The sequence below is a fragment of the Cupriavidus neocaledonicus genome (assembly GCF_000372525.1).
In the GTDB taxonomy this organism is placed as follows: domain Bacteria; phylum Pseudomonadota; class Gammaproteobacteria; order Burkholderiales; family Burkholderiaceae; genus Cupriavidus; species Cupriavidus neocaledonicus.
The window spans coordinates 508,224-589,426 of sequence record NZ_AQUR01000107.1; the positions used below are offsets into that span (position 1 = coordinate 508,224).

The following is an 81,203-nucleotide window of genomic DNA, read 5'->3' on the forward strand; positions in this document are numbered from 1 at the left end:
GCGCCTTGACGCGCAGGATCTCGCGCTCGACCTCGCCCGGCGGGATCGTGGCGCCGGCCAGGAAGCCGAAGGCACCGGCATTGCCGCTGGCGGCAACCAGCTTGGCGTCCGCCACCCAGCCCATTGCCGTCTGCACGATCGGATAGCGGCAGCCGAGCAGGTCGCACAGCACGGTGTGCAGGCTGGCGGCGTTCATGCCGGGGCTCATGCCTTCTCCTCGCCGCCGGTACGCTGTGACGCCGCCATCGCGCGCGCGTCGTAGCCGCCCAGCTTGTCGCCGCTGACCAGTTCGTTGTGCGCGTGGGCAAAGTGGTGCCAGGCAAAGACCGCATCCATCGCGGTGCGCTTGCCCTGCAGGTCTTCCACGTGGTTGACCGCCTGCTTGGTCAGGGTCAGGCCCAGGCGCGGCATCTGCGCCACCTTGGCGGCCATGCCGTAGACCGTGTCCGCGAGCGCGTCGCGCGGCACCACGCGGTTGACCATGCCCATGCGCTCGGCGCGCCCGGCGCCCATGCGTTCGCCCAGGAACAGGAATTCCTTGGCGATGCGCGGGTGCAGCTCATACGCATGCGCGAAGTACTCCACGCCCGGAATCCCCATGCGCACCACCGGATCGGCAAAAAAAGCATCGTCGGACGCCACGATCAGGTCGCACACCCAGGCCAGCATCAGCCCGCCGGCGATGCAGGCGCCGTGCACCATGGCGATGGTGGGCTTGGGCAGTTCGCGCCAGCGCCGGCACATGCCCAGGTAGACCTCCTGCTCGCGCGCATAGAGGAACTCGCCGCCGGGCTTGTTGACGTGGTCATACCAGAGCGAGGCGCGCTCGAAGGTCTCGTTGATGTCGCGCCCCGGCGTGCCGATGTCGTGCCCGGCGGAGAAGTGCTTGCCCGCGCCGCGCAGCACGATCACCTTGACCGCGTCGTCGGCGGCGGCGCGCCGGTAGGCTTCGTCCAGCGCATACGTCATCTTCGAGTTCTGCGCGTTGTGGAACTGCGGCCGGTTCATGGTCACCGTGGCGATGCCGTCGGCGACCTGGTAGAGCACCTCGGCGTTCGGACCGAGGCTGATGGGTTCGATGGCAGGCGATGTCATGGCAGCCTCAGGCGCGTCCGGAAGGATTGCCGCGCACGATCGCGGCACGCAGGTTGTGCGGGTCGAGCTGCGCGATCAGCCGCAGTTCTTCCGGCGTCGGTGCCGCCGTCTCCGGCAGCGCTTCGCCGGGCGGGTTGGCCAGCGCAAAGCCGGTGGCGGCCTGCACCTGCTCCAGGCTGACGCCGGGGTGCAGCGAGCGCACGCGGATGGCATGGTCAGCGCCGCCGAAATCCATCACGCACAGGTCGGTGACGATCACGCGCAGGTCGATGAAGCTGCGCATGCCTTCGATCTGGCGCGCCGGGTTGTAGCCGACGCTGCAGACCATGTCGACTTCGCCGGCAACAAAGGCGCGCGGGCTGTGGCCCGGCACGAAGAAGGAATTGGCGTGGTGGATGCTGTTGCCCGGGAAGCCGCGCGCGCCGAGCAACTGGGTCTTGGGCTGCGCATGGGTGCCGCCCAGGCAGGAGATATTGGCCTGGCCGAAGCGGTCGATCTGCGTCGGCATCACCAGCGCATGGCGGCGCCCGCCCCACAGGCAATCGAACACGCGCGCATAGCCCATCCAGCCGCTGGCGCGCACCTGGTAATCCGGTTCGCGCGGGCCCAGCGGCACCGGCGTTTCGACCAGGTAGGCCTCGCCGTCGGTCAGCAGCAGGCCGGGGTTGTGCGCAAGCCGCGCCAGGCCGGCGGCGATGCGCGGGCCGGTGCCGATGCCGGTGGCCAGCACCTCGCCGTCGTCGCGCCAGGCGCGGGCGGCGACGGCGATCATCAGCTCGGCGCGGGTAAATTCATAAGTGGCGCTCACGGTCGCTCCTTAGGATCAAAGTACGGGCAGCGGCAGGTCGTGCACGTGGCCAGGGCCGCCGATGCACGCCAGGTAGTGCGCCTCGCTGGGGCCCACCACCTCGTCGCGGTAGGCGCGGAAGCCGTCTTCGGCGTCGGCGCTGGCGCAATAGGACTTCAACGCCGGCAGGTCCCAGCCATAGGCCGGCGCGCACGAAGTGGGATGGGCCCCCGCCGGCGCGTGCACCACGCCGGTCACCAGCGCGCGCTCGAACGGGTTGTTGCGGGCACGCGCCAGCTCGGTGTCTTCGAGGCGCGGGTGCAGCGTTTCGCAGCTGACATAGCAGCGCTGCGCGGCGCGCGCGAACCACTCGTCGAAGAACGGATCGGGGCCGTCGATGCGGGTGTTGCCCAGCACATCGCTTTCGTTCACGTGCAGCAGCGCCGCATCCAGCGGGATCGCCGGCATTGCCAGCAGCACCTCGCCGTCGTCGTACGGCGAACGGACGGTCTTCAGGTGCGGGTTGCGGTCCAGCACGTCGGTGCCCAGCGCGGCCCGCGTCGGCAGGAACGGCAGGCGCGCCGCGGCGGCGCGCAGCCCCAGCTGCAGCATGCCTTCGTCCAGCTCGGTCACCGCCAGCAGGCCGCGCTCGCGCGCCTGGCGGAAGTACGGCTCGAGCGGGATCACGTCGAGCGAGACAAAGCCGAACACCAGCCGGCGCACCTTGCCGGCGGCGCACAGCATGCCCACCTCGGGGCCGCCATAGGCCACCACGGTCAGGTCCTTCAGCGGCGAGCGCAGGATCTCGCGCACCAGTGCCATGGGCTTGCGGCGCGGGCCCCAGCCGCCGATGCCGATGGTCATGCCGTCGGCGAGCTGGCCGACCACGTCGGCCGCGCTCATGGTCTTGTCGATGGTCTTGGTCATAGGTCTGTGCCGCGCTTAGCGGTATCCGATGCTGAAGTCATGGCCCCACAGGCTGACCCGCGTGGCCTCGTAGGCGGCGTGGCGGCTCCAGTCCACCTCCAGCCCGCCGTGCCCGTACTCGAGGTCGAAGCCGCCGGGGGTCTTCATGTAGAAGGAAGTCATGCGGTCATTGCAGTGCTGTCCCAGCGTGGCCGACAGCTTCACGCCGTGCTGGTGCACCCGGTCCAGCGCGCGGCCCACCTCGGCCATGTCGGGCACCTCAGCCATCACGTGGATGCAGCCGGCTTCGGACGGCATCTCGAAGATCGCCAGGCTGTGGTGGCGCGCATTGGCGCAATGCAGGAAGTGGATGCGCTTTTCCGGCTCGTTGGGGTCGCTGGTGAAGCGCACGCGGTAGATGTCGGACAGGCCGAAGCCCATCACGTCGCGCAGGAAGGCATAGGTCCGGTCGAAGACCGGCGCCGGCAGCACGGTATGGCCCGCGCCCATCGGGTCGGTGATGAAGCGCGGCACACCGACCGGCGAGACGAAGCGCAGGAAGTCGGAGCGCATGCCCCACGAGACCTCGTGGCGGTTGCCGGACGGATCGGTGAACCAGGCCATCGCCTGCATCCGGCGCTGCGCCAGTTCGGCGGGGCTGGCGTGCACGACTTCGACCTCGGCCTGGCGCAGCGTCTCGAGCGCATGGCGATAGGCCGGCTCGTCGGCCAGCTCCCAGCCCGATGCCAGGTAGCGATCGCGCGCACCCGTCACCACCAGGTAGCGGTAGTCGCGCTCGTCCATCTTCACGTACAGCGCACCGCCGGGGGCGCCGGCGCAGGTCATGCCGAGCACCTGCTCCGCATACTGCCGCCATTGCCCCAGGTCGGTGGACTCGACCACGATGTAGCCGAGCGCACGGATATCCAACATGCGGGTCTCCTCAGGTTCGTTGCCACTGCTGGCTGATGAGACCTATTCTTCCGCGCGCGGCTACCCGGCACATCGTCCAGTGGGACTAGCCGATCCGGGTCCGGATTCAGGCGCTGGCGGGGCGGACGATGTACTGGCTGGTGGGGACCACGTCGATCTTGTCGAAGTCGATGAAACGCTGGCAGCTCGCCATCATGGCCTGGAGGTTGCGCTGGAACTTCTCTTCGTTGCCGACCGCGTCGAAGAACGCTTGCGGGTCGGTCATTGCCGCGTCGGGAAAGCACTCCTCGACGATGGCGTCGCAAGGTGGCGCAGCGTAGGTCAGCGGCCGCACCACCACATTCTGCACATAGAGGAAGTTGTCCTGGGTCTCGACCGCCACCTGCGTGTGGTGGTTGTGCCAGATGTCCAGCCACGCCTTCGGCGTGAGCCGGGGCGGCCGCGTCAGGAACGCCAGCTGCGCAAAGCCGGGCGTGCGCTCGCCCGCCGCGGCCGGGAAGCGCGTATTGCGGATCGGCTGGGACTCGGTCACGAGGTAGCCGGCCATGCGGCCGGCCGCTGCCTCGAGCGCCTGGTCGAACGGCTGGCGCAGGCGGTCGACCGCGCTGTCCATCCAGACCGAGACCAGCCCTTCCATCTGCGGGCGGGTGTTGGCCTGGCGCAGGCCCGCGGCAGGCAGTACGGCGTCATCGGCCACGTTGACCTGCAGTCCGCGTGCGCCCAGTGCCAGCAGCTTGTCCGCGAGTGCCGTGCGCAGCCGGCGCGCGAATTCCGCCGGCTCGGTGCGCGGATCGCGCCAGACGATATAAATGACTTTCTCCATGCTCCACGCTCCCTGGTACAGGTGCCGGCCGTGGCCGGACGGGTTGAAGCGTGCGCGGAACAGAAACGGGCGCGGAGCGCGTGCATTGCCGTATCCGCCTGACGTGCCATCTGTTTGCCGCGCCCGCTGGTCCTGTGCATGCTAGGCGAGACGATGGCGGCGCTCATCCTCCGATCGGACTAGAGCGATGTTGTGCGGCGTTGGCGCTCAGCCGAGCGTCACCACGCTGCTCAGCAGCATGCGCACCAGCGTCGCCTGCCGCGTCACGCCGGTCTTGGAGAAAATCGCGCGCAGGTGGGCGCGCGCCGTGTTCTTGCTGGTGCCGAGGGCCTCGGCGGCTTCGTCGAGCGTCATGCCGTCGGCAAGCACCAGCGCCAGCGCAGTTTCGGCGGGAGTGAGGTCGAACAGCTTGCGCACCACCTCGTACGAGGCGCGCGACTTGCGCTCGGGATCGCGGATAAAGACCGCGCAGGCGGGCCGATGGCGGTTTTCTTCCGACCACTCGCTGAGCGGAATGGTGCGGATCAGCACCCCGAGCTTGCCGCGCCCCGACGGGCGCGTGATCGACATGGCCTCCGCCAGCGCCGGCTCGCTGCCGTGGTGTCCCAGTTGCGCGCGCCGCAGCAGGTACTGGAACTTGCGGCTTTCGTGGGCGTAGGCGATCTCGAAGCTATTCCCGTTGAGGCGGATGCCGTCGTTCTCCGCAAGGATCTCCTCGGCCTCGGCATTCCTCTTGAGAACCGCGCCAGCGGCGTCGAGGATCACCATGCCCACCAGCATGCGGTCGATCGCGCCCGCGTAGAGCGAGCGCTCCGATTCCACCACATCGAGGCGGGAATGCAGCCGGATCGCGCGCTTCAGGTGAGGCAGGATGGCGGCGCAAGTGGTCTTGTCCGCTTCGGAGAAGTCCTGCGTGTCGTGCTGGCGGCAAATGCGCAGGCGGCACTCGACACCATCCTCGGTACGGATGTCCGCGCCCAGCAGGTAGCGGATGCCGAGCGGCTGCAGGAACTGGCGGAAGATCTCGCTGCGGCACCAGTTGCCGGCGCCCAGCGCCTCGTCGACCGTCACCGCCCGCTCGGTGGGCAGGTTGATGAAGGGATCGATCGCGTAGTAGTAGCTGTTGTAAGAAGCCTCGGCCTCCAGCGAGGTGCCGTGCGCCGAAGCATGCACCGCCAGGCCGCGGCGGTCGCTGGCAGGCGAACGCAGGATGAAGCTCACATAGCTGGCACCGAGTTGCGCGCGCAGCATCTCGAGGGCGTGGCCCCATGGCACGGGCTCCATCGGCCCTTCATAGACCGCGGCCAGCAGCGCGCTGAATTCCGTGACGCTGAGGCCTGTTGGCACAGGCAAGGGCGACGCCACGTCCCCCGCCTCAACGGTCGCCATCAACATTCTCTGTCTCCTGGTTGCACACCACCGTGCATGCCTGCCGGCGCTCTGCGGCACCTGGGGCAGCGCAATTATAGGGACGCTGTCCGCCGTTGCACGGCCCTCGGTGTTTTCCCTGACCTGCAATCGGACGATGTCGGTACCGCGCCTGGCCTTTCCAATGCCTGCATTCCCGCAGTGCAACCCAAGGAGAACAAGCGAGATGGATTTCACCGACAAGTGCATGCTGATCACCGGCGGCGGCGCCGGGATCGGGCTCGCCACCGCGCAGGCCTTTCTGGAACAGGGTGCACGCGTGGCGGTCATGGAGATCGATGCGCAACGCGCCGACCATGCCCGCGCGCTGCTGACAAAGCCCGGTGCCGAGGTGCTGGTGTTGCAGGGTGACGCTGCCGACGCCGCCGCTGTGCGCGAACTCGGCGCGCAGATCGGACAGCGCTTCGGACGGCTCGACATCCTGGTCAACAACGTCGGCGATTTCCTTCGCATCGCCAAGCCGTTCGAGGACTACACCGACGGCGAGATCGCCAGCCTCTACGCAGCCAATCTGGGCCACGTCTTCACCGTCACGCGCGCCATGCTGCCGCTGCTACGGCGCAGCGACGCCGGCAACATCGTCAGCGTCTCGTCGATCGAGGCCTTCCGCGGCATTCCGTACTGCAGCGTCTACGGCGCCTTCAAGGCTGCCATCACCGGTTTCACGCAAAGCCTGGCGCTGGAACTTGCGCCGGCAGGCATCCGCGTCAACCTGATCGCACCCGAGACTACCGAAACCCCGCAGGTTCCCGTGTCGCAGATGGTCGCGGCCGAACACCGGCACCATATCCCGAGCTGGATCCCGCTGGGCCGCTTCGGCACGCCTCAGGACATTGCCGACGGCATCCTGTTCCTGGCCAGCCCACGCGCTGCCTGGATCACCGGCACGGCCCTGCATGTCAACGGCGGCGCCCTGGCCGCCGCCGGCTGGTACCGCGACCCCAGCGGGGCGTGGACCAACATGCCAGTCATCGCCGGCAACGGCATGAACCTCTGATGGCCGCACTCCGCGGCCACCCCACCAACCAAGGAGACAAGGATGAAGATACTGATCGTCGGCGGCACCGGCATGATCGGGGGCCATGCGGCCCTGCACCTGCGCCGCCGCGGCAACGATGTCACCATCGCGGGACGCAACCGCCCCGCCGCCGGCACGCCGCTGGGCGAGCTGGACTTCCTGCGCTGCGATTACATCGCCAATGACCTGCCCGCGGCGCGGCTGGGTGCCTTCGACGCGCTGGTGTTCGCCGCCGGCAACGATGTGCGCCACGTCCCGCCTGGCGGCGACGAAGCGGCGCACTGGGAGCGCGCCAACGTCGAAGGCGTGCCGCGCTTCTTCCGCACGGCGCGCGATGCCGGCATCCGGACCGCGGTGCATGTCGGCAGCTTCTACCCGCAGGCGGCGCCGCGCCTGGCCGACGACAACGCCTATATCCGCTCGCGCAAGCTGGCCGACGAAGGCGTGCGGGCCCTGGCCACCGATGCCTTCCGCGTCAACAGCGTCAATGCCCCGTTCGTCGTCGGCACGGTGCCCGGCCTGACCGTGCCCATGTTCAAGGCCTATACCGACTATGCCAGGGGCGGCTTTGCGCCGATGCCTGACTTCGCCCCGCCGGGCGGTGTCAATTTCATCTCGGCCAGGTCGCTGTCGGAAGCGATCGAAGGGGCCCTGTTGCGGGGCGAGAACGGCAACGCCTATCTCGTCGGCGACGAGAACCTGAGTTTCCAGGACTACTTCGGCGCATTCTTCCGCGATGCCGGCCGCCCCGTGCCACCGGTCATCGACCAGGAGCATCCGCTGCTGCCGGACTCGGCGATCTGCTTCGGCCGGGGCAACACGCTCTACTACGAGCCGGACGCGGCCGAAACGGCCCTGCTCGGCTATCGCCGCGGCGACATCCTGCGCACGGTCAGCGAGATCGTTGCGCAGTACCGCTAAAGGGCGGCACGGCGGCCCGCGCGGGCAGGCCGCCGTGCCCGCATTTACAGCCCCGAGATCAGCTGTGCGTTATCGATGCGCAGTTCCGCGCCATTGATGAAGCGCGATGCGTCCGAAGCCAGGAAAAGCACCAGGTTGGCCACATCCTCCGGCTGGCACATGCGTGCCATCGGATCCGTGCCGATATCCAGCGCCGCCGCATCCAGGTCAGGCACCAGCGCCTGCGTCATCGGCGTCCAGATGCCGTCGGGATGGATCGAATTGCAGCGGATGCCGTAGCCGTTGCGCTTGCAGTGCACGGCCACGCTGCGCGTCAGCGCGGTCACGGCCCCTTTCGCGCCACTGTACGCGCACATCATCGGCAGCCCGCCCAGCGCCGCCACCGACGACATCACCACGATCGAGCCGCCGGCCGGGTTGTCCTTCATGGCCTGCACGCCGAACCTGCAACCGAGGAAGTAGCCATCGGCATTGACCCGCATGACCCGGCGCCAGGTGTCGAGCGAGGTGTCCTCGATCGAACCCAGGGGACAAATGGCCGCATTGTTGACCAGCACGTCGAGCCGGCCGAAGCGGTCCTGCGCGGCGGCCATGGCCTTGCGCCAGTCGTCTTCACTGGCGATATCGTGACGTACGAACCGTGCCGCATCGCCGATCTCGCGGGCCAGTGCCTGCCCGGCCTCTTCGTTCACATCGCTGAGCACCACGCGTGCGCCCTCGGACACCAGCAGCAGCGCGTCGGCGCGACCTACCCCGCTGGCCGCGCCGGTGACCAGCGCGACCTTGCCTTTGACTTGATTCATCGCCTCTCTCCCTCGGATGGCTGGTTTCAGGTGGCGTCGGGAATGCTGCCGGCCAGCACCGCGCGCAGCGCCGCTTCGCCATACACGGCCGCCACGGCTTCATCGAGCAGGGGATTGCCGCGCAGCTCGCTGCCGCCATCGACGGCAAGGCTCTGGCCGGTGACCCAGCCCGATTCCGGCCCGGCCAGGTAGCGCACCGCGCCGGCGATGTCGTCCGGCTCGCCGGCGCGGCCCAACGGCATCTGCGCGACGAACTTGCCGAGCACGGCCGGGTTGTCGAACAGCGGCCCGCTCGCCCCGGAGCGGGTCAGGCCCGGCCGCACCGCATTGACGCGGATGCCGCATCCGGCCAGTTCCTCCGCGGCCGCGCGCACCAGTGCATCCAGGCCCGCCTTGGCCGCGCAGTAGGCCGACAGCCAGCGGCAGGTCATGCGCGCCGCGTTCGACGAGATGCAAACGATCGCGCCACCGTGCGGCGCCATCAACGGCGAGGCGTGGCGGATCGCCAGGAAGGCGCTGGCGATGTTCAGCTCCAGTTCCGCCATCAGCGACGCGGCATCGTGCATCAGCAGCGGACGAAAGCCGCCGCCGCCAACTGTCGCCACCACCATGTCGAGACGGCGCCCCAGCGCCCAGGCCTGCTGCAGCGCGGCCTGCACGTCATCCTCGCGGCATGCGTCACCGACGCTGATTTCAACCGTGGCGCCGGCCACTTGCTCGCGCAAGCTGCGCCGTGCCGCTTCCAGCGCTTCGCGCCGCCGCCCCATCAGGACTACCGCCGCGCCATCGCGCAACAGCGCCAGCGCGCTGGCCGCGCCGATACCGCCCGCCCCGCCGGTGACAAGTGCGGTCCTGCCTTCGAGTACGCGAGTCATGGTCACGCCCCCCGCAGCGGCAGGTCCTGCGTCCAGTCGACCACCAGCTCGCGCGCTGCGAAGCGCCACCGGCCTTGAGAGCGCTCGAAGCGGTCCTGGTAACGGATGCCCCAGTCCAGCTTGCGCCGCACCCCGTCCTGTTCATACAGGTGGTTGGCCACGCAATAGGTCTCCGCGGTCGCGGTATCGCCAGCGAGCGCCACCGTTTGCTGGTGTACATGGTGCTGCGTCGCGCTGTACTGGCCGAGCGCTGCCATGCCGTCAACGATGGCTTGCGCGCCGTCCATGCGGAAGCCCGGCCCGCTCAGCAGGGCATCCGGGCTGAACAGTTCCGCCAGGCTTGGGAAATCGCGCCGGTCCACCGCCTGCGCGTAGCGGCAGGTCAGCGCGTGAATGGCTTGCTTGTGCTCCAGTTCGGACATGGCCAGGCTCACTCCTTGGTTGTGACCGGCGGCGCCGGTGCGGCACCCTGCCGGTGGTTGGGATGGCGAATATCGTCGGCCTTGCCGCAGCGGTGGCCATCGTCCGCCTGAGGTAGCCGGCCGTGGCGCCGCTTAGTCCGAACGAAGGATGTTGCGGGGCCATGCCCGCCCCAAGCTTCCGTAGCGCGGGCAGCCACTGCGGCGTCCGCATATCACCCAGACAGGAGACAGACATGAAGCAGGCGGAACAGGCCATCGTCGCGGTCGTCACGGGCGGCTCGCGCGGGGCCGGCAAGGGCATCGCGCTGGCGCTCGGCGCGGCCGGCGCCACGGTTTACGTGACCGGCCGCACCGAACAGGAAGGCAGCGCGCCGCTGCCTGGCACCATCCATGCCACCGCGCGCGAGATCGATGCCCTCGGCGGGCGCGGCATCGCGGTCGCCTGCGACCATGGCGACGACGCCCAGGTTGCGGCGCTGTTCCGCCGTGTGCGCGAAGAGGCCGGGCGGCTGGACATCCTGGTCAACAACGCCACCTTCCTGCATGACCAGCTGATCCAGCCGGGGCCGTTCTGGCACAAGCCGCTGGAGATGGCCGGCATTCTCGAGGTGGGGCTGCGTTCCGGCTACGTCGCCAGCTGGCATGCCGCGCCGGTGATGGCGGCGCAGGGGCGCGGGCTGATCGTTTTCACGTCGTCGTTCGGCGCCAATTGCTATATGCATGGGCCGGCCTACGGCGCGCAAAAGGCGGGCATCGACAAGTTCGCGCACGACATGGCGGTGGACCTGCGTCCGTACGGCGTGGCCGCGGTATCGCTGTGGATGGGACCGCTGCGCACGGCGCGCACGCTGCGGGTATGGGAGGAGCATCCGGACAAGTACGCGGCGTTCGCGCCGGTGGCAGAGACGCCGGAATTCACGGGACGCATCATCGACGCGCTGTATCGGGATCCGGCGTTGATGGACAAGTCCGGGCAGGTGCTGATCGGGGCGGAGGCGGCGCTGGCCTACGGCATCGTCGACGCGGAAGGCGTGCAGCCGCCGTCGTACCGGGAGGCTCTGGGCGGCCCGCCGGCGGTGCATCCGGCGATCGTGGAATAGGGGTCGGACGCGCCGGCGGCCTCGCACACGCCGGCCCTCTCCCCCGGCCCCGCTCCCGCTTGCGGCAGGGGCTGGGGTGAGGGCCGGAGCATCAACAAAGTGAAGGCCATCGATATTGCACGCGCCCGCCCTCACCCCCGGCCCTCTCCCGCAAGTAGGAGAGGGGAGCAAAACCCGCAGCGGGATCAGTGCCTCAGGCGTTCCAACTCGCCCTTGGGTGCTCCCTCGTCCGCTTGCGGGAGAGGGCTGGGGTGAGGGCCGGAGCATTGGCATCATCCAGCGCCAGGTAAGCCAGGTCCCAGCTCCCCGCCGCCGTGCCATCCTTCCCCACGCGGATATCCCCCTGCCCCGCGAAATGCATCTCTCGCAGCGTAGGCCGGCAGGCCAGTTCTGAAAAACACTGCACCAGCGCATCGCGTCCCGCAAAGGTCCCGATCCGGTCATAGTGGATATGCGCTCCCTCGGCGACAAAGCAGGCCCGCATGGCCTCGGGGTCCTTGTCGTCGCAGGCGCGCAAGTAACGCAGCTTGAGCGCACGGATCGCCTCCGCGGCCTCGAGCCGGTCCAGCCGTTCGGCAAGCGAATTCATGTCCGTCATCACGTATCCCCCGTCACGATGCCCGCAACTGGTACTTCAGCACCTTGCCCGCCGCACTCACCGGCAGCGAGGTCACGAACAGCACCTCGCGCGGCACCTTGTAATTGGCCATGTGCCGGCGCGCCCAGGCAATCAGCGTATCGGCGTCGACACGTGCGCCGTGGCGCAGCACCACGTAGGCGCGCCCGACCTCGCCGAGGCGCTCATGCGGCATGCCCACCACCGCCACCTGGGCCACCGCCGGATGCGCCACCAGCAGCTTTTCCACTTCGGCGGGGTAGCAGTTGAAGCCGCCGACGATAAACATGTCCTTGATGCGGTCGGTGATGCGCAGGTAGCCGCGCGCATCGAGCGTGCCGACGTCGCCGGTATGCAGCCAGCCGTCACTGTCGATGGCTTCGGCAGTCGCTTCCGGCAGGCCGAAATAGCCTTGCATCACGTTGTAGCCGCGCACCAGCACTTCGCCCGGCTCGCCGGCGGCAACCGGCTCGCCGTGCGCATCGATGCAGCGGATCTCGATGCCCGGCATCGCGCGGCCGGAGGTGCCGGCGACGGTTTCGGCATCGTCGCCGGCGCGCGTCAGCGTGGCGAAGCCGCACGATTCGGTCAGGCCATAGCCGGTGATGATGGTGTCGAAGCCCAGTTCGTCACGCATGCGCTGGATCAGCGCCGGCGCGATCGCCGAGGCGCCGGTCACCGCCACGCGCAGCGATGACAGGTCGAATTCGCGCAGACGCGGTGCGTTGAGCAGCGTCTGGTACAGCGTCGGCGGGCCGGGCAGCACCGTAATGCCTTCGTTCTCCACGCGGGTCATCACGGCCTCGGCGTCGAACACCAGGTGGGGCAGCACGGTGGCGCCGCGCGACAGCGCCGCCAGCCATCCGGCCTTGTAGCCGAAGGTATGGAAGAACGGATTGACGATCAGGTAGCGGTCCCCGGCCCGCACGCCGGTGATGGCGGCCCAGCCGTCGATGGCGCGCAGGTTCTGCGCATGCGCGGTCATCACGCCCTTGGGCCGCCCGGTGGTGCCGGAGGTGAACATGATGTCCATCGGCGTGTCGCCGCGCACGCCGGCTTCGCGCGCGGCAAATGCCGCCAGCTCGGTGCGCGGCGCCAGCGCGAGGAAGTCGTCCCATGCCAGTTCGTCGGCGCCGGTGGCCCGGCCCTGCCCCGGGCGCAGGATCACCAGCCGCTCCAGCGTGGCGGGGCGGTGCGGCGCCAGCATCTGCGGATAGCTTTCGCCGAGGAAGCCGTCGACACAGAACAGCAGGCGCGCGCCGCTGTCGGCCAGCACCGCGCCGGCTTCGGCCCCTTTCATGCGCGTATTGAGCGGCACCAGCGCCGCGCCCACGCTGTGCGTAGCCAGCGCCGCGATGATCCACTCGGAGAAGTTCGGCGCCCACAGGGCCACGCGGTCGCCGGGCTGCACGCCGAGCGCCATCAGCGCGCGCGCCGCCTGGATACGGATGTCGTCGAGCGCGGCGTAGCTCAGGCGCAGCCCGTCTTCCTGGATGGCGATGCGCTCGCCGTGGCGGCTGGCCGCGCGCCGCAGCAGCGCGGGAATGGTCTCGGCGATGCTGTCGTTTGCCGCGGCTTCGATGCCGGCCGGTGCCACAATGGCGTCGAGGGTGTCAGAGGGAGTCATGTCAATCCGGGAACTTCAAATGGATCTCGCTGCTGGCCGGGCGCGCCTGGCAGGCCAGGGTCCAGCCCGCCTCCAGGTCGGCGCGGTCGAGCACATGGTTTTCGCCGAGCGTGACGTCGCCCTGCGTCACCTGGCACATGCAGGCGCCGCACAAGCCGGCGCGGCAGGAGTTGGGCGCGGCCACGCCGGCGCGCTGCAGCGCGTCGAGCACGGTTTCGTCGGGCGCCACGCCTACCTGATGGGTCGCGCCGTCCAGCTGCACGGTCAGGGCGGCGCCGTGCATCGCGGGCGCGGCGACGACAGGTTCGGCCACGGCCACGCTGGCCGGCGCCGTGGCCGCCGTCGCATCGGGCAACGATACGAAGCGCTCCACGTGCAACTGGCCGCGTGGCACGCCCAGTGCCTGCAGCGCGGCCTGGGCGCCGTCCATGAACGGACCGGGCCCGCAGACAAAGCATTGCGCCATACTCCACGGCCGCACCAGTTCCTCGAGCTGGCGCTGCGTGGGCGGGCCCTGCACGCTGTCGAGCCAGTGGATCACGCGCAGGCGGCCGGGATGGCTGCGCGCCAGTTCCGCCAGCGCCTCGCGAAAGATGATGGAACGCTCGTCGCGGTTGGCATACACCAGCGTGACCGCGCCGCGCCCGTGCCGCAGCGCCGCCTTGGCGATCGACAGCACCGGCGTGATGCCGCTGCCGCCCGCCAGCAGCAGGAAATCGCCCTGCAGCGCGGGCGGCGTGAACACGCCCGCCGGCGGCGTCGCCTCGACCGTGTCGCCGGCGCCGAGATGGTCGCAGATCCAGTTGGACACGCGCCCGCTCTGCACGCGCTTGACGGTCACGCGCAGCGCGCCGTCCACGCCCGGTGAGCTGGACAGCGAATAGCAGCGCTGCAGCGGCACGCCGTCGACCGGCACGCGCAGGGTCAGGAACTGGCCCGGGCGATAGGAAAAGGTCTCGCGCAGCGCCTCCGGCAGCGCGAATACCAGTGAATGCGCCTGGTCCGTCTCCGCGACCACTTCGGCGATCTGCAGCCGATGGAATTGCACTGGCGCCATGATGTCCTTGTTTCGTCGTTGCTTCCCGGCGCGCGCTCAGGCCACGCCCATGATGGTCTGCGCGTTGTCGATGCGCAGTTCCGCGCCGTTGATGAAGCGCGATTCGTCCGATGCCAGAAACAGCACCAGGTTGGCCACGTCGCGCGGATGGCACATGCGCTGCATCGGCTCGGCGCCGCCGACTTCCTCCGGCAGCGCGGTCGCGCCGCCCGGCAGGAAGGCCGCGGTCATCGGCGTCAGGATGCCGTCCGGGTGGATCGAGTTGCAGCGGATGCGGTAGCCGCTCTGCTTGCAGTGGCCGGCGACGGCGCGGGTCAGCGCCGCGACCGCGCCCTTGCTGGCGCTATAGGCGCAGAACGCGCCCATGCCGCCCAGCGCCGCCACCGACGACATATTGACGATGCTGCCACCGCCCGCCTTCATCGCGGCGACGCCGTACTTGCAGCCCAGGAAGTAGCCGTCGGCGTTGATGCGCATCACGCGCTGCCACTGCTCCAGCGTGGCCTCCTCGACCGTGCCCAGCATCAGGATGGCGGCGTTGTTGACCAGCACGCTGGGGGCGCCGAAGCGCTGCTCGGTGCGCGCCATCACCTGCTGCCAGCCGGCTTCGCTGGCGATGTCGTGCGGCACGAACAGCGCGGTCTCGCCGATCTCGCGCGCCAGCGCGTGGCCCGCTTCCTCGTTGACGTCGGTCAGCACCACGCGTGCGCCTTCGCGCGCCAGCAGCAAGGCGTCTTCCTTGCCGACGCCGCTGGCGGCCCCGGTGACGATGGCGATCTTTCCTTCAGTACGTCGGCTCATGGGTAGTCTCCTGGTGGGTATGCGCCTGCCGTCCACCGGCAGGCTGTTGTGCGAGATGGCGGCCCGCATTGCGTCCCGACCAGATGCAGTCGGCAAGCGACAGGCCGCTCACGTAGTGATTGGATGCGATGCCGACCGCAGTGCGGCCCACGGCGTAAAGCCCGGGTATCGGGGCTCCATCCGCGGCTGCCAGTACGCGGCCGCTGGATTCCTCCACCGCCAGTCCGCCCAACGTGATCGCCGGGCATGGAAAGATCCGGCTGTCGGCCGAGATGTCGATGGCCAGCCACGGCCCGGTCTCGAGCGACGCGCACATGGCCGCCGACTTGCCGGCCGGATCGGGCCTCTCGCCGCGCGCCGCGGCGTTATACGCGTCAAGGGTCGCGCGCAGCGCGGCGCCTGGCATGCCCAGCTTGCCGGCCAGCGCCTCGACGCTGGCGGCGCGGCGCGCACCGGCCAACAGCAGCAGCGCCGCGGGCACCGCCTGGAATGCCCACAGCCGGCCGCCCAGGCATTCGCGCAGGGCCTCGCGCGCCAGCGCGCGGTTCAGCACCAGCCAGGCACGCCCGCCGTGCCGCTCGCAGATAGCGTGGCCCAGGGTGGCGCCATAGGTTTCTTCGTTGCCGATGCGCGCGCCGTGCGCGTCGACCACGCAGCCGCGCGCCCAGGCGAACGGCGGATTGATGAAGCGCCACGCCGAGACGCGCTCCAGGTGCCGCGTGGCGCCGCCGGCCGATTCGCCGAGGCGGATGCCGCTGCCGTCGCAGCCGGTCGCGCCCAGGCGCCAGGCCTGCCGGTACTTGCCGGCATGGCGCGCCACCATGGCGCGGTTGAAGATAAAGCCGCCGCTGGCCAGCACCACCGCGCCGGTCCGTATTGCGACCGGCTGTGCATGGCGCAGCTCCAGTTGCAGCAGCTGGGCGCGCAGCCGGTCGGCCAGCGCCGGCACGGCGTTGTGCAGCCGCTCGGCCAGCCGCGCCAGGCGCGCATGCCGCTTCTGGTGACGGCCCGGCGGCAGCTGCCACAGTTCGACGCCGACCACCGCGCCGTCGCGGTCCAGAATCAGCCGCCGCGCCGCGCACTGGCGCCTCACCGTGATCTGCCGGTTGTCCTCCACCGCGCGGCGCAGCACGCCATACAGCGTGTGGCCGGACATGCCGGGGCCCTTGACGCGGTGCCCGCGCGGAGCGGGCGCGGCATGCTGCGCGTAGGCAGGCACCGCCTCATTGCCGGAGTAGTACAGGTAATAGGGCTGCGCCGGATACGAAGTCTTGCGCGGCGGCACGGTCGCGGCAAAGCGCACCCCCAGCGCCTCCAGCCATCCGATCATCGCGCGGCTGTTTTCGCAGAAGCCCTGCAGCATCGCGTCGCTGACCACGCCACCGGTTTCCTGGCGCAGGTAGGCGGCCATGGCCTGCGGCGTATCGTCATGGCCCGCCGCGCGCTGGTAAGGCGTGCCGCCGCCGGCATAGACCACGCCGCCGCTTTTGGTGCTGGCGCCGCCGCCTTCGAAGCGTTCCGCGACGATCACGCGCGCGCCGCCATGCGCGGCTTCCAGCGCGGCGCAGGCCCCGGCGGCGCCGAAACCGACCACCACGGCATCGCAGGCGGCCTGCCAGGGATGTGCGTCGGGGTCATCGAGACGCAACGGGGCGTGGATGGGCGTGACGGCGTCGTAGGCCATGCTGGCGCTCCGCGTTATGCCGAACACAGCGCGCCCGGCGGCGCGGAGGTGGTGTAGGCGCCGTCGACGTAGACCAGCGGCGAGACCTCGCCGGCCAGCCTGACCTCGCGCAGCCGGCCGATAAAGACCGCATGGGTGCCATAGTCGAAGCGGCCGTCCTGCCGGCAGAACAGGTTGGCCTGGGCGTTGCGCAGCGAGGGCACGCCGAGCAGGTCGTCTTCCCACTTGCCGCTGGTGAAACGCGCTTCGCCCTTGAGCCGGCCGCTGCAATCGACCGCGATATCGCGATGGTCGGCGGCGAGCAGGTTGATGCAGAAGTCCGCGCCGGCATCGAGCGGCGGGTAGATCGATGCATTGCGGTTGATGCAGATCAGCAGCGAGGGCGGATCGGCCGACAGCGAATCGACCGCGGTCACCGACATCGAATAGCGGCGCTCGCCGTGGCGGCAGCTGATCACGGCGACGGACCGGGCCATGCGGCGCATCGCCTTGAGCATGTCATCGCGCAGCGCGCCACCGGCTTCCGCGCTGGAATCTGCGCCGGAATCCGGACTGGGTTGGGGTCTGGCGCTCATAGAGCCTCCTGTACAGGTTGAGCGGGGTGCGTGGCGGCGGGTTGCCGCGCATGCTGCGAGATCACGTCCGCGGCGATCATGCCGAAGGTCATCGCCGGGCCCAGCGTGGAGCCGGCGCCGGGATAGCTGGTGCCCATCATCGAAGCGCTGGTATTGCCGATGGCGAACAGGCCGGCGATGGCGCTGCCGTCATCGCGCAGCACGCGCGCGCTGGCGTCGGTCACCAGCCCGCCCTTGGTGCCGATATCGCCGGCGTCGAGCCGCACCGCGTAGAACGGGGCCTTGCCGATCGGCGCCAGGCAGGGGTTGGGCCGTACCGCCGGGTCGCTGTAGTAGGTGTCGAACAGGTTGTCGCCCTTGCCGAACTCCGCGTCCACGCCGGTGGCGGCGTAGTCGTTCATGCGCGCGACGCTGGCGGCCAGGCCATCGGCATCCACGCCGGTCTTCTGCGCCAGCTGCGCCAGCGTATCGGCGCGCACCAGGATGCCCGACAGGCTGGCCGGGATGCTGCGGTCCGGCATCACCGAGCCGGGCAGGATCGGCCCGCACGGGTACTTGTGGCGGAAGGTGGCGTCGAACACCATCCATGCCGGCACGCTGCACCCGGTCTGCTCGTGGTCGCGGTACATCGCGGGCACGAACTCGGAGTACGGCGCGGCCTCGTTGACGAAGCGCCGGCCCTGCCCGTTCACCACCAGGCAGCCCGGCATGGCGCGCTCGATAAACAGCGCGCGCTGTTTTTCCTCGCCCTGCACCTGCACCGTGGGCGCGCCCCACACGTGCGACATCAGCGCCACGCCGGCGCCGGCCGCCTGCGCGGCGCGGATGGCGTCGCCGGTATTGTTGGGCGGCGTCGCGCTCCAGGCGGCCCGGGTCGGCTGCGGCAGGTATTGCTCGCGCATGGCCTGGTTGCGCTCGAAGCCGCCGGCGGCCAGGATCACGCCGCGCAGCGCGCGGATCTCCACCACGCGGCCGTCCTGCACGGCGCGCACGCCGCGCACGGCGCCGTCCTCGACGATCAGGTCCTGCAGCGCGGTATCGAGCCACAGCGGAACCGCGCGATCCATCATCGCGCGCCGCAGGCCGCCGGCCAGGCTGTTGCCGAGCGTGAGGCGGCGGTCGCGCCGGGTCTTGCGGCGCCAGCCCAGGTCGAGCCAGTAGCGCGCGAACTGGCGCAGCGCCAGCCCGAACCAGCCCGGCGAGCGGCACAGCAGCGCGTGCGCCTCGGCCGAGGTCACGGCCACGCGCCCGCCCACCAGCGTGCCCGGCGACGGCGGCCGCAGCCGGTCGAACTCTTCGCGCAGCCGGGCGCCGTCGAACGGCATCGGGTCGAGCGCGCGGTAGCCCGGCATCGCCCCGGGCAACTTCTGGAAGTAGTCGGCGTAGCGCGGCAGCGTGTAATAGCGCACGCCGGCCTGCTGCTCCAGGTATTGCAGCATGCGCGGCGCCTGCTCCAGGTAAGCGCGGATGCGCTGCGGGTCGCCGTGCTCGCCGGTGCAGGCCAGCACGTATTCCAGCGCGCTGGCGTAGTCGTCCTGCCCGCCCGCCGGCGCGATATGGTGGTTCAGCGGAATCCAGATGCCGCCGCCGGACACCGCCGAGGTGCCGCCATACTGGCTGCTCTTCTCCAGCACCACCACCGACAGGCCGCGGTCGGCGGCGCGGCAGGCGGCGAGCATGCCGCCGGCGCCGGAGCCGACCACTACGACGTCAAACTCGCCGGGCTGCATGCGTGCTCTGCTCTGGCTCATGATGGATCCTCGTGCCGGTGCGGCTCAGATGAAGAAATCCGTATTGGCGCGGCCCATCATCACGCCGCCCAGGTTCTGGCCGAAGCGGTCCATGTTGTTGGCGTAGTGGGCACGCGCTGCGTGCAGGTCGAGGAAGCGGCGCACCATCGGGTTGCTGCGGTAGATGCCGTTGCCGCCGGCATAGCGCAGCAGGCCGTTGGCCAGCTGCGCGCAGCGCTCCGCTACCTGCGCGGACTGGTAGCGGAAATGCAGGCGGCGCGGGGTCTCGAGCTGGCCGCCGTCGCGGGCCACCGCCAGCAGTTCGTCGAAGTTGCGCTCCAGGATGGTCCGCATCTCGTCGATGGCCACCTGCGCGCTGGCGCACGCCATCTGCGCACCGCCGTCTTCCGCGGTCTTGCCGCCGCCGTTGCTGCTGACGCGGCCGTCGGCGTAGGCGACGAAGTCGTCCAGCGCGCCTTCGAGCGCGCCGATACAGGCGGTGCAGACCGCGCGCACGAAGATCTGCGCGAACGGCAGCCGGTACAGCGGCACGTCGTTGACGGCCAGCCCCGGGCTGGTGCCCATGGCACCGTCTACGGCGCGGTGGGTGCGGTAGTCGGGCACGAACACGTCGTCGACCACGATGTCGTGGCTGCCGGTGGCGCGCAGGCCCAGCACATCCCAGTTGCGCACGATCTTGTAGTCCGAGCGCGGCAGCAGGAAGGTGCGGTAGTCATAGGCTCCGCCCGGCTCGGCGGGTGGCACCAGGCCGCCCAGGAAGATCCAGTCGCACAGCTCGCTGCCGCTGGAGAACTTCCAGTGGCCGGAGAAGCGGTAGCCGCCCTCCACCGGCGTGACCTTGCCGACCGGCATGTAGGTCGAGGCAATCAGCGTGGCGGGATCGTTGCCCCACACCTCCTGTTGCGCGCGTTCGTCGAACAGCGCCAGCTGCCAGTTGTGCACGCCGACCACGCCGTAGACCCAGGCGGTGGACATGCAACCCTTGGCCAGCGCCATCTGGATGCGGAAGAACGTTTGCGGGTCCAGCTCGTAGCCGCCGTGGCGGCGCGGCTGCAGCACCTTGAAGAAGCCCGCGTCCTGCATCTCGGCAATGGTCTCGGCGGGAATGCGCCCGTCGGCTTCCGCCTGCGCGGCGCGCCCAGCCAGCGCCGGGATCATCTGCTCGGCGCGCGCGATCAGGCGCTCGGCCAGTTCCTTGGGATGGTTCTCGTGATGCACCGCGGTCTCCTTGTTTGCCTGGTTTTGTGGCTGGCATCGATGTTTGCACCGGCGCGGCGGCGTGCCATCGTCTGTTGGGACTAGCTGTTATCGCGAATGCGCGCGTGCGACTTCGTGGAGGCGCCGGCCCTCACCCCCGCCCCTCTCCCGCAAGCGGGAGAGGGAAGCAAACCACCGGCAAGCCAGACGCCTCCGCAAATCAGGCCAGCGCCCGCAGCTTCCTCCCCTGCTTGCGGAAATGCGGAATCACGTGCTCGCCGATATTGCGGATGGTCTCCAGCTGCGCCCACTGCGGCACCGTGCCCATCTGGCAGATAAACAGGATTTCATCGGCGCCCGCATCGATCAGCCGCTGCACATAACCGATGCAGTCCTCCACCGTGCCGTAGGCATGGTTCGGGTTCAGCATCATCATCGACGGATCGCTGAAATCCACCGACACCTTCTCGGAAGCGAACTTCGTATTGATCACCGCCTTGCCCTGCGCATCGGTGGCCGTGACATGCTCGTCGTCCCACGCCGCCGGATCGGGACGCTCGCCGCCGGCATACCAGTACGACAGCGACTCCATGAAATAGCGCTGCCCCTTGATGCCGATCTTGCGCGCGGCCAGGCCGTCTTCCAGCACGATGGTCGGGCACAGCGCCGCCAGGTGCTGGTGCGGGCGGAAGCCCACCTGGTCTTCGGGCTTGCGCGTTTCCCATGCGGCGCGGTAGATCTCGTTCTTCTTGGCGACATCCTCCGGCCCGCCGAAGCCCAGCACCAGCGCGCCCATGCCGCGTGCGCCGGCGCGCTGCAGCGTGTCGGCATTGGTGCAGGCCAGGTACATCAGCGGATGCGGGTCCTGGCGCGGCTTGGGATGGATCGGGCGGCGCGGGATCTTGATGAACTCGCCGTCGTGCTCGATCTCGTCCTGCGTCAGGATCTTCGGGATCAGGTACATCGATTCGTCGATCATGGGGTGCAGGGTGTTCAGGTCGTAGCCGAAGGTGCCGGCCTCCTGCTGGGTGCCGCCCTTGCCGACGCCGAAGTGCACACGGCCGCCGGACAGGATGTCGAGCGTGGCGATGCGTTCGGCCACCTTCACCGGATGGTTCATCGCCGGCGGCAGGCACACCACGCCGTGGCCGATGCCGATGCGCTGGGTGCGCCCGGCGACGAAGGCCAGGAAGGTTTCCGGCGCGCTCATGTGCGCGTAGTTGGTCAGCGCGGTGTGTTCCACCGCCCAGACCACGTCGAAGCCCATGTCCTCGGCCAGCACCACCTGTTCCATGATGTCATCGAACACCTTGTGGTCGCCGGCGCGCGAGGCATCGACGGTCTGGGCTTCATAGATCAACGAAAAACGCATTGCAGTCCCCTCTCGCTTGGTCGGTACAAGACCGCATCCGGGGCACTGCGAGGCGCTGCGCCTTGGGCCGGAAGCGGCCTGCGTGATCGCAGTGTGGTCGGCGCAAGACGTCGCAACATCGTCTGATTGGATTATGAGCCGCGCCGGGCGCGTCCCTATCATGGGCACCGGGCAAACCGCCCGCGCCTATCGAAAGGAACCGACACCATGCAAGCCAGGCTGCTGCTTTACCCCGTTGCGGACATCGACGCCGCGCTGCCGTTCTTCACCGAAGCACTCGGACTGCCGGTGAAGTTCCGCGACGCCGACCGCTATTGCGCGCTCGATGCGGGCGCGCTGACGCTGGCACTGGTGGCCGGCGAGGAACGGCTGGTGGAGCAGCCGGCGCCGGCCTTCAAGATAGATGAGGGGGAGGACATTGCCGCGGCGATGGCGCGGCTGGTGGCGGCTGGCGCCACGGTGGCGCAGCCCGCGGCGCAGGGACCGCACGAGACGCGCGCGGTACTGCGCACGCCCGAGGGCTTTGCGCTGGTGCTCAGCGCAAAGCCCTGAAGCGGCTCAGCCCAGCGAAATCACGCTGCTCAGCAGCATCCGCACCAGCGTGGCCTGGCGGGTCACGCCGGTCTTGGAGAAGATCGCGCGCAGGTGCGCGCGTGCCGTGTTCTTGCTGATGCCGAGCTCGTCAGCAGCTTCATCCAGCGTCAGGCCGTTGGCCAGCTGCAGCGCGAGCTGGGTCTCGGCCGGGGTGAAGTCGAACAGCTGGCGCACCACGTCGTGCGAGGCCTGCGAGCGGCGCTCGGGGTCGCGGATGAAGACCACGCAGGCGGGGCGCTTGCGGTTGTCCTCGGACCACTCGCTCAGCGGGATGGTGCGGATCAGCACGCCCAGCCTGGCGCTGCCGGACGGGCGCGTGATCGACATCGCTTCCATCAGCGCCGGCGCGGTGCCGAGGTGGCCCATCATGGCCTGGCGCAACAGGCGCTGGAACTTGCGGTTTTCCTGGCCGTACTCGACATCGAGCCCGCCCTTGGCGACGCGGATGCCATCCTTGGCGCCGAGGATCTCGTCGGCGGCGGCATTGGTCTTGATGATGGTGCCTGACTCGTCCAGGATTACCATGCCAACCAGCATGCGGTCGATGGCGCTGGCGTATACGGTACGTTCGGACTCGACCACGTCCAGGCGCGAATGCAGGTCCACCGCGCGCTTCAGGTGCGGCAGCAGCGAGGTGCACAGCGCCTTGTCCGCAGTGGAGAAATCGGGGCCGTCATGGTCGCGGCACACGCGGAAGCGGCATTCCACGCCATCGTCGGTGCGCAGGTCGGCGCCGAGGATATAGCGGATGCCGACGTCCTTGAGAAACTGCAGGTACAGCTCGCTCTTGCACCACACGCCGTGCCCGAGGTGTTCGTCGATCGTCACCACGCGGTCCGACGGCAGCCCGATAAAGGGATCCAGCGCGTAGTAGTAGTTGTTGTAGGAGGTCTCGCCCGGCAGCGTCGAGCCATGCTCGGACGCGTTGATCATCAGCCCGGGACGGTCGGTGGCCGGCGAGCGCAGGATCAGCGTGGCGTAATTGGCATTGAGCTGGCGCCGGATCTGCTCCAGCGCCTTGCCCCATGGCACCTGCTCCATCGGGCCCTGGTAGATATTGCCCAGCAATGCACTGAACTCCGACAGCGACACCGTCGCCTGCGCGAACAGGTGTGCGGCCGCCTGGCTCTGGCTAACCTCCATCAGCATTTCCTCTGTCTCCATTGTGGCGTGCGCAGCGCTCCGGGCGAGCCGGGCCGCTGGCTTGTGCGGGCTCTGTGGCCCTTTTTTGTGCCCCGATTATAGGGACGGCGAAGGGGTCGCGGCTTGCGCCCCGCCTTCATGGTTTGCCCTAGGCAGCCTGGCCGCGCACGCTCTTCGCACATGCCGGCCGGACTAGTCCCGGGGGACAGGCCCATCGTCACGCGCCGGCGGCGCAAACACATACTCCAAACAGACTAAGGACAGACCCATGCCCGCCCGCCAAGGGCAAACCCCTATGCAACCCGTAGCGCAGCGGCATCCCACCCAAACAGACGATGCCCGCTAGCGGCGCCGCCGCTACAAGGAGCCATGCGCGGCGATCGACGCCGCCGTTTTCAGGAGACCTTCACCATGGCGGCAAATCCGCGGCAGCAGGCCGCAGTCATCACCGGCGCAGCCGGCGGCATCGGGCTGGGGCTGGCCAGGGCCCTGGCGGCGCAGGACTATGCGCTGGCGCTGGCCGATATCGATGCCGATGCGCTCGAAGCCGCACGCGCGGCGCTGGAACGCGACGGCGCCACCGTCGTCGCCGTGCCGACCGATGTCGCCGACGCGCGGCAGATCGCGCACCTTTGCGACGAAAGCTTCCGGCAGCTGGGCCGTGTCGACCTGCTGTTCAACAACGCCGGCGTGCTCGCCACCGGCCGCTGCTGGGAACTGCCGCCCGAAGTGTTCGACAAGGTGATGCGCGTCAACCTGTGGAGCGTGCTGCATGCGCTGCGCTGCTTCGTGCCGCGCATGGCGGCGCAGGGCTCGGGGCATATCGTCAATGTCGCGTCGATGGCAGGGCTTGCCGTGGGGCCATGGCTGGCGCCTTACACGCTGTCCAAGCAGGGCGTGGTGGCACTGAGCGAAGGGCTGGCGCTGGAGCTGCAGGCGGCGGGGCTGCCGATCAAGGTGTCGGTGGTCTGCCCCGGCCCGGTTGCCACCGGCATCGCGGCGGACCTGGAAGGCGCCGCGCCGCAGGAGGTGCACCAGATGAACGGCGCGCTGCGCAACGGCATCGCCGCCGGCCTGACGCCGGACCAGGCAGCGCGCGTGATTCTCGACGGCGTGTCGGCCGGCCAGTTCTGGATCCTGCCGCACGAACAGGCCGCGCACGCGGCGCTGGCGCGCGCGCAGGGCATTGCCGCGGGCAACGCGCCGTCGTTTGCGATGCAGGTTTGATTTTCCGCCGGATTCACTACTCGATTCGTCGCCATCCAGGAGACACCATGCCGCTCGATCCCCAGGCCCGTGCCATGCTTGATGCCATGGCCGCCATGCCCAGCCCCGACTTCTCCACGCTGCGCGCCGCCGACTACCGCGCCGCGCTGGCGGCCATGCCCGGCTTCGCGCCCGGCGATGCCATCGCCGCGCAGCAAGACCTCACCCTGGAAGGCCCGGCCGGTGCGCTGCGGGCGCGCCTGTACCGGCCCCATGCTGCCGATGCGGCCCCAGGCAACGCGGCGCTGCCGCTTGTGATTTATTTCCACGGCGGCGGCTTCGTGCTGTGCGGCCTCGATTCGCACGACAACATCTGCCGCAGCCTGGCCCGCCGCAGCGGCGCGCTGGTGCTGTCGGTCGACTACCGCCTCGCGCCCGAGGCGCGCTTCCCGGCCGCGGCCGACGATGCCGTCGCCGCGGTGCGCTGGGCCGCCGCGCACGCGGCGCAACTGGGTGCCGACCCGACCCGGCTGGCTGTCGCCGGCGACAGCGCCGGCGGCAACCTGGCCGCCGTGGCCTGCCAGCAGCTGCGCGGCAGCGGCATCGCGCTGCGGCACCAGCTGCTGCTCTATCCCTGGCTGGACTGCAGCGCTGCCGCCGCGGCCAGCGCCAGCTATCGCGCCTGCGCGCAGGGCTACTTCCTCAGCGCCGCGGAACTGGACTGGTATCGCGCCCAGTACCTGGCCACGCCCGCCGACGCCCGCGATGTCCGCGCCAGTCCGCTGCAGCAGCGCGACCTGCACGGCCTGCCGCCGGCCACCATCATCACCGCCGAATTCGATCCGCTGCGCGACCAGGGCGAGGCCTACGGCGAGGCGCTGCAGCGCGCCGGCGGCAGCGCCACCGTGCGCCGCTGGCCCGGGCAGATCCATGGCTTCGCCAGCATGCAAGGCGTGATGGATGCCGCCAGCCATGGGCTGGACGCGGCCGCGGCGGCGCTGCGCCAGGCCTTCGGCGCAAGCAGCCGGCAGGAGGCAGCATGAGCGCGGCCGACCGCCTGGCGCCGATGGCCGAGGTGCTGGCCGCGCTCGCCGCCGGACAGTGCGTGGTGGTGCTCGAGGACGACAGCGCGGAAGCCACCGGCTGCGTGCTGGTGGCGGCCGAGCGCGCCACCGAGGCCGACGTCAACTTCATGGCCGCCGAGGCGCGCGGCCTGGTGTGCATGGCCATCACCGAGGCGCGCCGCGCGCTGCTGCAGCTGCCGCCGATGGCCGCCGGCCAGCGCCAGCGCGAGCGCGAGCGCTACACCGTGTCGATCGAGGCGGCCAGCGGCGTCAGCACCGGCATCTCCGCCGCCGACCGCGCGCTGACGCTGCGCGTGGCGGCGGCGCCGCGCGCCCGGCCGCATGACCTGGTCCAGCCCGGCCATGTCTTCCCGGTGGTGGCACAGCCGGACGGCGTGCTGCGCCGCGCGGGCTTTGCCGAAGCCTGCTCCGACCTGCCCCGGCTGGCCGGGCGCGTCGCGGCCGGGGCTTATGCGCTGGTGCTCGACGACGACGGCGAGCTGATGCGCGGACCGGCGCTGCTGGACTTCGCCCAACGCCACGGGCTGCCGGCGGTCTCAGTGAGCGCGCTGATCCACCACCGGCTGCTGACCGAGGGCGCGCTGCGCCGCACCCGCACGACCGAACTGGCCACGCCGTTCGGGCGCTTTACCGTGCACGCCTACCACGACGCGCCGGTGGATGCGCTGCACCTGGCGCTGGTGCTGGGCCACCCCGACCCGCACACGCCGGTGCTGACGCGGGTGCAGGCTGTGGAGATGCAGCGCGACGTGCTGGCCTTCGGCATGCCCGCGCCGCCGGCGTGGAACCTGGAACGCTCGTTGGAACGGATCGGCGCCGAGGGCTGCGGCGTGCTGGTGCTGCTGGATGAGCGCGAATCGCCGCAGCAGCGCCTGGACCGGCTGGCCGCACCAGCCGCGGCCGCGCCCGCGCCGGCCTTCGCGCAGCGCGCGCTCGGCGTCGGCGCGCAGATCCTGCGCGACGTGGGCGCGCACAAGCTGCGCCTGCTGAGCCATCCGGTGCCCTACCGCGCCGTCACCGGCTTCGACCTGGAGGTGACGGAGTTTGTCCCGCCGGGCTGAGCGGCGCGCCGAAGCAGTCGGCAAAGCTGCGCGTGAAGCGCTCGACGTCGGCGTCGGGCAGGTGGTTGATGCCGCCGGCCAGGCGCCGCCCGCCGCCGGTCTCGAAGCCGCGGCAGAAGTCGGCCGCGCCGGTAGCGCTGTGCGCCGGCACGCGCACGCTGACCGCAAAGCCGCCGCCGGACCGGGGCGACAGCAGGCCGATGGCATCGCCGGGACGTCCGCGCACCAGCTCGTTGGCAAGCACCCCGATCGCGCGCCGTGCCCACGGCGCATCGGGCAGCACCAGCAGCGCGGCGCCGGGCACCTCATGCATGGGCGACAGCCGGCGCGCGCGCGCCATGTCGTCCTCGTAGCCCTCGCACAGCAGCGCGTAAGTGGCGCACTGTGCGGCGAAGTCGAGCGGGTCGGCGAAGGCCAGCATGTGCTGCGCCAGATCGGCGGGATCGCAGTGCAGGTCGGCCACGCACTCGCCGTAGGCGTTGTAGTTCAGGCAGGTGCCGAGCCGTTCCAGCACCGCCGTCTGCGCTGCATCCAGGCCGAGCGGCGCCGCCATCGTGCGCGCCACGTCGCCAAGGTTGTCGCCAAAGGCGGCGGTGACCGCCCAGCGCCGGTGGCGCCCGTCCAGGTGGCGGTCGACCAGGATGCTGGTGCAGACCTGCGCCGCCTCGTCGATATGCGCGCGCAGGCCGGCATGCGAGGGCACGTCGCCGGCGTGGTGGTGGTCGAAGTAGTCCACCGCCACCCCGGCGTCGAGCAGCCGCAGCAGCCCGGCGCGATTCTGGTCGAGCGAGATGTCGAGCGCCGTCACGGTATCGCCGGCGCGCGCGTCAATGCGCTCCAGCAGCCGGATATCGCGCTTGACGCCGGTAACCAGCGTGGCGTCGCTGGCGTGCGAAGCGCCGGCCAGGCGCAGTTGCTGCAGCGCGCACAGGCCGTCGGCGTCGCCGTTGAAGGCAAAGTAGCTTGTCATGGCATGCGGTGCCGTGGGCTCAGGGCATGAAATCGCCACCATTGGCGTCCAGCGAGGCGCCGGTGATGGCCCTGGCGTAGTCTGACACGAGAAACAGCGCGGCGCGCGCGCAGTCGTCGTCGGTCGGCATGCGGCCCAGCGCGATCTGCGCGGTCACCGGCGCGATCACCGCGTCTTCGCTCACACCCTGCTCGGCGGCAGCGTGGCGCACATAGCCCTGCACCGGCGCGCCCCACATCCAGCCCATGAAGATGCTGTTGGCACGGATGCCATGCGGCCCCAGCTCGCGCGCCAGGTACTTGACCGCCACCGCCAGCGCGCCCTTGGACGCCGCGTAGCCGGATTCGCCCGGCATCGGCTTGCGCGTGGCCTGGGTGTTGATCATCACGATGGCGCCGCCGCCCTGCGGCTTCATCAGCGCCGCCACCTCCTGCGTCAGCGTCATGGTGCCGAAGACATTGGTGTCGAACACCTGGCGCCACACGTCCAGGTCGGCGGCTTCCACCGGCTCGGGGAAATTGCCGTGCTGGAAGGCGCTGTTGACGAGCGCGTCGATGCGGCCAAAGCGGCGCAGGGTCTCGTGGGCAAGGTGGCGCGACTGGGCGCGGTCGGTGATGTCGGTCACCACCTTCAGCACCTCGCAGTCGGCGCCCAGGGCATCGATGCGGGCCTGCGCTTCATCCAGCCTGGCCGCGGTGCGCGCGGCGATGGCCACGGCGCGGGCACCTTCGCGCGCCGCTTCCAGCGCCAGCTTGATGCCGAGGCCGGGGCCGATGCCGGATACGATGACGATCTTGTCTTTCAGCAGCATGTTGTTGTCTCCTGTTTTGGTGATCTTGCGTGCCTGTCGGAAGGGCCTGGTGGTTGCTCCCCTCCCCCGCTTGCGGGAGAGGGGCCGGGGGAGAGGGCAGGCACTGGCATACCGCAGGCGCGACTTCGTCTGACGCCCCGCCCTCACCCTCTCCCGCAAGCGGGAGAGGGTGTATGCAATCGGGATTGAAAAAGTCCGCGGCATTTCGCTGTGCCACGTGTTCTCTCCCCTCTCCCGCAAGCGGGCGAGGGAGTACGCAAGCGGGAGTTGGAAGGCCAGAGGCGAGTGCTGGCGTTGCCGGTCATTCGTTTGCGCTGCGCTTCAGGATGTGCCGCGCACGGTAACCGGCGAAGTCGCGCTCAAGTTGCGCCTCACTCAGCCCGAACCGTTCCGGCGTATACGCATGCGCCGCGCGCTGGTTGCGCGGGTTGCTTTCCATCCAGGCCCACATGCCCGCGCGCGCGGCCTCGGTGAGCGGCATGCCGGCGAAGCGGTAGACCGCCTGTGCCACGCCGAAGGGATCGCGCACCGTGTCCTCGAAGCGCACGTCGAGGAAGCGGTCGGCCGGCATGGCGTCGCGCACGGCCATGGCGTGGTCGGTGCCGCGCCGCATCTGCTCGCTCCACTGGCGGGCCGCCGTGGCGGGGTCTGGATCGTCGGCGTACAGCTGCCACAGCGTATGCGCCATGCTCGCCATCGACGGAATGGTCTGCAGCGGATCGCGATGGGTCAGCACCACCTGCGCGCCCGGGAACACCCGCAACAGCACCTCCAGCGTATGCAGGTGCTGCGGAGTCTTCAGCACCCAGCGCTGCGCGGGCTTCGCGCCACGCTGGCGCTTCTGCCACTGCAGGAACTGCAGCATGGTCTTCAGGCAGGCATAGACCTCGGTGTGGTCCTGCCGCGCCAGCCAGTCGGTGTAGGCCGGCACGTTGGCGTAGGAATTCATCGCGCACAGGAACGAATGCTCCATCAGCATGAATTCCTCGTCGGCAGCCATCGCGTCGAGCGGGTGGATGGCGACGATGTCCGGGATGAACCGGATCATCTGCGCCACTTCCTCGCGCGCCGCGGCGATACGCCGGCTGGGATCGCGCACATCCTCGCCCGGCAACGGGGCCGGATAGCGGGTCTCCCACCATGCCGCCGCGCAAAAGCGCGCGTCCGTGGCCAGCATGCGCTGCAGCAGCGTGGTACCTGTGCGCGGCAGGCCGACGATGACCAGCGGGTCTTCCACGCGCTCCTGCATGATTTCCGGATGGCGTCGACAGTAATCCTGGATCACCAGCCGGTTGACCAGCTGGCCCCGCAGCTTTCCCTCCAGCATCTGCGCGCCTTGCGCCGACAGGTTGGCCTCGCTTGCCAGCGAATCCGACAGCACCCGCAGCGCCTCGCGATAGTTGCCCGGGCCGAAGTCGTCCAGGCCGCCGGCCTGCTCGCTCGCCTGTGCCAGCAGGCGTTCCACGTTGATGGCATTCATGCGTTGTTCTCCCTGAGCGATGCAAGCTTGACCACACGCGTGCGCGGATGCGCGGGCTGCGCCGCGCCCACCCAGCGCCAGCACATGGTGCCGTTGCGATGGCCGGCGGTCTCCAGCCAGTTGGGCAGGCCCGGATCGCCCGCACTTAGGATCACGGTGACGCCGCCGTTGGCGTTTAGCCGCGCACCGTGCTTGTTGAGGCAGATGTCGTGGTAGCGGTAGTCGAGTGATTCCATCCAGTAGTTGTTGATCTGGAAGTTCCAGAACTCGCATTCCGGCACCCGGTCGACCTCGACCACCAGCGCCTCGTCATCGGCCAGCCGCCAGCACGAGTGGTAGTAGAAGATATTGGGATCGCCGCCCGCCGCCTGGCACACCGCCTGGTCCGCGGGCGGCAGCGCGTTGACGTGGCCGCCGTAGCCCCCGGCCCAGTCGGCAAAGATGCGCGCGGTGCCCTCGACAAATCCGGCGGCGCGCAGCAGGCCAGCGTGCAAACGCTCCGCGCTCAGCGCCGGCGGCTTGCCGCTGGCGTCGACACGCTCGATCTGCAATTCCGCCGGCGTCTCCGCCTTGCGGTCAAGGAAGGTCTGGCGCACCACCAGCGCATTGGTGGCCGGCTCCATGCGCACCCAGTTGCCCGGTTGCTGCAGCTGGGGCCCGGCGCTGAGCGTGATCTCGAAACTGCCGTCCGGCGCCACGGCAAGCTGGTTGCTGTCGATAAAGCCGGTCTGGACCATGCGTCCGTCGGTTTCATAGCCGCCCTTCTGCGTGCCGAAGCTCAGATACGCCACCGTGCCGCGCCGGCCACGGATGCGGTACTTCGCGTTGCCGTCCAGGCGCGCGTAGCGGTACAGGTTGTCCGGATTGTCGGCGCCGATCTTGGCGGTCTCGTGCGACGGCGAGAAGAAGCCGGGGAACGCCGGATCGGCAAACTCCACGTGCATTTCCAGCGCGATGCGCAGCAGGCGGCTCAGGTAGCGGAAACCCTCGGCGCGCGTGAGCGCATCCGCCGGCGCCTCCGGGCGCAGGATCTGCTGCCCGCTGCGTTTGAGCACGTCGCAAAACTCGGCCCAGGTCTGGCCGCTCAGCAATTGGTTTTCGGCGGAGGTCGCCATCTGCCTGCTCCCGTGGTTGGTCGGCGCAGCAACGATACCCAGCACGGGGCGGCGCCTTCCTCGTCCGGGTGGACTAGGAAATGCGCGCCGCGGCCCGCGATTCTTAGTCCGCCCGGACGAAGTGGCGCAGGCCTCCGGCTCGCTACCTTTTGGCCATGCCAGACGGCCGCGACAACCGTGCGCGGCACCGGCAAACCCAGAGGACCAAGAGGAAAAAATGGAGACCCCGATGTTGACCCACCTGGAGCAACTGGAGGCCGAGAGCATCCACATCATGCGGGAGGTGGTCGCGGAATGCGAAAACCCCGTCATGCTCTATTCGATCGGCAAGGACAGCGCGGTAATGCTGCACCTGGCGATGAAGGCCTTCCATCCCGCGCGGCCGCCGTTCCCGCTGCTGCATGTCGATACCACTTGGAAGTTCCGCGAGATGATCGCGTTCCGCGACCAGACCGCGGCCCGGCTCGGCCTGGACCTGCGCGTGCACATCAACCCCGAAGGGCTGGCGCGCAATATCAGCCCGCACGAGCACGGCTCGGCCGTCCACACGGATGTATGGAAGACGCAAGGCCTGAAGCAGGCGCTGGACCACTACGGCTTCGACGCGGCCTTCGGCGGCGCGCGGCGCGACGAGGAGAAATCCCGCGCCAAGGAGCGCGTGTTCTCGGTGCGCACCGCGCAGCACCGCTGGGACCCCAAGATGCAGCGCCCCGAACTCTGGCGCCAGTACAACACGCGCAAGCGCAAGGGCGAGAGCCTGCGCGTGTTCCCGCTGTCGAACTGGACCGAGCTCGATATCTGGCAATACATCTACCTGAACCAGATTCCGATCGTGCCGCTGTACTTCGCCAGGGAACGGCCAGTGGTCGAACGCGACGGCACCCTGATCATGGTCGACGACGAGCGCCTACCGCTGCGGCCCGGCGAAACCCCGCAACTGCGCAAGGTGCGCTTCCGCACGCTGGGCTGCTACCCGCTTACCGGCGCGATCGAGAGCGAGGCCGACACGCTCGGCGGCATCATCCAGGAAATGCTGCGGGCGACCACGTCGGAGCGCCAGGGACGGCTGATCGACAGCGATTCGGCCGGTTCGATGGAGAAGAAGAAACAGGAGGGATACTTCTGATGCAAAGCCCGATCGACAACGCGCCGATGGCGCAACCCGCCGGCACGCAGAGCGAGATCGCTCAGTATCTTCGTGCCCAGCAGAACAAGAGCCTGCTGCGCTTCATCACCTGCGGCAGCGTCGACGACGGCAAGAGCACGCTGATCGGCCGGCTGCTGTATGAATCGAAGATGCTGTTCGAGGACCAGCTGGCGCAGCTCGAGGCCGACTCGAAGAAGATGGGCACGCAAGGCGAGAACCTCGACTTCGCGCTGCTCGTGGACGGCCTCGCCGCCGAGCGCGAACAGGGCATCACCATCGACGTGGCCTACCGCTTCTTTGCCACCGACAAGCGCAAGTTCATCGTTGCCGACACCCCCGGGCACGAGCAATACACGCGCAACATGGTGACCGGCGCCTCCACCGCCGACCTCGCCATCCTGCTGGTCGATGCGCGCCGCGGCGTGCAGACGCAGACGCGGCGCCACAGCTACCTGGTGGCCACGCTGGGCATCCGGCGCGTGGTGCTGGCCGTCAACAAGCTGGACATGGTGGATTACTCGCGCGACGTCCATACGCGCATCGAGAAGGAGTACCGCGAGTTCGCGCGGCAGATCGGCCTGACCGATATCGTCTGCATTCCCATGTCCGCGCTGCGCGGCGACAACATCACCGAGCCCAGCGCCAATACGCCGTGGTACCAGGGCCCGACGCTGATGGACCACCTGGAGAGCGTGCCGATCGACCACGTGCCGGCGCTGGACGAGTCGTTCCGGCTGCCGGTGCAGTGGGTCAACCGCCCCAACCTGGACTTCCGCGGCTTTGCCGGCACCGTCAGCGCCGGCGTGATCCGGCGTGGCGACCGCGTGCGCGCGCTGCCCTCCGGCCGCGAAAGCCACGTCACTGGCATCGTCGGCGCGGCCGGCGCATGCGAGCAAGCCATGCGCGGCCAGGCGGTGACGCTGACCCTGGCCGACGAGATCGACGTCAGCCGCGGCGACGTGCTGGCCTGCGCCGACGACCCGCCCGCGGTGGCCGACCAGTTCGAGGCCACGCTGGTATGGATGAACGAGGACGCCATGCTGCCCGGGCGGCCCTACCTGCTCAAGCTCGGCACGCGCACCGTGGGCGTGACCGTGGCGCAGCCCAAGTACAAGGTCAACGTCAACACGCTCGAGCACCTGGCCGCGCGCACGCTGGAGCTGAACGAGATCGGCGTGTGCAACCTGCACCTGGACCAGCCGGTGGCGTTCGACCCGTACACGCGCAACCGCGAGCTGGGCGGCTTCATCCTGATCGACCGCCTCACCAACAACACGGTCGGCGCCGGCATGCTGCACTTTGCGCTGCGCCGGGCGCAGAACGTCCACTGGCAGGCCATCGACGTCGACCGCCGCGCGCATGCCGCGCTCAAGCACCAGTCGCCGCGCATCGTCTGGTTCACCGGGCTGTCCGGCGCGGGCAAGTCCACCATCGCCAACCTGGTGGAAAAGCGCCTGCACGCGCTCGGCCACCACACCTACCTGCTCGATGGCGACAACGTGCGCCACGGCCTGAACAAGGACCTGGGCTTCTCCGAAGCGGACCGCATCGAGAACATCCGGCGCGTGGCCGAGGTCGCCAGGCTGATGCTGGACGCGGGGCTGATCGTGCTGGTGTCGTTCATTTCCCCCTTCCGCTGCGAACGCGAGATGGCGCGCGCACTGGCCGGTGACGGCGAATTCATCGAGGTCTTCATCGACACGCCGCTGGCGGTGGCCGAGCAGCGCGACCCCAAGGGCCTGTACCGCAAGGCGCGCCGCGGCGAACTGAAGAACTTCACCGGCATCGATTCGCCCTACGAGCCGCCCGAGCACCCGGAAATCCGCATCGACACCACCGGCGACAGCGCCGAGCAGGCGGCGGAGCGGATCGTGGCGTGGCTCAGGGACAGGGCTTAGGGACAGGGGCTTAGGGACAGGGCTTAGGGACAGGCCCTAGGCGGAACGGACGATGAGGCGGTGGTGCGGGTGGGTACGATGGGCGAAACCGGTTTATCCCGGGAAAACCGACCGCGCCCGCCTGAACCCCTGCGCTTGCATCGCCGGCTGGGTGCTCCCTCTCCCGCTTGCGGGAGAGGGTTGGGGGTGAGGGCGGGCGCCTCGACGAAGTGCAGGCCGTCGGCCTTGCCAGCGCCTGCCCTCACCCCCTTCCCCTCTCCCGCAAGCGGGAGAGGGGAGCAAACCGCCGCCCTGCCACATGCCGCCAGACCCGTTGCCCGCCGCCGAACTCAGCGCCCTGCTCGCCCAGCTCTACCAGGGCCCCACCGAGCCGGTCCCCTGGGCCACCTTCCTCGAAAGCCTCCGCCAGCGCCTGGCCGCCGCCTTCGTCACGCTGGTGCTGCGCCACCCCGCCACCGACCGCCCCGGCCTGATCGTCAACGCCTCCGACTACGGCCCTCATCTTCCCGGCGAGCCCTCATACAGCGAGCAATACTATGCGCTGTGCCCCTTCCTGGACCTGCACCCCGACCGCCTCTTCTGCGCCGACGAACTGTTCGGCGAAGCCGGCTGGCTGGCCCATCCGTTCTACGCGCAATACCTGCAGCCGCTCGGCCTGCGCTACATCCTGGCAGCCAACCTGGTCACGCCGGATGGCGTCGAATGCGCGCTGTTCATCAGCCGCACCGCGGCGGGACAGGACTTCACCAGCGCCGACAAGGCGCTGCTGCAGGACCTGCTGCCGCACCTGAAGCGCGCAGTCGACCTGCACGCCGCGCTCGACGTGCTCGCCTCCGAACGGTCGCTCTACGCCGACGCGGTCGACCGCATGCAGGTGGGCACCGTCATCCTCGACGAACACGGCCGCTGCATCCGCAGCAACGACGTCGCCGGCCGCCTGCTGCGCGCCCGCGACGGCCTCTACCTGGCAGACGGCGCGCTGCAAGCGCACTGCCCGATGGAAAACCGCAGGTTCCGCAAGATCCTGGAAAGCGCCGCGCAAGCCCATGCGCTGGCCACGCCGCGCAGCGAAGTCACCACGCTCAGCCGGCCCGCCGCGCCCACGCCGCTGAGCGTGCTGGTGCGGCCCATCCCGCTTAGCTACCGCAGCGAGGACAAGGCCCGCCGCCCCGCGGTAGCGGTCTTCATCCGCGATCCTGCGGGTTCACCCCGCAACACCCACGCCAGCCTGCGCAAGCTGTTCCACCTGACCCCCACCGAGATCGAGCTGGCGCTGCTGATGGTCGACGGTCTGACCCTCGATGAGGCCGCCGCGCGGCTGGGCGTGAAGAAGAACACGGCGCGGGCGCATTTGCGGGGGATCTTTGCGAAGACGGGGGCGACGCGGCAGGCGGTGTTGGTGAAGATGTTGCTGTCCAGCGTGGTGGGGATGGGGTAAGGGGGTCGCGTGGCGGGGATGGCCCCGCCGGCCTCGGCTCGCCTGGCAATTCAATGACCGACCGGTCGGGCTGACAACCAGGGGGGCTTCCCACTCTGCCGGTTTGCCCCGGGCACCGGATCAGAACCATGGGGACCAGGCAGGAAATACCCCAGACCGTCAACGATGACATTGAAGCCCCGGTGTTGGGCACCTAAGATGGAGTTTCTGGCGCGAGCGGCAAGCTTGCCATCGCCAGAATGTGGTCTGCGATGACTGGACCCTCCGATCCAGGCGGACCTGCGGTGTAGTGTAGTCCCGTAGCAAGAATAGACCTATAGCTTGGGAGACAACTGTGCTGAGTCATCATGAAATCGCCACGCTGGTCCTGGTAAACGACCGCTCCGACGCCACCGGGCTGGACCACGCCGATATGCAGGCGCTGCTCGAGAAGCAGCTCATCACGCTCGAGCGTCTGGGGCCAACCCTTGCACATCCGCAAGTCACGATTCAAGGCTACGCCTTTCTCAAAGCGGTCGGTCGTGTTCGCGCAAGCGACGCTGCGGCACGACAGCAGGCCGCCTGCAGACCCTCGCTTTAACCGTTCGGAAGCTGTCGGCTGCCCCGGCCGGCTTGCGCGACGGGGGCAGCCGGCATGCCAATGCGGGCATGGCAATCGTCGTGCCTTGGGCCTCCGCTCCGCGCAGGACGGGTCTCGCCATCGTTGCGGGGGGCGGCAATTATCTGGAGACGCAACATGACAAAGTGGTCCCCTGAGCAAATCAGCAAGCTTCAGATTACCGGCATCGACGCCTGGGCGGGGCTGGCCAGCAAGTCGCTGGATTGCATCGCGAGGTTGGTGGACCTGAATCTGCAGACCATGAAAACGACCCTGGAAGACGGGCAGGAGTGCGCCAGGAAGGCCTTGTCGACCAAAGACTCGCAAACACTGGTGGAACTGCAGGCGGAATTGTTCCAACCCACGGCCGAAGCGATGCTGGCGTATCGACGCCGGGTGCAGGAGATTCTTGCCGATGCACAGGCAAACGTCGAGAAGGTGCTGGAGGTGCAGTACGCCGCCGGCAAGCGCGAGGTGCAGGGATTGATGGAAACCGCCCTGGGCAACGCACCGGCAACCCCGATGACGCCTTTTGCGGCCTGGCAGGAGGCGCTTAACGCCACCACGGCGCTCTTCGATTCCATGCAAGCCACGGCAACGCAGGCGATGCAGATGGCCGGGAACGGCTTCGATTCTGCCGCCGAGGCGACGTCCAAGGGCGTACGACGCCGCACGGCACCCGCCCCGCACACGGCGGGGTAATGCTGCAGCGCAAAGCCGGCGTACCGAAGCCGACGCATTTCCCCGCGAAGTCAGACTCAGGAGATCGGAGACATGACGAAACGAATCGCCATCGTGACAGGAGGCATGGGCGGGCTTGGCGAAGCGATCAGCGTCCGGCTACAGGACTCGGGTTGCACCGTCGCGGTCACGCATTCGCATGGCAACAGCGGCGTCGATGCCTGGCTGGCGAGAATGGAAGAAGGCGGCAGAAAATTCCACGCCTATCCCGTGGACGTTGCCGACTACGAATCGTGCCAACTATGTGTTGCGGCCATTCACAAGGAACTGGGCCCCACCGACATCCTGGTCAACAACGCCGGCATCACGCGCGATGCCAGCTTCAGGAAGATGGACAAGGTCAATTGGGACGCGGTCATCCGCACCAACCTCGACTCGGTGTTCAACATGACCAAGCCGGTGTGTGAAGGCATGGTCAGCCGCGGCTGGGGCCGCATCATCAACATCTCTTCGATCATCGGCTCCAAGGGCGGCTTCGGTCAGGCCAATTACGCCGCGGCCAAGGCCGGCATGCATGGTTTCACCAAATCGCTGGCGCTAGAAGTTGCCAGGAGCGGCGTGACGGTCAACACGGTGTCGCCGGGCTTTATCGCCACCAAAATGGTGACGGCGATCCCGCAAGACATCCTCGACACCAAGATCATTCCGCAAATCCCCGTCGGCCGCCTGGGAAAGCCGGAGGAAGTGGCGGCGTTGGTCGCCTATCTTTGCTCGCACGAGGCCGGCTTCGTGACCGGAGCGAACATAGCGATCAACGGAGGACAGCATTTGCAGTGAGGTTGAGGACCGGCGTGCGGGGCCGGGCGGGCGTGCTAGCATGAATGCCTTCGCCCTCCTCCGCCCTGCTTCCCATGACAACGCTCTACGCGACGCTTGGCGTTCAGTCCGACGCCACCGTGGACGAGATCAGGCTTGCCTATCGCCGTGCGGCAATGAAATGGCATCCGGACCGCAATCCCGGCCGCGAAGCCGAAAGCCATGCCGCCTTCCAGCAGATTCGCGATGCCTATGCGATTCTGTCCGACGCCGAGCAACGCCAGGTCTACGACGATGTCTTCGAACGCGAAATGCGCCGGTGGGAAGCCGAGCACGCAGCCCAGGAGGCCGAGGAGCGCCAGGCACAGGAGCAGGCGAGACGCGTCGCGCAGGAACATTACGAGAAGATGGTTGCCATCGCGATGCGCTTTGCCGAGGCGGGGCATTCGCGCGACGTCCTGTTCGGCGTCCTGCTGGGCAAGGACTGCGAGACGGATCTCGCCGCACAAATTGCCGACAGCGTTCATGCACTGCAGGCGTCGCGCCAGGCATGCGCCGGGCAGGCGTGCGACGAGGCCGCAGCGCCGGCGGATGCCGGCACCGCGCGCACCGGGATACCCACCAGCGCGTTCGAGGCCTTCTGGCAAGGGCTGTTCAGGTTTCGCTAGCAGCCGCTTGCGGACGCGCGCGTGGGCGCTTGCCACGCCATAGACGCTGCGTTGATGTGTCTCCACGCAAGCAACTCACCCCCCGCTTTGGTGGGGTGTTGGCGTTGCAAAATTGAATCTCTGTTAACCGCCGTTTGATATAGATTGTAAAGACATTTAGAGCCACGGTTCGCTTGGCAGAACCTGGCCGTCGTTATCTTTTGGTATCAGCCGTCGGCGAGGACCGCGATCACCGGTCACCGCCCGGATCCGGGGGAGACAATGTTGCGTCAGGTGCTTGCGCGCATGCCGAGCCCGCTTGGACGCCTTGGGTCGCGTTCCATCACGGCGGGCACGGTGCTTCTTGGGGCGCTGACGACGGCTGTCGTCTATGCGTTCTGCACCGACCTGCTGGAAAGGGATGTCCGGCTGCGCTTCGAGAACGATACCGGCGACGTGGTCCAGCAGATCGATACGCGGATCCGGCTCTATACCGACGTGCTGGTCACGATGCAGGCGCTGTTCGGTGCCAGCGACCATGTCTCGCGCAGCGAGTTTCGCGACTTCGTCGTCGGCCTGAACCTGCCGCAGCGCTACCCCGGTTTCCAGACCCTGAACTACGCGCCCTATGTGCCGGCGCCAGAGATCGATGCGTTTGTCGACAGGCAACGCAATGATCCGATCCTGCGCGAAGCCGGCGTGACGTTCACCCTCCGGCCGCCGGGCCAGCGGCCGGGCTACTTCGTCCTGACCTATGTCGAGCCGCTCGACACCAACCTGCCGTCGCTCGGTGTGGACATGGGTGCCGAACCACGCCGCCTGGCCGCGCTGGAGCGCGCCCGCGATACCGGGCAATCGGTGAGCAGCGGCCGGCTGATCTTCAGCGATGCCAGGAATCCTCATGTGGGCATCGCGCTGCGGCTGCCGGTGTATCGCAGGGCGCTGAACCTGGATTCCGTGGAGGCGCGCCGGGCCGCTTACGTCGGCTCGGTCGGCGCCGGCATCCGGGTGGCGGATCTGCTCAAGGACCTGGTCAGCAACCAGAACCTGCGCCCGATCCGGTTTCGCGTCCATGACGCCGGCGACGTCGCGGCGCCGGCCGATGCCCTGTCCGCCGGCAACCTCCTTTACGACAGCCGCACCGGGCTGGCGACGCCGCGGCCGGGGCGTGCCACGGAAGGCCGCGCAGCGCCGCGCGCGGGCACGCCGGCGGACGCAGCGGCGGACACACCGGCGGCTTCGGCGGCCAGCCGGGACGACCTGACCAAGAGCGTGGAGCGCGACTTCGGCGGACGGCGCTGGATCATTGCCTTCGCCGCCGACTCGCGCGCGATCGGCGGTCCGCAACGCTATCTGCCGACGCTGGTGATCATTTCCGGGATGATCATCACCGTGCTGCTGGGCTGGCTGGCCTATGCCTTGTCCAGCTCGCGGGCACGCGCCGTTGCCGTCGCCGACCAGATGACGCACAGCCTGCGCGAGAGCCAGGCGGCGCTGGCCGAGGCGCAGCAGATTGCCCAGCTGGGCGACTGGCGCATCGACCTGGGCAAGGATGTCGCTCACTTTTCACGGGAAATGGGTCGCCTGCTGGGCTGGCGCGGCCACCGGCCGAGCCCGGACACGCTGTTCCAGGCGATCGAGAGCAGCCATCGCGCCGTGCTGCGGGAACGGATGGAAAAAGCGGTGCGGGATCGCCAGCCGTTCGAGCTCGAGTGCCCTTACCGTTCGCAGCGCGGACGGCGCGGCTGGTTGCATCTGATTTGCCACGCGCAGGGACCGGCGGGCAACAGTACCGCCTTGCGCGGCACCGCGCAGGATATCAGCCAGCGCAAGTCGGCCGAACAGGCCCGCGCGCAGGAGCACCAGATCGCCCTGCACCTGGCCACGGCCGACAGTGAAGCCGAAGTGCTGGAGGATATCGTCCACACCCTGCTGGAAGGCATGGAGTGGGAGGCCGGGGCATTCTGGCCGTCCGACGACGGCCATGGCAACAAGCTGCCGCAGGTACGCCTGAGCCGCGCCAAGGCACTCGAGTCCTGGCTCGCTGCGCGCCCTGCCCGGGCCGCGGGGGCCCCGGCCATCGCGGCGCCACAATGGTATGCGGGACTCCATGACGTAGCCAGGCATGCGCAGGCCGGCTGGCTCGCCAGTGGCGGCATCCGCACGGTATTCGCCTTTCCGCTGAGCCGGGGTCACGTGACCCTTGGCGTGGTCGAACTTTATTCCCGCACCCGGCGCGCCGCCGATGTCCATGCCCTGGCGATGGCCGGCGGCATTGCCAGCCAGACCGGGCATTTCCTGCTGCGGCGGCAGGCCGAGGAAAACCTGCGTTTCATCGCCAACCACGATTCCCTGACCGGTCTGCCCAACCGGCTGATGTTCAAGGCCGAGTTCGAAAAGGCCCTGGCGCGCGCGCGCGCCGGCGGGCAGGCACTGCATGTGATCTTCGTCGACCTGGACGAATTCAAGGTCGTCAATGACACCATCGGCCACAACGCCGGCGATGCCGTGCTGCGCGAAATGGCCGAGCGGCTTCGCCAGGGCCTGCCCGAGGTGGAGCTGATCACGCGCTTCGGTGGTGACGAGTTTGTCGTGCTGCTCGACCCGAAGGGCGATCCGACCCTTCTTGGCCGGACCATCTCGCAACTGCAGGCCGTGCTCACGCCCGCCTTTGTCATCAACGAATCCGAGATGCGGATGACCGCCAGCATCGGCATCAGCTCGTTCCCCGAAGACGGCGACGACTGGCAAACCCTGCTCAAGCATGCCGACCTGGCCATGTACGGCGCCAAGCAGCTGGGCAAGAACGGCTACCAGTTCTATTGCCGCGGCATGAGCACCACACTGCAGCGGCGCATCGACATGGAGTCGCACCTGCACCGCGCGCTCGAGAACGACGAGTTCGTGCTCTATTACCAGCCGCGTATCGCGCTGGCATCGGGAACCTGCACCGCCGTCGAGGCACTGATCCGCTGGCACCACCCCGAGCTGGGGCTGGTCATGCCCGCCGACTTCATTCCCTTCGCCGAGCAAAGCGGCGCCATCGTCGAGATCGGCGCCTGGGCGCTGCGCGAGGCGTGCCGCCAGAATGCCAAATGGCTGGCCCAGGGCCTGCCGCCGGTGCGGGTCTCGGTCAATCTCTCCGCCCGGCAGTTCGCCGACAAAGCGCTCAGGCTGACCATCATCGATGCGCTGCGCCAGGCCCCCCTGCCCGGCAACCTGCTTGAGCTGGAACTGACCGAAAGCATGGTCATGCGCGATGCCGAGCAGGCTTCGAACTGGTTGTCGCGCCTGAAGCGAACCGGCGTGCGCCTGGCCATCGACGACTTCGGTACCGGCTATTCATCGCTCGCCTACCTGAGCCGCTTCCCGATCGATACGGTCAAGATCGACCGCAGCTTTGTCCGCTATGTCCCCGAAAGCCGCAGCGACACGCAGATCACCAGCGCGGTGATCGGCCTGGGCCACCGGCTCGGCCTCGAGGTCGTCGCCGAGGGCGTGGAGAACGAGGCCCAGCTTGAATTCCTGCGCCGCGAAGGCTGCGACGAGGTGCAGGGCTACTACTTCAGCCATCCGTTGCCGCCGGCGAAGATCACTGCCTTCCTCGCCAGCCGCATGGAGCATGGCCCCGATTTCGCACGGGGCCAGGAACCGATGCGCGCCTGACCGAAGCCAGGCGCGCCGTCGTGTGGTCGCATTGCAGGCAGTCCAACAAAAAGAGAGGAAACTGAATCATGCATGAACGTACTGTGCAAGCCATGTGGCAAGACATCGATGCACTCGATTTCTCGAGGATGAAGGCCAAGCTGTTGCACCAGCAGCATCAGGACTGGACCCCGGCGTCCCTGGAGCAGGCCGAGGACGGCTACCGCCAGTTCCTGAAGCTGGCCGCGAAGTATCCGGAAACGCCCGCAGTGCCCAGCGAGCGGGTCGATGCCTTCTGGCACGCCCATATCCTGGACACCCGGCGCTATGCCGACGACTGCGTGCGCATCTTCGGCCGTGTCCTGCATCACGATCCCTACGTTGGCATCGACGGCCCGGAAGACGAGGCGCGCCTGCTGGCAATGGCCGCCTCGAGCGATGCGCTCAACCTTCGCGAGTTCGGCAGCCCGCTTACCTCGGCGGCCTACTGCGCGCGCGCGGCAACGGACAACGCCGCGTATTGCGCGCGCATGAGCGAAAAGAAGGACGCCGCTTATTGCGCCCGGCTGGCTGAAAGTACGGCTGCCGCCTACTGTGCCCGCGTGGCGACGGACGCGGCCGCCTATTGCGCACGGGAAGCGGAAAGCGGGCTGGGACAAGTGCACCCGGTCACGACGAGGCCCGCCTATTGCGCGGTGACTTCGCCGCGGAGTGTTGCATGACTTCGGATCAAGAAGGCACCCATCGCGTTTAGCCCGGGTGCTGGCGACACTGGGTACAAACCTGCGGATCGCTCCCCGTTATCTGTCAGGTGCTTGTGAATGCGCGGCTCTGCCGCGCATTTTTTTATCAAAGACACTGAATTTTCTCAGACCCATTGGTCGTTCTGGACAGTGCGCTCGCTGGCCGCTCCGTCGCCCGTGTTGACGACGCCGCGCGGCTCGATCAGCAGAAGCTTGACTTCTGCGTTGGTACTGGGCTTATGCTCGACGCCCTTCGGCACTACCGCCATCTGCCCGGCTCTCAGCACGATCGTGCCGTCCCCGCAGGGGCCCGCGCGAACATCGATTCGCAACTCCCCCTCCAGGACGATGAATGTCTCGTCGGTGTCGGCATGCCGGTGCCATTCGAAATCGCCCTGCAACTTCACTACTTTGAACTGGTAGTCGTTCATCTCCGCGACGACGCGTGGTTGCCAGTAACCGTCGATCTGCGCGATCTTGCCGAGCAGGTCGATGGTCCGACACTGGCCGCGGTGGGACGCGGCGATGGAAGAATTAGGTAATTGGGACATGGTTCTCTCCGTGCAAGGGTGACGGCTCGAGAATACCTACGCCTTTCGCGGTCGTATTGAACGATCGTGGGTGCTTTCAGTCTCGCCGGACGGCACGAGCGACCCGCAGCCAGCGCCCGGGAGTCAATCCGAAAGTCCTGGAGAAATGCCGGGTCATGTGGCTCTGGTCGGCGAAGCCCGCCGCCGCAGCCGCGTCAGCCAGGGACCTCCCTGCGAGCAGCATGTGACGTACCGCATCGAGGCGGCGCATCGTCAGGTAGCGATATGGGCTGGTGCCATAGAACATGCGGAAATCGTTGGACAGGCTCCAGCGATCGCGGCCGGTCGCCGCTTCGAGCTCGTCGAGCGTGACCACACGCGTGCAATTCGCATGCAGAAACTCGCGTGCGCGCCGCGCCGCAAGGAAGTCACCCCTGGAATGTCGCGCGGGCGAACCGGCGACGGCGGCAAGCGCCCTGGCCAGATCGGTCAGCGCATCGCTCTGTTCGAGCGGCTCGAGCGGCAAGCTGACATGCTGCAGCAAGGTCGCGGTTGCCGCCGCAAGGCGCGGATCGGTCGTCACGCCGCCCTCGAGGAACGGCAGCGCGCGTCCGCCGAGTACATTCTGGATGAGCACGGGCTCGACGTAGATCATCCGGTACCGGAATCCTTCGTCGGTGCCCGCCTGACCATCGTGCGGCTCATCCGGATGAAGCACGATGGTGTTGCCTGGCAGGCTGTTTCGCAGGTTGCGCCGGTAGCTAAAACTCTGAACGCCGGCGAGTGTGCGGCCAATGGCATAGGTGTCGTGGCGGTGCATGGCATACGCCTTGCCATGGAACCACGCTTCAATACGCTCGAGGCCTGCGGTCGGCCTTGCGTGCCGCACCCAGTCGGGGCATGTGATGGGGGCTTGTTGCTTCATGTGTATCTGCCCGTAGCGTTGAATCTCTGTCGCAAGAATTCTCAGTTGGCGTACGCAGCATATGTCTGCCCAGGATTTTCGCACGGAACGGCATATTCCAACGGGCTCGTAGAAATCAGGAGTCTGTTGAGTAAGCCGGTCCAGGAAGAACCTGCAACTGTGCTTGGCGTTGGGCCGCACCCGGACATGAAGCGTCGTTCGCCTTCAACGACGCATGGACGTTCGTGCGTCCGCTTCGCTCAAGCAACAGACCCTTGATCGCAATCGCTTCTGTGGTCTCTGTCGCCTCTGTGGCACTTCGACACGCCTTCGTGCCGCGCCTCCGACATATATACAAAAAAAGTGTCAATGACTAACCAATAATATATTGGACGTGATCTAACTGCGGCCATATTCTCCAGCAGACCCAACCACGGGCGTGGAATTGACCATGGCAAGCAATCTCATTCTTGAAACCGTCGGACTGAGGAAGGAGTTCAAGGGATTCGTCGCCGTAAACGACGTCAGTCTCAAGGTCAGGCGCGGGCACATCCACGCGCTGATTGGTCCGAACGGTGCAGGCAAGACCACCTGCTTCAACCTCCTTACCAAGTTCCTGGATCCCACGCGCGGCACCATACGGTTCAACGGTGCCGAGATCACCGGCGAGAAGCCGGCGCAGGTCGCACGCAGGGGCGTGGTGCGCTCCTTCCAGATCTCGGCGGTGTTTCCGCACCTGACCGTGCTCGAGAACGTACGTATCCCGCTGCAGCGCAGGCTCGGGATTTCCTTCCAGTTCTGGCGCTCGCCGAAAGTCCTCGCATCGCTCGATGACCGGGCCATGGCATTGCTCGCCGACGTCGGACTGGAGGACTTCGCCGACATGACGACCGCCGAGATGCCGTACGGCCGCAAGCGCGCGCTGGAAATCGCCACCACGCTGGCCCTCGACCCCGAGCTGATGCTGCTCGACGAGCCCACGCAGGGCATGGGCCACGAAGACGTTGACCGCGTCATGCAGCTCATCAAGAAGGTCTCGGCCAACCGCAGCATCCTGATGGTGGAGCACAACATGAAAGTGGTGTCCGGCATCTGCGACGCCATCACGGTGCTGGCGCGCGGCAGCGTGCTGGCCGAGGGCACATACGCGGAAGTCTCCGCCAACCCGCAGGTCATCGAGGCCTATATGGGCAGCGCTGATGCCGCGCTCGCTGCGCCGGGAGGGCATTGATCATGGCGACGGAATACCTGCGGGTCACCGACCTCCATGCCTTCTACGGCGAATCGCACATCCTGCACGGCATCGACTTGCTGGTGAACGAGGGAGAGTGCGTGACCCTGCTCGGCCGCAACGGTGCAGGCCGTACCACCACCCTGCGCGCCATCATGGGCCTGACGGGGCGTCGCGCCGGCTCGGTCATGATCGACGGCCGCGAGGCAATCGGCATGCCGGCCCATCGCATCGCGCGTCTCGGCGTCGGCTTTTGCCCGGAGGAGCGGGCGATTTATTCCAGCCTCTCGTGCGAGGAGAACCTCCTGCTGCCGCCGCAGGTGGGTGGCGGCGGGATGAGCCTCGACGAGATCTACGCGATGTTCCCCAACCTCCACGAGCGGCGGCATAGCCAGGGCACACGGCTCTCGGGCGGCGAGCAACAGATGCTGGCGATGGCGCGCATCCTGCGCACTGGGGCGCGGTTGCTGCTGCTGGACGAAATCTCCGAGGGACTGGCGCCGGTGATCGTGCAGAAGCTCGCCGAGGTCATCCGCGACCTCAAGGCGAAGGGCTACACGATCGTGCTGGTGGAGCAGAACTTCCGGTTCGCCGCGCCGCTGGCCGACCGCATGTACGTGGTGGAGCACGGCCAAATCGCCGCGCAGATCCACCAGCACGAGATTCACGAGAAGCAGCACCTGCTCCAGGAACTCCTGGGTGTCTGAGACCGCTGCGGAGGAGACAACATGACAACGATTCTGGGAGTCCCGCTACAGGCGCTGTTGGGGCAACTCGTACTCGGGCTGGTAAACGGCTCGTTCTACGCGATTCTCAGCCTCGGACTTGCCGTGATCTTCGGCATGCTCAACATCATCAACTTTGCCCACGGCGCGATGTTCATGGTGGGCGCATTCGTCGCCTGGGCGGGCCTGGAGTATCTCGGCGTCAGCTACTGGTGGTCGCTGCTGGCGGCGCCGGTGCTGGTAGGGCTGATGGGTATCGCCATCGAGCGCGGCCTGCTGCGCTGGCTGTACAAGCTCGACCACCTGTACGGGCTGCTGCTGACCTTCGGGCTGGCGCTCATTATCGAAGGCCTGTTCCGCTTCCAGTTCGGCGTCTCGGGGCAGCCCTATTCGATTCCCGACGAGGTCGCCGGCGCCTTCAACCTCGGCTTCATGATCCTGCCGAAATACCGCGCGTGGGTCATCGGCGGCTCGCTCGCAGTGTGCCTGCTGACCTGGTTCACGATCGAGAAGACCCGCCTCGGCGCCTACCTGCGCGCCGCCACCGAGAACCCAAGCATTACCCAAGCCTTCGGCATCAACGTGCCGGTGATGGTGATGATGACCTATGCCTTCGGCGTGGGCCTGGCCGGGCTGGCCGGCGTGCTGGCAGCACCGACGGGGCAATTAAGTCCGCTGATGGGGTCGAACCTGATCATCGTGGTGTTCGCGGTGGTGGTGATCGGCGGCATGGGTTCCATCCTTGGCGCGATCGTCGCCGGCCTGGGACTGGGCGTGATCGAAGGACTGACCAAGGTGTTTTATCCGGAGGCGTCGGCCACGGTGGTTTTCGTGATCATGGTCATCGTACTGATGGTTCGGCCGGCAGGCCTGTTTGGCAAGGAAACGTGAGGTCGAATATGAAAATGAGGAATCTTGGCTACGGCGTCCTGCTGCTGGGTGCGCTGGCGGCCCCGGCCGCGCTCTATCCGGTGATGCTGATGAAGGTGCTGTGCTTCGCCTTGTTCGCCTGTGCCTTCAACCTGCTGCTCGGCTATACCGGCCTGCTCTCGTTCGGCCATGCGGCGTTCCTGGGCACGGCGGCCTATATATCGGGCTATGGCATGAAGACCTGGGGGCTCACCCCGGAACTCGGCCTGCTGCTCGGCACGGCCGTCTCGGCTGCCGCGGGCTTTGTCGTCGGGGCGCTCGCTATTCGCCGACAGGGCATCTACTTCGCGATGATCACGCTTGCCTTGGCACAGATGTTGTATTTCCTGTTCCTGCAGGCGCCGTTCACCGGCGGCGAGGATGGCATGCAGGCCATTCCGCGAGGCAGGCTGTTCGGCCTGATCGACCTGGCGTCGGACCTGCGCATGTACTACTTCGTGCTGGCGATCTTCCTGTTCACCTTCTGGCTGATCCACCGCATCATCCATTCGCCTTTCGGCCAGATCCTGAAGGCGATCCGCGAGAACGAGGCGCGCACCACATCGCTGGGCTATGACGTCGCGCGCTACAAGCTGCTGGCCTTCGTCCTCTCGGCGGGCCTGGCCGGCCTTGCCGGGGCCACCAAGACCCTGGTCTTTCAGTTTGCCACGCTGACCGACGCGCACTGGCACACCTCCGGCGAAGTCGTGCTGATGACGCTGTTGGGCGGCCTTGGCACTGCCTTCGGCCCGGTGGTGGGCGCTGGCATCGTGGTTGCCATCCAGAGCGCCTTGGCGGACAAGGTCGGTTCCATGATCACCGTGATCATGGGGAGCATCTTCGTCGTGTGCGTGCTGGCGTTCCGCCGCGGCATCGTCGGCGAGTTGAACGCGTTGTGCCAGAACATCGTGGGCAAGCGCCGCGGCCGGCCCGCACCGCGCCACGCTGCCGTGCCGGCACCAAGTCATGACGAAGCCCCCGCCGGAGCAGGCATACATGCCCGGCGCGTGGAAGGAAAGGCATGAAATCGAGCCCTGAACGGAACACCCCATAAATATCCCCACAGTAGAGGAGACACAGGATGAACAATCGCATCAAGCTACTTTCGCTCGCCGCGCTGCTGGCGGCCTCGACGGCGCAGGCCGAGATCACGGACGGCGTGGTCCGGATCGGCGTGCTCAACGATCAGAGCGGCGTTTATGCCGGGCTGGCCGGTCCCGGTTCGGTCTGGGCCGCGAAGAAGGCGGTCCAGGACTTTGCACCTGAAACGCATGGTCTGAAGGTGGAGATCGTGGCCGCCGACCACCAGAATAAGCCGGACGTCGGGGCAAGCATCGCCCGCCGCTGGTTCGACGTGGACAAGGTGGACGCTATCGTCGACGTGCCGACCTCGTCGGTCGTCCTTGCGGTCAACCAGGTGGCCAAGGAGAAAAACAAGGTGATGATTGTCACCGGCGGCGGCACCTCCGACCTCACCGGCAAGGCCTGCACGCCCAATGCCATCCACTGGGCCTACGACACGTGGGCACTGGCGAACGGGACTGGCAAGGCGGTTGTCAAGTCGGGGGGCAAGAGTTGGTTCTTCGTGACTGCTGACTACGCCTTCGGCCACTCGCTCGAACGCGACACCGAGGCCGTTGTCGTCAAGAACGGCGGCAAGGTCCTCGGCAAGGTCCGGCATCCTTTCCCAGGCAACGATTTCTCCTCCTACCTGCTTCAGGCTCAGGCCTCGAAGGCGCAGGTCGTGGGCCTGGCCAACGCCGGGGGCGACACCATCGGCGCGGTCAAGCAGGCCGCCGAGTTCGGCGTGAACGCCGGCGGTCAGAAGCTGGCAGGCCTGCTCGTCTTCAGCAGCGACGTCCAGGCGCTCGGCCTCAAGGCTGCACAGGGCCTGTTGCTGAGCGAGACCTGGTATTGGGATATGACCGACGAGAACCGCAAGTTTGGCAAGGAATTCGCCGCTGCCAACAACGGCAAGTTCCCGACCATGGCGCAGGCCGGTACGTACTCGGCTGTGATCCACTACCTGAAGGCAGTGGCGGCGATGAAGGCGGATGGCGACGGCGGCACCGTGGTAGCGAAGATGAAGGCGATGCCCACCGACGACAAGCTGTTCGGCAAGGGCAGCATTCGTGAAGACGGCCGGAAGATCCACCCGCTCTATCTGTTCGAGGTGAAGAAGCCGTCGGAATCGAAGTATGCGGGCGACTTCTACAAGCTCATCGCCTCCATTCCCGCCAACGAGGCGTTCCGGCCGATGGAAGAAGGTAGCTGCCCGCTGGTCGGGAAGAAGACGTCATGAAGATCACCTGTCGCGAGATGACGCCCGAGGCGAGCGGCAGCTTCCTGGAGGCCATCGACCTCGGCATCGAAGGGCTGGGCGACACCCTCACCGAGCGCCATGGCCGAGACCGCCCTGTTATCAGAACTTCCCCGCACGCCTGTTGCGGGCCGCCCTGGCCGACGGCAACTCGCTGGCGTTTGACCGCCACCTACGGCGGCCGCCTATCGCCGGCATCCCGGCGCGACTGAACGTCCGCGCGCCATGCTTCGGGTCTCGCCAACATTACAGCCGGCGAGGCCCGGGGGAACCTTCACAGGATGCTTTTCGCCGTCTCGATGAAAGCCGTCATCAGCGGCGTCGGGGTGCGCTGGCTATAGCCGAGCATGATCTCGACTGTTGGTTGCCGGCCTTTGATCGGCTTGTAGGCGACGTGGGCGAACTTCATCTGCCGGACCGATGCCGGCACAAAGCCAATGCCCGCACCGGAACTGACCAACCCGACCAGCGTGTAGACCTGCCCCACTTCAGACACGACCTTCGGCACGAAACCCGCCGACGCGCACATGCGCATGTTCATGGCGTGGAAGTCCGGCGCCGCCTCGGGCATGTACATGATGAAGGGCTCCTGCGCGCAATCCTTCAGCGAGATTGACTCCGCGTTCGCGAATGGGTGCCTTGCCGGCACAGCCAGCACGAACGGCTCTTCAAGGATGGTCTCCCACGTCACGCCCTCGAGGTCGGGCACGGGCCGCATGAAGGAGATATCCGCGTCACCCCGGCGCAGCGCTTCTGCCTGTTCGACGACCGGAAACCAGCGCAGCAGGATTTCCACGGAGGGAAAACGCTCCCGGTAGGCGCGCAGGATGGGCGGCAGCAGCGTATAGGACGCGTGCTCGAAGAAGCCCACCGTCAGCCGGCCCGTCTCACCGCGATGCGCGCGCTGCGCCTGGACGACCGCACTCTCGGTAGCGCGCAGTATCTGCCGCGCCTGCTCCAGGAAAATGCGACCCGCGTCGGTCAGCTCCACGTGCCGACGCGAGCGGTTCAGCAGTGACACATCCATCTCCTCCTCGAGTTGGCGGATCTGCAGGCTCAGCGGCGGCTGGGCGATGTGCAGGCGCTCGGCCGCCCTAGTGAAGTTGAGTTCCTCGGCGACGGCGATGAAATACCGCAGATGGCGAAGGTCCATCGCTATATCCTGAAAGTATAAAAGAGCGATAAATTATATATTGGACACTAGTTTGCGCAATCCCTACGATTCCATGCATACCCCGCTCCGCGCGCCATCCCTGCCGGTCCGCAGCTGGCACCGGAGACCGGGCAAGCCAATGTACGCATGGAGACAAAGATATGGATTCCAGACTGATCGATGATGCGCTGGATCGCATCCTGCAACGCATCGATGCAACGATCGCGCAGGACGAGGCGGGCTTTCCGCATTATGGCGATCCGGCCGACGGCACCTGGACACGCTCCCCGGCCGGCGACTGGACCGGCGGCTTCTGGGTCGGGATGCTGTGGCTGGCTGCCTTGCGCACTGGCGAGCAGAAGTACCGCGACAGCGCCCGCATGTGGTCCGCACGGCTGGCGCCGCGGGTGGCGTCGAAGTCGGTGTTCAAAGGATTCCTCTTCTGGTACGGCGCGCAACTCGGCGGCTCGCTGCTGGCCGATCCGCAGGCCGCGGGGCTCGCCCTCGACGGCACGCGTGGCCTCGCGGAAATGTACAGCGAAGCGGCCCGCCTGATCCCGCTCGGCACCGAGGCCGAGGAGGCCTCCAGCGTGGGGACGAGCGAAGTCAACATCGATGCGATTCCGGGCACCGTGGCGCTGCTGCTGCGGCACGACGACGCACTCGGTACGGGCGAGATCGGCCGCCAGCACCTGCGCCAACACATTGCCCTGTGCGTGCGGGAGGATGGCTCGGTTTGCCAGTCCGCCACATTCAACGCCGCCGATGGCTCGCTCGTGAAGCGCTACACGCACAAGGGCTTCCATGACAGCAGCACGTGGGCCCGCGCCCAGGCATGGGGCATGCTCGGCCTCGCGCAGGCGCTGTCGTGCGGCGAGCAGGCGTTCAAATCCGACGCGATCCGCGTGGCCGATTGGTGGGTCGCGCACCTGCCCGCCGACCGCGTGGCCTTCTGGGATTTCGACGATCCCGCCATCCCGCACACTAACCGCGACACCTCGGCCACCGCCATCGCCGCCGCCAGCCTGCTCAAACTTGCCGCGCTTGTGCCGGAGCGCGCGGCGGTCTACCGCCAGGCTGCCGTCGACAGCATCGAGCAAGTCGTGACCCGCTTCCTGACCCCAATCGGTCCAGGCGATGAACGGCAGCCTGGCATCCTCACCGGCGGCTGCTTCAACAAGCGCAATAACGTCGCCATAGACAACGAACTGGTTTGGGGCGACTACTTTCTCCTCGAATCCCTGCTCATCCTCGCGATCAGGATCGACGCCACCCAGGTCTGAACCCCAACCCACTTCCGGAGAACCCACATGTCCGACATCAAGATCCCGCACGAAGGCAACGTATCCACCCTTATTGGCACGCACACCAGCTACACCCGCACCCTCGGCGAGTACGACATCTATGCCTTCGCCGGCATCAGCGGTGACAACCACCCCAACCACATGGATGACGAATACTGCAAGCGCATGGGCTTCGGCGGCCGCATCGCGCAGGGCGCCATGATGGTCGGTTTCATCGCCGGCGCCGTGACCAAGTATCTCGACATGATCAAGCGCCCGGCGGTCTCCTACGGCTACGACAACGTGCGCTTCACCAAGCCCGTTCGCATCGGAGACACCCTCACCGTGAACTACCGCATTGCCCGCGCCGACGACGAGAAGAAGCGCCTGTGGGCTGAGGCAACGCTAATCAATCAGCGGGGAGAGACGGTCTGCGTCGGTACCCACATCATCCATTTCCAGGCCTGAGCCCGGGCTGCGAGCGGCGAGAAAGGTGAGAGATCGCATGAGCAAGATCTGTACTGCGGCGCAGGCCGTTTCAGATATCCGGGCCGGCCAGAGCGTGGGCAGCGTGGGCGTGATCGGCTGGCTGACGCCGGACGCGTTGTTCCAGGCGCTGGCGCAACGCTTCCATGAGACTGGGTCGCCTCGTAACCTGACCTTCTTTTTCCCGGTCAGTGTCGGCGACGGCATGGACATCCGCGGCATGGATCACGTGGCCGTCGAAGGGCTGATGAAGCGGATCGTATCGGGCAACTTTACCAATGCGGTGAATCCGGCCACCGGCAAGCGCCCGGAGTTCATGCGCCTGATCCGCGAGAATCGGGTGGAAGCCTACTGCTGGCCGATCGGCGCCACCATGCACTGGCTGCGCGAAGTCGCCCGGCGCAGCCCAGGCTACCTGACCCGCATCGGCCTCGGCTCCTACATCGACCCGCGCCAGCAGGGCGGCAAGTACACGGCGCGCGCCACCGACGACCTGGTGCGGGTGCAGGAGCTGGACGGCAAGGAATACCTGTTCTATCCGAGCTGGCCGCTCGACGTGGGGTTCCTGCGTGCCACCAGTGCCGACGAGGACGGCAACCTGAGCTTCGAGGACGAGCCGATCACGTCGTGCGCGCTGGCCATGGCGCTGGCGGTAAAGGCGTCAGGCGGCACCGTGATCGCACAGGTGCGCAAGCTGGTGCCGCGCCATGCCCGGCCGGCGCACGCGGTGCGGATTCCCGGCGTGCTGGTGGATCGCGTCGTGGTGGAACCCGACGCCATGATGACCACCGACATCCGGTACGACGATGCCTATCTGGGCGGCCAGCTGTTCGACGGCCGCGCCTCGGACCGCCTGCCGCCCGGCGCCGACAAGGTGATCGCCCGGCGGGCGGCCCAGGAGGTCAGCCCCGGCGAGGTCAGCATCTTTGGCTTCGGTGCTTCGTCCGACGTGCCCACGGTGATGATGGAAGACGGCCTGTTCGCCGACGGCGGCCTGCGTCGCTACAGCTTTACCACCGAGCACGGCCCCTTCGGCGGCGTCGTGATGAGCGGCTGGCAATTCTCCGCCAACAAGTATCCCGACGCCTTGATCGATGGCCCCTCGCAGTTCGACTTCATCGACGGCGGCAACTGCCCGATGGCGGCGCTGGCCTTTGCCCAGTTCGACCGGGACGGGAACATCAACGTCAGCCGCTTCGGTGCGGCCAATCCAGGGCCGGGCGGCTTCATCGACATCGCCTACAACGCGCGCAAGCTGCTGTTCACCGGCACCTTTACCACCGGTGGCCTCGTCGCCGACACCACCGACGGCTTCCTGTCGATCGGGCGTGAGGGGAGCGTGCGCAAGTTCGTCGAGCGCGTGGACGAGATCACCTATCCACTGGGGCGCAACGTGGCCGAGCGCGGCCAGGAGGCCAGGGTCATCACCGAGCGCGCAGTCTTCTCGGTGGCGCCAGACGGACTAGTGCTGGAGGAGGTTGCGCCCGGCATCGACGTCAGGTCCCAGGTACTGGACCTGATGGCCTTCCCGCCGGTGCGCGTGGCGGAGCCGCTTCCGCGCATGGACCCGACGCTATTCCGCGCCTGACGCATCGACCTATCTACGAGGAAACCATGGCTGTCATCAACTACCTGACTACCGTCCACATCGACTTCGGCGCCATCCGGATGCTAGGGGCCGAGCTGCAGCGCCTGGGCATCCAGCGACCGCTGATCGTCACCGATCGCGGCATCCGCGCCGCCGGTATCGCCGACAAGGTGCTCGACGCCCTGGGCCCGGATTGCACCCCTACCGTCTTCGAGGACACCCCATCCAACCCGACGGAAGCCGCCGTGTCCGCCGCGACCGGCCTTTACCTCGGCAACGGCTGCGACGGCATCGTGGCCGTGGGCGGCGGATCGCCCATCGACCTGGGCAAGGCCACCGCGCTGCTGGCGACCCACCCGGCACCGCTGCAGACCTACGCGGCGGTGGAGGGCGGCGCGAGCCGGATCACTAGCCGGGTCGCCCCGCTGGTGGCCATCCCGACAACTGCGGGTACCGGCAGCGAAGTGGGCCGGGGCGCGGTCATCGTCATGGAGTCCGGCCGCAAGCTCGGCCTGCTTAGTCCGTTCCTGCTGCCGAAGCTCGCCATCTGCGACCCCGAACTGACGCTGGGACTGCCCCCGGCCCTGACCGCCGCAACCGGCATGGACGCCATCGCCCACTGCATCGAGACCTTCCTGGCGCCGGCCATCAACCCGCCCGCCGAAGCGATCGCCCTGGACGGCCTGCGCCGCGGCATAGCCAATATCGGCAAGGCGACCGCCGACGGCTGCGACCGCGACGCGCGCTGGAACATGATGATGGCCGCCATGGAAGGTGCGCTGGCCTTCCAGAAGGGGCTGGGCGCGGTGCATGCCCTGTCGCACCCGCTGGGCGCGGTGCCCGGCGTCTCGTTGCACCACGGCACGCTGAATGCCGTGCTGCTGCCGGCCGTGCTGCGCTTCAACAAGCCGGCGACCCAAGCCAAGCAGGCCGCACTTGCCCAGGCCATGGGCCTGCCCACCGGCGGGGACCCGGCTCATGCCATCAGCGAACTCAACGCCAGTCTCGGCTTGCCGGCTGGTCTCGGCGCCATGGGCGTGCCGCGTGACGTGTTGGAGGACATCGCGGTCGCCGCCACGAAGGACCACTGCCACGCCACCAATCCCCGCACTGCCACGGTCGACGACTACCTGGCGATGCTGCACGAATCGTATTGAGGAGAAAGACGATGTCATACATCGCAGAACACCACGAGATCATCCGGCAGGCGGTGCGCCGCTTCGCCGAGGAAGAGATCGCACCGGTCGCCCACCGGTTGTGGGAGGAGGAGAGTTTTCCCTACGAGATCTGGCGCCGGGCCGGCGAACTGGGCTATATCGGGCTGCCGTACCCCGAAGCCTGGGGAGGTAGCGGCGGCGACTGGCTTGGCTTTGCCATTGCGCTGGAAGAGATCGCCCGCGTCGATTGCGCCGTGGCGGTGGCCATCATGGCCAACTCCACGGCGGCCAGCCTGCTCAACAACTACGGCACCGATGGCCAGAAGGCGCGCTTCCTGCGGCCGATCCTGGCGGGCACGCAGGTCGGCTGCATCGGCCTGACAGAGCCGAACGCCGGCTCCGACGCCGCCAATATCCAGACCCGCGCCGTGCTGAAGGATGGCCGCTGGGTCATCAATGGCGCCAAGACCTTCATCAGCAACTCGGGTTCCGAGATCACAGGCCCGATCGTCATTGCGGCGGTGACGGGAATCCGGCCCGACGGCCGCAAGGACATTTCGAACTTCATCGTACCGAACGGTACGCCCGGCTTCAGCCATGGCAAGAAGCTGCACAAGATCGGCTGGCGCGGATCGACCACATTCGAGCTGTTCTTCGAGGACTGCGCCATTTCTGCCGAGCACCTGCTCGGCGAGCTCGGGGCCGGCCTCCGGCAGACCCTGTCACAGGTGAGCACCGGCCGCATCCTGATCGGAACGCTGGGCCTGGGCATCCTGCAGGGCTCGCTGGAACGCTCCGGGCGCTACATGAGCGAGCGTACAGCGTTCGGCAAGACGCTCGACCAGTTCCAGTCGCTGCAGTTCAAGCTGGCCGACATGGCGACCCACGCGCACGCTGCCCGCCTGATGCTCTACGACGCCGCGGCGGCCAAGGACGAGGGCCGGCCCTACGATCGGCAGGCCTCGATGGCAAAGCTCTTCGCAACCGAGAAGGCCATGGAGGCTGCCCACCAGGCCGTGCAGATCCACGGCGGCAACGGGATCATGACGGAGTACGCGGTATCGCGCGCCTTCGGGGATGCCAAAGTGCTCGAGATCGTTGAGGGAACCTCGGAAATCCAGCGGATGATCATCTCCCGCGACGTCATGCACTGACGCGCGGCTGCAGCCAGTGAGGCAATCCATGGAACAGGTCGAACACAACGCCGGCGGGCTGGAGCGCGGCCCGGTCAACTTCGTGCCCCTGACGCCGATTTCCTTCCTTCGCAGGACGGCCGAGGTCTACCCTGAGCGTACAGCCATCGTCTACGGCGAGCGCCGCACGAGCTGGCGGGCCATGCTGGAACGCAGCACCCGCCTCGCGTCGGCGCTGGTGGCCGCCGGCGTCAGGACTGGCGATACGGTAGCCGTGATGGCCGCCAACACGCCGGAGATGCTGGAGATGCATTTCGGCGTGCCCATGAGTGGCGCCATGCTGAACACGTTGAACGTGCGCCTGGACGCGGCCGCCATCGCCTTCATGCTCAGGCACGCGGAGGCAAAGGTGCTGGTCACCGACACGGAGTACGCTGACGTAGTCGAAGCCGCACTGACGCTGCTCGACGACAAGCCGCTGGTGATTGACATCATCGATCCCTCCGTCGAAGGGGGCCGCAGGCTGGCGGAGATCGAATATGAGGGTTTCCTGGCCGGGGGCGATCCGCACTGGGAGGGCGGCGAGCCTGCCGACGAATGGCAGGCCATCGCCCTCAACTATACCTCCGGCACCACAGGCAACCCAAAGGGCGTGGTCTACCACCATCGCGGCGCCTATCTGGCTGCGCTGTCGAACATGCTCGACTGGGGCATGCCCCGGCACGCCGTTTTCCTGTGGACGCTGCCGCTGTTCCACTGCAATGGCTGGTGCTTCGCCTGGACGCTGGCTGCCAACGCCGGTACCAGCGTCTGCCTGCGGCGGGTGGAGGCTGCCGCCGTGCTCGATGCGATTCGCGAGCACCAGGTCACGCATTACTGCGGGGCGCCGATCGTGCATGCGATGCTTGCCCACGCACCCGAAGCGTGGAAGGCGGGCATCGACCATCCGGTCCACGGACTCATCGGCGGCGCCCCTCCGCCGATCCCGGTGATCGAAGGCCTGATGCGCATGGGGATCAGGATCACCCAGATCTACGGATTGACCGAGGTCTACGGCCCCGCGGCGGTTTGCGTGGAGCAGCCCGAATGGGAGGAACTCGGCATCGGTGCGCTGGCGGAACGAAAGGGACGGCAAGGCGTCCGCTACACCGCACAGGAAGGCATGGCCGTGCTGCATCCCGAAACCCTTGTGCCGGTGCCGTGGGACGGGAAGACCATCGGCGAAGTCATGTTCCGCGGCAACATGACCATGAAGGGCTACCTGAAGAACCCCGAGGCCACGGCGGAAGCTTTTGCCGGCGGCTGGTTCCACTCCGGTGACCTCGCAGTCGTCTGCCCGGATGGCTATGTACAGATCCGGGACCGTTCCAAGGACGTCATCATTTCGGGCGGAGAGAATATCAACTCACTGGAGGTTGAAGAGGTGCTCTACCGGCACCCTGCGGTGCGCGTGGCAGCCGTCGTCGCCCAGCCGGACGAGCGTTGGGGGGAGACGCCATGCGCCTTTGTCGAAGTCGTCGATGGCGCCAGGGTCGGCGAGCGCGAACTGATCGAACATTGCCGCGCCCATTTGGCGCACTTCAAGGCGCCGAAGAAGATAGTCATCGGCCACCTTCCCAGGACGTCGACCGGCAAGATCCAGAAGTTCCTCCTCAGGCAACGAGCAAGCTCCGCCGCTCCCTGGCCCGGCCACGTACAGGCGTGAGTTCCCCGTGAATGTGTTTCGGTGGCCGGCCGAGCTTGCTCTCCACATTCCGGATAGCCGAGAGCGCCCAGTCGTGGCGGAGCAGAAGACTCGTGTCCGGCATCGCATTGGGAGCGAAGACCGGTTGATCGACCGCCTTGGCGACATCTTGCGCGAGATGCATGACTGGCGCGGTGCCACAGCACGGCAGGCACGGCACCTGTCCAGGCGTCACGGTATCGGCTACCAGGCCGCGCTGCTCTTCCTCTATCGCGCGGAGATGCGTTCAGCGTGCCCGAGGCGCATGGTGATCTGTCTAGCTGCGGCGGTGGAACTTGGCATTGACTTGAGCGGCTTCCCACCTGGATGCAGGATCGAAGAGGCGGAGTTGTCCTCGGAACTTCGGGTCATGTATTGGGCGGCCTTACGGAGGGGCGCAGGGCAGAAATGGAGCCAGTGGCCGGGTGATGGCGCCGGACAAGTATGAGAAAGATAATTTCGGATGGTGGTCGGCTGAATCCGCGGTGGTAAGCGGCCGTAGGCATGGCAACCTATGACAGTTGCGCCGATCCTTTTCTGCCGTTCGCGCGCTGATTACCGAATGGCTGAAATGGCGAACATCTGCTCAAGCAGCAATAGGGCGGATGACCGTTGGAGTCGGATAGCCGTCATCGTGTTGAGGAAGACTCGAACGGCGCAAAAGGGTCGGTAAGCGACGGTACCCGTCATAGACCCGTAGGCGCCGCTTTGCGAAATTGTCTCCTCAGCTTGGTAGACACGCCTCTCGCTATGGCGCTTCAGCCAAGCGCAACTCATGGACCAGGCTAACAAGGGCGCGCAACCGCGCGGGCACGAAGCGATGACCTGAATAGTAAAGCCTCAGTCCGCCAAACGAGGGACACCACGGAACCAGCACGGGCACAAGAGCGCCGGTCTTCAACTCTTCCGCGATGAACCATTCGGAGATAAAGCCGATGCCCAGCCCGAGCAGTACCGCCTGCTTGATGGCCAGCAACTCATTGAGCGCGATGCGCACGGGCAGATCCATCTGCAGCTTCTGGCCCTTGTGCTCCAGCTCCCAGTGATAGATGCCACCGTGGGACATTCGCATGCCGATGCTCTGGTGCTGGAGCAGATCACGTGGGTGTCGGGGCGTGCCGTGGCGCTCCAGGTATTCAGGCGTCGCCACCACAAGCATGCGGACGTCGCGCGAAAGCGGCACGGCAATCATGTCCTGCGGGACGAATTCGGCCAGGCGGATACCGGCGTCGAATCCTTCGGCCACGACGTCGATCATGCGCGACTCGCTCATGATGTCGATCCGTACCTCGGGATAGCGCTGCGCGTACAGGTTGAAAAGCGGCTCCAGCAGCAGGTTTGCCGCGCCCTGCGGCGCATTGATGCGCAGGGTGCCACTCGGCACATCTGGGCCGGTGCCGGCTTCTTCGCCTGCGCTCTTGATTTCCGCCAATGCGGGGCCGATGCGCTCCACATAGCGTAGCCCCGCGTCCGTGAGGGCAACGCTGCGTGTCGAGCGATTGAAGAGACGCACCTTCAGGCGTGCCTCCAGTCCGGCCACGGCGCTGCTCACGGCTGAAGTGGACATGCCCAACTCCTGCGCCGCGCCACGAAAGCTGTTCCTGCGCGCGACGGCCAGAACCACTTCCAGCTCGGTCATTCCCGTTCTGTGCATGAATTGTCCTGAAAATCAGCATACGTCATCCGCCACAAGACGGCTTATCAGAACAATAAACCAATCCTAGACTTCGTTGCATCCCACTCGCAACAAGCCACCATGCACCGTATTAAGCACAGCTACATCAACGGCGAATTCGTCACGCCGCACGGCCAGGAATGGTTCGACCTCCACAACCCGAGCACCGAGGAAGTCATTGGTCAGGTGCGGCTAGGCGATGCGGAGGATGCGCGGCGCGCCATCGCGGCAGCCCAGGCTGCATTCCCCGCCTGGTCACGCAGCACGCGCGAGGAGCGCATTGCTGCCCTCCAGCGCATGCATCGGGCTGTGGCGGCGCGTGAAGATGCGTTGATGGAAGCCATCCTGACGGAATACGGCGCACCGTTAGTCCGTGGGCGCTGGATGGCGACGTATCCGGCCGATGTCATTGCCCAAGCCATCGATACCCTCGAGTCCTTCGCGTTCGAGGAGCAAGTCGGCTCAGCCAGGGTGATCCAGTCGCCTGTCGGCGTTGCCGGTCTGATCACCCCATGGAACAGCAATGCAGGTTTCATCTGCAACAAGCTGGCCACCGCGCTAGCGGCGGGTTGCACTGCCGTCATCAAGCCCAGTGAGATGAGCGCGATGCAGACGCAGATCGTGGCCAGTGCGTTGCATGAAGCCGGCCTCCCCCCAGGGATATTCAACATCGTCAATGGTCGGGGGGAGGTCGTCGGAGAAGAGATCGCGCGCAACCCCGGCGTCGCCAAGATTTCGTTCACGGGCTCGTCCGCAGTTGGCCAGCATCTGGTAGCCACCGGAGCGGCGACAATGAAGCGCGTGACCCTGGAACTGGGCGGCAAGTCGCCCACGGTTGTCCTGGCAGACGCGGACTTTCCGGCCATTATGCCGCTGGTGCTGCAGGCGGGCTTCGTCAACAGCGGCCAGGCTTGCATTGCCGGGACGCGTATCCTCGTGCCTCGCAGTCGTCTGACAGAGTTCGAGCAGATCGCGAAGGAGGCAGTCTCTCATTTCCGATCCGGGGATCCGCGCAGTGCCGACACCGACATCGGCCCGATGGTGAGCCGCAAGCAATGGGAACGGGTGCAGGACTACATCCGTATCGGACAGCAGGAAGGCGCGACGCTGCTGGCAGGTGGTGAAGGCCTGCCGGATGGAATGCGCGCCGGATGGTTCGTGAAGCCCACCATCTTTACGCATGCCAATAACCAAGTGCGTATCGCGCGCGAGGAAATCTTCGGTCCCGTGCTGACGATCATCCCATACGAGGATGAGGCCGACGCGATCGCCATTGCCAACGACACGCGCTATGGCCTGAGTGCCCTGGTGCTGGGCAAGAATCCGGAGAGCTGCGAGCGTGTGGCGCTGCAGATCGATTCGGGCCGTGTGCTCGTCAACACCCTGGCCCACGAGCCGCGCGCACCATTCGGAGGCTTCAAGCATTCAGGGCTCGGGCGAGAGATGGGCAGATGGGGTATGTGCGCCTACTTGGAACCCAAGACTTTGCTTACAAGTAGAAACTGAGCCGCATAAATGAGGCTCTCCCGGAATCAGGGCCGCCCCAAATGCGTACCGCTGATCGATCCGTGATGGGCTTTGGCAATTTCGCTCGCGATATACAGCCCGAGCCCGCGCGGGTTGTTGTCTTCCTGATCTGGGCCACTTCTCAACGAGTCGAATATCCGGTCCCGCGTCCGCGGGTCAATGGCAGGACCGCTGTGGATAACCTCGAGACTGACTTCCGCATCGAGACCGGCTACTACAGCGCGAACCGGCTTGTCCGGCGCGCCGTACGCTATCGCATTGATGGTGGGGAAAAAGGCTGCCAGCGGCGACGCCGACTGCGGTCGTTAACAATTTCTCGGCCGAAGTCAATTGGACTGTGACCCGACAGCGGCTGCGCAAACGCATTACCGCTCGAAGAATACGTGGGACGACTGACTTTCGTTATGGTCACCGTCGGAACCACAGCAATGACAGGCTACAAGCTGCGATCAGCAGCACAACTGAGGTCCCGGCCAGCAAAGCACTGATTTCGGTCTGCCTGCGTTCGAGCGCGAAACGGGCGCTAAGCTGCCGATATACCCGTGTCAGATCCGCGGCCGAGCCGGCTAGGAAGTACTCGCCAGCAGTCAGCGTCGCGACCGCGCGCAAAGTCGGCTCATCCAGTTGTGTGAAGGAGGACTGGCTCGGCTCTGCTTGCGGGGTACCGTAGCCTACGGTATAGACGCGAACCCCACGCTGGGCAGCCATGCGCGCGGCGTCTAGCGGATCTGGCCCAGTGGTCCGGCGACCATCGCTGAGCAGGATTACCACCCCGTGCCGATAAGAGCCTGGCATCGTCGGTGGCTGTTCCAGTTCGCGCTTGCGAACGGCGTCCGCGGCAGCAGCTTCGGACTGCGTTCTTCCACCAGGTCCCGGAGCTAAGGTCTCGCCGCGGAAAAGGATAGCTTCGAGGTCGATGCCATCATCGTCGGGGAACAATACCGCCAGAGCCTGGATCAGTCCGCTGCCTGTGGCCGTGCCGTGTTGGAGTTGGAAGCGATCGATCGCATCGAGCATATCCTGACGGTTGTCGGTTGGAGGCTGCACTACAGTGGCCGTGGCAGCAAACGAGACAATGCCCAGGCGCACGCTTCCAGGCAGTCCGATGACAAGATCTCGTGCGGCCTGCTGCGCGGCACTGATCCGAGTGGGAGCCACGTCGGTTGAATTCATGCTGAGGGAGGTATCGACAGCCAGTACCACTGTGATGATGTCTGACGGCAGGGTGATGGTCGCGGCAGGACGGGCGCATGCCAGCAAGGCCGCGCCCAACGCCAAGAGAAAAAGCACCGGCGGGATGTGACGCCGAAGACGTAGGCTGTGCCCCAACGCGGCGCGCGGCAGAGCAAGACTGCCGTACAACAGAGCAGCTTTCTTGCGTCGTGCCATCAGGTAGAGGTAAGCACCTGCTAGCAAAGGGAGAAAGCACAACAGCCAGAGCAATTGCGGCCAGAGAAACTGCATGCCGTACTCCATGGCGCGTTGATAAAGCGATGATACTGCAGGCTTATGCGCCAGGTACAAGGAGCATGTTTTGCCGATCGGCAACGGTAAAATGCGCACGTAAATAAACTTACCGCACACGGAGTCCCGGCCTCTTCCCTACGGCCGTCATCACTCCTGCCGCGATCGGCCTAGCTTGCAGCAATATCGATACTCAGTCGATGGTGCTGGGACGTTCGTCATCGCAGGGAGAGCCATGGCGAGTCGCTCATCTGAGCACAGTCGTTACGGCCGTCGATTGGTAGAGCACATCGCCCTTCTTCACTTCCTGGCCTTCGGTGGATTTAGCGCGGTCGATGTAGCCGGACCCGCGCGGGCGTAGACGGACGCGCTCGATTGCCTCGACGCGGCAGAGGACCGACGTCGATTGCGAAATGTTAGGGGCGTGGATTTGCGTGACCCTGGGCAGATCCTGTGAGTGGGCGTGTCGCCGCGACGCTCGCCGTCAGACAGCCCGCGCCAGTGCAACGGCGTCGGCACCCGCCGGGAAATGCAGCCGGTCAGAGCTGTCGTTGGCGGCATCCCAGACGCCTTCGGCGACATCCGTCGCAGCCGTTACCGCGGAGAGCTGGCTGAATCCCTCAAATACTTCATGGGCGAGGGGCTCGTAAGGCTTCGTGATCAGGCCCTGCATGCGCTGCTGGCCGTTGGCGGTGAAGCTCGTGGAAGGTCCGTAGCCGGGCTCGACCAGCTTGACCCGCACGCCGAGCGCCTGGAGTTCATGCTCCAGCGATGCCGTGAAGCCTTGGATGGCGGTCTTGCTGGCCGTGTAGACGGCCACCAACGGGAACGGGGCCAGCGTCGCGCTGGACGTGACATTGACGATCGTGCCGGCTCGGCGTTCGCGGAACTGTGGGATCACCGCCTGGCACATCGCCATGACGCCGAACGTGTTGGTCTCGAAAATCTCCCGCACCGTGGACATGGGGGTGGCTTCAAACGCACCGAACAGGCCGATGCCGGCATTGTTCACCAGTACATCGATGGGGCCAGCGGCCTCCAAGGCCCGGTCGATGCTCTCGGGCTGCGTGACATCCAGCCGCAAGACGTGCAGGTTGTCCGAGGCTGGAAGCAGGTCCGACCGGGGGGTCCGCATGGTAGCGATGACCTTCCAGCCGTTTGCGAGGAAGTGACGGGCGGTTTCCAGGCCATAGCCGGACGATGAGCCAGTGATCAGTACAGTCTTCAATTCGTGCTCCGAGGGGGTGATTGACACGGAGGGAACGATAGTGAACGCTAGCCGGATCGTCGATATCAAATAATCCGCTTTCTTTTTGCAAACGTCCAAATGAGTGACCCTCTCTCCGAAATTGTCCGACTGCTGCATCCGCAGGCCGTGTTCGCCAACCTGATCAGCGGCAAGGGCAATTGGGCGGTGCGCTACTCCGAGTTCGGCAAGCCCAGCTTCTGCATCATGCTGGAAGGCAGTTGTCGGCTGGCCGTGGATGGACACGAGCCGACGACGCTCCGCGCCGGAGTTTCGTGCTGCTCCCCACCACGCCGGGCTTTACGATATCCAGCTTCGCCCCAGTGCCCCCGGCCTACATGGACCCCAACCAAGTGCGGGAGGCGCGGGGCGAATTGCGGTATGGCGAGCAGACAGGCCAACCCGATATGCGCTCATTGGGTGGTTCGTTCTTGTTCGACTGCGCCGATCCGGGTCTGCTGGTGTCGCTGCTGCCCGAAGTGGTGCACTTGCAAGGTTCGACGCGGCTGTCGCAGCTGGTGCAGATGGTGGGCGAGGAGTCCGCGGATGAGAAACCAGGCAACGAGTTCATGTGCTCCCGGCTGGTCGAAATGCTGCTGGTCGAGGCCATGCGTTCAACCACGTCGGGAAGCGCCCCACCAGGCCTGCTCCGTGGTTTGGGTGACGAGCGATTGGCGGCCGCGTTGAAGCAGATGCATGCGCATATTGACCGGAGCTGGTCGGTTGCCCAACTTGCCAAGATCGCTGCGTTATCGCGATCCAGCTTCTTTGAGCGATTCACGCGAACAGTGGGGGTCGCGCCGATGGAGTATCTGCTCTCGTGGCGTATGGAAATCGCGAAGGAACTCCTGCGTCGTGATGGATTGTCCGTTTCGGAGATAGCCGAACGGATCGGCTACGGCTCGACCAGTGCGTTCAGCGTGGCATTCACCAGGCATGTCGGGCAGCCACCCAGCCACTACGCGCGCGCAGTGTAAGAACGCCTGCCGATCCAAGGAATGGAAAGGCCGTGCATTCGTCCAATCTCCCATGTCGCCCGCCACCACGATACGTGGAATTTCCGTTGCGTGGCCGGCTATCATGAAACAGGTAGCGTCCAGGCCAATGTTGCAGGCTACGAGCCCATCACGACGGCCGCCGGCACGTTCAACGCGCTGCGCGTCAACGACGTGATCACGTACACGAACTCGAACGACACTCAATTGCCGAACGGCAACCTCGGTACCGCCACGTACTCGGAAACGATCACCGCCTGGTGGTCTCCGGAAATCGGCCGCCTGGTGAAGTGGGTTTCCCACTCTGGCCATGCCGCTGGCTTCTCAAACGCAACATACATGAAGGTGTACGCGCAGTAGCTGCAGAGCCTGCAGTGATGGGGTGGCATGGATAAGAAAGATGGCCAGCGATAGCTGGCCATCTTTCCTGGTCCGTGAAGGACCTCATACAGTGCCCAAATGCCGCAACGATTCCTTCGGCCCCGCGACCTCACTCCAGTGGTAGCTGTATCCCAGTCTCTGCGAACACCTCGCGTACGACGGACAATCCGTTCAACGCCGCCGGGAATCCCGCATAGACCGCCATCTGCATCACAACTTCCACCACCTCCCCTGGTTTGCAGCCGACGTGCAATGCGGCGTGTACATGCACACGAAGTTGGGGCAATGCATTCCCAAGTGCGCATAGTGCCGCCACTGTTGCCAGTTCCCGTTCGCGCAGGCCAAGCCCTTCCCGCGTGTAGATGTCGCCGAACGGGAACTCAACCACGTAGCGCGCAAAGTCCGGAAACGATTTTGCCAGCGCTTCGACCACCTCGAGACCGGCCACGCCATCCACGGCAGCCAGCATCTGTGCGCCGCGCTCGTAACGTTCAGCGCTCATTGTCCACCTCCTTCGCGATGTCGCCGAACAATACGGCCTGGGGCAGCAGGGTGAGCAAGCTTCATGAAGTTCTCCAGAAGTGTTTGTTCGTCAACTGTAGAACCAGTCTCGGACATGCGGAATGACCGAATTCGTGATACCTTTTTGATATGTCCAATCGCCTCGACTCCCGCTCCCTCTTGCTCTTCCTTGCCGTTGCGGATGCGCTGAGCTTCCGCCAGGCGGCAGAGACGCTGCATCTTTCTCAACCGCCACTGAGTCGGGCGATTCGAGAACTCGAGGAGCGGTTGGGAACCCGGCTGTTTGACCGTAACACGAAGGGCGTGACGCTCACCACGGCTGGAGAGAAGCTGCTCCCTTATGCACGCAAAATTGCCAAATTGCTTCGCGATGCCGAAGCGGCGCTCGTGACCCCAGGCTTGCCGGTCAGCCTTCGCCTCGGGCTGACCAGCGCCGTGGAGCCGGTCTGGTTCAGCGGGCTGGCACACCGGGTGCAAGCCGCTCATCCCGGAACGGTCGTGTCGACTTTCTCCGATACATCGCCGCGGCTCATACGTCAGCTTCGCGCTGGCAAGCTGGACGCAGCCTTCATAGCGCTGCCGACAAACGCGGACGGGCTGGATGTCCAAGAATTCGACCGACTGCCGATGATCGTCGCGATACCTTCGACGCATCATCTGGCAAAGCGCAGAACAGTTGGTCTCGCGGACCTGGCACGTGAAAAGGTCCTCTGGTTCGAGCGTGCGCGACAACCCGCGTTCTACGACCACTGCCAAAGGGTTTTCTCCCGTCATGGGTTCGCTCCGTCAAAACTGAGGGAGCCAGCGGATCATCATGTTCTACTGGGTGATGTGGCGAATGGGCGGGGTATAGCCCTGCTGCCAGAATCGTTCAGCGCTTTGAAGCGCGCTGGCGTCGCCTACAGGTCGCTGGTCGAGGGCGAGGAACTATCGGTTGGCATTGGACTAGCTTCGCCCGCGGACCGGCCAGGCGTACGCGAAATGCTGGCAGCAGCGACAGTAGTGAACCGGCACCCTTAGCCGCAGGGTGCTAATGGCCTGTCTTGTTGCTTGACCTCTTTCGGGCATGAACGGTCATTCGTCGGCACAAATCTCCGGACGCTCAGGCGACGGCTGCGCAACAGCAAGCGGCCACTCGATTCGCGACAACGCGCCTTGCTTCACCGGTCTCCCCACTGGCTTGATATACATCAACGGTTCGATCGCGCCGAGTCCTAGAATCGCCAGTAGCTATCACTGGCGAAAGGAGGGGTCATGGGCGCGCTCACCCTTCATCCGCCGCACGGCTGGCCTGCGTCGGGACCACTTCGTACGTCCACGCGGTCTTTAGCCGTGGTGGGCCCGGACGTCGCATTTCGGATGGCGCCAAGGAGTGCAACTTCATCTGGCAAAGATTCGATTGAGGTGAACCTCGTCCATGCGACTCGATGCCGCTTTGGCGATTCACTACAAGGCGGCGAGATTAAGGAACTCGAGGCCGTTGTCCGAGCGCAGGAACAGCGGCGCTACATTTCGGATCCCATGGGTCACGAAGCCGCGGCCACATTTTCATGAACAGGCGGAATTTCATCGTCGGCGCTAGCGGCGGCGCCTTAATGGCGGCGGGCGGCGCCACGGCCTGGATGTCGACCGTGGGTTCAATGGTCGACTACGAAGCCTATGCATACGGCCTGCGCGCCGGTCTGACACTGCCGGCGGACATCCGCGGCCTCCTGCGCTATGCGACACTCGCCGCCAACAGCCACAATACGCAGCCCTGGCGGTTTCGCGTCGGCGACGGGCTCATCGACATTCTTCCGGACTTCTCGCGGCGCACACCGGCTGTCGATCCTGAAGATCACCATCTCTTCGTGAGCCTGGGATGCGCTGCGGAAAACCTCGCCATCGCGGCTGCGGCGACGGGGCGGCCTGGTGAGATCCAGATGGATCCGGACGGAGACAGCGCACGTTATGCATTCGCAAGCGGATCAATGAGGACGAGTCCGCTTTATGCTGCGATTACCAAGCGGCAATCGACCCGCACCGAATATGACCGACGTCCAATTCCCGTCGCCGACCTTTCGTTACTCGAACACGCGGCCGCCATGCCCGGCGTCCGCTTGATACTCATCACCGACCGGACGCGGGTCAACAAGGTCAAAGATCTGGTCGTAGCGGCAAACGGCGTTCAAATGGCGGATCTTGCCTTCATGATCGAACTGGAGCAGTGGATCCGCTTCAATCCGCGCAGCGCCATGGCGACGGGGGACGGGCTGTTCTCCGCTGCGAGCGGAAATCCCGTGCTGCCGAGCGCTCTCGGCCGCTTCGCGTTCAAACGCTTTTTCAACGCCCAGACCGAGCAGGACAAATACGCCCGCCAGATCGATTCGTCAGCCGGTATCGCCGTGTTTGTCGGCGATCGGGAAGATACAGCGCATTGGTTCAAGGTCGGTCAGGCCTGTCAGCGCTTCGCGCTCACGGCGACGACCCTTGGGATCAAGGTCGCCTTCATCAATCAACCTGTCGAGGTCACGCGCTTTCGCCAAGAACTGGCAGGCCTCGTTGGCGAGGCCTGCCGGCGGCCGGATATCGTCCTGCGCTTCGGCTACGGGTCGACACTACCATTTTCGCCCCGCCGTCCCGTGGAGGCGGTGCTGGCGTGATGCCATCGAGAGCGATTGACGTCGGGCAAGCCCGCCTCAAGGGATTTATGGATGACTGCTTAAGCCTCGAAATCCGTCATCGAGACGACGCGGCACCGAAGGGCCGAGGCGGGTCGGCAGTTGCCTTTGACGCGGCAAGGCCGCGTCCCGATAGACGGAGGGCCGAGACCAGCCCGCCCTCATCCGCCGTGGCGGCCCCATCAGCGAGCCTCAACGGTTCCACCGCGGCACATTACTTCTTGCGCAATCCCTCTACCGGATCCGTTTCAAATGCTTGCCACAGCGCATCGCGGCGTTGCAGGGCTTCGATAACGGCCGGCTGGCGCAGTTGCGCGACTGCCGACACCAGCGCATTGCACAGGAAAAACGACGCCGTGTAGGAATCGAACGGCGACGCATTGGCGGTGCGCACCAGCAGATGGTGGTTTGCCAGCGGCACGAGCGGCGCGGCAGGGCTGTCGCAAATGGCCACGACACGGGCGCCAGCCTCGCGAAATGTCCGGGCGATGGTGACCGGCGCACTGGAATAGCGGCGAATGCTGAACGTCAGCAACACGTCTTCTGGCTCGACCCATAGCATGGCGTCGGTGGCAGTCACGGCGCCCGCGCCCAGTTCCTGCACGTTCGGCCGGCACATGTTCAGATGCAGGGCCAACCAGGCACTGACCGGAGCGCTGTTCTTTTGGGCGAGGATAAACACCCGCCCTTTTCCGCCGGCCAACAGCCGCGCGATCGCCTCAAAGGCGGCGAAGTCCAGAGATTCGTGCGTCGCCGTCAGGTTGTGCTGGTCGTGCATGAAGGCGTCGTCGAGGCAGGCGCGCAGGCTGCGCTTGCCGCCAATCAGCGCTGGCGCGCGCTGGCCCGCAGTCGGCAACGTGGCCGTTACGTTGGCCCGTGCCTCACGCTGCGCCTCTGCATAGCTTGCATAGCCGAGCTTGGCAAACAACCTCACCACCGTCGACGCACTGGTGCCGTGCTGCGCGGCCAGTGAGGTTGCCGATTCCAGCAGCACATGCGGATAGCCTCGGGTCAGGGCATCGGCCAGTTCGCGCTCGCGTGCCGTCAGCGTGGCGGCTTCACGCGCCAGCCGGTCGAGCAGCGTGTCGCCATGCGCGTGAGATTCGTTGCGAGTAGTTGTCATGTTGACACCGTGCAATACGCATTGCATGATTGTATCACCATTGCAATTCTCATTTCATAGACGTTCCACCACAATCCATCGTCGCTCGTGGCCGGAAAAAGGAAACTCATGCAAGTTGAAGACGTCGCGCACGGCACCGATGCGCTGCTCGACTGGCTGCAAAGCCAGAATCAGGCGATGCAGGATTTGCTGCACCAAATCGTCGATATCGACAGCAGCAGCCGCCATGAAGCCGGCGTGCAAGCCGTGGCCGAGACGCTTGGCGCCCATCTGGCAGCGGCCGGCATTGCTGTGCGCTTCCATACCGTCCCCGGATACGGCGTTTGCCTGGACGCAAAGGTGCCGGGTTCTGGTGACGGCCTTCCGGTCCTGTTGATGGGGCATATGGATACGGTGTTTCCCGTGGGTACGGCCGCCAGGCGCCCGTTCCGCGTTGAAGACGGGCGTGCCTATGGCCCTGGCGTGGCCGACATGAAGTCCGGCCTGGTGCTCAATGTGTTCGTTGCCGAAGCGCTCGCGCGGCTGGGCCGGAACGCGCCTCCGGTACGGCTGTTCTTCTCGTGCGACGAGGAGATCGGATCGCCCGCCACGCGCGACCGCATCATGACGGTCGCACGGGAAGTGCGCGCGGTCTTCAATGCCGAGCCGGGCCGCGTCAGCGGAAATCTCGTGACGGGCCGCAAAGGCTCGATGGTGGTCGAATTCGAGGTCGAGGGCGTGGCCGCGCATTCGGGCATCAATCACGCCCATGGTGCCAGCGCCATCGACGCGTTGGCGCGCAAGGTCCTGGCCCTGCACGCGCTGACCGATGCCGCATCAGGCGTCACGACCAATGTCGGTTGCGTGCAGGGCGGGATCGTGCCGAATATGGTGGCGCCGCACGCGAAGGCGCAGCTCGACGTGCGCTTCACCGCCGAGACCGATATGGAGGCGCTGTATGGCCGCATCCGCGAGATCATCGAAGCGGAATCGGTTCCTCGTACGCGCGGCAGCATCACCGATATGCGCCGGACCATGCCGATGGCGACGACGCCGGACGCGCTGCTGGCGCTCTACCAGCGCAGCGCCGAGCGAGTTGGCTTTGCGGTCGACGGCGAGTTCACGGGCGGCGCCGCCGACAGCGGCCTCACCAGCTCCGTCGGCACCCCTACGCTGTGCGGCACCGGCCCGGTGGGCGGCCACCCCCATACCGAGCGCGAGTATTGCGAGCTTTCCACCTTCGTGCCGCGGGCGCAGGCCCTGGCGCTCGCCATCCTGGGCCTGCAATGAGCGGCATGTGCAACCATCGCCGGAATCCCTGACCCATACCATCCTTTGCCATCATGCAGAACCTGCCCATCTCCCGCCGTCGCATCGTTGCTTTTGTCCTGAGTGCCGCCGCCATTGCCGCCGCGGCGCCAATTGGCGCCATGGCGCAGGACAGCTGGCCCGCCCGGCCCATCACGCTGGTGGTTCCATTCCCGCCTGGCGGTTCGGTGGACATCATGGCGCGGCAGTACTCGGAGCCGCTGTCGCGCATTCTCGGCGTGCCGGTCGTTGTCGACAACCGTCCCGGCGCCGGCGGCTCTGTCGCGACGCAAGCCGTCGCCCGCAGCAAGCCAGACGGCTATACGCTGGTGGTCTCGTCGCAAAGCAGCCACCTTGCCAATCCGCTGACGCAGCCGCGAATCGGCTACGATCCGATCAAGGACTTCGAGAACATCGCCATTCTCGGTCGCCAGCCTAACGCGCTGGTCGTGCATGCCAGCCTCCCGGTCCGCACCTTTGCCGAGTTCATTGCCTATTCGAAGAAGCACCCTGGCAAGCTGGACTACGGCAGCGGCGGCGCCGGCAGCATGGGGCAGCTCAATGTCGAGATGTTCAAGGCGAGCACGGGCGCTGTCGCCACGCATATCCCATACCGCGGCGGCTCGCAACTGATCACCGCGGTGCTGAGCAACGAGGTGCAGTTCATCCTCGATAACGTAGTCATCATGCTTCCGCACATCAAGGACGGAAAGGTACGCGCCCTGGCGGTCGCCTCGGAACAACGGCTCGAACAACTGCCCGACGTGCCTACGCTGGCCGAGCTCGGCCATCCGGAACTGAACCTGAGCTCGTGGACCGGCATCGCGGCACCGGCCGGAACGCCTCAGCCGGTGGTGCAGAAGATTTACCAGGCCGTGCGCAAGGCCGCCACGGATCCCACCATGCAGGCCACGCTGCGCTCACGCGGCGTCGTGCCGCCGGAAGACATGGCGCCGGCCGCATTCGAGCGCATGATGGCTGACAGGCTGCAGCGCTATGGCGAGGTGGTCAAGCGGGCGAAGATTTCGGCGGAGTAAGGTCCAGCTGAGTTCATCCCCCATTACAACGCGACATGGCCTTACAAGTGATCTAGTAATGGGATCGTGACAAGGATCGCGCCTACTGTATGGCCCTGATACAGCATGGCTTGTCTTGCCGCGCACAGCGATCCGGTGCGTCGATGAATTGCCGACCGAGGGAGCTTTAGAGGAGCCGCTGCACGCATCGAGCGCTGGACGAAGGCTTTGTGAAAGCAAAGCCACGACGCCCAGATCAACGTTCAGTGCAGCAGCCAGCGGCGTGCCATCGCGCGGCATTTCGCTGACAACGCCATGGGCGGAGCATTATCGCAACCTATTCCGCCTTGCCCGATCCAGGAATTACGCACCCGTGAGCCAGTTGACGTCCCCACGATGGAGCATCGCAACGGCCGTAGCCGGCCAGTTTCGGCCAGCCACCCTTACGCCGTCGGGCGGCCGAAGCAGGTCGGTAAGCGGACTCTGGCAGGAGCCTGCTGGCTTACACCATTGGAAGTTGCCGCACCGGCTTGCCGGTAAGCTGGGCGACGGCATGAGCCACGGCCGGCGCGATCGGCGGCACGGCAATTTCACCGACGCCGCTGGGCTCCGCCGTGCTGGGCACGAGGTGGGTTTCGATTACCGGTGTCTGCGCCATCGTCATCATCGGATAGTCAGGGAAGTTGGTCTGCACGATCCGCCCGTCCTTGATCTGAATCTGGCTGTACAGCGCCGCGGTCAGCCCGAAGATAATTCCGCTTTCCATCTGCTGCGCAACGATATCCGGATTGACCACCGTGCCGCAGTCCACAGCGCAGATGACGCGATGCACCCGCGGCTTTCCGTCCTCGAGCGAGACCTCTGCCACCTGTGCCACCACCGAGCCGAACGAGTTGTGCAGCGCAAGCCCGCGCGCACGCGGTGCGCCGTCCGCGGCGGGTGCCAGCGGCCGGTTCCAGCCTGCCGCCTGCGCTGCGGTGTCGAGCACCTTCAGTTCACGCGGATGCGCCTTGAGCAAGTCCCGCCGCATCGCCAGCGGGTCGAGCCTGGCAGCGGCCGCCACGTCGTTCAGGAAGCCTTCCAGGAAGAACCCCGTGTAGGAATGGCCGACGCTGCGCCAGAATCCGATCGGCACCGGCAAATCGACCACCAGGTGCGCAATATGCTCGTGCTCGATCTCATACGGCAGGTCGAACAGGCCTTCGGCTGCATAGCGGTCGATACCGAGCGACGGCGCGCCGAACAGGCGCTCCAGCTCGCCGGCCAGGATCGACTGCCCGGCGCTGCGTGAGGCGATGGCCGTCACCTTGCCATTCTCGACGCGTGCCTTCAGGCGTGCGATGGCCTGCGGGCGATAGAAGTCGTGGCGGATGTCGTCTTCGCGCGCCCAGGTCACCTGTACCGGGCGGCCCTCGGTCCTGGTGGCGATCGATACGGCCTGGCCGATGAAATCCGACTCCAGCCGCCGTCCGAATCCGCCGCCAATGAGCGGGATGTCGATCTGCACCTGGTCCCGGCTCACACCTGCGGCGCGCGCGGCGACCAGTTGCGCCAGCGTGGCCACCTGGGTGGGCGCCCAGAGCTGCACGCCATCCCTGGTCACCTGCGCCGTGCAGTTGATCGGCTCCATGGCGGCATGCGCCAGGTACGGCACACTGTATTCGGCCTCGACGATGGTTCCTCCACCCGTCTTGTCAAAGGCCTTCAGGCCATCTCCCATCGAACGGTACGTGAAACCGCCCTTGTCGCTGTCGAGCGCGCCGACGAGCTGCTGCCGGATGTCCGCGGAATCGAGCGAGGCATGCGGCCCGTTGTCCCAGACCGGTTCGAGCTTTTCCAGGGCCTGGCGTGCCTGCCAGTAGTGGTCTGCCACCACGGCCACGCCCGGTGCGCCACCCGTCGATCCCTCGAACGGCACGACATACCGCACGCCGGGCATGGCAAGCGCCGCCTTCGACTGGAAGGTCTTGAGCTTGCCGCCAATCACCGGACACATGACGACCGCCGCATACAACATGCCGGGCGGCCGCGCATCAATGGCAAAGCGTGCGCTGCCATCCGTCTTGGCGGCGATGTCATTGCGCGGTGCAGGCTTGCCAATCAGTTGATATTGCGCAGCCGGTTTGAGCGTGACGCTCGATGGCGGCGCAATGTCGCGCGCCTTCCGCGCGACCGCGGAGAAAGGCATCTGCTTGCCGCCCGGACCAATCAACTGGCCTTCCCGCACCGTCACCTGCGCCGCCTGCACGCCCCATTCGCGCGCAGCAGCTTCCACCAAGGTAGCGCGCGCGGTCGCGGCGGCCTCGCGCACTGGCTGCCAGCCGTCCGCCATGCTGCTGCTGGCGCCGGTGATGATGAGGCCGATCTCTCGCGCGCTCTTGGCCATGATCCAGTGCAGTGCGCGCGCCCAGGTCTTGTCGGCATCGTCCGGATGCAGCGGCAGCGAGCTGTCGCCCAGGGTAACAACGTTGCCATAGATCCGCTCGATGGGTGACGACTCGATGCTCACCCGCGTCAGCGGCATATCGAGTTCCTCGGCGGCCAGCATCGACAGCGCGGTGTGGATGCCCTGTCCCATCTCCACCCGCGGCATGGCGAGGATGACGTTGCCTTCCGGGGTGATCTTGATCCAGCCGTTCAGGGCAATCTGGCCGGACTTTTCAGGAAATACCGCGGGACCGCCAAGCCGGCTGCGCGGGGGCATCACGCCCCAGCCCACCACCAGCGCGCCGCCAAGGCCGAGCGCCCCCAGCAGGAATCGGCGCCGTCCGCGGCTCGGGGTCGTTGCGTTGGCGTTCATGCGCGGCGCTCCCGCAGCGCCTTCGCCGCACGCTTGATGGCGGTGCGCACGCGCGGATATGTGCCGCAGCGGCACAGGTTGGTGATGGCCGCGTCGATGTCGGAATCACTAGGGTCTGGCTGCCGTGCCAGGAGGTCCGCCGCCGCCATCAGCATGCCCGACTGGCAGTAGCCGCATTGCGGCACCTGTTCGTCAATCCAGGCCTGCTGCAGCGGGTGGCGCTTGCCCGGCGCGCTGCCCAGCCCTTCGATCGTGGTGATGCGCTTGCCGTCCACCGCCGCCACGGGCAGGACGCAGGACCGCACCGCCGCACCATCCAGATGCACGGTACACGCGCCGCAAGCCGCGACGCCGCAGCCGAACTTCGTGCCTGTCAGGTTCAGGTGGTCCCGCAGCACCCACAGCAAGGGGGTGGCTGGGTCACACTCAACGCTGACCGCTTGGTTGTTGACGTGCAGATTCATCTGTTAACTCCACCGATATTCATAGCGGCAGGGCTTGCATCAGCACGCCCACAAATATCCACAGCCACCCGGGAACACGAGCCTTGTCTGGCTCGCACTCGGTAGTCTCGATGATTGCCCCTGACAGCCGGCAGCCCGCACTTTAAGGTTGAACTTAACTTGAATGTCAAGCATCAATGCGGATAGTCCAGGAGGGACTCACTCCCGACTCTCCGGGATCAGCTCGCCGCACGGCGACGGGTCTTATCCCGGGCTGGCACGACGGCCCCTTCTTCGCGGAGGCGGTCCAGTACCCACTTCGTCCTGGCAGAGCAGGTCATATCCTCGGGCCGGTTTTCGATGTTGCGGATGGCGGCAAGCAGATGGGCCTTGTTTTGTTTGAGGCGCTTTTGCATGTCCTCGATTTCGGCAACTTTCCGCTTGAGAGCATCCAGCAACTCATCGTGCTGCCAGTTCCCCGAACCGATCGGTAGCAGATGGCGGATCTGATCGAGCGAGAACCCGGCACTCTGCGCGCTGGCGATGATTTCCAGAATCCATACCGCCTCAGGCCGGTAGTCGCGATAGCCATTCGACTGGCGCTCGACCGCCAGGATCAGTCCGGCGGCCTCGTAAAAGCGAATGCGGGAGGCCGTCAGACCGCTGAGCTTGGCCAGTTCTCCAATTCTCATACAGCACCTAAGAAAACATTGACATTAAGGTTCACTTTAATCCTACAGTGAATCCTGGCCCGGGCAAGGGAGGCCTGCCTGGCTGGCACGGTGTCCCGGGCCACATTCCCTCCCCTCATCTGCCTGCCTGGAAATGACCAGGACTCGACCGCCGCGCGGCAAATATCAGCGCGCACATCGCCGATTGAAGGCTTATGCACGACACAGGAGAAGCGAAATGGGATACGTGACAACGAAGGATGGCGTTGAGATCTTTTACAAAGACTGGGGGCCACGGGACGCACAGGTGATTTTTTTTCATCACGGCTGGCCGCTCAGCGCTGACGACTGGGATGCCCAGATGCTCTTCTTTCTCGCGCAAGGCTATCGGGTCGTCGCGCATGATCGCCGGGGCCATGGGCGATCCACTCAGGTCTGGGACGGCCATGACATGGACCATTATGCGGATGATGTGGCGGCGGTCGTGAACCACCTCGGCCTGCAGAAGGCTGTCCATGTCGGCCATTCCACGGGCGGCGGCGAGGTCATCCACTACGTCGCCCGCCATGGGGAAGACCGCGTATCCAAGGCGGTACTCATCAGCGCCGTCCCGCCGATCATGGTGAAGACCGAGAAGAATCCGGGCGGCCTGCCCAAGGAGGTGTTCGACAACTTCCAGGCGCAAGTCGCGGCAAACCGTGCGCAATTCTATTACGACATTGCCGCGGGCCCCTTCTACGGCTATAACCGCCCCAACGCAAAGCCGTCGGAAGGCGTCATCTGGAACTGGTGGCGGCAGGGAATGATGGGTAGCGCCAAGGCTCACCATGACGGCATCGTTGCCTTCTCGCAGACCGACTTCACCGAAGACCTCAAGAGCGCCACGATTCCCGTTCTGGTGATGCATGGCGACGACGATCAGATCGTCCCTTACGCGGACTCGGGCCCGCTGTCGGCGAAGCTGCTCAGGAACGGCACCCTGAAGACCTATCCGGGTTTCCCGCACGGAATGCCCACTTCCAACGCTGAAACGATCAACGCGGATCTGCTCGCGTTCGTGCGCGGCTAACAGCCGCGGTAGCCGGAAGTACAGCTTCTGGCTCCTGATGAGCGCGAAGCCATCCAAGACGCTCAAGCGCAATGCCGCGAAAAAATGCAGTCCTGCCCGCCACGAGTTTCGTGGCGGGCTTTTTTATGTGACGGGAACCGTCATTGCAAACCGGGAGCCTCTGCCCGAGGTCGTCGCACGGGCGCGCCATTCGGCGCAGATCTCGCCGCTATGCATGGCAACGCGCAAGCATCACCTCAAAAAAGTCATTGACCTTGAAGTTGACTTCAACCTTAAAGTCTGACCAACACAGACGAGGTGAGTCCATGAACGTTTTCGACAAGCTGATCCTGCGCAACGGTTCAACCGTCCCAAACCGCATCGCCAAAGCCGCCATGGAAGAGAACATGGCGGACGCTGACCACGCGCCCTCCGAGGCACTGATGCGTCTGTACAAGGCCTGGGCAGAGGGCGGTGCAGGCCTGCTGATAACCGGTAATGTGATGGTGGACAGCCGCGCCATGACCGGCCCTGGCGGCGTTGTGCTGGAAGACACCAGGCACCTGGACAGGTTCAAGCGCTGGGCACAGGCGGGCCGGTCCAAGGGAGCGCAGTTCTGGCTGCAGATCAATCACCCCGGTCGCCAGATGCCTGCCAATCTCGGCCAGCCCACGTGGGCTCCCTCCGCCGTATCAATGAACCTGGGAAACATGTCCCGGCACTTCAGCACGCCGCGGGCGATGACCCAGGAAGTCATCGAGGACGTGATCCAGCGCTTTGCCCGTACGGCGCAACTGGGGGAACAGGCAGGTTTCACAGGCGTCGAAATTCACGCGGCGCACGGCTACCTGCTGAGCCAATTCCTCTCGCCGTTGAGCAACCAAAGAACAGATGCGTGGGGTGGCCCGCTGGAGAACCGCGCTCGCCTGCTCTTTGAGATCGTCAAGGCCGTACGCGCCGTGGTTTCGCCCGGATTCGCAGTTGCCGTCAAGCTGAACTCTGCCGACTTCCAGCGTGGCGGCTTCACCACGGATGACGCCCGCCAGGTTGTGAAGATTCTCAACGAGCTTGCCGTCGACCTGGTCGAGTTGTCGGGAGGGAGCTATGAGGCTCCCGCCATGCAGGGTGAAGCCCGCGACGGCAGCACGCTCGCCCGCGAGGCCTACTTTTTGGAGTTCGCCCGCGACATCCGCGCGGTGGCGAAGATGCCAGTGATGGTCACTGGCGGCATCCGCCGTCGGCCGGTGGCCGAGCAAGTGGTCAGGAGCGGCGTGGACATGGTTGGCATCGGTACTGCCCTGGCCATCGACCCCAATCTGCCGCGCGACTGGCGTGCTGGCAAAGATAGTGCGCCTGCGTTGCTGCCGATCATTTGGAGGAACAAGCCGCTGGCCTCATTGGCCAACATGGCGGCAGTCAAGTTTCAACTGCGCAAGCTCAGCCGAGGCAAGGCCACGGATCCCCGGGTGTCACCGCTGCGCGCGCTGATCCTGCAGCAGGTGTCCAACGCATGCCGCGTCCGCCAATACCGGCGCTGGGTGGCTCAGCGCGTCCATGCCTGACCGGACAGACAACGCTGCCCCCCCCGAACCGGACCTATCTCAACTTAAGCACCCAAAGTATCGTCAAAATGAAAATCAGCAATCTTGCAGCTACAGCAGGGGTAATTATGAGTTTCCTCTTGAATCCTGCGTGGGCCGATGGCCCATCGCAAACCAGACAAACCGAAAGCACAACAATCAGCATCGCCGGCCATGACGTCCCTGTGGTTAAGGGCGGGCTGTATGACCGCTATCGCTCCAACCCTCCCCTTTCCGTCATTGCATCGGAAGCTCCGGACGTTGACTTGAGTTGGTTCAAGGGGCTCAAGAAAGAGAAGGTGGATATTGGCTTTGAATCCTATTCGCCAAACTTCTACTACAAGAACAGCAGGGTGACGGTGATCTTCACCGCGGACTTGAACAAGCTTAGGGAATTGATGCCTGCCCAAGTCCTGGAGAAGGTTCAACCGCTCCAGGTCTGGCCGGGCAGAGGCCTTGTCGCGCTCACTGCCTACGCCTATGACTATTGCGACAACGACAGCTACAACGAGATTGGTCTCTCCGTCATCACGAATCGGCCAGGCAGCTCCAGTTTTGGACCGCTCACCTTGATGAGTCAGGCGATGTCGAACGACTTCTGGGGCTACGTCCTTAAGCTCCCGGTCAATACTGAGCTCGCCAGAGTACGAGGTGTGATTGGCTACAACCTGCCGAAATGGCTGACGGGCATCAACTACCACGAGACCGACAATTCGATTGTGGTCGAGATCCTTGACAGCCAGACGGGCAAAATCGATGTCACACTGGAAACCAAGAAGCTGGCCAATCTTTCGAGCAAGGTATCCATGGTGACCAATAGCTTTACCAACATTGATCAGCAAGGGAAATTGACCACGGGCCATGCAACTTCCCGTCAACTTAGTCATGCCTCCAGCACAAGTTCGGAGGCTGTAAGCCTCATTCTGACTGAAGGAAGTCTATCAACGTTCATCAAGTCCCTGGACCTTGGCAAGATGGTCAAGTACGAGTACGTGCCCGAATTTCAAAGCGCGCTCTATTCCCCCAGGCCGCTGTGATCCCTTCTTGTCGTCGCGTCGACGCCGGTAGCCCCACACAGGCATGTCTGGGGCTACCGCCTTGTTATCCTTGTCATCCGAGGCAATCTCCCACAGATTTTCCCGACCTGGCGCATGGCACTTGCAGACGAGCGGGCGAAGAGAATCCTTGGCAACGCGGCACGAACGAAAATACGAACGGGCTCTTGAGACAGTACCTTCCGAAAGGAACCGATCTCTCGGTCTATTCGCAAGCCAAGCCTCAACGCCATCGCAACGCTGCTCAACGAACGCCCGCGCAAGACACTAAACTTCTATACACCGGCTGAACGCTTCCATCAAGCTGTTGCAACGACCGGTTGAAACTGCACCACGAGCAGACATTCGACGACCGCATGCATATTGTTGGCCATCACGCATGTACGACCGAGCGTAGGTGTCCTTCCAAGGAGCCGTTTGTGAAAATGACAAGTTCGACGACGTCTGGCAGTGCAGAGCCTTCCACCGTGCATCGGCTTGTGATCGTCGAGGGCATTATGGGTTCAGGCAAGTCAACGACGGTGCGCCTTATTGCGAAATATCTGCAAGAGACGGGGCAGCAAGCGGTGCCGGTCCACGAGAGGACGGAGCCCCACCCCGTGCGCGCGACTGACGAACTTGAACACTGGTTCGAACCGTGGCGGGACACGACACCAACGCATCTCGCGAACCGTGCCCTGATTCGGCGCAGTCACTGTATGAGTGTCGATGCCGAGTAGCTCTTCCAACGACCGCTTATCGGCAATGTGTATGTCTCTTGAGGGTCGATCTCAGCAGGTCGACAACCACATCGACAGCAAAGATCGCACTGCCGGCCCGTCGTCCCACTGCCGACGGGCCATCAACGTCCTTGCGCCTGCGTCACTTCCCGCTGCGCCGCGGCGATTTTCCGTGGCCAGGTACTTTTGATATACGCGAGCACGGCGACGATGTCTTCGTCGGACAGCAACTGCCCGAACGCCGGCATGTCGCTGACATACCCCTCCGGAGCCGTCACGCCGGCCACCAGCCCATTCTTGGTAATCGCAAACAGCACGGCGTCGGGATGATGCCAGGTATGACCGGACGCATCATGCGGGGGTGCCGGCATGCGGCCGTTCGGTAGCCGCTCGCGCCAGTTGGGCTGGCCCTCCAGGTTGGCGCCATGGCATGCGGCGCATTGCTGCGCGTAGATCCTGCGACCCTGCGCGACGCTGGCCGCATCGGTGGCATCGATGCGCAGCTGCCGCATATCGCCGGTCTTGCCAGCATCGGACGGCGTATCGAGGTACCGCCTGGTCTGCAGTGCAACGGCGGTGGCAATCGCCGCGCCAAGCACTAGCAGCGCCACGATCCGCCAGCGTGGCTTGCCCGAGTCGTTCATGTCGCGCCTGCACCAATGAGCTTCATCACTACACCTGACTCCTGAAAAATTAGGTTCTTCGAAGAATTCCGGGGCCTGATTTGCCACATTCCGTATCCTAATGGCCGTTAAGACGGTCATAGGGAACGGGATGCTGGATCGGAAGACGCTGCAGGCGTTGGGCTGCTGGGATGGCTACAAGCTGGATCTGGTGGTATGGCCAGAAGGGGAAAGCCGTACGCTGGCGCTGTACCTGAAGCCGGTCAGCAAGGTAATGTACTGCGAGGAATGCGGATCGAAGTGTCGGCAGGTCCATGAGACGGTGGTGCGGCGCGTGCGGGATCTTCCGCTGTTCGA

At 66.2% G+C, this 81,203-nt stretch carries 75 protein-coding genes and 4 pseudogenes (1 of these 79 only partly in view); 41 read left to right on the plus strand and 38 right to left on the minus strand.

Going from position 1 to position 81,203, the window contains the following annotated elements:
• From A3AG_RS0130485 to A3AG_RS0130515, 7 genes are all read right to left on the minus strand, one after another.
• Positions 1-196, minus strand: partial view of an NAD(P)H-dependent flavin oxidoreductase gene (locus A3AG_RS0130485; protein ID WP_081610791.1) — the beginning only. It extends 884 nt beyond the left edge of the window; only the first 196 of its 1,080 coding nucleotides appear in the window; its start codon is at positions 194-196; its stop codon lies off the left edge, out of view.
• 8 nt (positions 197-204) lie between these two features.
• On the minus strand, positions 205-1,095 hold the full coding sequence (locus tag A3AG_RS0130490) for an enoyl-CoA hydratase (protein ID WP_018009058.1): 891 nt from the start codon (positions 1,093-1,095) through the stop codon (positions 205-207).
• A gap of 7 nt (positions 1,096-1,102) precedes the next feature.
• Positions 1,103-1,903 (minus strand): CoA-transferase subunit beta, encoded by an 801-nt coding sequence (locus tag A3AG_RS0130495; RefSeq protein WP_018009059.1) that lies wholly within the window; start codon positions 1,901-1,903, stop codon positions 1,103-1,105.
• A 15-nt stretch (positions 1,904-1,918) separates the two neighbouring features.
• Positions 1,919-2,809, minus strand: a complete 891-nt coding sequence (locus A3AG_RS0130500) for a CoA transferase subunit A (RefSeq protein ID WP_018009060.1) — start codon at positions 2,807-2,809, stop codon at positions 1,919-1,921.
• 15 nt (positions 2,810-2,824) lie between these two features.
• A complete protein-coding gene (locus A3AG_RS0130505; RefSeq protein WP_018009061.1) occupies positions 2,825-3,721 on the minus strand; it encodes a VOC family protein in 897 nt (298 codons plus the stop codon).
• A 106-nt stretch (positions 3,722-3,827) separates the two neighbouring features.
• Positions 3,828-4,544, minus strand: coding sequence for an EthD domain-containing protein (locus tag A3AG_RS0130510; RefSeq protein WP_018009062.1), 717 nt, complete (start codon positions 4,542-4,544; stop codon positions 3,828-3,830).
• Positions 4,545-4,751: 207 nt separating this feature from the next.
• Complete coding sequence (locus A3AG_RS0130515; RefSeq protein WP_018009063.1) at positions 4,752-5,939, minus strand: helix-turn-helix transcriptional regulator; 1,188 nt, start codon at positions 5,937-5,939, stop codon at positions 4,752-4,754.
• A gap of 199 nt (positions 5,940-6,138) precedes the next feature.
• Between A3AG_RS0130515 and A3AG_RS0130520 the strand changes: the two genes are divergently transcribed.
• On the plus strand, positions 6,139-6,969 hold the full coding sequence (locus A3AG_RS0130520) for an SDR family NAD(P)-dependent oxidoreductase (protein WP_018009064.1): 831 nt from the start codon (positions 6,139-6,141) through the stop codon (positions 6,967-6,969).
• A gap of 42 nt (positions 6,970-7,011) precedes the next feature.
• Complete coding sequence (locus tag A3AG_RS0130525; RefSeq protein ID WP_018009065.1) at positions 7,012-7,911, plus strand: NAD-dependent epimerase/dehydratase family protein; 900 nt, start codon at positions 7,012-7,014, stop codon at positions 7,909-7,911.
• Positions 7,912-7,955: 44 nt separating this feature from the next.
• On the opposite strand, the gene A3AG_RS0130530 is transcribed toward A3AG_RS0130525, so the two are convergent.
• Genes A3AG_RS0130530 through A3AG_RS0130540 form a run of 3 tightly spaced genes read right to left on the minus strand, consistent with a single transcriptional unit; the run spans position 7,956 to position 10,011 of the window.
• Positions 7,956-8,714, minus strand: a complete 759-nt coding sequence (locus tag A3AG_RS0130530; protein WP_018009066.1) for an SDR family oxidoreductase — start codon at positions 8,712-8,714, stop codon at positions 7,956-7,958.
• A gap of 26 nt (positions 8,715-8,740) precedes the next feature.
• Positions 8,741-9,589 (minus strand): SDR family NAD(P)-dependent oxidoreductase, encoded by an 849-nt coding sequence (locus A3AG_RS0130535; protein WP_018009067.1) that lies wholly within the window; start codon positions 9,587-9,589, stop codon positions 8,741-8,743.
• Positions 9,590-9,591: 2 nt separating this feature from the next.
• Complete coding sequence (locus A3AG_RS0130540; protein WP_018009131.1) at positions 9,592-10,011, minus strand: nuclear transport factor 2 family protein; 420 nt, start codon at positions 10,009-10,011, stop codon at positions 9,592-9,594.
• Positions 10,012-10,244: 233 nt separating this feature from the next.
• On the opposite strand from A3AG_RS0130540, the gene A3AG_RS0130545 reads away from it, so the two are divergent.
• Positions 10,245-11,111, plus strand: a complete 867-nt coding sequence (locus tag A3AG_RS0130545) for an SDR family NAD(P)-dependent oxidoreductase (RefSeq protein ID WP_026164585.1) — start codon at positions 10,245-10,247, stop codon at positions 11,109-11,111.
• A gap of 193 nt (positions 11,112-11,304) precedes the next feature.
• Here the strand turns inward: A3AG_RS0130545 and A3AG_RS0130550 are convergent, their stop codons facing one another.
• The 9 genes from A3AG_RS0130550 to A3AG_RS0130590 form a co-directional block, all read right to left on the minus strand.
• Positions 11,305-11,709, minus strand: coding sequence for a nuclear transport factor 2 family protein (locus A3AG_RS0130550; RefSeq protein ID WP_035849923.1), 405 nt, complete (start codon positions 11,707-11,709; stop codon positions 11,305-11,307).
• Between the two features lie 13 nt (positions 11,710-11,722).
• Complete coding sequence (locus A3AG_RS0130555) at positions 11,723-13,354, minus strand: FadD3 family acyl-CoA ligase (RefSeq protein ID WP_018009069.1); 1,632 nt, start codon at positions 13,352-13,354, stop codon at positions 11,723-11,725.
• Between the two features lies 1 nt (position 13,355).
• Positions 13,356-14,411 (minus strand): ferredoxin--NADP reductase, encoded by a 1,056-nt coding sequence (locus tag A3AG_RS0130560; protein ID WP_018009070.1) that lies wholly within the window; start codon positions 14,409-14,411, stop codon positions 13,356-13,358.
• 36 nt (positions 14,412-14,447) lie between these two features.
• Positions 14,448-15,212: an SDR family oxidoreductase gene (locus tag A3AG_RS0130565; RefSeq protein WP_018009071.1), complete on the minus strand. Its 765-nt coding sequence runs from the start codon at positions 15,210-15,212 to the stop codon at positions 14,448-14,450.
• Positions 15,196-16,896: an FAD-binding protein gene (locus tag A3AG_RS0130570; protein ID WP_018009072.1), complete on the minus strand. Its 1,701-nt coding sequence runs from the start codon at positions 16,894-16,896 to the stop codon at positions 15,196-15,198. Before A3AG_RS0130570 ends, A3AG_RS0130565 begins: the two co-directional genes overlap by 17 nt.
• Positions 16,897-16,910: 14 nt before the next feature.
• Entirely contained in the window at positions 16,911-17,471 is a 561-nt protein-coding gene (locus A3AG_RS0130575; protein WP_018009073.1) for a flavin reductase family protein, read from the minus strand.
• Entirely contained in the window at positions 17,468-19,222 is a 1,755-nt protein-coding gene (locus A3AG_RS0130580; protein ID WP_018009074.1) for an FAD-dependent oxidoreductase, read from the minus strand. Before A3AG_RS0130580 ends, A3AG_RS0130575 begins: the two co-directional genes overlap by 4 nt.
• Positions 19,223-19,246: 24 nt before the next feature.
• Positions 19,247-20,440, minus strand: coding sequence for a flavin-dependent monooxygenase (locus A3AG_RS0130585; RefSeq protein WP_018009075.1), 1,194 nt, complete (start codon positions 20,438-20,440; stop codon positions 19,247-19,249).
• A gap of 199 nt (positions 20,441-20,639) precedes the next feature.
• On the minus strand, positions 20,640-21,791 hold the full coding sequence (locus A3AG_RS0130590; protein ID WP_018009076.1) for an LLM class flavin-dependent oxidoreductase: 1,152 nt from the start codon (positions 21,789-21,791) through the stop codon (positions 20,640-20,642).
• Positions 21,792-21,998: 207 nt separating this feature from the next.
• Between A3AG_RS0130590 and A3AG_RS0130595 the strand changes: the two genes are divergently transcribed.
• Complete coding sequence (locus A3AG_RS0130595) at positions 21,999-22,343, plus strand: VOC family protein (RefSeq protein ID WP_018009077.1); 345 nt, start codon at positions 21,999-22,001, stop codon at positions 22,341-22,343.
• Between the two features lie 6 nt (positions 22,344-22,349).
• Here A3AG_RS0130595 and A3AG_RS0130600 read toward each other — a convergent pair whose 3' ends face one another.
• Positions 22,350-23,534, minus strand: coding sequence for a helix-turn-helix transcriptional regulator (locus A3AG_RS0130600; protein ID WP_018009078.1), 1,185 nt, complete (start codon positions 23,532-23,534; stop codon positions 22,350-22,352).
• 405 nt (positions 23,535-23,939) lie between these two features.
• Here A3AG_RS0130600 and A3AG_RS0130605 point away from each other — a divergent pair, with 405 nt between their 5' ends.
• The 3 genes from A3AG_RS0130605 to A3AG_RS0130615 are packed head-to-tail and all read left to right on the plus strand — an operon-like array spanning position 23,940 to position 26,880.
• Positions 23,940-24,755 carry an SDR family NAD(P)-dependent oxidoreductase gene (locus tag A3AG_RS0130605; RefSeq protein WP_026164586.1) on the plus strand — a complete coding sequence of 272 codons (816 nt, stop codon included), beginning with the start codon at positions 23,940-23,942 and terminating at the stop codon, positions 24,753-24,755.
• 47 nt (positions 24,756-24,802) lie between these two features.
• The gene (locus tag A3AG_RS0130610; RefSeq protein WP_018009080.1) at positions 24,803-25,777 is read left to right on the plus strand and encodes an alpha/beta hydrolase; all 975 of its coding nucleotides are present in this window, start codon (positions 24,803-24,805) and stop codon (positions 25,775-25,777) included.
• Positions 25,774-26,880: a 3,4-dihydroxy-2-butanone-4-phosphate synthase gene (locus tag A3AG_RS0130615; protein WP_018009081.1), complete on the plus strand. Its 1,107-nt coding sequence runs from the start codon at positions 25,774-25,776 to the stop codon at positions 26,878-26,880. Before A3AG_RS0130610 ends, A3AG_RS0130615 begins: the two co-directional genes overlap by 4 nt.
• Here the strand turns inward: A3AG_RS0130615 and A3AG_RS0130620 are convergent.
• The 4 genes from A3AG_RS0130620 to A3AG_RS0130635 all read right to left on the minus strand — a co-directional run bounded on the left by A3AG_RS0130620 (position 26,834) and on the right by A3AG_RS0130635 (position 31,256).
• The gene (locus A3AG_RS0130620) at positions 26,834-27,850 is read right to left on the minus strand and encodes a hypothetical protein (protein ID WP_018009082.1); all 1,017 of its coding nucleotides are present in this window, start codon (positions 27,848-27,850) and stop codon (positions 26,834-26,836) included. The two genes, A3AG_RS0130615 and A3AG_RS0130620, sit on opposite strands and share 47 nt — an antisense overlap.
• Positions 27,851-27,869: 19 nt before the next feature.
• Positions 27,870-28,661: an SDR family oxidoreductase gene (locus tag A3AG_RS0130625; protein WP_018009083.1), complete on the minus strand. Its 792-nt coding sequence runs from the start codon at positions 28,659-28,661 to the stop codon at positions 27,870-27,872.
• A gap of 301 nt (positions 28,662-28,962) precedes the next feature.
• Positions 28,963-30,141 (minus strand): sulfotransferase family protein, encoded by a 1,179-nt coding sequence (locus A3AG_RS0130630; protein WP_018009084.1) that lies wholly within the window; start codon positions 30,139-30,141, stop codon positions 28,963-28,965.
• The gene (locus A3AG_RS0130635; RefSeq protein WP_018009085.1) at positions 30,138-31,256 is read right to left on the minus strand and encodes a DUF1214 domain-containing protein; all 1,119 of its coding nucleotides are present in this window, start codon (positions 31,254-31,256) and stop codon (positions 30,138-30,140) included. Before A3AG_RS0130635 ends, A3AG_RS0130630 begins: the two co-directional genes overlap by 4 nt.
• 121 nt (positions 31,257-31,377) lie before the next feature.
• Between A3AG_RS0130635 and cysD the strand changes: the two genes are divergently transcribed.
• The 9 genes from cysD (at position 31,378) to A3AG_RS0130680 (ending at position 42,848) form a co-directional block, all read left to right on the plus strand.
• Complete coding sequence (cysD, locus tag A3AG_RS0130640; protein ID WP_276307894.1) at positions 31,378-32,382, plus strand: sulfate adenylyltransferase subunit CysD; 1,005 nt, start codon at positions 31,378-31,380, stop codon at positions 32,380-32,382.
• Positions 32,382-34,301, plus strand: a complete 1,920-nt coding sequence (gene cysN, locus A3AG_RS0130645; protein WP_018009087.1) for a sulfate adenylyltransferase subunit CysN — start codon at positions 32,382-32,384, stop codon at positions 34,299-34,301. The genes cysD and cysN overlap by 1 nt, the downstream gene beginning before the upstream one ends.
• 298 nt (positions 34,302-34,599) lie before the next feature.
• Positions 34,600-35,739: a helix-turn-helix transcriptional regulator gene (locus A3AG_RS0130650; RefSeq protein WP_018009088.1), complete on the plus strand. Its 1,140-nt coding sequence runs from the start codon at positions 34,600-34,602 to the stop codon at positions 35,737-35,739.
• 334 nt (positions 35,740-36,073) lie between these two features.
• Positions 36,074-36,319 carry a hypothetical protein gene (locus A3AG_RS32145; RefSeq protein ID WP_018009089.1) on the plus strand — a complete coding sequence of 82 codons (246 nt, stop codon included), beginning with the start codon at positions 36,074-36,076 and terminating at the stop codon, positions 36,317-36,319.
• Positions 36,320-36,475: 156 nt separating this feature from the next.
• Positions 36,476-37,039 (plus strand): phasin family protein, encoded by a 564-nt coding sequence (locus tag A3AG_RS0130660; RefSeq protein ID WP_018009090.1) that lies wholly within the window; start codon positions 36,476-36,478, stop codon positions 37,037-37,039.
• Between the two features lie 72 nt (positions 37,040-37,111).
• The gene (phbB, locus tag A3AG_RS0130665) at positions 37,112-37,855 is read left to right on the plus strand and encodes an acetoacetyl-CoA reductase (protein ID WP_018009091.1); all 744 of its coding nucleotides are present in this window, start codon (positions 37,112-37,114) and stop codon (positions 37,853-37,855) included.
• Positions 37,856-37,929: 74 nt separating this feature from the next.
• The gene (locus A3AG_RS0130670; protein WP_026164587.1) at positions 37,930-38,502 is read left to right on the plus strand and encodes a J domain-containing protein; all 573 of its coding nucleotides are present in this window, start codon (positions 37,930-37,932) and stop codon (positions 38,500-38,502) included.
• Between the two features lie 285 nt (positions 38,503-38,787).
• Positions 38,788-42,147: a bifunctional diguanylate cyclase/phosphodiesterase gene (locus A3AG_RS0130675; protein ID WP_240619994.1), complete on the plus strand. Its 3,360-nt coding sequence runs from the start codon at positions 38,788-38,790 to the stop codon at positions 42,145-42,147.
• Positions 42,148-42,215: 68 nt separating this feature from the next.
• The gene (locus A3AG_RS0130680; RefSeq protein WP_018009094.1) at positions 42,216-42,848 is read left to right on the plus strand and encodes a glycine-rich domain-containing protein; all 633 of its coding nucleotides are present in this window, start codon (positions 42,216-42,218) and stop codon (positions 42,846-42,848) included.
• A gap of 146 nt (positions 42,849-42,994) precedes the next feature.
• Here A3AG_RS0130680 and A3AG_RS0130685 read toward each other — a convergent pair whose 3' ends face one another.
• Positions 42,995-43,420 carry a cupin domain-containing protein gene (locus A3AG_RS0130685; protein WP_018009095.1) on the minus strand — a complete coding sequence of 142 codons (426 nt, stop codon included), beginning with the start codon at positions 43,418-43,420 and terminating at the stop codon, positions 42,995-42,997.
• Between the two features lie 76 nt (positions 43,421-43,496).
• Complete coding sequence (locus tag A3AG_RS0130690) at positions 43,497-44,324, minus strand: AraC family transcriptional regulator (RefSeq protein WP_018009096.1); 828 nt, start codon at positions 44,322-44,324, stop codon at positions 43,497-43,499.
• Between the two features lie 430 nt (positions 44,325-44,754).
• Here A3AG_RS0130690 and A3AG_RS0130695 point away from each other — a divergent pair, with 430 nt between their 5' ends.
• The 6 genes from A3AG_RS0130695 to A3AG_RS0130720 are packed head-to-tail and all read left to right on the plus strand — an operon-like array spanning position 44,755 to position 49,700.
• Positions 44,755-45,534, plus strand: coding sequence for an ABC transporter ATP-binding protein (locus tag A3AG_RS0130695; protein WP_018009097.1), 780 nt, complete (start codon positions 44,755-44,757; stop codon positions 45,532-45,534).
• Positions 45,535-45,536: 2 nt separating this feature from the next.
• Positions 45,537-46,241, plus strand: coding sequence for an ABC transporter ATP-binding protein (locus A3AG_RS0130700; protein WP_020384490.1), 705 nt, complete (start codon positions 45,537-45,539; stop codon positions 46,239-46,241).
• 21 nt (positions 46,242-46,262) lie between these two features.
• The gene (locus A3AG_RS0130705; protein WP_018009099.1) at positions 46,263-47,150 is read left to right on the plus strand and encodes a branched-chain amino acid ABC transporter permease; all 888 of its coding nucleotides are present in this window, start codon (positions 46,263-46,265) and stop codon (positions 47,148-47,150) included.
• Between the two features lie 14 nt (positions 47,151-47,164).
• On the plus strand, positions 47,165-48,193 hold the full coding sequence (locus A3AG_RS0130710) for a branched-chain amino acid ABC transporter permease (RefSeq protein WP_018009100.1): 1,029 nt from the start codon (positions 47,165-47,167) through the stop codon (positions 48,191-48,193).
• Positions 48,194-48,249: 56 nt separating this feature from the next.
• A complete protein-coding gene (locus A3AG_RS0130715) occupies positions 48,250-49,470 on the plus strand; it encodes an ABC transporter substrate-binding protein (protein ID WP_018009101.1) in 1,221 nt (406 codons plus the stop codon).
• Positions 49,467-49,700 (plus strand): hypothetical protein, encoded by a 234-nt coding sequence (locus A3AG_RS0130720; RefSeq protein ID WP_018009102.1) that lies wholly within the window; start codon positions 49,467-49,469, stop codon positions 49,698-49,700. The genes A3AG_RS0130715 and A3AG_RS0130720 overlap by 4 nt, the downstream gene beginning before the upstream one ends.
• Before the next feature lie 62 nt (positions 49,701-49,762).
• Here the strand turns inward: A3AG_RS0130720 and A3AG_RS0130725 are convergent, their stop codons facing one another.
• On the minus strand, positions 49,763-50,641 hold the full coding sequence (locus A3AG_RS0130725) for a LysR family transcriptional regulator (protein ID WP_018009103.1): 879 nt from the start codon (positions 50,639-50,641) through the stop codon (positions 49,763-49,765).
• A 161-nt stretch (positions 50,642-50,802) separates the two neighbouring features.
• Between A3AG_RS0130725 and A3AG_RS0130730 the strand changes: the two genes are divergently transcribed.
• From A3AG_RS0130730 to A3AG_RS0130755, 6 genes are read left to right on the plus strand one after another with little or no spacing between them, the layout of a single operon-like run.
• Positions 50,803-51,924, plus strand: coding sequence for a glycoside hydrolase family 88 protein (locus A3AG_RS0130730; protein ID WP_018009104.1), 1,122 nt, complete (start codon positions 50,803-50,805; stop codon positions 51,922-51,924).
• 27 nt (positions 51,925-51,951) lie between these two features.
• Positions 51,952-52,392: a MaoC family dehydratase gene (locus A3AG_RS0130735; protein WP_018009105.1), complete on the plus strand. Its 441-nt coding sequence runs from the start codon at positions 51,952-51,954 to the stop codon at positions 52,390-52,392.
• A 37-nt stretch (positions 52,393-52,429) separates the two neighbouring features.
• On the plus strand, positions 52,430-53,998 hold the full coding sequence (locus A3AG_RS0130740) for an acyl CoA:acetate/3-ketoacid CoA transferase (RefSeq protein ID WP_018009106.1): 1,569 nt from the start codon (positions 52,430-52,432) through the stop codon (positions 53,996-53,998).
• Between the two features lie 26 nt (positions 53,999-54,024).
• Positions 54,025-55,155, plus strand: a complete 1,131-nt coding sequence (locus A3AG_RS0130745; RefSeq protein ID WP_018009107.1) for an iron-containing alcohol dehydrogenase — start codon at positions 54,025-54,027, stop codon at positions 55,153-55,155.
• Between the two features lie 11 nt (positions 55,156-55,166).
• On the plus strand, positions 55,167-56,309 hold the full coding sequence (locus A3AG_RS0130750) for an acyl-CoA dehydrogenase family protein (RefSeq protein WP_018009108.1): 1,143 nt from the start codon (positions 55,167-55,169) through the stop codon (positions 56,307-56,309).
• 28 nt (positions 56,310-56,337) lie between these two features.
• On the plus strand, positions 56,338-57,993 hold the full coding sequence (locus A3AG_RS0130755; RefSeq protein WP_018009109.1) for an acyl-CoA synthetase: 1,656 nt from the start codon (positions 56,338-56,340) through the stop codon (positions 57,991-57,993).
• Between the two features lie 766 nt (positions 57,994-58,759).
• Here A3AG_RS0130755 and A3AG_RS0130770 read toward each other — a convergent pair.
• Positions 58,760-59,650: a LysR family transcriptional regulator gene (locus A3AG_RS0130770; RefSeq protein ID WP_018009112.1), complete on the minus strand. Its 891-nt coding sequence runs from the start codon at positions 59,648-59,650 to the stop codon at positions 58,760-58,762.
• A 117-nt stretch (positions 59,651-59,767) separates the two neighbouring features.
• Between A3AG_RS0130770 and A3AG_RS0130775 the strand changes: the two genes are divergently transcribed.
• Complete coding sequence (locus A3AG_RS0130775) at positions 59,768-61,192, plus strand: aldehyde dehydrogenase family protein (protein WP_018009113.1); 1,425 nt, start codon at positions 59,768-59,770, stop codon at positions 61,190-61,192.
• A 26-nt stretch (positions 61,193-61,218) separates the two neighbouring features.
• Here the strand turns inward: A3AG_RS0130775 and A3AG_RS34780 are convergent, their stop codons facing one another.
• The 4 genes and pseudogenes from A3AG_RS34780 to A3AG_RS0130785 form a co-directional block, all read right to left on the minus strand.
• The gene (locus A3AG_RS34780; RefSeq protein WP_115678569.1) at positions 61,219-61,497 is read right to left on the minus strand and encodes an ATP-binding protein; all 279 of its coding nucleotides are present in this window, start codon (positions 61,495-61,497) and stop codon (positions 61,219-61,221) included.
• A 124-nt stretch (positions 61,498-61,621) separates the two neighbouring features.
• Positions 61,622-62,677 carry a VWA domain-containing protein gene (locus A3AG_RS0130780; protein WP_026164589.1) on the minus strand — a complete coding sequence of 352 codons (1,056 nt, stop codon included), beginning with the start codon at positions 62,675-62,677 and terminating at the stop codon, positions 61,622-61,624.
• Between the two features lie 280 nt (positions 62,678-62,957).
• Positions 62,958-63,095, minus strand: a pseudogene (locus A3AG_RS34880) (efflux transporter periplasmic adaptor subunit); the annotation flags it as partial.
• A gap of 66 nt (positions 63,096-63,161) precedes the next feature.
• Complete coding sequence (locus A3AG_RS0130785; protein WP_026164590.1) at positions 63,162-63,905, minus strand: SDR family oxidoreductase; 744 nt, start codon at positions 63,903-63,905, stop codon at positions 63,162-63,164.
• A 99-nt stretch (positions 63,906-64,004) separates the two neighbouring features.
• Between A3AG_RS0130785 and A3AG_RS32150 the strand changes: the two are divergent.
• Positions 64,005-64,900, plus strand: a pseudogene (locus A3AG_RS32150) (AraC family transcriptional regulator).
• A gap of 90 nt (positions 64,901-64,990) precedes the next feature.
• Positions 64,991-65,278, plus strand: a complete 288-nt coding sequence (locus A3AG_RS34155) for a hypothetical protein (protein ID WP_116344644.1) — start codon at positions 64,991-64,993, stop codon at positions 65,276-65,278.
• A gap of 130 nt (positions 65,279-65,408) precedes the next feature.
• On the opposite strand, the gene A3AG_RS0130805 is transcribed toward A3AG_RS34155, so the two are convergent.
• Positions 65,409-65,801, minus strand: coding sequence for a carboxymuconolactone decarboxylase family protein (locus A3AG_RS0130805; protein ID WP_018009117.1), 393 nt, complete (start codon positions 65,799-65,801; stop codon positions 65,409-65,411).
• A 149-nt stretch (positions 65,802-65,950) separates the two neighbouring features.
• On the opposite strand from A3AG_RS0130805, the gene A3AG_RS0130810 reads away from it, so the two are divergent.
• Positions 65,951-66,841 (plus strand): LysR family transcriptional regulator, encoded by an 891-nt coding sequence (locus A3AG_RS0130810; RefSeq protein WP_018009118.1) that lies wholly within the window; start codon positions 65,951-65,953, stop codon positions 66,839-66,841.
• A gap of 530 nt (positions 66,842-67,371) precedes the next feature.
• Complete coding sequence (locus tag A3AG_RS0130815; protein WP_018009119.1) at positions 67,372-68,463, plus strand: Acg family FMN-binding oxidoreductase; 1,092 nt, start codon at positions 67,372-67,374, stop codon at positions 68,461-68,463.
• A gap of 232 nt (positions 68,464-68,695) precedes the next feature.
• Here the strand turns inward: A3AG_RS0130815 and A3AG_RS0130820 are convergent, their stop codons facing one another.
• Positions 68,696-69,604 (minus strand): MurR/RpiR family transcriptional regulator, encoded by a 909-nt coding sequence (locus tag A3AG_RS0130820; protein WP_018009120.1) that lies wholly within the window; start codon positions 69,602-69,604, stop codon positions 68,696-68,698.
• Positions 69,605-69,712: 108 nt separating this feature from the next.
• On the opposite strand from A3AG_RS0130820, the gene A3AG_RS0130825 reads away from it, so the two are divergent.
• A complete protein-coding gene (locus A3AG_RS0130825; protein WP_018009121.1) occupies positions 69,713-70,873 on the plus strand; it encodes a M20 family metallopeptidase in 1,161 nt (386 codons plus the stop codon).
• 53 nt (positions 70,874-70,926) lie between these two features.
• On the plus strand, positions 70,927-71,928 hold the full coding sequence (locus tag A3AG_RS0130830; RefSeq protein ID WP_018009122.1) for a Bug family tripartite tricarboxylate transporter substrate binding protein: 1,002 nt from the start codon (positions 70,927-70,929) through the stop codon (positions 71,926-71,928).
• A 481-nt stretch (positions 71,929-72,409) separates the two neighbouring features.
• Here the strand turns inward: A3AG_RS0130830 and A3AG_RS0130835 are convergent, their stop codons facing one another.
• The 3 genes from A3AG_RS0130835 to A3AG_RS0130845 all read right to left on the minus strand — a co-directional run bounded on the left by A3AG_RS0130835 (position 72,410) and on the right by A3AG_RS0130845 (position 75,842).
• On the minus strand, positions 72,410-74,707 hold the full coding sequence (locus A3AG_RS0130835; protein ID WP_018009123.1) for a xanthine dehydrogenase family protein molybdopterin-binding subunit: 2,298 nt from the start codon (positions 74,705-74,707) through the stop codon (positions 72,410-72,412).
• Entirely contained in the window at positions 74,704-75,171 is a 468-nt protein-coding gene (locus tag A3AG_RS0130840; protein WP_018009124.1) for a (2Fe-2S)-binding protein, read from the minus strand. The genes A3AG_RS0130835 and A3AG_RS0130840 overlap by 4 nt, the downstream gene beginning before the upstream one ends.
• Positions 75,172-75,389: 218 nt before the next feature.
• On the minus strand, positions 75,390-75,842 hold the full coding sequence (locus A3AG_RS0130845) for a MerR family transcriptional regulator (protein WP_018009125.1): 453 nt from the start codon (positions 75,840-75,842) through the stop codon (positions 75,390-75,392).
• A gap of 217 nt (positions 75,843-76,059) precedes the next feature.
• On the opposite strand from A3AG_RS0130845, the gene A3AG_RS0130850 reads away from it, so the two are divergent.
• From A3AG_RS0130850 to A3AG_RS33680, 5 genes and pseudogenes are all read left to right on the plus strand, one after another.
• The gene (locus A3AG_RS0130850) at positions 76,060-76,890 is read left to right on the plus strand and encodes an alpha/beta fold hydrolase (RefSeq protein ID WP_018009126.1); all 831 of its coding nucleotides are present in this window, start codon (positions 76,060-76,062) and stop codon (positions 76,888-76,890) included.
• Between the two features lie 37 nt (positions 76,891-76,927).
• Positions 76,928-77,173 (plus strand): hypothetical protein, encoded by a 246-nt coding sequence (locus A3AG_RS34160; protein ID WP_145987525.1) that lies wholly within the window; start codon positions 76,928-76,930, stop codon positions 77,171-77,173.
• Positions 77,174-77,195: 22 nt separating this feature from the next.
• Positions 77,196-78,431 carry an NADH:flavin oxidoreductase/NADH oxidase family protein gene (locus tag A3AG_RS0130855; protein WP_018009127.1) on the plus strand — a complete coding sequence of 412 codons (1,236 nt, stop codon included), beginning with the start codon at positions 77,196-77,198 and terminating at the stop codon, positions 78,429-78,431.
• Between the two features lie 68 nt (positions 78,432-78,499).
• The gene (locus tag A3AG_RS0130860) at positions 78,500-79,486 is read left to right on the plus strand and encodes a hypothetical protein (protein WP_026164591.1); all 987 of its coding nucleotides are present in this window, start codon (positions 78,500-78,502) and stop codon (positions 79,484-79,486) included.
• A gap of 143 nt (positions 79,487-79,629) precedes the next feature.
• Positions 79,630-79,828, plus strand: a pseudogene (locus tag A3AG_RS33680) (transposase); the annotation flags it as partial.
• A gap of 517 nt (positions 79,829-80,345) precedes the next feature.
• On the opposite strand, the gene A3AG_RS0130865 reads toward A3AG_RS33680, so the two are convergent.
• A complete protein-coding gene (locus tag A3AG_RS0130865) occupies positions 80,346-80,867 on the minus strand; it encodes a c-type cytochrome (RefSeq protein WP_018009129.1) in 522 nt (173 codons plus the stop codon).
• Positions 80,868-80,997: 130 nt separating this feature from the next.
• Here A3AG_RS0130865 and A3AG_RS0130870 point away from each other — a divergent pair.
• Positions 80,998-81,203 (plus strand): annotated as a pseudogene (locus tag A3AG_RS0130870) (transposase family protein); the annotation flags it as partial.

Excerpts from the sequence above, each read along its gene's own strand:
- A3AG_RS0130525 (WP_018009065.1), top strand. The coding sequence starts at position 7,012 with ATGAAGATACTGATCGTCGGCGGCACCGGCATGATCGGGGGCCATGCG.
- A3AG_RS0130735 (WP_018009105.1), top strand. The coding sequence starts at position 51,952 with ATGTCCGACATCAAGATCCCGCACGAAGGCAACGTATCCACCCTTATT.
- A3AG_RS0130685 (WP_018009095.1), bottom strand. The coding sequence starts at position 43,420 with ATGTCCCAATTACCTAATTCTTCCATCGCCGCGTCCCACCGCGGCCAG.
- A3AG_RS0130555 (WP_018009069.1), bottom strand. The coding sequence starts at position 13,354 with ATGACTCCCTCTGACACCCTCGACGCCATTGTGGCACCGGCCGGCATC.
- A3AG_RS0130700 (WP_020384490.1), top strand. The coding sequence starts at position 45,537 with ATGGCGACGGAATACCTGCGGGTCACCGACCTCCATGCCTTCTACGGC.
- A3AG_RS0130720 (WP_018009102.1), top strand. The coding sequence starts at position 49,467 with ATGAAGATCACCTGTCGCGAGATGACGCCCGAGGCGAGCGGCAGCTTC.
- A3AG_RS0130840 (WP_018009124.1), bottom strand. The coding sequence starts at position 75,171 with ATGAATCTGCACGTCAACAACCAAGCGGTCAGCGTTGAGTGTGACCCA.
- A3AG_RS0130660 (WP_018009090.1), top strand. The coding sequence starts at position 36,476 with ATGACAAAGTGGTCCCCTGAGCAAATCAGCAAGCTTCAGATTACCGGC.
- A3AG_RS0130725 (WP_018009103.1), bottom strand. The coding sequence starts at position 50,641 with ATGGACCTTCGCCATCTGCGGTATTTCATCGCCGTCGCCGAGGAACTC.
- A3AG_RS0130590 (WP_018009076.1), bottom strand. The coding sequence starts at position 21,791 with ATGCGTTTTTCGTTGATCTATGAAGCCCAGACCGTCGATGCCTCGCGC.
- A3AG_RS0130770 (WP_018009112.1), bottom strand. The coding sequence starts at position 59,650 with ATGACCGAGCTGGAAGTGGTTCTGGCCGTCGCGCGCAGGAACAGCTTT.
- A3AG_RS0130615 (WP_018009081.1), top strand. The coding sequence starts at position 25,774 with ATGAGCGCGGCCGACCGCCTGGCGCCGATGGCCGAGGTGCTGGCCGCG.
- A3AG_RS0130730 (WP_018009104.1), top strand. The coding sequence starts at position 50,803 with ATGGATTCCAGACTGATCGATGATGCGCTGGATCGCATCCTGCAACGC.
- A3AG_RS0130600 (WP_018009078.1), bottom strand. The coding sequence starts at position 23,534 with ATGCTGATGGAGGTTAGCCAGAGCCAGGCGGCCGCACACCTGTTCGCG.
- A3AG_RS0130650 (WP_018009088.1), top strand. The coding sequence starts at position 34,600 with ATGCCGCCAGACCCGTTGCCCGCCGCCGAACTCAGCGCCCTGCTCGCC.
- A3AG_RS0130675 (WP_240619994.1), top strand. The coding sequence starts at position 38,788 with ATGCCGAGCCCGCTTGGACGCCTTGGGTCGCGTTCCATCACGGCGGGC.
- A3AG_RS0130830 (WP_018009122.1), top strand. The coding sequence starts at position 70,927 with ATGCAGAACCTGCCCATCTCCCGCCGTCGCATCGTTGCTTTTGTCCTG.
- cysN (WP_018009087.1), top strand. The coding sequence starts at position 32,382 with ATGCAAAGCCCGATCGACAACGCGCCGATGGCGCAACCCGCCGGCACG.
- A3AG_RS0130510 (WP_018009062.1), bottom strand. The coding sequence starts at position 4,544 with ATGGAGAAAGTCATTTATATCGTCTGGCGCGATCCGCGCACCGAGCCG.
- A3AG_RS0130745 (WP_018009107.1), top strand. The coding sequence starts at position 54,025 with ATGGCTGTCATCAACTACCTGACTACCGTCCACATCGACTTCGGCGCC.
- A3AG_RS0130540 (WP_018009131.1), bottom strand. The coding sequence starts at position 10,011 with ATGTCCGAACTGGAGCACAAGCAAGCCATTCACGCGCTGACCTGCCGC.
- A3AG_RS0130805 (WP_018009117.1), bottom strand. The coding sequence starts at position 65,801 with ATGAGCGCTGAACGTTACGAGCGCGGCGCACAGATGCTGGCTGCCGTG.
- A3AG_RS0130560 (WP_018009070.1), bottom strand. The coding sequence starts at position 14,411 with ATGGCGCCAGTGCAATTCCATCGGCTGCAGATCGCCGAAGTGGTCGCG.
- A3AG_RS0130545 (WP_026164585.1), top strand. The coding sequence starts at position 10,245 with ATGAAGCAGGCGGAACAGGCCATCGTCGCGGTCGTCACGGGCGGCTCG.
- A3AG_RS0130835 (WP_018009123.1), bottom strand. The coding sequence starts at position 74,707 with ATGAACGCCAACGCAACGACCCCGAGCCGCGGACGGCGCCGATTCCTG.
- A3AG_RS0130580 (WP_018009074.1), bottom strand. The coding sequence starts at position 19,222 with ATGAGCCAGAGCAGAGCACGCATGCAGCCCGGCGAGTTTGACGTCGTA.
- A3AG_RS0130625 (WP_018009083.1), bottom strand. The coding sequence starts at position 28,661 with ATGCTGCTGAAAGACAAGATCGTCATCGTATCCGGCATCGGCCCCGGC.
- A3AG_RS0130575 (WP_018009073.1), bottom strand. The coding sequence starts at position 17,471 with ATGAGCGCCAGACCCCAACCCAGTCCGGATTCCGGCGCAGATTCCAGC.
- A3AG_RS0130715 (WP_018009101.1), top strand. The coding sequence starts at position 48,250 with ATGAACAATCGCATCAAGCTACTTTCGCTCGCCGCGCTGCTGGCGGCC.
- A3AG_RS0130635 (WP_018009085.1), bottom strand. The coding sequence starts at position 31,256 with ATGGCGACCTCCGCCGAAAACCAATTGCTGAGCGGCCAGACCTGGGCC.
- A3AG_RS0130565 (WP_018009071.1), bottom strand. The coding sequence starts at position 15,212 with ATGAGCCGACGTACTGAAGGAAAGATCGCCATCGTCACCGGGGCCGCC.
- A3AG_RS0130740 (WP_018009106.1), top strand. The coding sequence starts at position 52,430 with ATGAGCAAGATCTGTACTGCGGCGCAGGCCGTTTCAGATATCCGGGCC.
- A3AG_RS34160 (WP_145987525.1), top strand. The coding sequence starts at position 76,928 with ATGAGCGCGAAGCCATCCAAGACGCTCAAGCGCAATGCCGCGAAAAAA.
- A3AG_RS0130610 (WP_018009080.1), top strand. The coding sequence starts at position 24,803 with ATGCCGCTCGATCCCCAGGCCCGTGCCATGCTTGATGCCATGGCCGCC.
- A3AG_RS0130810 (WP_018009118.1), top strand. The coding sequence starts at position 65,951 with ATGTCCAATCGCCTCGACTCCCGCTCCCTCTTGCTCTTCCTTGCCGTT.
- A3AG_RS0130550 (WP_035849923.1), bottom strand. The coding sequence starts at position 11,709 with ATGACGGACATGAATTCGCTTGCCGAACGGCTGGACCGGCTCGAGGCC.
- A3AG_RS0130500 (WP_018009060.1), bottom strand. The coding sequence starts at position 2,809 with ATGACCAAGACCATCGACAAGACCATGAGCGCGGCCGACGTGGTCGGC.
- A3AG_RS0130775 (WP_018009113.1), top strand. The coding sequence starts at position 59,768 with ATGCACCGTATTAAGCACAGCTACATCAACGGCGAATTCGTCACGCCG.
- A3AG_RS0130850 (WP_018009126.1), top strand. The coding sequence starts at position 76,060 with ATGGGATACGTGACAACGAAGGATGGCGTTGAGATCTTTTACAAAGAC.
- A3AG_RS0130490 (WP_018009058.1), bottom strand. The coding sequence starts at position 1,095 with ATGACATCGCCTGCCATCGAACCCATCAGCCTCGGTCCGAACGCCGAG.
- A3AG_RS0130865 (WP_018009129.1), bottom strand. The coding sequence starts at position 80,867 with ATGAACGACTCGGGCAAGCCACGCTGGCGGATCGTGGCGCTGCTAGTG.
- A3AG_RS0130815 (WP_018009119.1), top strand. The coding sequence starts at position 67,372 with ATGAACAGGCGGAATTTCATCGTCGGCGCTAGCGGCGGCGCCTTAATG.
- A3AG_RS0130605 (WP_026164586.1), top strand. The coding sequence starts at position 23,940 with ATGGCGGCAAATCCGCGGCAGCAGGCCGCAGTCATCACCGGCGCAGCC.
- A3AG_RS0130670 (WP_026164587.1), top strand. The coding sequence starts at position 37,930 with ATGACAACGCTCTACGCGACGCTTGGCGTTCAGTCCGACGCCACCGTG.
- A3AG_RS0130845 (WP_018009125.1), bottom strand. The coding sequence starts at position 75,842 with ATGAGAATTGGAGAACTGGCCAAGCTCAGCGGTCTGACGGCCTCCCGC.
- A3AG_RS0130690 (WP_018009096.1), bottom strand. The coding sequence starts at position 44,324 with ATGAAGCAACAAGCCCCCATCACATGCCCCGACTGGGTGCGGCACGCA.
- A3AG_RS0130780 (WP_026164589.1), bottom strand. The coding sequence starts at position 62,677 with ATGCAGTTTCTCTGGCCGCAATTGCTCTGGCTGTTGTGCTTTCTCCCT.
- A3AG_RS0130825 (WP_018009121.1), top strand. The coding sequence starts at position 69,713 with ATGCAAGTTGAAGACGTCGCGCACGGCACCGATGCGCTGCTCGACTGG.
- A3AG_RS0130595 (WP_018009077.1), top strand. The coding sequence starts at position 21,999 with ATGCAAGCCAGGCTGCTGCTTTACCCCGTTGCGGACATCGACGCCGCG.
- A3AG_RS0130820 (WP_018009120.1), bottom strand. The coding sequence starts at position 69,604 with ATGACAACTACTCGCAACGAATCTCACGCGCATGGCGACACGCTGCTC.
- A3AG_RS0130530 (WP_018009066.1), bottom strand. The coding sequence starts at position 8,714 with ATGAATCAAGTCAAAGGCAAGGTCGCGCTGGTCACCGGCGCGGCCAGC.
- A3AG_RS0130680 (WP_018009094.1), top strand. The coding sequence starts at position 42,216 with ATGCATGAACGTACTGTGCAAGCCATGTGGCAAGACATCGATGCACTC.
- A3AG_RS0130860 (WP_026164591.1), top strand. The coding sequence starts at position 78,500 with ATGAAAATCAGCAATCTTGCAGCTACAGCAGGGGTAATTATGAGTTTC.
- A3AG_RS0130710 (WP_018009100.1), top strand. The coding sequence starts at position 47,165 with ATGAGGAATCTTGGCTACGGCGTCCTGCTGCTGGGTGCGCTGGCGGCC.
- A3AG_RS0130520 (WP_018009064.1), top strand. The coding sequence starts at position 6,139 with ATGGATTTCACCGACAAGTGCATGCTGATCACCGGCGGCGGCGCCGGG.
- A3AG_RS0130515 (WP_018009063.1), bottom strand. The coding sequence starts at position 5,939 with ATGTTGATGGCGACCGTTGAGGCGGGGGACGTGGCGTCGCCCTTGCCT.
- A3AG_RS0130505 (WP_018009061.1), bottom strand. The coding sequence starts at position 3,721 with ATGTTGGATATCCGTGCGCTCGGCTACATCGTGGTCGAGTCCACCGAC.
- A3AG_RS0130570 (WP_018009072.1), bottom strand. The coding sequence starts at position 16,896 with ATGGCCTACGACGCCGTCACGCCCATCCACGCCCCGTTGCGTCTCGAT.
- A3AG_RS0130630 (WP_018009084.1), bottom strand. The coding sequence starts at position 30,141 with ATGAATGCCATCAACGTGGAACGCCTGCTGGCACAGGCGAGCGAGCAG.
- phbB (WP_018009091.1), top strand. The coding sequence starts at position 37,112 with ATGACGAAACGAATCGCCATCGTGACAGGAGGCATGGGCGGGCTTGGC.
- A3AG_RS0130855 (WP_018009127.1), top strand. The coding sequence starts at position 77,196 with ATGAACGTTTTCGACAAGCTGATCCTGCGCAACGGTTCAACCGTCCCA.
- A3AG_RS0130695 (WP_018009097.1), top strand. The coding sequence starts at position 44,755 with ATGGCAAGCAATCTCATTCTTGAAACCGTCGGACTGAGGAAGGAGTTC.
- A3AG_RS0130755 (WP_018009109.1), top strand. The coding sequence starts at position 56,338 with ATGGAACAGGTCGAACACAACGCCGGCGGGCTGGAGCGCGGCCCGGTC.
- A3AG_RS0130620 (WP_018009082.1), bottom strand. The coding sequence starts at position 27,850 with ATGACAAGCTACTTTGCCTTCAACGGCGACGCCGACGGCCTGTGCGCG.
- A3AG_RS0130750 (WP_018009108.1), top strand. The coding sequence starts at position 55,167 with ATGTCATACATCGCAGAACACCACGAGATCATCCGGCAGGCGGTGCGC.
- A3AG_RS0130705 (WP_018009099.1), top strand. The coding sequence starts at position 46,263 with ATGACAACGATTCTGGGAGTCCCGCTACAGGCGCTGTTGGGGCAACTC.
- A3AG_RS0130535 (WP_018009067.1), bottom strand. The coding sequence starts at position 9,589 with ATGACTCGCGTACTCGAAGGCAGGACCGCACTTGTCACCGGCGGGGCG.